The organism is Streptomyces rimosus, from assembly GCF_008704655.1.
GTDB classification, from domain to species: Bacteria; Actinomycetota; Actinomycetes; order Streptomycetales; family Streptomycetaceae; genus Streptomyces; species Streptomyces rimosus.
In genome coordinates this window covers 4,867,359-4,982,701 of record NZ_CP023688.1, presented here as the reverse complement: position 1 = coordinate 4,982,701, position 115,343 = coordinate 4,867,359, and the positions used below count along the sequence as shown (strand labels likewise).

The window sequence follows — 115,343 nt, the reverse complement described above, 5'->3', positions numbered from 1 at the left end:
CGCATCATCATGTCGCCGTTCGCCCACCCGCTGTTCACCATGCTCACGGGCCTGGCCTTCGGCATAGCCGCCACCAGCTACCCGCACCGCCGCCCGCTACGCCTGGCCCTGCCCTTCCTCGGCCTGGCCACCGCCGTCCTCCTGCACGCCATCTGGAACGCCGCCACCACCCTCGGCGACCTCGGCTTCCTCACCGTCTACGGCCTCTTCATGCTGCCCGTCTTCGCGGCCCTGACCTGGCTCGCCGTCTGGGCCCGCCACCGCGAACTCCTCGCCCTGCGCACCTACCTCCCCCCGTACGTCACCACCGGCTGGCTCTCCCCCACCGAACCCATCTCCCTGTCCTCCCTCAAAACCCGCTCGGTGGCCCGCGACATAGCCCGCCGCACCCAAGGCCCCACCGCCGCCCGCGCAGTAACGGAATACGCCGCCACAGCCACCACCCTCGCCTTCCTACGCCGCCAAGCCCACCGAACCGGCCCCACCCCCACCTTCCCCACCCAAGAACAAGCCCTCCTGAACCACCTGTGGCAACACAAACCAGTGGCCCACCCAGCGTTGCTGCAGGCACTGCACACCACCCACCGCCCCCTCTACACGCCCCAGAGCCCGCCACACCCCATGGCGTCCCCCTCGGCCATACGCATCCCACCAGCACCCCAAAATGCCCCAGGCCCCAGCAGCCCCCGCCCTCCCCACGACGGCTCCCCGCCCGCAGCCTGACTCCGCCACATGCGGGCGGTAGCCGCCGGGGCCTCACTCACCCCACGTATGACGAGGACGTCGGATCAGAGCGGAAGCTCCGCCTGTCCGTCAACGGAGTCGGCTTCAGCTTCCTCCGCGACCACCGACTCTTCCTCCCGATTGGCCCAACGGCCCCGGTGCTGGCGCACACAATCCACGCGCAGATGATGCTCCTTCTTTCGGTGCAACGCGCGGACGAACTTCTGAGTGAGGCCGTCGATGACGTCGAAGTCATCAGTAAGCTGCAGCGCTCCTCGATCGAAGAGCACGTGACAGTTTGGGCAGAGGCACAGCACGTTCCATGTCTTGTCAGGGCCGTCGTGCGGCTTTCCCAGGGCATGGATGTGTGCTGCCTCGCTGTACGCATCGCCGCCCGGCGACACTACGAGACGGGTCCCGCAGATCTGGCACGCGTTGTCGTACATCTCCTTGACTTCTGCGACGACCTTCGAGTCACGAATACGTTGCTCACGCGCGACCACCCGACGCACCTGTTCCTCAAGGCTGGTCGTCTCACCTTCAACAGGATCTACTGGTCGCGGCTGTGCTTCTTCGCCAGGCCCCAGTTTCAGTAGCTTGAACTGGCAGATCCGGAAGCCATCCTTCCCTATGGTCATCCAGTGATCTGCCACCCGGTAGAGACCACGATATTCGTATCCTTTGGTCGCCTTTCCCCTCTTGATTCCCAGCCCACGGATCACCCGGACCGGGTATCCGAGCGCCTGGTTCAGCAGCAGGCCCGCGTTGCCCGGTGAGCTCATGGTCTGGTCAGCTACGAGGCGTCTGGCGCTCCTATCGAGCCCGCCTTCGCCTGTATAGATGATCTCTTTGTCTCCGTAGACATCATCGATGTAGCCACCCGAGAGGATGATGGAGTCGACGCCGCCCTTTGCCGTTCCGGCGATTCCCATGCGGGGACGCCGGTGCACCCGTGCTGCGTGCAGCGCCGTATGCCCCTCGAACCACTGCCCCTCAACAACGTTCGGGGGGTGTCCAAAATATGCGGGGTTTGCCGATCTCGCCTTCGCCATCCACAGATGATGTCAACAGCAGGCTGACCATGGCACTCAGGCGGACGACAGTGTGTCAACTTACACACCTCAAGAACCGTTCTCCTGCGGCTCTTCGGTGCGTCCGCTCCATCGAGCATGATCCGCCACCACCTGGCCTGCGATCCCCTGCAGCCTCCCCAGTGCGTGCCGAAGAGCGCTTGGGACTTCGGTACGGCGATCTGGGATCACCTCCCGTACGTGTACGGGAAAGGACACGGCCGCTACCCCCGGGCCTACGAACACCGCAATAACGAAGCTGTCGTCCTGGGCGTCGACTGGCACCAGCTGATGCACCACGACGCCCTCCAGCAGCCCTGCTGCCTGCGCCGCCATGACGAGGAGCTCCACGTCGAGCGCGTCACAACAGCTCGCGACGTCAACCCCGTACTCCTCAGCGACCTTTGCCACCACCACATCCGTCAACTCCACTGCGCCACACCTCCCAGCCGGCCTTCGAAGTGCATCTGCGCCCGGTCGAGAACTTCCTCCGGGTCGCGGCCGTGAGCACGAAGCCAGTAGAGAAGGTCAACAATCAGTGCGATCGCGGCCTCTTCACTTGCAGCGACGCGAAGTCGACCATTCAGTGCGGTGCCCTGCGACGGTACGCAGTCGTAGAGAGTGAGCAGCGCTTCAGCCTTGGAAAGCTCCGGACAACACGCACCGTCACAGGGCGCATCGACGAGCGAAGCGATCTCACACCAGGTGGTCTTTCCGGTGGCTGTAGGAACGACTCCCCATCGATCCGCCATGGCGCCAACGAGCCCGAGCCCACGCCCCGTCTCCGAGAAGCCAACGGAGGAGAGGAGCACGGGAAGCCTCTCACGCAAAGGGTCTCGGACCTCGATACGCAGGTGAGCTGCGCTCAGCGTGACGGAAAGGGTGACGGGGGTTCCCGAACCGACGTGATGAATCACGTTAGTGATCAGCTCACTAACACAGAGCTCGGCAGTGTCTTCGATTTCTGCAAGCCCCCACGTTTCCAAGCGAGCACGGACGAGTCGCCTCAAGTCGGGGACCACTTCAGGCTTGGCGATGAAGTTGCTGGACCACTCAGGCCGTGAGGTGCGGTGGTTGAAGTACATGGGATCAGCTCCCTCGCATGGCGCACGCCGAGGTGGCCACCAAGGGTGATCACCGAGCGCGGTTGGTCGCTCTGCGTGAGAGAGTGACAGGAGCGCATCCCGATATGCAATGTGCACGAAGGGATTCGCTCCAACGAGTGATTGGCCCTGCTGGATGCGACGGGGAGACTGAACCTCCGTACGCCACAGGGAGGTTCGCCATGGCTGGTTCACCCACTGCACGCCGTCGCCGACTTGCGATCGAACTCAAACGACTTCGCGAAGACAACAAGCTGACCTGCAACGACGTGGGGAAAGCGCTGGACTGGAGCGGTTCCAAAGTCAACCGGCTGGAAACCGGTCAGGGCAGGGTGCAGCCATCGGATGTTGACGCGCTGTGTCGCTTCTACGAGACCAGTGATGATCTACGCGAGCTACTGAAGGAGCTCGCGAAGCAGTCCAAGACCCGAGGCTGGTGGCATGCGTACGGGTCGGCCGTTCCCTCATGGTTCTCGGTGTACGTCGGGCTCGAAGCAGCCGCTTCCAGTCTGCGCACCTATGAATGCGAGTTCATTCCCGGGTTGCTGCAAACAGAGAGCTACGCGCGAGAGCTACACCTGGCAACGTCACAGTCCCCTCCCGGCGACGTGGAGCGCATGATTGCCGTACGCATGAAACGACAGTCCTTGCTCACTGGGCCAAGCGCCCCCTCCCTCTGGGCCATCGTGCACGAGAGTGCACTGCGGCATGCAATTGGCGATAAGGAGGCGATGCGCGCTCAGTACGAACATCTGCTGTGCGTGAGCCAGTTGAGCAACATCACGGTGCAGGTTCTGCCATTCGACGCGGGAAGCTACCCCGCCACGGGGGCATACACGATCTTGGGCTTCCCCGAGCAGGAGGATCCTGACATCGTGTATCGCGATGGCTTGACCGACGCGGTTTACCTTGAGCAGGCGGATGATGTCGCACGCTACACGCGATCTTTCGACAACTTGCGTGCACTCTCCTTGAGCCCGCGGCGATCAAACAGCGTGATCAGACAGCTTATGGCGTAAGGACTCACCTGATGAATAAGGTTTCGCCCTCTATCTGGCACAAGAGCAGCTACAGCAACGGGTCGGGAGGCAACTGCATAGAGACATCCTCCATATTGGCTGGCGCGATACTGGTGCGTGACTCAAAGCACACGGAGGGCCCCGTACTCGCCTTCCCGCGGGGAACGTGGCGACTGTTCCTGGACAAGGTTCGAGAAGCGAGCTGGGGCTGACCTTCATCAGATGTAGCGTCCTAACGACCTGAGTATGCTGCGCCCCCTTCACGAAAGTGCGATCAGGGCCCAGGCGTAAGGTCAAAGAGCTAGTCGGTTTGTCTCTCACGTGGAGGTACTGCTCATGGCTCGGGTGCCGAGTTCCTTGGTTGCTGTTACTGGGCTCGTAGGTGGCTACGCCGTAGCCCGCTGGACCAAAAAGCGGCCGCTGGGTGGGGTGGCGCTGGCTGTTGCGGGGGCTGTGGCGGCTCGGGAGTGGGAGCGGAAAGCCGGGGCGAAGGCTGCTGTTGTGTTGAGTGGGGCTTATGTGGCGGCGTTTGCCGGGTCGCATCCGTTGGCCAAGAAGGTGGGGGCCTGGCCGTCGGTGTTTGCGGTGGCGGGGGTTGTGGGGGTTGCCTCCTGGGCGGTTGCTGATCGGGGTGGGAAGTAGGCCGGGTAGGCAGGTTTCACCGGCGCAAGACGCAAGCGGGTGGGCGCGTACTGGGTACGTGGCCACCCGCTTTCGCGTCTTCGGTGGTCAGGCCGATGCCTCGTTGAGGAGGGTCAGGTCGTCGTTGGTGAGGTGGAGGTCGGAGAGGGCCAGCAGGGCGGGGAGTTGGTCGACCGTGCGGGCGCTGGCGATGGGGGACGTGACCGTGGGCTGGGCGGCCAGCCAGGCGAGGGCGACCGTGGCGTGTTCGGCCTGGTGGGCGGCGGCCACGGTGTCCAGGGCGGCGAGGACCTTGCGGCCGCGGTCGGTGGACAGGTACTGGGCGGCCTTTTCGGAACGGACGCTGTTCACGTCGCTGTCCGGGCGGTACTTGCCGGTCAGGAAGCCCGACGCGAGGGCGTAGTACGGGACGGCGCCGAGGCCGTGGCGCGCGGCGGTGTCGGCCAGCTCCCCCTCGTATGTTTCACGGGAAACCAAGTTGTAGTGGGGCTGTACGGCGACGTAGCGGGCCAGGTTCTCGTCGGCGGAGAAGGTCAGGGCCGCTTCCAGGCGCTGCGCCGAGATGTTGGAGGCGGCGATCTCGCGGACCTTGCCGGCCTTGACGAGTTCGTCGAGGACCGGGAGGAAGTCGGAGACGTCGAGGGATTCGTCGTCGTAGTGGGTGTAGTAGAGGTCGATGTAGTCGGTGCGCAGACGGGTCAGGGACTCGTCGACGGCGGCTTTGATGGTGGCCGGGGCCAGGCCCTTGTGGTCCGGGTGAGCGCCGACCTTGGTGGCGATGACCACCTGGTCGCGGTTGCCGCGGGAGGCGAGCCAGTTGCCGATGACGGTCTCGGACTCGCCGCCCTTGTTGCCGGGCACCCAGGCCGAGTACACGTCGGCGGTGTCGATGAAGTTACCGCCGCCCTCGACGTACGCGTCCAGCACGGCGAAGGACTGGGGCTCGTCCGCGGACCAGCCGAAGACGTTGCCGCCGAGGGAGAGCGGGGAGACGGACAGGGAGCCGAGGGTCTTCTGTGTATGTGTATCGGTCATGATCTTCCCAACGTAGGCCGGAAGGTGCGGCACCGCAGCCGGGCAGGGGAAGAAGGCGCAAACAGGCCGGCTCGGGCACGGGCACGAAGGCCGGGTCAGGTGCCGGGGGCCGAGGACAGCGGGCTGGCGATGCTTTCCAGGGAGCGGCGTTCGGCGCGTACGGCCAGTAGGGCGGCGGTGAGGCCGGCCAGGCACATCAAGGTGGCGCCGATGCAGAAGGCGAGTGCGGTGTCGGCGACCACGCCGGATTCGGTCAGGCCGGCGAAGACCAAAGGCCCGCTGATGCCGCCCGCGGCCGTACCGACCGCGTAGAAGAAGGCGATGGCCATGGCCCGGGTCTCCATGGGGAAGATCTCCGAGACGGTCAGATACGCGCTGCTGGCGCCGGCCGAGGCGAAGAAGAGGACCACGCACCAGCACGCGGTGAGCGTCGTGGCGGTCAGGTGGCCCGCGGAGAAGAGCCAGGCGGTGGCGAAGAGGAGGGCGCCGGAGAGGAGGTAGGTGCCGGAGATCATGATGCGGCGGCCGGCCGTGTCGAAGAGCTTGCCGAGGAGCAGCGGGCCCAGGAAGTTCCCGGCCGCCATCACGGCGAAGTAGTAGCCGGTGCTCGCCGTCGGCACGTCGAAGAACGCGGTCAGGATGGCGCCGAAGCCGAAGGTGACGGCGTTGTAGAGGAACGCCTGGCCAACGAAGAGGGCGAGGCCGAGGATGGCGCGCCGGCGGTAGCGCGAGAAGACGGTGCGGGCGATCTCGGTGAAGCCGATGCTCTTGCGGGGATGGATGGTGATCTCGCCCTCGGGCTCGGGCAGCGGCGCGCCCTTCTCGTCGGTGATCTGTTTCTCGATGGAGGCGACGAGCCGGTCCGCCTCCTCGCCCCGCCCGTGGATGAACAGCCAGCGTGGGCTCTCCGGCACATGGCGGCGTACGAGGAGGATGACCAGGCCGAGGACGACGCCGAGCGCGAAGGTCAGCCGCCAGCCGACGTTCATGGGGAAGATCGCGGTGTTCAGCATCACGATGGACAGCAGGGATCCGCCGATCGCGCCGAGCCAGAAGCTGCCGTTGATGAGGAGGTCGACGCGCCCCCGGTAGGCCGACGGGATCAGCTCATCGACGGCCGAGTTGATCGCCGCGTACTCGCCGCCGATCCCGAAGCCGGTCAGGAAGCGGAAGACGAAGAACCACCAGGAGGAGAAGGAGACCGCGGTCAGGGCGGTGGCGGCCAGGTAGACGGCCAGCGTGATCAAGAACAGCTTCTTGCGGCCGAAGAGGTCGGTGAGCCGTCCGAAGAACAGCGCGCCCGAACAGGCCCCCGCCACGTACAGGGCCGCGGCGACGCCTGTGACCTGCGCGGACGAGATGGGCAGACCGCTGCCCTGCTCGGAAAGGCGGCCGGCGATATTGCCGACGACGGTCACTTCCAGGCCGTCCAGGATCCACACCGTGCCGAGGCCGATCACCACCATCCAGTGCCAACGGGACCAGGGCAGCCGGTCGAGGCGGGCGGGGACGTCGGTGGTGATGGTGGGGGTGTTGGCAGTGGGGGTGGTGTGCTTGTCCGCGCGGCCGGCGTTCCCCGTGTTCCGGTCCGCGGTCGTACCGGGTGCGGCCCCGCCGCCGTTCCCCGCCCCCGCCTTGTCGTTCGGTTTCATCGCACCCTCCTGGACCGGGCCGGGGCCGGTTCACCCCGGCGGCGCATCCATCCGAGTGCCCGGACACCGCCGCGCAAAGCAATCCGCCGCCCAAAGCACACGGAATGCCCAGGTCGGAGGGGGGAGGAAGGGAAGAGCGGAAGGGGCGGAAGGGGCGGGAAGAGAGGTGGGCCCCGCCCCCACACCCGCCTCAGACGTCGAGCCCGTGCTCCCGCAGCCACGGCTTCGGGTCGACCGGAGCGCCGCCGCCCGGACGTACTTCCAGGTGGAGGTGCGGGCCGGTGACGTTGCCGGTGGCGCCGACGCGGCCGATGACCTCGCCGGCGGCGACCTTGCCGGAGGCACGCACGATCGACGAGAGGTGGCAGAACCACAGCTCCGTACCGTCGTCCGTGGTGAGGACGATGCGGTAGCCGTACGCGCCGGTCCAGCCGGCCTGGGTGATCGTGCCGCCGTGAACCGCCTTGGCCGGGGTGCCGGTGGGGGCGGCGAAGTCCAGTCCGGTGTGGTTGGCCACCCAGCGGTCGCCCGCCTGGCCGAAGCCGGCGGTGAGGGTGTAGGAGGTGAGGGGCGATACGTAACTGCGGGCCAGTTGGGCGCGGCGCTCGGCCTCCGCCTTCGCGCGGGCCGCCGCCTCCGCCTCGCGCTCCGCTGCCCCCTTGGCGGCCCCGGCCTTGTCGGCCTCCTGCCGGTCCGCCGCCGCGTCCCGCGTGGCCTGTTCGCCGACGGCCTGCTCGGCGGCCACGCGCTCCTCGTCCTGCGCGGCGCTCTCTTGCCGGTCGGCCTGCTGGAGGATGCGGTCGCGCAGCGATTCGCCCGCGCCTCTGCCCTGCTCCGCCTCGCTGCGGCTGAGGCCGGCCCGGGTGAGGGGGCCGGCGGACGCCTCGGTGACGCCGTCGGGGCCCGGGGAGTCCGGCGCGCCGGATATCAGGTCGCCGATGCCCGGCAGGGACGTGACCTCCGGCAGCTGGGCCGCGAGGTCGTCCGCGAGTCCGCCGAGGTCGGGCATCGACACCGGTACCGGGGGCCGGTCCTCGGCCGACGCCATGCCGCCGGCGCCCACCGCCGCGATGACGCCGACGCCCAGGACCGTACCGCCGCGGGCGAGTCCGCCGCGCTGCTTGCCGATGACGCGGTGCTTGCCGCGTACGGGGCGCACGGAGTCCTCGGTCGGGTTCCACTCCTCGAAGGAGTCGAAGGGGGCGCCGGCCGTACCAACGGCGCTCACCGCGTCAACCTCGAACGCGCCGGGGTCGGCGGTCGCTTGGGGCACGATGCGTATGCCGGAGGTGTGCGAGGCGGCGGCGGATGGCGCGCCGGCAGCACCAAAAGGCACCTCGGGGACCGAGCCGGCAGGGCTGTTGGACGCCACGGGGGCGCACTCCTTTCCTTCCTCTCGCCTACCGGGTCAGCGGTGGGGCCGCCTACCGGGCCGGGCGGCGCCGGCGGTGGCCCTCCCAGAGCGTCGGGCGCTGGGACGTGCGGAGCAGGACGGGCTCCTGGGCCTGCGACGGACGGTTCCGATGGGCACGGAGGGGTACGGATCGGCGGCCGTCCGGCACACCCCGAGGTGGTGGTTGCCCGGTTCCCGGGACTCACGCCGGTCCGGCACCGGGGCGCAGGCCGGTCCAGCGGTGGTCCAACGGTGATTCAGTTGTGAACCTGCTGACGGGATTCGGCGTCGGCGCACGGTGCCGCCTCTTGCGACGGCTGGGACGACCGCGCTCCGTTATCGGACTGTAATAGACTCCGCGGCCGGATACCAAGCGTTCGGGCGAATCCGAGGTCATTTTGTGGTGGCTTTGGCCCAGACTTACGCCCCATCAAGTATGAAATCAGGGCAACTTGAAAAACGATCTTCAAACCTGAAATCCCCGATTGTGCGGGAGTCGTTATGCGTGAGGGGGCCAGACGATGACGCTCCGTATGGGCAGTAACGTCTGATCATGGTCGTCAACAGCGCGCGGGCACTGGCGGATCGATATGTGAACTTCGCCTGGTATCAGGCGCGCGGGCAGTCCGACGCCCACGAGGAGCTGGCCGCGCGGATCGGCCACGATCCCGAGTTCTGCGCCCACCTCGCGCGCTGCCTGCCGGACGGCGAGAAGCAGCAGCCCAACCTCCTGCTCGCCGCCGTCCGCTACCTCGACGGCCCCTACGCGGAGCACGGCCCGCGCGGCGACGCGGCGTACCGCGGCTGGCGCGAGTGGACCCTGCGCCACTGGGACGAGGTGAGCGCCGTCATCATGCGGCGCCGGACGCAGACCAACGAGCCGGCCCGCTGCGCCACCCTGCTCCCCCTCTTCGCCCGGCTGCCGCAGCCGCTCGCGCTCTTGGAGGTCGGCGCGTCGGCGGGCCTGTGCCTCTACCCGGACCGCTATCGCTACCGCTACGACGAGCGGCCGGAGTTCGGCGCGCCGGACAGCTCGGCGGTCCTGCGCTGCCGTACGGGGCCGGGCACCCCCGTACCCGACCGCGTCCCGGACATCGCCTGGCGCGCAGGCATCGACCTCAACCCCCTCGACCCGGCCGACCCCGACGACGTCCGCTGGCTGGAGGCCCTCATCTGGCCGGGCGCCACCGACGAGCGCCTACGGAGCCAGCGGGCCGCCAGAGAGGCGGTACGGTCCGCGCCGCGCCCCCGTATGGTGCGCGGCGACCTGATCGACACGCTGCCCGCGCTGGCGGCCGAGGCGCCGCCCGGGGCGACGCTCGTCGTCTTCCACACCTCCGTACTGGCGTACCTCCCCCTGGAGCGCCGCGAGGAGTTCGCCCGGCTCGTACGGTCCGTACTACAGGAGCGCGACCGCCTCGGGCACGGCCCCGGGCACTGGATCTCCAACGAGCACCATCCCGTTCTCCCGTGGATCGTCCCGCACCGGCTCGTGCACCCCCTGCCGACGACGGAACGGCTGCTGACCCTGGCCCTCGACGAGCGGCCGGTCGCCCTGACCGGTCAGCACGGCCAGAGCGTGCAGTGGCTGTGAGCCCCTAAGGCGCCCCTCCGGCCGCAAGAGGCCATACCGCTACGCTCACGCCGCTCACCCCCGCATCGGCCGCTGCACGGCCAGCAGCGCCATGTCGTCCGCCGTCTCCCCGCCCGTGTGCGCTGCCACGTCCTCCACCAACGCGTCCAGTAGCGCCTCCGGACCCAGACCGGACCAGACCCGGCCACCCAACCGCGCCACCGGGTCGTAGAAGACCCCGTCGCGGTTGCGGGCCTCGGTCACGCCGTCCGTGAAGAGCAGCAGGATCGAGCCCGCCGGGCAGGCCGTCTCGTCCGCCCGGTCCGGCCAGCCCGCCACCTCGCTCATGCCGAGCGGCAGCGCGGGAGATTTCGGTGTCAGCTCGCACAGCTCACCGTTGGGCGCGAACAGCAGCGGTGCCGGATGGCCTCGGTTGAGGACGCGCAAGGCGGCGTGTTCGTCCGAGGGCAGTTCCGCCAGTACGGCCGTGGTGAACCCCTCGAACTGGTCGAGGCCCTCCCGCCGGCTGCCTTCGCGTTGCAGCGCGCGCTCCAGCCGCCCCGCCACGGCCTCCAGACTGGCCTCCTGTTCGGCGGCCTCGCGGAAGGCCCCGATGACGATCACCGCGGCCTCCACGGCCTCCAGGCCCTTGCCCCGTACGTCGCCGACGATCAACCGTACGCCGTGCGGGGTGTCCTGGACCGCATACAGGTCGCCGCCGATCCGGGCGTCCGCCTGCGCCGCCACGTAGCGCGCCGCGACCGCCAGCCCGCCGATCCGCTCCGCGGGCGTCGGCAGCACGGCCCGCTGGGCAGCCTCCGCGACGTCCCGTACGGAGGCCAGCCGCGCGTCGCTCATCCGTACGACCCGGTTGATACCGAGCGCCAGGATGGCGACCACCAGAACCGTCAGCCCCTCGGTGAAGGACTGGTTCGTGTCCCGCCCTCCGTGGTACGTCACGACCCAGGTCTCGGCCGCGACGGCGGCCACCGCGGTCACGGCCGTACTGCGCAGCGAGTACAGCGGCGCCGCCACCAGGGGCGCGGCGGAGAAGAACGGCGCGGCCGTGTAGCGCTCGGGCGTACCGCTGTCGAAGATCAGCCCCGCCACCAGCAGGATCAGCGGCAGCCAGCAGACGACCCGCTGCCCGAACGGCGACATGCCGGAGCGGCGCCGCCGCCGCTCCCGATCGCCCGTACGGACCCTGCCGCCTCGACGCACCCGCACCGGCCTGCCTCCCACTCCCGCGCGCCCGTCCGACCCGTACGAACACCGTCGCCGTCCCCAGGTTTTCCGCTGCCGCGCCGGGCGGCGAATCAGATTGGGCCGTACGGGTCAACCGGGCCGGAGGCGGGCGGAGGGCCCGCGGCGCATCCCGAGGGCGCTTGTCCGTCGTCGCACGCCCCTGCGAAGGCGGGCGCCCGCCCCGGAAACACGACGACGCCCCCGCCAGGAAGTTCCCGGCGGGGGCGTCGTGGGGCGGACCGGAGGGCTCGCCTCCGGCGCGTACCTGGTGGGCCATCAGGGGCTCGAACCCTGAACCAATGGATTAAAAGACCCGACGAACACGGGACCGACGATCCCGCGTAGTCCGCCGGAGTCCAGTTCTCCCTGGTCACAGCGCCTATGGCTGACGCCAGGTCCACCACCGGACCGGCCTGTGTCACGCCGTCCGCTCACGCATCGCTCACGCATGGCGGACGGCTGACCAGGCATTCGGCGCCGGTCCTGTACACCTGGGCGACGGATGGCGACCGCTGGGCCAGCTCTGGCGGCGGGCACGGTGCGCTGAGGAGACTTCCGGGAAAGTCGGCTGGAGGCCGGGTGTCGGGAAGATTTCCGTAGGAAAATGGTCTCGCGTGCCGACGGCGCCTGGGTCGGGCCGGTTCACAGGGGCTCGCTGACGGGAACGGAAGCAGCGGAAAGGATTCGCAATGGAGCCGAGCTGCTCGAACACCGCTCGCAGTACGGAGGGGAGGGGAGGGGAGGGGAGGGCTGCCGAAGGACTTGCTCATCACGGTGCTGAGGCTGTCGGATGCCAGCTCGGCGCAGAGTGCGTCCCAGCGGCTGGGCGTGCTGGCGCGCCTGGTGCGGGACCGGCTGCTGGCTGTGGGGGTTTCGGCGGAGGCGGCGGCTTTGGTGCAGGCACCCCGGGCACGCGGCGGCGGGTGGGACTGCGGGGACAGTGGGCCGCTGGCGGCGCGGCTGGCGCGGGAGGAGGGCGGCAGGCGGCCCGGTCCGGGGAGGGACACCTTGCGCCGGGGCACGCCGTTGACCGGGGTGGGGCTGGAGAGTGCCGGACGGGTTCTTTGGCCCGGGTTCGGTGCCGCCGCGTCGGCCGTCGGCGTGCGCGCGGTCACCACGGTGGCACTGCCCCTGGCCGACAGGGGTCGGGGCGTTGTGGTGGTCTATCACCTCGATGAACGGCTCGTGCCCGAGGACTGCCTCACCGAGGTGCGGTTTCTGGCCATGGCGTGTGCCCAGGGGCTACGGCATCAGGAAGCCCTGCGGGTCTGCGGTCAGCTGGAGGGCGCGTTGCAGAGCCGGGTCCTGATCGAACAGGCCAAGGGGCAGGTCAGCGAGCGTAGAGAGTGCACCCCTGATGCGGCGTTCGCGCTGTTGCGCTCTTATGCCCGCGCGCATCAGGTGGCCCTGCACGAGGTGGCCCGGTGGGTGCTGGACGGCACGTTGACCGCTTCCCCCTTCGACAGGTCCCCGTTACGCCGGGCGACCGGCGCGTAATAACCAGCCTTCGCGGCCGGAGCCGGGGCGACACGGCCCGTATGCCCGGGGTCCATAAAGCCGCCCGGATGTCAGGAAGACCGATGACCGGGGAAGTTGGATTCGAACTCGGTGCGGATGCGCGGCTGGAATCGGGATTCCAGCGAGGTGTCGTCCTGTGCATGGCGGCACAGAAGGCGCAGGCAAGGGCCCGGCAGATGAAGGAGCAGGCATTACGGATGCGGCAGCAGGCCCAGGAGACGCGGCAGCAGGCCCAGGAGACGCGGCGGTGGGCCGAGCAGGTACGTAAGCAGACACGGCAAATGCGTCAGCGCGATCAGCAGATGCCGCCGGCGGACCGGGCCCCGGAGCTTTCCACTGTGCTGGGGGACTTCGACTTGTGCGCTCCTCCGCTGCAGGCGTGCGCCCACGGTTTGGGACTGGACGGACTGTCGATCCTGCTGGCCTGCGGGGCCAGCTCCCTGGACCCGGAGGCGGTGCACTGCTGGGGCCCTGCGGCCCGCCCCTTGGAGGATCTGCAACGGGTCCAGGGCCAAGGCCCCGGCCGGGATGCCGTACGCACCGCACGGATGGTGCTGGTGCCGGATGTGGCAGACCTGACCACGTCGCGCTGGCCCGGCCTTCCGGCGTGCATCGAGGCGTTGGGGGTGCGCGCCGTGTTCGCTTTCCCCCTCCTCGTCGAGGAGCTGGCCATCGGTGCGCTGATCGGCCATCGCAAAACCCCAGGACCTATGGAGCCTGGGCAGCTGCATCATGCGCTGGGCCTGGCCGATGTCATCGCGCTGGCCGCCGCTGACTCCGCTGACTGGCTCTTCTCCCTGGAAAATCTTCCCTTCGCCCACCTCCACCAGGCCACCGGCACGCTCACCGAACGGCTGGACATGACGTCGGAGCTGGCGATCCTGCGGCTGCGGGCTCATGCCTTCGGCCATAGCCGCACCCTGCTGGGCACGGCGCTCGCCGTCCTCCAAGGCAGGATCAGCCCCGAAGAGATCAACAGCCGCTGACACAGGCCGGCTGCAGTTCCCCTCGGCACGACAGGCGGCTCCCGTGGCTGCTGGGCCGAACCACAGGGAGCTGCTTGCCGGAACGGCGGTACGGCCAAGCGGGCCCCCGCTCAGCCGCCGTACAGCAGCAGGGCATCCTCGCGCGGAACGTCAGCACGCGACAAGAACGCGCACGCGCGTCCCTCCCGGCTGCCGCCCATGCTGCGACGTGGCTGACCTGCGCGCGGCTCACCCCGCCCGGAGCCGGGGCATACTGCCAAGATGGGCACCGAACCGCAGGACGGCACGCCGGACGCCGGCGCCACCGCGCCTGGCCAGGGCGGACGTGAAAGTGCCGTCGGCCAGCGCGAGCAGCTGTTCACCAAGCGGGAAGAAGCCGCCGACGCACGCGAGCGCACCGCCGATGAACGCGAAGCGGTGGCAGACGAGCGGGAGGAGGCCGCCGACGCGCGCGAGCGCGCCCTCGACGCACGAGAAGAACATGTCGATGGGCGGGCCCGCGACCTGGGCAAGCCGGCCCCCAGCTTGCGCCAGCGCGCCTACGAGCACATCAGCCGCTCCCGCGACCTGCTGGCCTCCAGCCAGGCATCCCTCGATCGCAGCGAGGCGGTGCTGCGCCGCGCGGACGCCCGCGACCAGCGCGAACAGGACGCCATCGACCAGGAGACGGCCGAGGCCGCAGCAGCCCAGGGCACGCCGCTACCGCGCGAAGTCCTGGAAGCCCGGCTGCACCGGCTGCGCCGGCGGGCCGCCGCCGCGCTCCTGACGCTGGCCGACGCCCACGACGCCCTGGCCCGCGACCACGAACAGCACGCCCGCCCCCAGCAGGCCACCGCCCACCGGCGCCAGGCCGAACAGACCCGCCAAGCCGCAGACCAGATCCCCGCCGCTCCCGAACCCGCCCCTCCCCAGGATCCCGCCTGACCAGGGCGCGCCACGTGAGGCGCGGGCCGTCACGCGGTGCCCAGGCGGGCTGATCGGCCCCGACGAAAGCAGCGCGGGTGCGGCCCCGAATGCGTACTCATCCCGTCACAGGACGGCATTTCACCCTCAGCCCGCGCCTGGACGTCCTCACCGACCGGCAGATGAACTGGGTCCACCCCGCCAACCACACCGAACCGTGGCGCGACCCGCGAGACCCGTACCACCGGCCGCTACAACGCGACGCCCTCAGCGAGCAGGACGCGGCCGTGCTGTTCCAGGCGTCCTACGAAGGCGGCGTCTCCACCGACACCGAGGAACCGACCGCGGCCACCGTCGCCGGCCTGCTCGACGCCGGCCTCCTGGTCCGTGCCGCCAACGGCACCGCCGTACTGGCCGACGACGTCCGGTACCGCCTCCGCCTCGCCGACACCGACGACGCCAGTACCTACTGACACACCTCATGGCAGAACCACTGACATCTAGTGGCAGACTCCACTGACGTTTCGATGGCAGACGACAGCAGTCACAGGACAAGGACTACGGTCCGTTCTTCCCCATCGCTGCACCGGTGCGTCTTCGCTGAGTGGGCAGTGAAGGAACGCGGTGCCGGGTGCCGTCCGGATCTGCTCAGCCCGGCCTTGCAACTTCGGCTTGCTGCTGGTGCCGTCAGCCTCCTGTCAGGTGGGGGTCAGGTCGGGTGGGTTGCGGTGGTCGATGATGTCGCGGGCGAGGTCGAGGATGGGGCGTCCGGTCATGTAGGCGTGGGAGCGCAGGACGAGCAGGGCCTGGTTGAGGGGCAGACGGAGGCGCACGGCGAGCATTCCGGTGGCCTGGTGGACTTCGGCGCGGTGGAGGGTGGCGAGGTCGGTGGTCGGGTCACGGCGGCCGTCGGCGCCGGGCAGCAGGGCCAGCAGCAGGAAGGTGGCGGTGTCGGTGAACCTGCGCGTATCGAGGTGCTGTTGCAGGGTGAGGGGGCCGGCGCGGGTGCGGTAGCCGGTGAAGGCGCCGAGCTGGACGGCCCCGATGCTCAGCGGGAAGGCGAAGACGGCGCGGGCTCCGGTGTGCAGGGCCTCGGGCAGGAAGACGGGCCAGCGGGTGCCGGGGGTGCGCTCCAGGTCGGGTTCGGTGACCGCCTGGCCGTGGCGTACGCAGTCCAGCGTGGGCCCTTCGCCGAGGGTGTACTGCAGGTCTTCCAGAACGGTGCCGAGGCGGTCGCCGGGGGCGTGCCAGATGAGTTCGGGGGCGTGGGCCCCGGCGCGGGCGGAGATGGTGACGCAGGTCAGGCCGAGGGCCTGGGCGCAGCGGTCGGCGGGCAGCAGGCCGAGTCCCGGGGGGCTGCCCAGGGTGCCCAGCAGGGCGGTCATCAGCGGGCTGGTCGGGGGGTCGCGGGGTGCGGGCATCGGCTCACGGCTTCGGTGGTTGCGGCTGTGGCGACCTGAGCGGTACGGGCCCCTGCCGGCGGCAGGGGCAGGGCCTTAGGACGGTGGTCCGGTGAACTGTTCGGGGTCGGCTTTGCCCGAGATGACCTGGCGGGAGAGCTCGGTCAGCAGGATCTGGTGGTGGCGGGCACGGGTGCGCAGGCGCTGGAAGGCTTCGTCGGGGCTCAGGCCGAGGCGTTCGGCGAGCATGCCTTTGGCCTGTTCGATGACCACGCGGGTGCCCAGGGCGCCTTCGAGTTGCTCGTTGATGACGGTCTGGTCGCGGATGGCGCGGTATTGCAGGATGCCGATGGTCGCGGCGTCGGCCAGGGCCTGGGCCAGGCGCAGGTCCGGATGGTCCATGGGGCGGAGCCGGGCGCGGAAGAGGTTGAGTGCGCCGATGGCGGTCGTGCGCAGGCGAAGGGGCACCGCGGCCGCCGCGACGAAGCCGCGCTCGGCGGCCCATTCGGTGAAGCGGGGCCAGCGCCCCTGGGCCGGCTCGGTGTCCAGGGGGGTGTCGGGGATGGGGGCGCCGGTTCGGATGCAGTCGCGGCAGGGGCCTTCCTGCCATTCGATCTGTGCCAGTTCCAGGCGCCGGGTGCGTTCGTCGGAGGCGGTCGCGTCGATCATGCGGCCCTGGGTGTTCAGCAGGATGACCCCGGCCGCGTCCACCGGCAGCAGGCTGGTGGTGCGTTCGGTCAGGGTGTGCAGGAAGTCCATCACGTCGAACTCGGCGACCAGGGTGTCGGCGAGTTCGACAAACGCGGAGGTGATCTCCTCTTCACGGGAGACCCGCTCGTGCTCAGCGGGCATGACACTCCCCCGATCCTTCCATCGGGACTACAGGTCGTCGCGCCGGGCGGGGTCGTGGTCCAGCGACGGCCCGGTACGGGCCGCACCCCCAGCCTGACACCCGCTCGGGGCGCCGCCTACCCCTGGGCATCGCTTTCGGCAGCGGTGCGCACGCACGGCGAATCCGTCGCAGACCACGACGGCCGCCGCCCCTGGCCGGCCTGGCCTTGGTGTGCGGGGTTCGCGTACGCGCGCCATCAAATGCCCCGCACGCGCAGGGACCGCGATATAGGCACCTGGGCGGGCCGACGTGGGTGGTGCCGACTCATGCGGGTCCGGCGCCGGGCGGCTCGCCGGACCCGCATGAGCCGGCAGTGCTCGTCCACGAGCCGCCGGTTCTCCTCGACCAAGGGACGAACCGTCCTTCGTAGCGCAGCCGCCCGTTCACGGTTTGCCGAACCGATCACCAGGGCGGGGCGTCCATGGGGAATGTCGCCCCGGCCCCGCATGACGGCTTCCGTGGAGAAGACCACCGACTGACCGACGAGAAAGTCCTCGGGGTCTTTCAACGGCGATCGGCCACGGAGATCACCGGACAGGGCAGTTTGTCGAGATCCGCGTACCGGCGGTGGCCGTTCTCGGTGTCCTCGACCACTCCGAGGATCTGGCCGGAGAAGCGGGCGTGCAGTTCGACGAGGGCGGGGGCGAAGTAGCCACCGACGTCCAGAAGAACGACGGCCTCGCCGGCCGCGCGGGCTTCGAAGTAGTCCAGCGCGGTGTCCGGGTCGGTGAACAGGGCCCGGGAGAGAGCGTCGACCGGGGTGGCTGCCTCGATCTCTCGCTGGGCGCAGGGAGTGATGACTTCGGCTTGGGCAGTACCGCCCGAAGCTGGGTCATCGCCGCGACCGCGCGTACGAAGGCGGGCCGCTCAGGCAGCAGATGGGTGACGAGGAAGGACGTGGCCCGGCCGGTGGGGGCGAACTGGGCAGTGTTCTTGCTGAAGTAGGCGTCCAAGCGGGCGCGCTCGAAGGGTTCCATGGCGATTGCCTCTCGTGGGGGGAGTCAGGGCAGTGCATGGGAGGAAGCGGAGGGTGTTCAGATGGGGTAGGTGAGGCCGAACAGAAGGCGGCCGGAGGCGAGCGTGTCGTCGAGGTAGATATCGACATCGGCGAGGTCGGCGCTTCGCTTCAGTGGTGGCAGGCCGACGGTGATCACGGCTTGGCCGTGGCGCTGGACTTGCTGGGTCCAGCCGGGGCGGACCGGTAGCCGTACGCCGAAGCGAGTGCCGTCAAAGCGCAGCAGGACGGTAGTGCGGCTCACCATGAGGAGTCGGGCGCCAAGGTTCGGGACGCGTTCTTGCGGCGTGGCCAGGCCGCCCAAGGCATCGGCGATACGTCGCATGCGCACCTCGATGGCTGCTGGCGTGTCGCAGGCGGTCCGTCCCGGCGGGTGGGCGAGGAGGAGGTGGCCGAGCGGGGCCTCGGCCGGATCGAGCCCCAGCCACGTCCAGGCGCCCAGGGTGGCCAGCAGCCCGGGGCTGGGCCCGGTGGTGGCGGGTGAGGTGCAGGTGATCAGCATGGTGCCTTCTTCGGTGCCGGGGTGATCTTGAAGCGGGACCAGACGGTCTTGCCGACCATGCCGTGCTCGGTCACGCCCCATTCGTCGCTGAGAGCCCCGAGCAGCTGCAGGCCACGGCCGACGGTGTCGCCGTTGGTGGGGTTGCGTAGCCTTAGGCGGCGGGGGCTGGGGTCGCCGACTTCGATGCACACGGCGTCGTCCTCGGCGGTCACTGTCACAGTGAAGCCATGGCCGGGGACCGTGCCGTGAGTGACAGCATTGGTGGCCAGCTCGGAGACGCACAGACGGACATCGTCGGCCCTTCCATCCACCCCCCAGAGAGTCAGGGTGCGGTCGACGAAGCCTCTGACCCGGCCGACGGATTCGGGGGCAGCGGGAAACGTTCTGCGTGCGGGGTCGGGCATGGGGAGCCTCATGTTTCGGCGTCCTGGACCGGGTCGGAGTGGGGATCACGTTCCCTGAACGGCTTCGCTCGACGCCGGGCTGTCTTGCCGCCACGCACCAGCAGCAACCTGGCCCCCGTCGAGTCAGAAATCTGCCGTTTGCGCTCGGCCGCTATCGGCCTGGGGCCCAGCTGAGAAGCGGCGGGGAGCACGACGGCGTAGGCATCTGGCAGGGCCAATACGTCCAGGAGACCGGTGAAGGCCGCTGTCCGCGGGCAGACGCCCGACTCGCGCTCGATGAACAACCCGCCCAGCACCAGTTCGTGGCTGCGGCAGTATTCCGCGAGCGCGTCCGCCAAAGCTGCTTGCCGGGCGGCGGCAGTGGGGGCAACCCTCAGGAAGCCGTAAACCATCGGGCCGTTCACCGGGCGGCGCTCCGTGAGGGGTTGCATGTGCGTGACCGTCCAAGAATTCGGATAACGGGGAGACAGCAGGGCGGACCGCAGGGTTCCGTCCGGCCCTTCGAGAGTGGCCCGCACCGGGCCGACGGGACATGACCGACTGTTGTACTTCCGTTGCACTTGCGTGCCCCCGCACCTGTGCCTCGTGCTTCCATGCTGTCCGGAAGGGAGCAACGCGTGGCGACCGTGCACCACTGGACCGGGCTGGAGGCCCACGCCCTGCGCCTTGCCCTGCGGATGAGCGTGCGGGCCCTGGCCGAACACCTCGGAGTCGCCGCACGGACCGTCGCCAAGTGGGACAAACTCCTGACCGCCACCGAGCCTCGCCCGGATACCCAGGCCATCTTGGACACGGCCCTGGCTCGTGCGGATGCCGCGGTGCATCTGCGCTTCGAGACTCTCCTGTCGGAGGCCGGCCGCCCAGGTCGGGTGCTGGGGCGTCGCGTCACCGCTTCAGGCCCGCGAGCCTGGGAGTACGAGTCCTGGACCGACGACCTGGACCGGGTGGTGGTCGCCCTCTCCCGCCAGAACTTCGCCTTCGCGGACAACCTCCTGAGCCGCTGGCTGGAGCGCTTCGAACCACCGGAGCTCGACGACAAGGGCCTGTACCTCTTCGCCCGCTCCACCGCCCTGCTCGGCGACCTGCACCGGGACCAAGGCGCCGTGCTGGGCCCGCTCTCGGCCCAGCACTCCTACACCGGTGCCCGCTCGCTGTTCACCCAGCTCGACATCCCCCGCCGCATCGCACAGCTCGACCTGTCCTTGGCCGTGGTCGCCGAAATGTCGGGCCGCCTGGAACTGGCCGCACGCCACTACGAATCCCTGGCCGTCGACGACCGCCTCTCCCGCCACGACAGGGCCCGCGCCCGGCTGTGGGTGGGGACCGCACTGAGCAAGGAGGGCAACCACGACTACGCCTCCCGCGTGATGACGGCCGCCACCCGTGACTTCGAAGACCTGGCCGAACCCGACGACTGGTCGGTGGCCCACCAGAAGCTCGCCCTCGCCCACCGCGGTGCCGGCGACCTCACCAAGGCCCTGCACTTCATCGACATCGCCCGCCGCACCGGCACCACCGACTCACCGATGCAACGCGTACGACTGGACACCGCCCACGGTCACATCCTGCTCTCCGACCCGGCCACCCGGAATGATGGACTGCAGGTCCTCGACCGCGCCGCCAAGGTCGCCGCCCAGTACGGCATGAGCCACCAACTGGGCAGCATCGAGGGCATCCGGACCACAAGCGAGGGGGCAGACCGCCCCCGGCGACGGTGACCAGGGAGAACGAGTGACGGACAAGCAGCGGACCATCACCGAAGACCAGTGGCACAACGCGAAACTCATCTGGGACTGCCACCAGATGCACCACCAGCTCAGGCCCTGCGACGTGGCCATCGGCCTGGGCAGTCACGATCTGCGCGTCGCCGCCTTCACCGCCGAGCTCTACCACGCCGGCCTCTTCCCGACCCTGATCTTCACCGGCGGCAACAGCCCCAACACCGCCACCCGCTTCCCACGCGGCGAGGCCGTCCACTTCCGCGAGCACGCCCTGGAACTCGGCGTCCCCGACACCTCGGTCCTGATCGAGCCGAACGCCGCCAACACCGGCCAGAACATCACCTTCTCCCGGGAGGTGCTGTCCGCCGCCGGCATCACGCCGAAGTCGGTGCTGCTGACCGCCATGCCGTACATGGAACGACGCGCCTATGCCACCTGCCGCCAGGTCTGGCCCGAGGTGGAGGTGGTGTGCGCGTCCGAACCGCTGGAGTTCGACGACTACCTCAAGGCCATCGGCGACGAGGCATTCGTCACCGACATGCTCGTCGGAGACATGCAGCGGGTAATCGAATACCCCAAGCTCGGATTCGCCATCGAGCAGGACGTCCCGGAGGACGTACATGCCGCCTACGAGTCCCTCATCAAGGACGGCTTCGACAGCCGCCTCCTCACCTCCTGACCTGCCGCCGCCAGGCGGGCGGTGCGCGATCCACCAGCCCAACTTCTTCCCCCGGCTGACCACCCTCGCCAAGCTGTTCGCCGCCGACTACTGGATCGTCCTCGACGACGTACAGTTCGCCCGCCGCGACTACCAGCACCGAGCCCGCCTGGCGGCCCTTGACGATCCGGCGCGGCGGCAGTGGCTCACCCTCCCTACTCATCTTCCCAACGGCCGGTCGACCGCCATTCGCGATGCGGAGATCGCCGATCCGGCCCGAGCCGGCCGCCGTATCCGGCACACCCTCCAACACCACTACGGGGCCAGCCCGCACTGGCCGGTCCTGCGGGCAGCTCTCGACCCGGTCCTCGACCTGATCATCACAAACGGCAGGACTGCCGCGGTCGCCTAAGCCTCCACCCGGGCTCTCCTGGAGGCCCTCGGTTGGCCCGGCCGCGTACTGCGCAGCAGCACCCTGCCTTCCCGCCCGGGCCGGACGCAGCGCCTTGTCGACCTTGCGGTTGCCACCGGTGCGACGACGTACCTGTGCGGCCCAGGGGGCTCGCGGTACCTGAAGGCCGAACCGTTCGATGCCTGCGGCATCGCCGTCGTCCCGTTCCGCCCTCCACAGCTAGGGGTGGGGGTGTGGGGGTGCGGCCACGAGGTCAGCGCACTCACACCCTTGATGCAGGTGGGCCCTCAGTCTCTGGGCGCCGAATGCCGCGCTCTGGCGGATAGCCAGCTTGGGCTGGTCACCAGGCCGGCGGCCGTGCCCTAGTCATCGGCGGCGTCGCCCCTGTGTCTCTGCCGTGGACTGCCCGTGCGGGGCATGGCGAGCTGGCCTGGTGCCGGGGGTCGCACGGGTTCGGTCGGGGGTGTCGCGGCTCTGGGTGATACGGCGGATGCGCCAGGTGAGGGTTCCTGCTGGTGAGCGGGTGTCGTCGAGTGAGCGCTGATCGGCGGCCCGCTGGAGGAGCTTGGCGGGCTGGTGCCCGGTTGCTTCGGCGTCGGCGAGAGCGCTGGCCAAAGCGTGCCAGGCTGGGTCTTCGAGAATCGGCTGGGCGTGCGCGGGGGCCGTCTCGTAGATCAGGGCGGCGAACCGTTCGACCGTGGGGGCGGCGGGTTTGTGGTGGGCGAGGGCGGCCAGTGGGGCTACGGCGGTTTGGTCGTAGGTGGTCTGGAGGTGGAGGTGGGACTGCTGGGCTGCGGCGGCTTGCTGGTCGTGGTGGCGCAGCTGGTGCCAGCGGGCGGCAGCAAGGGTGACGAGGATGGCTGCGTCAAGGAGCATCGCCAGGGCAGCTCCGTCCTTGGGGGAGGGTTCGCGCAGCATGGCCCGGACGGCGCCGCGCAGGGTGCGGGCGTGGTGGTGTTCGGCCTGGACGCGGGAGCGGGTGGCGCGTTCGAATGCGGTCGCGGCTTGGCGGAGCTCGGGGCGCATGTTCTGGGGTGCGAGGAGGGGGAGGGCGTCGAGGGCTTCGCCGAAGGCGGCCAGCTGGGCTTGGGCCGCTTCGTCGTCCACCTGGTCAAGATGGTGGGGAATGCGTTCGGTGGCAGTGATGGCCTGGTGCCACGGGCTGGTCCTGCTCCGACCAGTGCCGGGTTGGGAGGCGGTGGCTTCGAGGCGCTGTTGGATCTTGGGGAGGGACAGGTCGGGGGCGAGCTTGGAGCCGGAGTACCAGATCGGCTCGCCGGCGGCGTTGGTGTCTCCCTTGAGGGCGAGCTTGTAGCCGCGGAGGTCGCCGGAGGGGAAACGCTGGGCCTCGACCAGCACGCTGTCAGTGGTCGTGAGGAGGGCGAGGAACTCTTCGGGGCTGGCTGCGGCGGCAACGGCAGTGCGGGCTGTGGTGCGCAGGCGCTCGCGGGCGGTCGTCGCATGGCCGCTGCGGCGGGCTTTTTCCCGTTCGGCGCGGGTAGGGCGCTTGGCAGCGGTGCGATCTCCACGACGGACCTGCCGGAGCCCGTACTCCTTCTCGACGGCGGCAAGTTCCTTGTCGGCGGTCAGGTAGTCGTTCCAGTGGCGGGCGGGCCGGAGGTCGCCGCGGACGGTGGTGGCGGCGATGTGGATGTGGTCGGCGGCATGGCGTACGGCGATCCAGCGGCAGCCGTCCGGATCTTCGTCCGGTGCGATGCCGGCGACAGCCAAGACACGGCGAGCGATGGTGGCCCACTCGGCGTCGCTGAGGGTGCGGTCTTCGGGGGCGGCCCGGATCGAGCAGTGCCACACGTGCTGCTTGGGCGCGCGACCGAGGCGGCGGGCCTGCTTGACGTGCAGATCGAGATCCGCCACCAGCAGCTTCCTTGTGGCGGTGACGTTGTCATCCGTGCGGCCGGGGTCGGGGGCGAAGCCGTCCCAGGAAGCGACCAGGTGCGGGTCGGTGTGCTCGTTGGCCCGGCCGGGACCGTAGAGATAACGGATGAGACCGGCGGTGTCCTTACCGCTGCCGATCTTGGCGATCATCAGTCCGCCTTCCGGGCCACAGCCTCGTTCGCTGCTGCCGCGATGTGGCGAACTGCGGTGGCGGCTGCGGTCAGGGTGCGCTCGGCCTGGGCCAGGCCGGCGGTATCCCCAGGGTGTGGATCGCCGCCGGAGTTGAGCTTCTTGGCGACCTGGTTGACGTTGTGTCCGATCTTGGCGACCTGCTGGCGGAGGGCGGTGAGCTCGTCGATGTAGTCGTCGAGCAGGGTGCGTTGTCCCGGCAGCGCGAGGTGGCCATGGACGTGGGCCATGACGATGGCGCCGACGTAGTGGGCGGCGGCGATGTTCAGCGCCCTGGCCTCGGCGAGGATCTCGCCCTTCTCATCGACGCTGTAGCGCACATCGACGCGCTCTGTGCGCTGCACTTTCTCGCGCTTGCGACGGCGGGCGACACGGTGCACGGCGGCAGCGTCGGCGGCACGCGGGAGCGGCACAGCGCTGGTGTCGGCGGGCTGCTCCTCCTCGGGCGCCCCCTGGTGCCCGAGCCCCTCCGCCACCCCCGGGGCGGAGGCACCCCCGTTGGACCGGCCCTTGGACGGTCCAACGCCATACCTTGCTGTGCTGGTTGCGGTGGTACCCATCTCCTGCCGTTCATCGGCGGATACGTAGTGCGAGTCATGCATGGGCTTGTTCTCCAAGGCAGCGTTGCCGATCGAGGGGACTGTCTCGTCCCACCCGTTGCGTGCCTGGTCACAGCAGGTACGGGTGGGGTCGTGTTGTCGGGTCGACTCGTTGCGGGCCGGGCACTCGTCCCCGCGCTGTCCTGCGCGGGGACGAGTGGGACGGGATCAGCCGCAGACGGGACGGGTACGGCGTCCGGGCTTACGTCGCCCCGGCAGGGGCCTTATCGAGCTCGGTCTGAAGGGTGCGGGTGGCTTCGTCCACGCGGTCCTTGCCCACGGAGAAACCCTCAGCTCGGATGGCTGCTTCGACGTTGCGGCGTGAGATGCGCCCGCCGCGTCCTCGGGGAGCATCGCGGCCGATGGTGAGCAGCTGGTCCATGGTGGCGCTGGGCTGCCGGCCCCTGGGCTTGACGGATTGTGTCGGGGCGTCCGGCACGCTCTGGAGGCTTTCCGTCACCTCATCGGCACAAGGTTTCAGCACCGGGGCCTCACAGCCTGGGCCTCCTTCGGCGGCGAGGAGGGGCCGCGACTCGGCCATACCGTCGTTGTGGCGGACGGCGCCGACGTGGCGATATGCGGTGGCGTCCTCCTCAGGGCCACCGCCCTTGGCGGGGTGGCGGCGGACAACGAGGTAGAGGTGAACGGCACCGGCGAGGGCCAGCGGAGCGATGGCCGACAGAACTCCGACGGTCACGTCGTCCAGGTGCAGGCCGGTAGGGCGGATCTGCTGGTTGAGACGGATCGCATGCAGCGCGTTGGCCCAGATGCTCGTGCCGGTGGCGATACCGACGAGCGCCCAGACATACAGCCGGGAGGGCGGTGGCGCAGCGCGCAGGATGAGCAGGGCGCCGACGCCGATGGCGATGAAGCCATCGATCACGAGGGGGAAGGCGTACGTCAGCAGTCCACGGATGTGGATGGCGACGGCCATCTGACGCAGCGCGTCGTACGAAAGGGCGAAGCCGGTCGCGCCGAGCAGGATGATGCCGAGGCGGATCGCCGCGGTGCCCCGTAGGAACGCCAGGGCGGTGGTGTTGGGCGAAGGCAAGTGGGGCTCCAGCTTGGACGGCGGCCCCGGGCGTGGGGAGCGGTGGGTCGCCGTGCGGTGCGGTGACTCGTACCACTCGTTGCGTGCCTGGTCAGGGCAGGTACGAGTGGCACGGTGATGTCGGGTCGACTCGTTGCGGGTCGCTCACCCGTCCCCGGGCTGACCTGCGCGGGGACGAGTGCGACGAGTCGAGTCGGGTCAGGTGGCAGTGCCGGGCAACAGCTCAGCCACCGGATGGGCGGCCCCGGCCGCAGGCACGGGCTCGGGGCAGTAGCGGTACCACGCGTCGACGAACTGGTTCCGCGCGAAGCCCTTGGCCTGGGCGCCGTCGGGGAAGCGGCGGTTGGCCGAGCTGATGCCGTAGTCCTTCAGCAGCAACTGAAGGCCGCGCGGGGTGAGGCCGTTGGCGCCGTGCTCGGCCCACGGTGCTTCCTTGTCCGCGTTGAGGTGGTCGAGCAGGCGACTCGTCCGCAGGACCGCGGGATCGCCCTCGGCGGCGAAGGCCCGGCGGATGTCGACCAGGATGCGGGTCCGCAGGCCCCCCTCCTCGTCCTGCCCGGCCTCGTGACCGACCATGGTCCGGCAGGCATTGCGGGCAAGTCCTGGCCACTCACCTCCGGCGAGATCGGCGACGATCACCAGCGGTTCCCAGGTGTCCGCCGCGCGGTCCTCGACCGGCATGTCCGGCTCGCTGTCCATCGCCTGCCGGTACAGCGGCTTCAGCCATGCGGAGAGTCGGCCGCGGGTCCGGTGAAGGGCAGGCGTGTCGCGACCGGTACGGAAGGAGTCGTACTTCTCTCCCGGCCCCCGGCGGCGCATCCGGATGACCACGGACCGGTCCATGATCGTGTCCGGCAGGTCGCCGATACCGGCGAGCGCGGCCATGGCGAAGGTGGGGAACTTCTGCGGCTTGTGATCGTTGCCGCCGACCCGCAGGGTGGGCCGGTTGCGCTGGTGACCGGCGTTGAGCAGGCCCCGCAGCTCCTCGTTCTTCTCCGCCACCTTGGCCGTGCCGAAAAGGGTGTCGGCCTCGTCGACGAGAAGGGTCGGCGGGTCTTCGTCGGTGATCGAGCGGAAGATCGCCGATGCGCTGGCGTTGACCGTGATCAGGTGGTTGTGCACCGTCTCGGTCACCACGTCCAGCAGCCGCGACTTCCCGCACCGCTTGGCCGGCCCCACCACCGCCAGGCGGGGTGCGTGCTGCCACGCGCGCTGCAGGTGGGTGGCAGCCACCCACAACGTCACGGCCGTGAGGGTTTCCTCGCTCGGCAGGATCACGTACCGCCGTACCTGCGCCCGCAGGTCAGCCAGTGCCTGCTCGCCTTCCGTCAAGGGACCGACAAGCCCCTTTCCGCCCGTCCTCAGGGGCTCCCGGACCGGCAACTGGTCCGATGCGCTGCCCGCCGTGGGTTCGACCACATCTCCGGTCCGGTCGTCGGCTGGGCGAGCACCCGGCTCCCCCGGTATTGCCACGGTCGGCCAGGCTGCTCGGCCGCCCACGGGATTCGGGCCGGGTGTCGTAGGTTGCACAGGGCAGCTCCTCATCTGGCGGTTCCGGGCTTGCCCGCCCTTGCCGCCGGGTCGGTTCATACGAGGCCATGGAGGGGTTCTGCTCGGGCCTCCGGCGTTGCCCCGCCGGGGGCCCACCCGCGTCTCGCGGCCGTTCGACCGCGGCGAGGGACCACAGACCGTACGACCGCACCCCGCTACAGTCCAGCGTTTCTGTGTCAGCTCAGCGCAGACAGGGTTGCTACGTTGCTTCACCCTCACGCCGCCAGACCCAGCAGCTCCAGCAGGTCGGCGGTCACCACTCGGTAGGTGTTGCCCAGCCGCAGGACCTTGCACGGGTACTGGCCGCGCTTGGCCAGCTCGTATCCCTTGCTCCGCCCCAGCCCCAGTGCTCGATTGCCCGTTTCCAGGTCAACAGCGGCGGGCAGAGCGAGCATCTCCTCCCGGCTCATCCCCTTCGGTCGTCCAGCCATCGAGTCGTCGTACATGGGTGCGCACCCCTTCCGGTACAGCCGTCGGCGAACGTGAGGGTCACGTCCGGCTCCAGGCGCCCACCTACCACGATGACCAAGCTAATGTGTCTGCATGACACAACACGGTTTGGATGATGAAGAGGACGACGTTCCCGAGTGGGCGGACCGGGTCAAGGCCAATGTGGCCGGCGAAGTCCGGCGAAGAAGGAAGGCGAGAGGGTGGAGCGCACAGGATCTGGCGGAGCGGTGCGAGCAGCTCGGGCACCCCATCCCGCGCAACGTGATCGCCAACATGGAATCCGGGCGCCGGGCCAACCTCCCCTTGGTGGACGTCATGGTCCTGGCCGCCGCCCTGAGGACGTATCCGGTTTGCCTGATATTCCCGGTCGGTTACGTCGACCAGACCCAGGAACTGCCGTTCCAGAGCCTCGTGCCGACCTGGGACGCCCTGCGACGCTTCACCGGCGAGGAGGACGTGTCCGGGCGTGATGCGGGCCTGGTCCCCGACTTCGAGCGTCACTCCGCCCTCGTACGCACCGCCCTCGCCGCGCTCGAAGAGGCGGAGCAGGCGCAGTTCACCGCCAAGACGGCCACCAGCCGTGCCCAGCAGGAAGAAGCCGAGCGCAGGCGGACCAAGTACGCGGACCAGGCCATCTCCGCCAAGTACAACCTCCGCTACCTCCGCCGCGACCTGCGCGACGCGGGGGCCACCCCGCCCGACCTGCCTCCCGCGCTGGGCGACGTCGACCCGCCCGAACCCGATACCGACCCGACCCCGGAGGAACGCCTTTGAAGGGCTCCACTCACCGCCGCTGCTACTGCCGCGACCCCCACACCGGCAAACCGCTCGGCAAGAGCTGCCCCAAGCTCACCAACCGGAAGCACGGCTCCTACTCGATACGCCAGGAGCTGCCGCCCCGCGAAGACGGCGCCCGCCGCTCCTTCAGCCGCGCCGGCTACGAGAGCCTCAAGGCCGCCCAGGCCGACCTCGACCGCATACGCGCACTCCTCGCCCTCGTCGATCAGGACGACCCGGACAGCACTGAGCGGCTGACCGCCATGCTGGAGGAGATCGCCGACGAGAAGGCGCCGCTGCCCGAGCCTGAGGAGACCCGGCGCCGGCTGAGGGCGGGTCTGGCGCTGCGTGGCACCGTCACCGTCGGGGAGTGTCTCGACTCGTGGTTTGCCTCCAAGAAGCGGCGCAAGACGACGCTCAACGGCTACGCCTCGCACATTCGTGTGCACCTGAAGCCGCGCATCGGGCACCTCCGCCTCGACCGTCTCCACGTCGGCCACCTGGTGGAAATGTTCGATGCCATCGCGCTCCAGAACGAGGTGATCGAGGCCGAGAACCGGGCCCGCACCGAGCAGATCACGCGCTGCAAGCTGAGTAAGCCGGGACGTCCCACGGCCGCCGAGCGAGCGCGTCTGGCCGAGGAGCGGCGAAAGCTGGCCGGGATGAAGCCGTTCCGGAAGCCGAACGGCCCGGCCACCCGGCAGGCTGTCCGCCGGACTCTGCGCGCCGCGCTCAACGCCGCCATCGCCCAGCAGCTCATCACGTTCAACCCGGCGGCCCACGTCGAACTCGAATCCGGCAAGCGGCCGAAGCCTCTGCTGTGGACGGAGGAGCGCGTCCGCCGGTGGCGCGAGACGGGCACGCTGCCGAGTCCCGTCATGGTGTGGACTCCGGCACAGTTCGGTGTCTTCCTCGACGCCGCCGAGGGCGACCGCCTGTACCCGTTCTTCCACCTCGTGGGGACACGCGGTCTGCGGCGCGGTGAGGGCGTCGGGCAGGAGTGGACGGACATCGACCTGGAGGCGGGGCTGATCACGCCCGCCAAGGAGATCGTGGTGGACGGCTGGGCTCCGTACGAGTCCGAGCCCAAGACCGACGGCAGCGCCGGCACGATCGCGCTCGACAGCCTGAATCTGGGCGTCCTGCGGGCCCACAAGGCCCGTCAGGACGCGGAGCGCCTGGCGTGGGGCTCCGCGTGGCAGGACTCGGGCAAGGTCTTCACCCAGGAAGACGGCTCGCCCCTGCACCCGGAATCCGTCTCAGAGACGTTCCGCCGCATTCTGGCGTCCACGGACCTGCCGCCGATCACGCTCCGCGATCTGCGTCACGTCGCGGCCACCCTTACCCACGGAGGCGGCGGGGACATCCACACAGTGAAGGAGGTCCTGCGCCACTCCACCATCGCCCTGACCTCGGACACGTACACGAGTCTGCTGCCCGAGCTCGACCGTGAGATAGCCGAGAGGGCGGCGCAGCTCATTCCGAGGAGTCGCCGGAAGACACCCGTCGGCAAGGACTCCGGCGCTCCCGCTCACGCATCGCTCACGCACGGGCCGGAAAGGAAACAGCGCCCCGACCGGCCTGAGCCGATGGGGTCGCTGCCTCGCAGGTCAGAGGAGGTTTCCTCAACCGATGACGGTGGGCCATCAGGGGCTCGAACCCTGAACCAATGGATTAAAAGTCCACTGCTCTGCCAATTGAGCTAATGGCCCGCACCGAGCAGCATAGCCCGCGTACCCGCCGCAGCCCGAAGGCATTGGCCATCGGAGGGCCGGAGCGGATGCGTCCGCTTCGGGGCGAGGATGGCGGGCGGGCCCGGTGTGCGGCGCGGCGTACGGGTAACGGGCCGTGCGGGAGCCGCAGTTGTGACGCGGGGCCCGCACCGGCTTCCGTGACGATGTACGGAAGTACGGTGCGGGCCCCGCGATGTCACAGACCCGCGTCAGCCGTTGCGCTTCCAGCGCGGCTTGTCGTCACGGCGGCCGAAGGAGCCGGCGCCGTGGCCGCGGTGGTCGTCACGGCGGCCGTACGGACGGTCGCCGCCGCCCGAGCGGTAGCCGCCGCCCGAGGAGGGGCGGTCGTCGCGGCGGTCGCGGTTGTACGGACGGTCGCCGCCACCGGAGCGGTAGCCGCCGCCCGGGCGGCCGCCGGAGCGGTCGTCACGGTTGAAGGAACGGTTCGGGCGGTCGCCGCGGTCGCGGTTGAAGCCGCCGCCCGAGCGGTCGTCACGACGGTCGCGGCTGAAGCCACCGCCGGAGCGGTCGTCACGACGGTCACGGTTGAAGCCACCACCGGAGCGGTCGTCACGACGGAAGCCGCCACGGTCACCCCGGTCGCCACGGTCACCGCGGTCGTCGCGGCGGTCGCGGTTGAAGCCGCCACCGGAACGGTCGTCACGGCGGAAGCCGCCGCCCGAGCGGTCGTCGCGACGGTCACGGTTGAAGCCACCACCGGAGCGGTCGTCACGGCGGTCACGGTTGAAACCGCCACCGGAACGGTCGTCACGACGGAAGCCACCGCGGTCGCCACCACGGTCACCGCGGTCGTTGTCCCGGCGGTCACGGCGCTCGTAGTTGCCCCGCTCGTCGCGGTACGTGGAGCGGCGCGGCGCCTCGTCGGCCTCGGGAGCGGCCTGGGCCGGTACGACGGCCTCGGCGGCCTCCTCCACGGCGGCCTCGGCGGCGGCGATCGCCTCCTCCGGGTCCTCGCCCCGCTCGCGCGCGGCGCGGGCGGTCAGGCGGTTGGCCTCCTCGCGCAGCTCGGCCGCACGGCGCTGCGCGCGCTCCAGCTCGCGGGAGAGCTCCTGGGCCTCGCGCTCGGCCTGCTTGGCGGAGTTGGTCGCCGAGTCGGCCTGCACCTCGGTGAGCGAGCGGGCGCCGGTGATCCGGGCCACGTCCTCGTCGAAGGCGCCGGCGCCGCCGACGATGTGACGCGAGGCGTCCACGCCCGCGTCCTCCATGAGGCGGAAGATCTGGCGGCGCTGGTGCGGCAGGGCCAGCGAGACGACCGTGCCGGACTGGCCCGCACGGGCGGTACGGCCGGAACGGTGCAGGTAGTCCTTGTGGTCGCCGGCCGGGTCCACGTTCAGGACCAGGTCGATGCCGTCGACGTGGATACCGCGGGCGGCGACGTCGGTGGCGACGAGGACGTTGACGTAACCGTCCTTGAAGTCGGCCAGCGTGCGCGTACGGGCGCCCTGCGTCATGCCGCCGTGCAGCGCGTCGGCGCGCACGCCGGAGTCGCAGAGCTGCTCGGCGACGCGGTCGGCGCCGAGCTGGGTGCGCACGAAGATGATGGTGCGGCCCTTGCGGGCGGCGATGGCGGCGGTGACCGGCGCCTTGTCCTTCGGCTTCACGACCAGCACGTGGTGGGTCATGGTGGTGACCGCGCCCTGGGCCGCGTCGACCTCGTGGGTCGCCGGGTCGGTCAGGTAGCGCTTGACCAGGGTGCCGATCTCGTTCTCCATCGTGGCGGAGAACAGCATCCGCTGGCCGCCGGACGGAATCAGGTCGAGCAGCTCGGTGACCTCGGGCAGGAAGCCCAGGTCGGCCATCTGGTCGGCCTCGTCCAGGACGGCGGTCTCGACGTCGTCCAGCGAGCAGGCGCCACGGTTGATGATGTCGCGCAGTCGGCCGGGGGTGGCGACGAGCACGTCGACGCCGCGCTCCAGCGCGTAGATCTGGTTGCCCATGGACGTACCGCCGCAGACGACCTTGAGCTTGAGGCCCAGGACGTCGCCGTACGGCTGCAGCGCGTCACTGACCTGCATGGCCAGCTCACGGGTCGGGGTGAGGATGACGCCGCGCGGGCGCTTCTTCGCGGTGTGGCCGCCGGCCAGGCGGCTGAGCAGCGGCAGACCGAAGGAGAGGGTCTTGCCGGAGCCGGTACGGCCGCGGCCGAGGATGTCGCGGCCGGCGAGCGCGTCGGGGATGGTCGCGGCCTGGATGGGGAACGGGGTGGTGACACCGTTCGCGGCCAGCTTGCGGACGATCTTCTCGTCGAGGCCGAGGTCGGCGAAGGTGATCTGCGGGGCGGCGTCCTCGGGGGACTCGGCCGTCTCGGGGGACTCGGCCTGGGCGGCCGCCTCGGTCACCGTCTCGGCGACGGCCTGGTCCTGCTGGGGGGCCTGCTCGTCGGCCGCGGGCAGGACGGACTGATCAGTGGAAACAGACATGCGAAATGCGAAACCTTCCGGAGTCTCGGCACAGGCACGCGCCCAAACTCCGTGAGACTTCGAAAACGACCGCCTCAATGCGGTCAGCCACGGCAAGGGAGAGAACGCGCCACACGGCGCTCTTCACGCGCCGGGCAAATGGGATCAAACGATCTACCACCATACTCACCTTGGCCCCCGAAAGGCAAATGCCCTCCGAACCACCGTTCGCCACCCGCGCCCCCGCCCGCCTCGTGCGCCCCGCCACCCCGCTCCCCCGCCGCTGCCCTTCAGTCCCGGTTACGGCCTCGCGCCCGTATGCCGTCCGGTCCCGTCCGTACGCAGTCCAGCACCCTTAGTACACCGCCCCGCCCCGTCAGCCCGCGCTCTCCGTCAACCCGAAGTTTCCGGCTGTGACGGACCGGGCGGCCCGGACGTCGGGGACGACGCGGGAGCGCTCGGCTCCGGGTCCGGGGTCGCGCTCGGTGTCGGCTTCACGGTCGGAGTCGTACGGGGCGGCCGGGAGGGCGTCGAGGGCCGGCTGCTGCCGGGCCTCGACGGTGGGGGCGCCGCGGTACGGGAACGCGACGGGCCGGCCTGCGAAGGGCCGGGAACGTCACCCGACGCGGGCTCGGGCTGCGGCTCCGCCGAGCGCTCCGACGGCGCGCGTCCCTTCGCGGGCGCCCCCGCGTGCCCCTCCGCACCGTGTCCGCCGACCATGCGCCCTGCCGTGCGCCGGGGACTTTCCGTACGGCTGTCCACCGCACCGCCGTCCGGCGCGGGCCCGCCGTCGTGCCGTGCGGCCGAACCCGAGGGCCTGGGCGGTTCCGCGTCGCTCACGGCCATGCAGCCGCTCAGCGACGCGGTCAGGGCGGACGCGGCGGCCACGGCGGCGGCGAGCCGGGTCAGGGCCGGTCCGGTAAGGGGGGAAGCGATCGGGCGCACAGGCGGGACCTCCGGATCCGGGGGCGCGGAGACTGCGGAGATGAACGCCCTGCCCAACTCCCGCCGACGGCCGGAGGACACGCGCCGTACGCACCGGATCCGGCCCGTTTTCCCCTGATCACCGCCCCGGACGCCCCCGGCAGCACCCCGAACGCCACGAAAGCCGCGAACCGCCGGTCACCAGGCCCCGAACCCGGCGCGCCCCTCAGCCGTACCCCAGCGCGTGCAGCCGCTCGTCATCGATGCCGAAGTGGTGCGCGATCTCGTGGACGACGGTCACCTCCGTCTCCGCCACCACGTCCTCGCGCGTCTCGCACATGCGCAGGGTCGGGTTGCGGTAGACGGTGATCCGGTCGGGCAGCACGCCCGCGTACCACTCGCCGCGGTCGGTCAGCGGCGTGCCCTCGTACAGCCCCAGGAGATCGGGGTCCTCGGCCGGTGGTTCGTCCTCGACGAACACCGCCACGTTGTCCATCAGCCGTGTCAGCTCCGGCGGGATCCGGTCCAGCGCCTCGGCGACCAGTTCCTCGAACTCCTCGCGCGTCATCTCCAGCACACCCCCCATTGTCCGCCACGCCACGCACGGCAGCGGTACCGGGCGGCCCCGTCGGCGGGGCAGCGGCGCGGCGGTTCCCGGCGCCCTTAACGGGCCGTTTTCCGGGCATGACGGGCGCGGCGCCCGGGAATACGCGCCCAATGGCTCGCGTCGCGCCGCCCGGGGACGACTCCCCGGGCTCCTCCGGCTCCTCCGTGCTCCGGCTGCTCCGTGCCTCGCTCACCCGGGTACGGGGCCTTCCCGCCGCCGTCCTCCGCGACTACCGCTCCCATCACTCCGCCCCCACCAGTACCCTCACCCACACCCCGCACCCGTACGCCCGCGCCCTCGGGCTGCTCGCCGTCACCCTGCTCGGCGCCTGGCTGGGGCTGCTGATCGTCGGCAGCATCCACGCGCCGGTCGGGCCGGTGGACACGAACATGACACTGCGCCCGTCGCTCACCGGCGGTACGAAGATCAATGTCTCGCCGCTGGGCGCCCTGGAACTGCGCAGCCACTACGCGCCGATACGGCTCGATGTCGACGTCGACCGGCTGGATCCCGTACGGTCCCAGGCCCTGGTCGACCACCCGGAACGATTCGCCGGCCTCCAGGAGCAGGTCACCCGCGACGTCATCAGCGGCACCGGCACCCTCGCCTTCCGCTCCTGCGTCGCGGTCGTCTCCGGCGCCACCGCGCTGGGCCTGGCCGTCTACCGCAGGCCGCGCCGCGCGCTGGCGGCCGGCGGGCTGGCGCTCGCCCTGCTGGCCTCGTCCGGCGCCGCCGCGTACGCCACCTGGAACCCCAAGTCGGTCCTGGAGCCGAAGTTCTCCGGGCTGCTGTCCTCGGCACCCTCGGTGGTCGGCAACGCCCGCAACATCGTCAGCGAATTCGATGTGTACCAAAAGGAATTGGCACGCCTGGTCACGAACGTCACCAAGCTGTACGAGGCGACCTCGACGCTGCCCGCGTACACGCCCGACCCCACCACCATCCGCGTCCTGCACGTCTCCGACATCCACCTGAACCCGGCGGCCTGGCAGATCATCAAGTCGCTGGTGAAGCAGTACAAGATCGACGTGATCATCGACACCGGCGACACCATGGACCACGGCTCGGCCGCCGAGAACGCGTTCCTGGACCCGGTCGCCACGCTCGGCGCGCCGTACGTGTGGGTGCGCGGCAACCACGACTCCGCCACCACGCAGAAGTACCTGGCGACCCGCAAGAACGCGACGGTCCTCGACGACGGCCGGGCCGTCAGCGTCGGCGGGCTGCGCATCGCGGGCGTCGGCGACCCGCAGTTCACGCCGGACCGCTCGGTCGTCGAGGAGGGCGACTTCGACGAGCGGACGGCGGGCGGCAAGCTGGCCGACTCGCTCCGTACGCAGCGGCTGGCCGGCACCCCCGTGGACATCGCGCTGGCGCACAACCCGGTCGCGGCGGCCGAAGCCGACGGCCTGGCTCCGCTGGCCCTGGCCGGGCACATCCACCACCGGGAGAACAGCGTGCTCCCCGGGGGCACCCGGCTGATGATCGAGGGCTCCACGGGCGGCGGCGGGCTGCGCGCGGTGCAGGGCAAGAAGCCCGCGCCCGTACAGGCGTCCGTTCTCTACCTGGACCGCCGGACCCGGCACCTCCAGGCGTGGGACGAGATCACGCTCGGCGGGCTGGGCCTGTCGAAGGCCGAGGTCAGCCGTCACCTGCCGCAGGAGAACCGGCCGGGCGCCTCGCCGTCGCCGAGCCCCGGGCCGTCCGGCACCCGTTCCCCGGGCACCTCGGCCACCCCGTCCGGCACACCGTCCCCCAGCTCCCCATAGGCCTCACGACTCGCCCGGGACACCGCCCGCGGGTCGGACGGACCACCCGTCCGGCCGACCCGTCGCGGCCCCCGCCGCCGGGTTCGAACAAACCGTTTTGGCGAACGGTCCCTGCATCCCATATGCTTCTCACGTCCCCGACGGCGCCCCACAAGGCACCAAGGCGGGCCATCAGCCCTCATCGTCTAGTGGCCCAGGACGCCGCCCTTTCAAGGCGGTAGCACGGGTTCGAATCCCGTTGGGGGCACGCATTACCGTGTGCGAGACTTGTTCTCGCACAGTGCAAGGTCCTGTGGAGCAGTTTGGAGTGCTCGCCACCCTGTCAAGGTGGAGGCCGCGGGTTCAAATCCCGTCAGGACCGCTGTGGCTGGGTAGCTCAGTTGGTACGAGCGATCGCCTGAAAAGCGATAGGTCGCCGGTTCGACCCCGGCCCCAGCCACCAGCAGTGGGAAAAGGCCCCGATCTTCGGATCGGGGCCTTTTTCATGCTTCGGGGCCCGTGCTTCGGGTCTCGTTCCTCAGGTCTCCTGCCGGGCCAGGTGGCCGAAGCGGCCGCCCCGGAGGACGGCCGCTCCGTACCTGTACCGCGCGTCAGGCCCCCGGCGCACCCGCCCGGTGCACGCCCGAAGCGAGCGCCCCCACCTCGCGCCCGCCCGGATGCCGGTGCCGCCACGTCCAGAAGACCGCGCAGGAGACCAGCGCCCAGCCCGCCAGCACCAGGAACGGGAAGGCGTGCTGCGAGCCGCCGAAGTAGACGGCGGTGTGCTGCGCGTTGACCGAGGCGCCCGGCGGCAGCCAGCGGCCGATGTGCCCGAGGACGGACGGCAGCAGCGGCCAGGAGACCGCGCCGCCCGAGGACGGGTTGCCCAGCAGCACCATCAGGCCCCATGTCGGGATCATGGCCCAGCGCCCGATCAGGGTGTTGAACATCGTGAAGACCATGCCGGACGTGAACATCGTCAGCGCCAGGATCAGCCAGGACTCCACGAAGGGCAGGTCGAGCGCGCCCAGCAGCCAGTCCACGACCGCGGCGATCGCGAAGGCGCCCAGCAGCGCGTACAGCACGGTGAAGGCGATCCGCTCCAGCGGGTTGAGCCCGCGCGCGTGCACGCTCAGCTGGATCGCGCCGACGAAGCCGATGATCACCGCGGCGAGCGAGATGTAGAAGAGGGCGAGCCCGCGCGGGTCGCCCTCCTGCAGCGGCTTGAGGTCCTTGACCTCCACCGGCACGCCGACCGCCTTGCCCACCTCGGGCCCCGCCTGTTCGAGCACCTGCGCCACCTGGGCGCCCGCCGCCCCGGCCACGTCCAGCTCCACGCTCCGCTCCCGCACCCGCAGGATCGCGAAGACCTCCTGCTCCTCGATGCCCTCCTTGGCCTCGGCGTACGAGTCGTACGCGTGCAGCTGGAGGGAGGCGTTCAGGGCCTTCTCCATGCCGCCGACGAACGCCTTGCCGTGCGGGGATTCCGGCGGGCCGACCACGGCGGTCGGGATGTGCCGCGGGGTCGGGTTGGCCATGGTGTAGGTGTACGAGCCCGCGAAGAGGCCGGCGGCGATGGCGAGGATGAAGACCAGCACGGTGGCGGGCAGGAACGGCGACTTCTTGAACGCGGCCCATCTCTCGGCCTTGGTGGGAGGCCGTCCATGGGCGCCGTGCGGTTGGGGAAGCTCACCGTGCTGATCATCCATAAGGCCACGCTAAATCACCTATCCCGGACATTCCCCTGGTGGTCGGCCCACTGTGTGGGGAATGGGCGAGGGGGTGCGGGGGCTGCGGGTGTACGGGTCCGGGCCTGATGGCGCCTCCCGGATGCGTACCGCGCACCTCTCCTCCGTCCGCCCCGGCAGCAATTCGTTCGCCACCGTATTCGCGGAGGTGAGATCCTGGGTTGCGTATGTCCAGTCAGCCTGCCTCCGCCCGGCCCGACGGTGCCGCCCCCACTCTGCCCGCTCTCCTGGAGCGGCTGCCCGAGCTGATGCTGCGCGACCAGCAGCGGCTGGGGCGCCGGCTCGACGGCGCGCGCCGGATCCGCAAGCCCGAGGCCCGCGCGGCCGTGCTCGCGGAGATCGCCGACGGGATCGAGGAGGCGGAGCTGCGGGTCGCGCAGCGCCGCGCCGCGGTGCCCGCGATCACATATCCGGAGCAGCTGCCGGTCAGCCAGAAGAAGGACGAGATCCTCGAAGCGATCCGCGACCACCAGGTCGTGATCGTCGCGGGCGAGACCGGCTCCGGCAAGACCACCCAGATCCCCAAGATCTGCCTGGAGCTCGGCCGTGGCGTACGGGGCCTGATCGGGCACACCCAGCCGCGCCGGATCGCGGCCCGTACGGTCGCCGAGCGGGTCGCCGAGGAGCTCAGGACACCGCTGGGCGAGGCGGTCGGCTGGAAGGTCCGCTTCACCGACCAGGTCGGCTCCGACACCCTCGTGAAGCTGATGACCGACGGCATCCTGCTCGCGGAGATCCAGACCGACCGCGAGCTGCGCCAGTACGACACGATCATCATCGACGAGGCCCACGAGCGCAGCCTCAACATCGACTTCATCCTCGGCTATCTGGCGCAGCTGCTGCCCCGGCGGCCCGACCTGAAGGTCGTCATCACCTCCGCGACCATCGACCCGGAGCGCTTCGCCCGGCACTTCGGCTCCTTCGCCTCCGTACCGGCGGAAGGGGACGGGGGCGACGCCCCGAGCGCGCCGATCGTCGAGGTCTCCGGCCGTACGTACCCGGTGGAGGTCCGCTACCGCCCGCTCCTGGAGGAGGGCGGCACCGACAGCGACCGCGACCAGATCACCGCGATCTGCGACGCGGTGGACGAGCTGCGGGCCGAGGGCCCCGGCGACATCCTGGTGTTCCTCTCCGGCGAGCGCGAGATCCGTGACACCGCGGACGCGCTCAACAAGAAGAACCTGCCGCAGACCGAGGTGCTGCCGCTGTACGCGCGCCTGTCGCACGCCGAGCAGCACCGCGTCTTCCAGCGCCACACCGGCCGCAGGATCGTTCTCGCGACCAACGTCGCGGAGACCTCGCTGACCGTGCCGGGCATCCGGTACGTGATCGACCCCGGCATGGCCCGGATCTCCCGCTACAGCTACCGCACCAAGGTCCAGCGGCTGCCGATCGAGCCGATTTCGCAGGCCAGCGCCAATCAGCGCAAGGGCCGCTGCGGCCGGACCAGCGACGGCATCTGCATCCGGCTGTATTCGGAGGACGACTTCCTCACCCGCCCGGAATTCACCGACGCCGAGATCCTGCGGACGAACCTGGCCTCCGTCATCCTGCAGATGACCGCGGCCGGCCTCGGCGACATCGAGAAGTTCCCGTTCATCGACCCGCCGGACCGCCGCAACATCAAGGACGGCGTCGACCTGCTGCACGAGCTGGGCGCCATCGACCCGAAGCAGAAGGACCCCAAGAAGCGGCTCACCCAGATGGGGCGCAAGCTGTCCCAGCTGCCGGTGGACCCGCGGCTGGCCCGGATGGTGCTGGAGGCCGACCGCAACGGCTGCGTACGCGAAGTCATGGTGATCGCGGCGGCGCTGTCGATCCAGGACCCGCGCGAGCGGCCCGCCGACAAACAGCAGCAGGCCGACCAGCAGCACGCCCGCTTCAAGGACGAGACCAGCGACTTCCTGGCGTATCTGAACCTGTGGCGGTACGTCCGCGAACAGCAGAAGGCGCTGTCGTCCTCGGCATTCCGCCGGATGTGCCGCAACGAGTACCTGAATTACCTGCGTATACGCGAGTGGCAGGACATCTACTCGCAGCTGCGTACGGTCGCCAAGACGATGGGCGTCCACCTCAGCGAGCAGGACGCGGCGCCCGACCCCATTCACACCTCCCTCCTCTCCGGTTTGCTTTCGCACATCGGCTTGAAGGACACGGAAGCCAAGAACGAATACCTCGGCGCCCGCAGCGCGAAATTCGCGGTCTTCCCCGGTTCGGCGCTCTTCAAGAAGCCGCCGCGCTGGATCATGTCGGCGGAGCTGGTCGAAACGTCCCGCCTGTGGGCGCGGGTGAACGCCAGGATCGAGCCCGAGTGGATCGAGCCGCTGGCCCAGCACCTGGTGAAGCGGACGTACAGCGAGCCGCACTGGGAACAGAAGATGGCCGCGGTGATGGCGTACGAGCGGGTGACGCTGTACGGCGTACCGATCGTCGCCCAGCGGAAGGTGAACTACGGGCGGATCGACCCGGAGACCTCCCGGGACCTGTTCATCCGCAACGCCCTGGTCGAGGGCGACTGGCGTACCCACCACCAGTTCTTCCACGACAACCGCAAACTGCTCGGCGAGGTCGAGGAGCTGGAGCACCGGGCGCGCCGGCGCGACATCCTGGTGGACGACGAGACGCTCTTCGACTTCTACGATCAGCGGCTGCCCGAACATGTCGTATCCGGTGCGCACTTCGACTCGTGGTGGAAGAAGAAGCGTCACGATGAACCGGAGTTGCTCAACTTCGAGCACTCCATGCTCATCAACGAGTCCGCCGAAGCCGTCACCAAGGACGACTACCCGGACTCCTGGCGGCAGGGGAAGCTGAAGTTCCGCGTCACGTACCAGTTCGAGCCGGGTGCGGACGCGGACGGTGTGACCGTCCACATCCCCCTCCAGGTGCTCAACCAGGTCACTTCCGAAGGCTTCGACTGGCAGATCCCGGGTCTGCGTGAGCAATTGGTGACCGAACTGATCCGTTCGCTGCCCAAGCCGATCCGCCGCAACTACGTACCGGCACCGAACTTCGCCGCCCGCTTCCTGGACTCGACGGTGCCCCTCCAGGGCTCGCTGACCACCGCCCTGGCGGCCGGGCTCCAGCGGATGGTCGGCGTCCCGGTCGACCCGGCCGACTTCGACCTGGCCAAGGTCCCGGACCATCTGAAGATCACGTTCCGGGTGGTCGACGAGCGGCGCCGCAAGCTGGCCGAGGCCAAGGACCTCGAAGCGCTGCGGCTGAAGCTCAAGCCGAAGACGCAGGCGGCGCTCACCAAGGCGTTCGCGCAGGCCGCCGAGCGGCCCGCCAAGGAGGGCAAGGGCAGCGGGGCCGGGGCGCCCACCGCCCTGGAGCAGCGCACCGGCCTGACGTCCTGGACGCTCGGCACGCTGCCGCGCACCTTCGAGACCCGGCGCGGCGGACAGCCCCTGAAGGCGTACCCGGCGCTGGTGGACGAGGGCGCGAGCGTGGCCGTACGCCTCTTCGACACCGAGGCGGAGCAGCAGGCCGCGATGTGGGTCGGCACCCGTCGTCTGATTCTGCTGAATATTCCGAGCAACCCAGCCAAGTTCGCGCAGGGAAAGCTCACCAATCAACAGAAGCTCGCACTCTCGGCCAACCCCCATGGCTCCATCCAGGCCCTCTTCGAGGACTGTGTGACGGCCGCCACGGACCGGCTGATCGCCGCCCACGGCGGACCGGCCTGGGACGAGGAGTCCTTCCGCAAGCTCTTCGACGCGGTGCGCGCCGATCTGGTGGACGCGACGATGCGCACGGTCCAGCAGACCCGGGAGGTGCTGGCGGCCTGGCAGGCGTGTGAGCGCCGCCTCAAAGCCACCACCTTCCCCTCCCTGCTCCCCTCCCTCACCGACATCAAGGAGCAGCTGGCCGCCCTGATCAAGCCCGGCTTCGTGACCGCGCACGGCACGAAGCGGCTGCCGGACCTGATGCGCTACCTGGTCGCGGTCGACCGCCGGCTCCAGCAGCTGCCGAACAACGCCGAGCGGGACCGCTCCCGCATGGCGAAGGTCAAGGAGATGCAGGACGAGTACGCCTGGCTGCTGGAGCAGTTCCCGCCGGGCCGGCCGGTGCCCGCCGAGGCCCGGGAGATCCGCTGGATGATCGAGGAGCTGCGGGTCAGCTACTTCGCGCACGCGCTCGGCACGGCGTACCCGGTCTCCGACAAGCGGATCGTGAAGGCCGTGGACGCGGCGGTGCCCAAGGCGTGAGCGGTCCCGGCGGCCCCTCCCGTACGGGCCGCCGGGACCGGGTTCGACCGCACCCCCTGACCTGCTGTAGAGTCTTGCTTCGCAGCACCGCGCAAGCGGAAGCGGCACCAAGGTCCTGTGGAGCAGTTTGGAGTGCTCGCCACCCTGTCAAGGTGGAGGCCGCGGGTTCAAATCCCGTCAGGACCGCATCGATCGGCCCGCATCCTCTGGGATGCGGGCCGTTTGCGTTGCCCTCCGGCCGGGGAGTGTGGACGGGAGTGTTGCACCCCGTGGCCTGAAGGCCGGGGGCGTACGGACCGGGGGCCGTTCCGCGTATTGACCGAGGCGTGCACCGCCGGTAGTCACGAGGCAGAGCGCGGGGCCGGGAGGAGTTGCGATGCCGACAGCCGCCAGGCACGAGACCAGAGCGCTGCTGCGGGCCCATCTGTCGGCCGCCACGGGATATCGCCACCTGACCCGCCACTGCCCCGTGTGCGCCCGCCTGCTGCGGCTCGCCATGGAGCCCCGTGGCCGCGCCGACGGCGCTCCTGCCGCCGACTCCGCCGCTCGACCGCCCGAAAGGCCCGCCACGGGCCCTTCCACGGCCTCTGGCGCCCCACCGCACACGGACCCGGCGTCCTCCGAAGCCGCCCACGCGCCGCCGGCCGGAGCGGCGGAGGACGAAAGTCCCGCCGCCCGGTGACCAACGGCGCCTTCCCCACCGGCCTTGCGGTGGGAGGCTGTTGAGGAAGGAGCGGGGCGCGGGCCCTTTATCGCAGCGGCGTCGAGGCCACAAGCGTCCATGCCTGTGACGGGTGTCACCGGACGACTTTCGGGAACCGGGAAGCTTACGGCCGCCCTACACCCGGTCAATTTAATATGTGCAATTGCACCACCCACCCGGCAGTCCGCGGACTGGACCGGAGAACGGCGGGGGCCCGCTCCCGGCGGCCCCCGCGGGCGGTGTCCAGCCGGCCGGGCCGGCTCCGGGCCCGGTTCGGCGCGCACAAAAAAATCGCGCTGGACCCGGCGGAGTCCAGCGCGATCGATGACGTACCCAGATGGTGCGGGTGTGGCGCCTGTTGGGGCAGACACCGCGTCATATGGAGCTTTGTGGTGCTAGGTGGTGCTGAGCGGAGCCGGCTGGGGCTCCATGGGCCGGTATCGGGTTGGGGGGCCCGAAAACAGCCCGGTCATGCGGTTGTTCAGGATTCGCTGCGCTGCTGCGGAATGCCCGCGAGCAGTGCGCGAACCTCGGCCTCGCGGTAGCGCCGGTGTCCTCCGAGCGTGCGGATGGACGTGAGCTTGCCTGCCTTGGCCCAGCGGGTCACCGTCTTCGGGTCCACGCGGAACATCGTGGCGACCTCGGCGGGGGTAAGCAGCGGCTCGGCGTCAGGGGTGCGAGCGGTCATGAGCGGCCTCCTCGGGAGAACCGAACCATCACGGTTCTTTCCTCTAAATTCTGCACCTTGACCCGCGTTGCCCGAAATGGCGGACGCGGGCCGAGTCGGTTATAGGACGAACGGCTTGTCCTCGGCACTACAACTACACCATCTGTCCAGCCACGTCGGCCAAACCGATGGAATTGCCCTCTCAGGTGTTCAACCTCGGCGGAAGCCGATGGACCATGCCATAGCGGACAGTCACCCCACCGTGACGATCAGTCACACAGTGACCACCCGCCATCAGACCCACCAAGGAGCGCAATAGCGAACTATCCGCCCTTACTAGGACGGAAGGAACCCTTGTCGGGCTCCTTGTCCTATTTTGGCACGAGGGTATGGCTTGGCCGCAAGGCCCGAAGTCAGTGCTTTAGGTCACGCTTGAGGTAATCGTCCGGATCGGGACCTACGTCCTTCACCTTCGTCTCAGTAGTGTGCACGAACCTCGTCGGCCGCTGATCATTTTGTCGTTCCGCGGGAACGACAAGGGCCGGCCGGAGCCCGTACGGGCCGCGTCGGGTCACCCTACGAACCGCATCGCAAGACCGTACGCAGCGCAGCGGCCCCGCGCACCCCTCCCGCACCCGCCGTCTCAGCTGGCGAACTGCCGCTCGCGCACCTCACGCCACCGGTCCGACAGCTTCTCGTACGCCTCGCCGGCCCGGTCGCTGTCGCCCTCCCGCAGCGCCGCCAGCCCGTCCGCCACCTCGGCGGCCGACCGGTCCTCGGCGAGCTGCCCCTCGGGCACCGCGTGCACCAGCCCGCCGTAGTCCAGCTCCACCAGCGCCCGCGGATGGAACTCCTCCAGCCAGCGGCCCACGTCCACCAGGCCGTCGATCAGCGGGCCCTCCTCCAGGGAGTCGCGCAGCGTCCGCAGCCCCCGCGCCACCCGGCGCCGCGCCTGCACCATGGGCGTGCGGTAGCGCAGCACCGGGCCCTGCTCGCTCTTGGTGTACTCCCGCTCGTCGTCGCCGAACAGCGCGAACCAGCGCACCGGTACGTGCCAGGTGGCGGTACGGATCCACGGCCGGGCGTCCGGATTGCGCTCCAGCCACTCCTCGTAGTCCGCGGCCGCCTGGCGCCGTACCACCGGCGGCAGCGCCGCGTCCAGCACCGGCGCCGGCAGCAGTTCGGACAGCTCCTCCAGGGCCTGCCAGCCGCGCAGCCGCGTCCGCCAGGGACAGACGCACGTCACGCCGTCCACGACCGCGACGAAGGCGTCGCGGCTCTCGTGAACCGGCACCGGAACGGGCGGAGTGGGCAGCAAATCGGCCAGGGACCGCCGAAGTTCGTCCTGAACCGTAGGGGTCTCGGCGCGCCGGGCGTAGCGCGCCCAGTAGGAGCGCTCCGGCTCGGGGAACGCTGCCAGCGGCTCGTAGACCCGTAGATATGCCGCGTACGGGACCATCACCGACGACGCCAGGGCCACGCCCGCTCCTTCGATTCCTTCACGATGCCGCCCACGGAAACAACAGCAAAGAATGGCAAAGAGGTGCAAAGTGCCGGGAGTTGGCTCACGCCGCCCGGCCCGAGGTACGGCAAATCGTCCCACGCCCGTCCCCCAGGAGAGGGTGATCCTTCGCACTGCACCGATCAGTGCCCCCTTCAGGTCTTACTCTCTTCCCGACCGGCCCTCCCGCCCTCCCCCCTGCCACAAGTACGTGGGAGCCACCGGAGGGCGTCCTCCGCGACTTATGGGAGTCACCACCGTGACCGACGTACGTCTTCCCGTCAGCGCCGACGGCGGCGTCCTGCACACCCTGTTCCGTTCCGAGCAGGGTGGCCACGAGCAAGTCGTCCTGTGCCAGGACCGCGCCAGCGGTCTGCGGGCCGTCATCGCCATCCACGACACCGCCCTGGGCCCGGCCCTCGGCGGCACCCGCTTCCACGCGTACGCCTCCGAAGACGAGGCCGTGCTGGACGCCCTGAACCTCTCCCGTGGCATGTCGTACAAGAACGCCCTCGCCGGTCTCGACCACGGTGGCGGCAAGGCCGTGATCATCGGTGACCCCGAGCTGATCAAGACCGAGGAACTCCTGCTCGCTTACGGCCGGTTCGTGGCCTCTCTCGGAGGCCGTTACGTGACCGCGTGCGACGTCGGCACCTATGTCGCGGACATGGACATCGTCGCCCGTGCGAACCGGTGGACCACCGGCCGCTCCCCCGAGAACGGCGGCGCCGGCGACTCCTCGGTCCTGACCGCCTTCGGCGTCTTCCAGGGAATGCGCGCTTCCGCCCAGCACCTGTGGGGCGACCCGACGCTGCGCGGCCGCAAGGTCGGCGTCGCGGGCGTCGGCAAGGTGGGCCACCACCTCGTCGAGCACCTCCTCCAGGACGGCGCCGAGGTCGTGATCACCGATGTGCGCGCCGAGTCGATCGAGCGCGTCCGCTCCCGGCACCCGCAGGTCACCGTGGCCGCGGACACGGGCACGCTGATCCGTACGGAGGGCCTGGACCTCTACGCGCCGTGCGCCCTCGGCGGCGCCCTGAACGACGAGACGGTGCCGGCGCTGACCGCGAAGGTGGTCTGCGGCGCCGCCAACAACCAGCTGGCGCACCCGGGCGTCGAGAAGGACCTCGCCGACCGTGGCATCCTCTACGCGCCGGACTACGTCGTGAACGCCGGTGGCGTGATCCAGGTTGCCGATGAGCTGCACGGTTTTGACTTCGACCGCTGCAAGACCAAGGCGGCAAAGATCTTCGACACCACGCTGGCGATATTCGCTCGTGCGAAGGAGGACGGCATTCCGCCGGCCGCCGCGGCGGACCGGCTGGCCGAGCAGCGCATGGCGGACGCCCGGCGGTCCTGACCCGTACGCCCGGTCGGCGGACGGCAGCGTCCGTCGGCCCGGACGTCGAATTCAGGCCATTTTTCCGGCCGGTCGGGCGAGCGATGACGACCGGTTCCGACCGACAATGTCCCTCAATGCTCGGGTCCGACCGAAGCCGATCGCGATCCGATCATGCTGTCGGACGGCCCGGGGACAGCTCCTATGCCCCTGCGAACGCGGCACCGGTCACGGACCGTGCCGGGCCGCGGCACGCAGGGTGCGGGAAGCGGAGGCGGAACCGGTCGCGTAACGATCTCTGAGCGCTGCGTAAGGGATCACGGGTGGTGAAGGAGACATCCCTCACCACCCGTCGGCGGGTCGCCGGTCCGAACAGGTTAAAATCGCAGCTGACCAGCGGGGACGGGGCGTCTCGCCGGTCATGCCGAGCGGTCGGTGGTGCGGGCGACGTACCGTATGGCCGCGGAAGCAGGTACCGTTAAAGCCCTACGGGCCGGTCTCTCCGTCGAGAGTCCGCTCTGAATCATGAACGCGTGTCAAGACTCTGGGGCCGTCGAGCCCCGTCGTTGAGGGGGTCGAGCCATGGGGCGCGGCCGGGCCAAGGCCAAGCAGACGAAGGTCGCCCGCCAGCTGAAGTACAACAGCGGTGGGACTGATCTCTCACGCCTGGCCGAAGAGCTGGGTGCATCGCCGCAACAGCCGGCACAGCAGCAGCCGCCGAACGGCGAGCCGTTCGAGGATGAAGAGGACGACGACCCGTACGCGCGGTACGCCGACCTTTACAACCGAGACGACGATGACGAGGACGAGGGCAACTCGTCCCAGCAGCGTCGTCGCGCCTGACGTACGACGTCTTTTTTGTCGTGCGTGCACGGTGTGCACAGCAGTTCCACGGACCCGGTCCGGGGTGGTGACCTCGGACCGGGTTCTGTGCTGCCCTGAGGGCGGGCACCTCAGGCAGGGTGGTCACCGGTCAGGGTCACGGCCTCGGTGTGCGCGCCGCGCTCGACGATCTCACCGCTGACCCAGGCGTCCACACCGCGGTCCGCGAGGGTGGCCAGCGCCACGTCCACCGACTCCGGCGGCACGACGGCGATCATGCCGACGCCCATGTTCAGGGTCTTCTCCAGCTCCAGCCGCTCCACCTGGCCGGCCTTGCCCACCAGGTCGAAGACCGCGCCCGGCGTCCAGGTGGACCGGTCGACCGTGGCGTGCAGGTGGTCCGGGATGACGCGGGCCAGGTTGTTGGCCAGGCCGCCGCCGGTGATGTGCGAGAAGGCGTGCACATCGGTGGTGCGGGTCAGCGCCAGGCAGTCCAGCGAGTAGATCTTGGTGGGCTCCAGCAGCTCCTCGCCGACGGTGCGGCCGAGCTCCTCGACCCGCTGGTCCAGGGACATCCCGGCCCGGTCGAACAGCACATGGCGAACGAGTGAGTACCCGTTCGAGTGAAGCCCGGAGGACGCCATCGCGAGGACGACGTCACCCGTACGGATACGATCCGCGCCCAGCACCCGGTCCGCCTCGACGACACCCGTACCGGCGCCCGCCACATCGAAGTCGTCCGCCCCGAGCAGCCCCGGGTGCTCGGCGGTCTCCCCGCCGACCAGCGCGCAGCCGGCCAGCACACAGCCCTCGGCGATGCCCTTGACGATCGCCGCGACCCGCTCCGGGTAGACCTTGCCGACGCAGATGTAGTCGGTCATGAACAGCGGCTCGGCACCGCAGACGACCAGGTCGTCCACGACCATGCCGACCAGGTCGTGGCCGATGGTGTCGTAGACGCCCATCCGGCGGGCGATGTCGACCTTGGTGCCGACGCCGTCGGTGGCCGAGGCGAGCAGCGGCCGCTCGTACCTCTTGAGGGCCGAGGCGTCGAAGAGGCCGGCGAACCCGCCGAGGCCGCCGACGACCTCGGGGCGGGTGGCCTTCTTGACCCACTGCTTCATCAGGTCGACGGCGCGGTCGCCCGCTTCGATGTCCACGCCCGCTGCTGCGTAGCTGGCGCTGGTGCCCGCGTCCGGGGCACGCTCAAAAGACTCGGCAGACATGGCGTTGAGATCTTTCCTGTCGGTGGGTACGAGCTCTACGGGCGGCGCAGCGCGTCGGCGCCGCCGACCCCTGCCGTCAGCGTCTCGACGCCGTCCAGGTCCGGCTTGGACCGGCCCGCGGTCTCCGATTCCAGGAGGTGCTTGCCCAGCAGCTCCGGGTCGGGCAGCTCGATCGGGTACTGGCCGTCGAAGCACGCGCGGCACAGGTTCGGCTTGGCGATCGTCGTCGACTCGATCATGCCGTCGATCGAGATGTACGCCAGGGAGTCGGCGCCCAGCGAGGTGCCGATCTCGTCCACGGTCAGCCCGTTGGCGATCAGCTCGGCGCGGGTGGCGAAGTCGATGCCGTAGAAGCACGGCCACTTGATCGGCGGCGAGGAGATCCGGATGTGGACCTCGGCGGCACCGGCCTCGCGCAGCATCCGGACCAGGGCGCGCTGGGTGTTGCCGCGGACGATCGAGTCGTCGACGACCACCAGGCGCTTGCCGCGGATGACTTCCCTGAGCGGGTTGAGCTTGAGGCGGATGCCCAGCTGGCGGATGGTCTGCGAGGGCTGGATGAAGGTCCGGCCGACGTAGGAGTTCTTGACCAGGCCGACGCCGTACGGGATACCGCTGGCCTCGGCGTAGCCGACGGCGGCCGGGGTGCCGGACTCCGGCGTCGCTATGACCAGGTCGGCGTCGGCGGGGGCCTCGGCGGCCAGCTTGCGGCCCATCTCCACCCGGGAGAGGTACACGTTGCGGCCCGCGATGTCGGTGTCCGGGCGCGCCAGGTAGACGTACTCGAAGACACAGCCCTTGGGCTTGGCCTCGGCGAAGCGGGAGCTGCGCAGGCCGTTCTCGTCGACGGCGATCATCTCGCCGGGCTCGATCTCGCGGATGAAGCTGGCGCCGCAGATGTCCAGGGCGGCCGTCTCCGAGGCCACCACCCAGCCGCGCTCCAGGCGGCCGAGGACCAGCGGGCGGATGCCCTGCGGGTCACGGGCGGCGTACAGGGTGTGCTCGTCCATGAAGCACAGCGAGAAGGCGCCCATGACCTTGGGCAGGACGCGCGGCGCGGCCTCCTCGACGGTCAGCGGCTTGCCGTCCTCGTCGACCTGGCCGGCCAGCAGGGCCGTGACCAGATCGGTGTCGTTGGTGGCCGCCACCTGGGTCGCGCGGCCGTTCTCCCGGGGGAGCGCGGCGACCATCTCGGCCAGCTCGGCGGTGTTGACCAGGTTGCCGTTGTGGCCCAGTGCTATCGAGCCGTGCGCGGTGGCACGGAACGTCGGCTGGGCGTTCTCCCACACCGAGGCACCGGTGGTGGAGTAGCGGGCGTGGCCCACGGCGATGTGGCCCTGAAGAGAGCCGAGGGAAGTTTCGTCGAAGACCTGGGAAACCAGGCCCATGTCCTTGAAGACCAGGATCTGGGAGCCGTTGCTCACTGCGATGCCCGCGGACTCCTGTCCGCGGTGCTGCAGGGCATACAGCCCGAAATAGGTGAGTTTGGCGACCTCTTCACCCGGAGCCCAGACACCGAAGACGCCACATGCGTCCTGGGGGCCCTTCTCGCCGGGGAGCAGGTCGTGGCTGAGTCGTCCGTCACCACGTGGCACGACACCGAGTCTAGGGCAGGTCCGCGATTCATCCGAACCGGGGATCGAACCCGGGCGGGCGCCGGGGGCCCTGGTCCGGGTGGAGGAATGCCGGGCGTGAGCGCCCGCTCACGGACGGAACCGTGCACCGCGGAGGGCTCGCGGCCACGCTCTCCACACCCGGGACCCGCCCGATTCGGGCCCGGAGCCCGTCCGCGCCGCCCCCGCTGTGCCCGGTGCCGTACACCCCGCCGTACGGGGTCGGGGTGAGATGCGCCACTCGTATGTGGGTGCGCGACGTTCAGGTGAACGCTTGTGGTGATTCCCGGGCGTATCGGGCTGGTCTCGTCGCACTCAGAGGGCCGGTGTCCGGCCTGCCGATTGCCTGTCGGAATCACCCCATAAGGGGCAAGTACGCTGCGAGGTCGGCCCGTTCGCCGCTGGCGCTGACCGCCGCGCCCTCGACCGCCGTCGGCCACGTCGTACGGCCGGTGGCCAGGCGCAGCCAGGTGAGCGGGTCGGTTTCGACGACGTTCGGCGGCGTGCCCCTGGTGTGCCGGGGGCCCTCGACGCACTGGACGACCGCGAACGGCGGCACCCGGACCTCGACCGAGCCGCCCGGCGCCTTGGTCGCGAGGGCGTCGGCGAGCAGCCGGGTGGCGGTGGCCAGGGCCTGGCGGTCGTACGGGATCTCCAGACCGGTGGCGGCAGCCAGATCGTCGGTGTGCACGACCAGTTCGACGCAGCGGACCACCAGGAAGTCGGCCAGTCGCATCGCGCCGATACGGGCGGCCAGCAGGCGGTCGTCGGGGGCCATGGGGACGGCTTCGGCGTAGCGGGCCGCGGCGCGGTCCATGAGGTCCGACGGCGCGGCCTCGGCCGCCGTCGCGCGGGCGATCTCGTCGACCTTCCCGGCCAGCGCGCGGGTCGCGGACGGCCAGGTGGCGAGGGTGACCTCCTGGGCGGGCGGCGCGGGCCGCGCCAGGGCCGCCGGGACCTGCTCGACGGCCATGGCCAGATGGGCGACCAGTTCGCGGACCGTCCAGTCGCCGAGGCGGGTGGGCAGCGCGAGCTGCTCGGGAGTCAGACGCTCCACGGCGACGCGTACGTGACCGAACTGCGCGACGACCGCGGCACGGGTCTTGGCGGAGTCGTAGCTGCGGGCGCGGGACCTGCCGGACGGCTTGCGGGCACTGGGCATGGCGTCGAGGCTACTCGGCGGGGCGCGTGGCGTAGCCCCCCAGACCGCGCTCCACCAGCTCGAAGGCGCGGTGCGCGGCGGCGACCGCGTCCGGGTACACGGCGTCGGCGGTCTCGCCTTCCAGCAGCCTGCGGTGGTTCTCGTTGATGAGCGCGTTACGGGCGGCCATTATCTGGCCCGCGGCCACCTGGGCGTCCATCCGGTCGCCGCCGGCCTCCTCCTCCAGCACCTCGGCGAGCCGCTGGAGGCCGTGCATCCGGTTGGCGTACGCGCGAAGCAGCAGGGCCGGGGTCTCCACGATCAGCCGGCGGATGCTGAGCACTTCCGCCTGGTCACACAGGCCGACGGACGGGTCCCGCAGCTCCAGCATCTCGACGAACTGGCGGCAGACCGCCGCGACCGCCGACTCGCCCCGCAGGCGGTCGCGGACGGCCCGGGCCGCGTCCCCGGCGTGGTGCTCCATCGGCTTGAGGACCAGGTCCTCCTTGGAGCCGTAGTAGTTGAAGACGGTCATCTTGGAGACATCCGCGGCCGCGGCGATCTCCTGCACGGAGACCTTCTCGAAGCCCCGCTCCAGGAAGAGTTCGAGGGCGGTCCGCCAGACGCGCCGCTCGGTCTGCAGTTTCTTGCGCTCGCGCAGCCCCAGCTCCTCAACCATGGCACCACTGTACCAGGGCAAAAAATAATACCGGGCTAAACATTGACTCGGTCCACGCTTGGCGGGCATGGTGCAGCCATGACCCTTTCCACCACGTCTTCGCGGACTTCCCCGGGCGGCGCGGCCGCCGATGGCGGACCGCCCTCCCCCGCCGCGCCGGGCGGTATGACGCCGGCCCGGCTCCGCATCGGCTTCGCCGTCTGCCTCGTGACGATGCTGCTCGCCGTCCTCGACACGAACATCGTCTCGGCCGCGACGGTCCCGATCGTCCGCGAGCTGGACCCGCTGCACGGCGTCGACCGCATCCCCTGGCTCATCAGCGCGTTCTCGCTCGCCGCCACCGCGGCGCTGCCCCTGTACGGCAAGCTCTGCGACTCCCTGGGCGCCAAGAAGGTCTTCCTCGGGGCCGTCGCCACCTTCCTGCTGGGCTCGGCGCTGTGCGGGGCCGCGCAGTCGATGGAGCAGCTCATCGCCTTCCGCGCGGTGCAGGGGCTGGGCGGCGGCGGGCTGATGAGCGTCACCATGGTCGTCCTCGCCCAGCTCAAGGGGCCGGGCCAGAAGGGCACGCGGAAGGGCGCCGGAACAGGCGGGCTGGTCGCGGGGGCCGGCATGGCCCTGGGGCCGGTGGTCGGCGGACTGCTCGCCGACCACGCGGACTGGCGCTGGATCTTCTACGTCAACCTGCCGGTCGGCATCGCCGTGCTCATCGTCTCCGCACTCGCCCTCAAGCTCCCGCACCACGGCGAACGGCACCGCATCGACTTCCTCGGCGCGGCGCTGGCGGCGGCCTTCTCCACCGCGCTGCTGCTGGTGACGGAGTGGGGCGGCCGGGATCACGCCTGGGGCTCGCCGGTGATCCTCGGGCTGTTCGGCGGTGCCGTCGCGCTGCTCGCCCTGTTCCTGTGGCGGCAGGCCACCGCTGCCGAGCCGCTGCTCCCGCTGACCATGTTCCGCATCCCCGCGCTGCGTACCGGCTTCGCCGTGCAGGGCCTGGTCGGCGTGGCCATGATGGGCTCGCTGGTCTACGTGATGATCTACCTTCAGCTGGCCCGCGGCATCGCCCCCACCTCCGCGAGCCTGTTCATGATTCCCATAGCGCTCGGGATAGCCGCCTCGGGCCTGCTGACGGGCCGGCTCGCCGCCCGCGGGTGGTCGGAGAAGGCGGCCGTGATCAGCGGCACGGCCTGCGCCGCCGTGGCCACCCTGCTGCTCTCCGCCAACGGCGCCGACACCGACCTGTGGGTCGTACGGGCCGAACTCCTCCTGCTCGGCGCCGGGTTCGGCCAGACGCTGGGCCAACTGATCGTGCTGGTGCAGCAGTCCGCGCCGCACCACCAGCTCGGGGTGGCGACGACCGGCGTCCGCTTCTTCCAGACCCTGGGCAGCTCCCTGGGCACGGCCTTCTTCGGCACGGTGCTCGCCCGCGTCTACGCCGACCGTGGCCCCGGCGGCTCCACCAGCGCCATACCGGCCCTGAAGGGCGAGGCCCACACCCGCGCGGTGGACGCCTTCAGCTCATCCATAGGCGTGGTCTTCCTCTGCTCGGCGGGCGTGCTGGTGCTGGCACTGCTCCTGGCCTCGCGCCTACGGGCCGATGCGCCGGCGGGCGCCGGGCGGACATCCGTACGGCCGCCCGACGACGCGGTGGCCCGCCCCCGGGAAGGGACGGACCACCGATCGACCGGACCGGCTCGGCCGGACCCGGCCGGACTCAGCCGAACAGCGCCGGGATCGCCGCCTCATGAGCTTCCCTGAGGTCGCTCAGCGGGATGGTGAACTGGCCCTGGACGTCGAGGACATCGCCGTCGACGACGCCGATGCGGGTGGCCGGCAGGCCCCGCGCGCCGCACATGTCGGAGAACCGCAGCTCCTCGCTGCGCGGCACCGCGACGACGGCGCGGCCCGCCGACTCGGAGAAGAGCAGGACGAAGGGGTCCAGCCCGTCGGGGACGACGATGCGGGCACCCTTGCCGCCCTTGAGGCACGACTCCACCAGGGCCTGCACCAGGCCGCCGTCGGACAGGTCGTGGGCGGCGTCGATCATGCCGTCGCGGGAGGCCGAGATCAGGATCTCGGCCAGCAGCTTCTCCCGCCCCAGGTCCACCTTGGGCGGCAGGCCCCCCAGGTGGTCGTGGACGACCTGCGACCAGGCCGACCCGCCCAGCTCCTCCTTGGTGTCGCCGAGGAGGTAGATGAGGTGGCCCTCGTCGGCGAACGCGACCGGGGTGCGGCGCCGCACGTCATCGATCACACCGAGGACCGCGACGACGGGGGTGGGGTGGATGGCCGCCTCACCGGTCTGGTTGTACAGCGAGACGTTGCCGCCGGTGACCGGCGTGCCCAGCTCCAGACAACCGTCGGCCAGGCCGCGTACGGCCTCGGCGAACTGCCACATCACCGCCGGGTCCTCCGGCGAGCCGAAGTTCAGGCAGTCGGAGACCGCCAGGGGCTTCGCGCCGGTGGCCGCGACGTTGCGGTAGGACTCGGCCAGCGCCAGCTGGGCGCCGTGGTACGGGTCCAGCTTGGCGTAACGGCCGTTGCCGTCGGTGGCAATGGCCACGCCCAGGCCGGAGGCCGCGTCGATGCGGATCATGCCGGCGTCCTCCGGCTGCGCCAGCACCGTGTTGCCCTGCACGAAGTGGTCGTACTGGCTGGTGATCCAGGACTTGGACGCCTGGTTGGGCGAGGCGACCAGCTTCAGGACCTGCTCGCGCAGCTCCGCGCCGTTCGCCGGTCGCGCCAGCTTGTTCGCGTCGTCGGCCTGCAGCGCGTCCTGCCACGCGGGGCGGGCGTACGGGCGCTCGTAGACCGGGCCCTCGTGGGCGACCGTCTTCGGGTCGACGTCGACGATCTTCTCGCCGTGCCAGTAGATCTCCAGCCGGTCGCCGTCGGTGACCTCGCCGATGACGGTGGCGGTGACGTCCCACTTCTCGCAGATCGCCAGGAACCGTTCGACCTTGTCCGGCTCCACGACGGCGCACATGCGCTCCTGCGACTCGCTCATGAGGATCTCCTCAGGCGAGAGCGTCGAGTCGCGCAGCGGTACGTCGTCCAGCTCCACGCGCATACCGCCGGAGCCGTTGGACGCCAGCTCGCTGGTGGCGCAGGACAGGCCGGCCGCGCCCAGGTCCTGGATGCCCACGACCAGCTTCTCGGCGAACGCCTCCAGGGTGCACTCGATGAGCAGCTTCTCCTGGAAGGGGTCGCCGACCTGGACGGCGGGCCGCTTGCTCGGCTTCGCCTCGTCGAAGGTCTCCGAGGCCAGGATGGAGGCGCCGCCGATGCCGTCGCCGCCGGTCCGGGCCCCGTAGAGGATGACCTTGTTGCCGGCGCCGGAGGCCTTGGCCAGGTGGATGTCCTCGTGCCGCATCACGCCGATGGCACCGGCGTTGACCAGCGGATTGCCCTGGTAGCAGGCGTCGAAGACGACCTCGCCGCCGATGTTGGGCAGGCCCAGGCAGTTGCCGTAACCGCCGATGCCCGCGACCACGCCCGGCAGGACGCGCTTGGTGTCGGGGTGGTCGGCGGCGCCGAAGCGCAGCGGGTCCACCACCGCGACCGGGCGGGCACCCATGGCGATGATGTCGCGCACGATGCCGCCGACACCGGTGGCGGCGCCCTGGTACGGCTCGACGTAGGAGGGGTGGTTGTGCGATTCGACCTTGAAGGTGACCGCGAAGCCCTGGCCCACGTCCACGACACCGGCGTTCTCGCCGATGCCCACGAGCATCGCGTCGTTCTCGGGCACCTTCTGCCCGAACTGCCGCAAATGGACCTTGCTGCTCTTGTACGAGCAGTGCTCCGACCACATCACCGAATACATCGCGAGTTCCGCGCCGGTGGGACGGCGGCCCAGGATCTCGCGGACGCGCTCGTACTCGTCCTGCTTCAGGCCGAGTTCGGCCCAGGGCTGGTCGGTGTCCGGCGTCTCGGCTGCGTGCTTGACCGTGTCGAGCGTCATGCGTTGACCAATTTCTTCAGGATCGAGGTGAAGAATCCGAGTCCGTCCGTCCGGCCGGTGCCGATCAGCGGCTCGACGGCGTGCTCGGGATGCGGCATGAGGCCGACGACGTTGCCCGCCTCGTTGGTGATGCCGGCGATGTCGCGCAGCGAGCCGTTGGGGTTGCCGTAGCCGTCGGCGGTGTCGCCCTCGGTCAGGTAGCGGAAGGCGACCCGGCCCTCGGCCTCCAGCATGTCGAGGGTGCGCTCGTCGGCGACGTACCGGCCGTCGATGTTCTTCAGCGGTACGGAGATCTCCTGGCCGGCCGCGTAGTCGGTGGTCCAGGCGGTGCCGGCGTTCTCCACCCGCAGCTTCTGGTCACGGCAGACGAAGTGAAGGCTCTCGTTGCGCAGCATGGCGCCGGGCAGCAGATGCGTCTCGGTCAGGACCTGGAAGCCGTTGCAGATGCCCAGCACCGGCAGCCCGGCCCTGGCCTGCTCGATCACGGTCTCCATCACCGGCGAGAAGCGCGAGATGGCACCCGCCCGCAGATAGTCGCCGTAGGAGAAACCGCCGGGCAGCACCACGGCGTCGACCTGCTTCAGGTCCTTGTCACGGTGCCACAGCGGCACGGCCTCGGCCCCGGCGAGCCGGACGGCGCGCTGGGTGTCGCGGTCGTCGAGCGTGCCGGGGAAGGTGATGACTCCGATGCGTGCCGTCATGATGCGGCTCGGTCTTCTACGTGGACGGTGAAGTCTTCGATGACCGTGTTCGCGAGGAAGGTCTCGGCCATCTCGTGGATACGGGCGAGGGCGGCGTCGTCGACCGGGCCCTCCACCTCAAGTTCGAAACGCTTGCCCTGACGGACGTCGCGGATCCCCTCGAATCCCAGGCGTGGCAGTGCACGCTGCACCGCCTGGCCCTGCGGGTCGAGGATCTCCGGCTTGAGCATGACGTCGACTACGACGCGTGCCACTGGCACTCCCGATGGTGTGGTGCGTAAGGCGGTGCCCTCACAGTACCGTGTTCGAAAATCTACGCGCATAGATATCGTGACGGTGTGATCACGTTGCGGCATCGGCTTCGGTGAGCGGTGGGGAAAATCTCAGAAAAGACCTAGGGTCCGCATTGCGGAAGGACACGCTGAGGAAATTAACTGGGCTTCACCTTGCAATGCCTGTCGCTGTACAAATGAAAATGCATTGATCCCAATCAGCCGGATCTGCAGCATCCCCCCATGTCAGGACGGGATTGCTGCTCGAAAGGACCGATATCCGTGGCGCAGCGCGTAGTAGTCACGCTCTCCGATGACATCGAAGGCGGAGAAGCCGCAGAGACGGTCACCTTCGGTTTGGACGGTAAGTGGTACGAGATCGACCTCAATCCCGCCAATGCGAAGAAACTGCGCGGCGCCCTCGCCCCGTTCGTGGAGGCCGGCCGCAAGCGGTCGAAGTCCGGCAAGGCGTACCACCACACCTCCGTGACGCCGGATCCCGCGGCGGTGCGCGCCTGGGCCCGCTCCCACCACATGGACGTGCCTCCGCGCGGCCGGATCCCGAAGAAGGTCTACGAAGCCTTCGACGCGGCCAACAGCTGACCCTGCCCGCCCGGCGTCCGGCCGCGGGCCGGCGGACGGACGCCGGGCGGGCAGCGGCGGGCGGACAGCGGCGGGGCGGCGGCGTACGGGCCGGTTCGCACGGTCCATCAGCCGAGTTGCGCAGCACCCCTGTTGATCAGCTAGAGTCTGGAGCACGCCGAGGGGCGAGGCCGAAAGGCCGAACCCCAAGGAGTCACGCGGGTGTAGCTCAGTAGTAGAGCGCCCTCTTTCCAAGAGGGAGGCGCAGTGTGCAATCCCTGTCACCCGCTCTGACAGCATCGACCGGATCTTCGGGCCCGGTGGATGGTGGTCATGCGGGTGTAGCTCAGTAGTAGAGCGCCCCCTTTCCAAGGGGGAGGCGCAGTGTGCAATCCCTGTCACCCGCTCTGACAGTACCTACCGGTCTTGTGGATCAGGTAGAGTAGCTGTCGCGCCGCCCGGTGAAAGCCGGTCGGATGCCTGCGGACGTAGCTCAGTTGGTAGAGCGCAACCTTGCCAAGGTTGAGGTCGCGAGTTCGAGCCTCGTCGTCCGCTCAGGGAAAAGGCCCCGGTCATAGCGACCGGGGCCTTTCGTATGCGCCCGCGCCGCCCGTCCGCAGGGACGGCCACCGCCCCGCCGCACCTGACATTTGTCATCCGGGCTGATGACAAGCCGCACTGCCCCGGGCCGGATCCGGCCGGGAGCCTTGAAGCATGAACATCGGGGACTTCGGCGCGAACGTGATTGACGTCACGGGTCTGCGCAGGCGATACGGGCCGCCCGGGGGCGGCCGGAAGAACAAGAAGGGCAAGGCGGGCTACGAAGCGGTGCGGGGCATCGATTTCTCCGTGGCCCGCGGCGAGCTGTTCGCCCTGCTCGGGACCAACGGGGCGGGCAAGACCTCCACCGTCGAGCTGCTCGAAGGGCTGGCCGCGCCGACCGGCGGCAAGGTGCGGGTGCTGGGCCATGATCCGTACGCGGAGCGGGCCCAGGTCCGGCCGCGGGTCGGCGTGATGCTCCAGGAGGGCGGCTTCCCCTCGGACCTGACGGCGGCCGAGGCCGTACGGATGTGGGCGGGCACCACCAGCGGCGCCCGGCCGGTCGACGAGGCGCTGGAGATGGTCGGTCTGGCCCGGCGCCGGGACGTCCGGATCAAGATGCTCTCCGGTGGTGAGCGGCGGCGGCTGGACCTGGCCATGGCCACGCTGGGACGGCCCGAGGTGCTGTTCCTCGACGAGCCGACCACCGGCCTGGACACCGAAGCCCGCCACACGACCTGGGAGTTGATACGCGGGCTGCGGGCGGACGGCACGACCGTCGTGCTGACCACCCACTACCTGGAAGAGGCCGAGGGACTGGCCGACCGCCTCGCGATCATGCACCGGGGCCGGATAGCGACGACCGGCACGGTCGCGGAGGTGGTGGCCAGCCACCCCGCGCAGATCTCCTTCGAGCTGCCCGACGGCTTCCTGGCCGGCGATCTGCCGCCGTTCCCCGAACTGGGCGTCGACGGACACGAGACGACGGGGCGCACGATCCGGCTGTTCACCTCCGACCTGCAGCGGGCCGCCACCGGCGTGCTGCTGTGGGCGCGGGACAAGGGCATCGAGCTGCGGGGGCTGGACGCCCGCTCGGCGTCGCTGGAGGAGGCGTTCCTGCGGATCGCCAAGGGTTTGGAGGACAAGTGAGCGCCACCGGCATCGAGACGAGGCCCGGGGCTGCCGCCCGTACGGGCACCCGCGACCGGCTGACGGCCCTGGCCCGCGCGGAACTGACCCTGCTGGGCCGGAACAAGACCACCTTGTTCATGGCCCTGCTGATGCCCCTGATCATGGCCTTCGCCCTGCACCGGGCGGTCGCCGAGATGCCGCTGGAGAAGAACGGCCTGTCGGTCGGCACGGCCCTGCTCCCGGGGACCATCGGCTTCGTGCTGATCTTCGCGGTGTACGGCACCGTCACGGGTGCGCTGGTGACCCGGCGCGAGGAGCTGGTGCTCAAGCGGCTGCGCTGCGGTGAGCTGACGGACCGGGAGATATTGGCCGGAACGGCCCTGCCGACGGTGCTCATCGGCCTGGCGCAGTGCGTCCTGCTGGTGGTCTGCGGCGGGCTGGCCCTGAAGGTGGACCTGCCCCGGGCGCCGCATCTGTTGCTGCTCGGTGTGCTCCTCGGCATGGTGATCGTGGTCGCGATGGCCGCGGCCTCCACGGCCATCACCAAGAGCGCCGAGGCGGCCTCGCTGACCACGCTGCCATTCGTCTTCGTCTCCATGGCCGGCTCCGGGATGGTCGCGCCGCTGGACATCTTCCCCGACCGGGTCGCCGCGGTCCTGGAGCTGCTGCCCCTGTCGCCGGTGATGGGCCTGGTACGGGACGGCTGGCTCGGCGAGGGCGACCTCACCGACACGCTGAAGCGGCTGGTCATCGCGTTGGCCTGGGCCGGGCTCGCGGTGTTTGCTGTACGTCGGTGGTTCCGCTGGGAGCCACGGCACTGACGGTGTACGGCGCTGAGGACGACGGGGGTGCGGAGCCGGTGTTCCATGAGCAGCTGCGCAGGTTGCGGGAACGGGGCAGGGTCGCGCAGGTGTTCCTGTGGGCGCGGTGGACGCTGTACGTCATGCCGTGGCTGATGTTCATCGGCTGGCTGGTCGCACCACTCGTCGCCACGGCGGCCACGGCGCATGTCTCCCTGCTCCCGACCGTGCCGGTCATGGTGCTGGGGCTGGTGCAGTGCGGCGTCTACATCCCCGGCGTGCGGCGCGGGCTCTCGCACTACGTGTACGGCACTCCCGCGCCGTGGCGGCTGATCGCCGCGTCGGGGGTGCTGGCGGCCGCGTCGGTGGCCATGATCGCGATACTGATCGCGTACGCCGGACTGCCGGCGGATGTGCAGGCCTGGACCACGCTGATGCTGTTCCCCACCCTGCCGGTCAGCTGCCTGCTCTCCCTCGTGATCAACAAGCGCCGGCAGGCGCTGGTGTACGTCGTCAACACGGCAGTGATCATGACGGCGATGGGCCTCGCGGGCGTTTCGCTCGTGTTCGTGGCGGGACTGCCGATCGCCCTCGCCTTCTCCGCCCTCTTCGCGGCGCTGTCGTGCCGCAGCTGGGGCTGGATCCTCGCCGCGATGCGGGAGCTGGACGAGGCCAAGGGCGCGCAGGCACGGCTCGCCGTGGCCGAGGAGCGGCTGCGGTTCGCGCGGGACATGCACGACGTCGTCGGCCGGAACCTGGCCGTGATCGCGCTCAAGAGCGAGCTGGCGGTGCGGCTGGCGCGCAAGGGCCGGCCGGAGGCCGCCGACCAGATGGCGGAGGTGCAGCAGATGGCCCAGGACTCCCAGCGGGAGGTACGGGACGTGGTCCGCGCCTACCGGGAGGCGGATCTGGACGTGGAGATGGCGGGAGCGCGGGCGGTGCTCCAGGCGGCCGGGGTGCAGTGCCTGATGGACCAGGAGGACAGCACCGGGCTGCCGCAGCAGGTGCAGTCGGTGCTGGCCTGGGTCGTACGGGAAGGCACCACGAACGTACTGCGCCACGCCAACGCGTCCACGTGCTGGCTGACGCTGCGGGTGACGTCCGACGGCACGCCCGGCGGCGACCGGACGCGCGACGCCGGGACGGACACGGCGGCCCGGCCCGAACCGGCGGTGATCTTCACGATGGAGAACGACGGCGTCGTACCGGACGTGCCCCAGCGCAGCGCCGGCAGCGGCATCGCCGGCCTGCGGGAACGCCTCGCCGCCCTGGACGGCACGCTGGTCGCCGGCCCCCGCCCGGACGGCCGGTTCTGGCTGCGGGCACATGTCCCGCTGGAGGAGGGTCAGGTGGCGAAGGGGGACGCATCCGGGCTCGCCGCGAGCGGGTGGCCCGCTCGGACGTAGAGGGCCCGTGTTGGTACGGACGGGCGGAGTCGACGGCGGGCCGTGCTGGGACGGGCGACGATGGCTTGCGCAGGGCCGGACGGGCACCCGGCCGGAGGGACAGCGACGTGAGGGAAGCAGAGACCATGGCGGAGGAGTGGGGGCGGATGCCCGAGCCGGGGCGGGAGTCCCGAGAGGTGCCGGGGTCCGGGGCGGTGCCGGCATCCGGCCGGCAGCCCGGTACGGAGGGACCTGCGGTTCCGGTGGCGGCCCCCTCAAAAGCCCCACCGACACCCCCACAGCCTCCGACGACCGCCCCTTCGCAGCCCACGCCCGCGCCCTCACCGGACCTCCCAGCCCCGCTACGCGTCCTGCTCGCCGACGACGAGCACCTGATCCGGGGAGCGTTGGCCGCGCTGCTGGCGCTGGAGGACGATCTTCAGGTGGTGGCCGAGGCGGGGTCGGGGCCGGAGGCGTTGGCGATGGCGTTGGCTCATCGGCCCGATGTCGCGGTACTGGATCTTCAGATGCCGGGGGCGGACGGTGTGGCAGTGGCCACATCTCTGCGCAGCCGGCTGCCCAGCTGCCGGACCATGATCGTGACCAGTCACGGGCGCCCCGGCCACCTGAAGCGGGCCCTGGAGGCGGGGGTGCGGGGGTTCGTGCCGAAGACCGTCTCGGCACAGCGGCTGGCCGAGATCATCCGCTCGGTGCACGCGGGAAACCGGTATGTGGACCCGGAGTTGGCGGCCGACGCCATCAGCGCAGGGGACTCGCCGCTGACCGTACGGGAGGCGGAAGTGCTGGAGTACGCGGAGAACGGCGCGCCCGTCGCGGAGATCGCGGAGCGGGCCGCGCTGTCGCCGGGGACGGTGCGCAACTACCTCTCCTCGGCCACCGCGAAGCTCTCCGCCGAGAACCGTCATGCGGCAGCGCGCATCGCCCGCGCGCGAGGTTGGCTATAGTGGAGCCCGCACCGCGCCGCTGAGCGCGGGGCAGGCGGACGTAGCTCAGTTGGTAGAGCGCAACCTTGCCAAGGTTGAGGTCGCGAGTTCGAGCCTCGTCGTCCGCTCAGGGAAAAGGCCCCGGTCATCGCGACCGGGGCCTTCTTCGTTGGGGACCGGCACCCGTCCGCAGGACCGGCACTCGTGGGGCCGGGGTGCACCCGGCCCCACTCCGTCCTTACCCCCAGGTCAGCCCCGTGAGCCGCTCGTACGCCTCGATGTACTTGGCGCGCGTGCGGTCGACGGTTTCCTGGGGCAGGGGCGGGGGCGGCTGCTCGCTCCCGCGGTCCCAGCCGGAGGCCGGCGAGGTGAGCCAGTCGCGGACGAACTGCTTGTCGAAGGAAGGCTGGGCCCGGCCCGGCTCCCAGGTGTCCGCGGGCCAGAAGCGGGACGAGTCCGGGGTGAGGACCTCGTCCGCCAGCGTCAGCTGCTCTGCCCCGTCGAAGCCGAACTCGAACTTGGTGTCCGCCAGGACGATGCCGCGCTCGCGGGCGATGTCGCGGGCCCGCCCGTACACGGCGAGGGTGGCCTGCCGCAGCTGGGCGGCGGTCTCGGCGCCGATCTGGCGGGCGACCTCCTCGTACGGCACGTTCTCGTCGTGCTCGCCGACGGCGGCCTTGGTGGCGGGGGTGAAGATCGCGGCGGGCAGTTCCGAGCCGTCGGTCAGGCCCTCGGGCAGCGCCAGCCCGCAGACCGTACGGGTCTGCTGGTACTCGACGAGGCCGGAGCCCGTGAGGTAGCCGCGGGCGACGCACTCCACCGGGATCATCGCCAGCGACGTGCAGACCGTCGTACGGCCTTCCCAGTCCGCGGGGGCGCCGGGCGGCAGCTCCGTGGACAGCACATGGTTGGGGATGAGGTCGGCCAGCTGGTCGAACCACCACAGCGAGAGCTGGGTGAGCACCCGCCCCTTGTCCGGGATCTCGGTGGGCAGCACCCAGTCGAAAGCCGAGATGCGGTCGCTCGCCACCATGATCAGGTCACCGGCGGCGTTCTGGTAGAGGTCGCGCACCTTGCCGGTGTGGAGGTGGGTGAGCCCCGGAACCTCCACTGCCTCGGGCTTTTCTACAAAACCGGACACGCTGCCTCCGCGTAGGTTGATCCAGGCGTCGGTCCGATTCTCCCGTATGCGGGGACGATACGGCGTCCCAGGGTCGCGGAGGGCCGCATGCGCGGGACCGGCACCCGGTACGGGCCCCAGGCCCGCGCGAGACCGGTCAGAGCCGTTCGCGGCGCGCCGCGCGGGCGACCGCCCCGAGGGTGAGGACGGCCAGCAGTGCCGCGGCGGCGAGGATGGCCTGCGGGGACCACAGCGCGCTGAGCAGGGTGACGCCGTACGGGGCGAAGAAGCCCAGGTAGGCGAGGGTCCAGAAGCGGGCGGTGAGCCGGGCCAGCCGGTGCGGCGGCGCCAGCGCGGCGACCTCGGTCAGGCCGTACGCCACGCACAGCCCGTACCCGGCGCCGAGCACCACCGCGGCGCCCAGGGCCAGGGCGGGCTGTACGGCCATGACGGCGAGGGCGCCGACGAGGAGGCCGAGCGCGACGGCGGCCAGCCCGGTGACGGCGGTGGCCAGGCGGTGTCGGGCGGCGAGCCGGCGGGCGAGCGGCGCCACCAGCAGCCCGGCGCCGGGGGTCACGGCGGTGGCGACACCCGCGTACACCGTCTGCCAGCCGTCGAGGCGCGCGCCGACGAGCCCCGGAAGGGTCACGAAGGCGATGGTCGGCGCGGCGAAGACCCAGGGGGCCACCGGGGCGATCAGCCGCCGGAAGGAGGCACCGCCGCCTCCCCGCGACACATGATCGTGTGTGGTCGGGCGCGCCTCATGGGCGGCCGGACGGTGCCCGCTCCTGGTCCGGACCGTCTCGGGCGCCCGGCCCGCGGCCGCCGCTGCCACCGCCGACAGCACCAGGTGCGGCACATACGCCGTGATCATCGGGTACGGCGCCCACTGGGCGATCAGCGCGGCGGCCAACCCGCCGGAGGCGAAGCCGGCCGAGAGGAAGAGGCCGGAGCGGCGGGCGGCCGTGCCGGGGGCGGTGGACGGGTCGTGCGGGGCGGACGAGAGTTCCTTGATCCAGACGCTGCCCGCGGTGAGCAGGGCGCCCGCGCCGAGGCCGGTCAGGAAGCGGCCGGGCCACAGCAGCCAGGCGGCGGCCGGGCCCGCCATCAGGAGGCAGGTCGCCACGGCGGCGGTGGCGAGCGCGGTGTAGACGACGGGGCGCCGGCCGCGCCGGTCCGCCAGCGGGCCGCCCAGCAGCAGCCCCGGGATCAGGCCGAGCACATACACCGCGAAGAGGGCGGTGGTGGTGGCCGTGGTCAGGCCCAGGTCGCCGCGGTAGGCGCCGAGCAGGGCGGAGAACTGGTTGGCGCTCCAGCCGGAGGCCGTCATCATCCAGCCCGCGCGCAGCCAGTGGCGGGGCCGGGCGGAACCACCGGTGGCACGGCCTGGCGTACGGGGCGCGGGGCGTGGCAGTACGGGGGCTGCCCCGGCGCCGGGCGCGTCCGTACGGCAGGCGGAAGCGGCAGCAGCGGAGGTGGTGCGGCGTTCGGTGGGGGACGTGCTCATGGAAGCCGTTGTACGAGGCCGGAGGGGGTCGGCGCCGCCTCCGTTCAGGAATCGTGAACGGCCCCCGGAACCGGACCCGCGTCCGATTTATCGTGGCACCCATGGACCTGCGACGGCTGTCTTCCTTCCTGGCGGTGGTCGAGGAAGGACACTTCGGGCGGGCCGCGTCCCGGCTGTTCCTGTCGCCGGCCGCGGTCACCCAGCACGTCCAGCAGCTGGAGCGCGAGCTCGGCACCCGGCTGCTGGACCGCGGCAACGGCCCCGTACGGCCGACCGCCGCCGGGCAGCGGCTGGCCTCCCACGCCCGTACGCTGCTGGCCGCCGCGAACGCCGCCGTGGAGGACGTGACCGAGGCGGCGGAACGCGCCTCGGCGGCCTCGTCCCGGGCGGCGCGCGGGCTGCGGGTCGGTGTGATGGGGCACGGTTCGGCCGAGGTGACGCCGGCGGCCGTCAACGCCTTCCGCCGGGCCCGCCCGGAGATCCCGCTGAAGCTGGTCCAGCTCAACTTCACCGAGCACTGCAGCGCGCTGCGCGAGGACCGGGTGGACGTCGCGTTCGTACGGCCGGCGATCCGGAGCGAGGGCATCGAGGTGGACGTCCTGACCACCGAACAGCGGATCGTCGCGGTCCCGGCGGCCTCGCCGCTCGCGGACGCCGCGGCGACGGGCGTACGGCTCGCGGACGTCATCGACCTGCCGTACCTACGGCTGCCCCGGCACACACCGCGTCCGTTCACCGACTACCTGTACTTCGACGAGGGCGAGCGCCGCGCCCCGGACTGCGCGCTGACCCCGCAGGACGTGCTGACCAGCGTGGCCGCGGGCCGCGGCGCGGGCTCCGGGCTGAAGTCCTTCGCCCGCTACTACCCGTGGCCCGGGACGGTGTACGTGCCGGTGCTGGACGCGCCGTACGCGCACAGCGTGCTCGCGACGCGGGCGGGCGACCCGAATCCGGAGGTACGGATCTTCCGGGCGCTGACGGTGGCACTGGCGCGGGAGCTGGGGACGATCACCGGGCGATAGCCCCCGGCCTTCTAGTCCCGCTTGCAGATGCGGTCGAGCAGATTGGCCGTGGCGCGCTGGACGCGCTCGTCCACGTGTCCCGGGCGGTCCAGGGCCGGGGACCAGGCGAAGGTGCCGGAGGCGAAGACCAGGGCGCCGCTGAGGGCGCGGTAGAGCGAGGTCTCCTGGTGGCGGCGGGTGCCCTCGCTGTCCTCGTACGGGGAGTGGGCCAGCAGGATGCGGTGGGTGTGCTCCGGCAGGGGCGTACGGGGGAAGTAGCGGTCGGCCTCGCCGGCGACCAGGCCGGGCAGCTCGTCGCCCTCGTGGGCGCCGGTCGCCTCCCACATCCAGTGGTCGGCGTTGCGCACGACCAGGGGCGCGGGCTCCGGAACCCGGCCGGCGTACTGGATGCCCATCAGCAGCTGCTCCGCTTCGCCGGTCTCGCGCCACAGGGCGGGCTTGCCGGGGCCCTGGCGCTTGCGGCAGCTGAGCAGGGAGTCCGGGCCCGCGGGCGAGGGGGCCAGTTCGACCTGCCAGTACATGGTGTTGGCGGACAGGAAGACGAGCGAGGTGCCGCTGTCGCGGGCCAGTTCGGCGGTCCGGCGCATGGGCTGGGACCAGTACTCGTCGTGGCCGGGGAAGACCAGGCCGCGGTAGCGGGACGGGTCGACCAGGCCGGCGTGCAGATCGCGGGCGTCGGCGTACGCGAGGTCGTAGCCGTACCGCTCGGCCCAGCGGATGAAGTCGTAGGCGTGGCCCACATGGAGCGGGAGGCCGGCGCCCGCGTAGGGGCGGTCGAAGGAGACGGTGGTGGCGGCGTCGGGCTCGCCGAGCAGCGAACCGTCCGCGTCCCAGGCGTGGTACAGGCTGGCGCCGGTGCGCCCGTCCTCCGGGTAGAGGTTGTACGCCTGCCAGGTGATGTCGGGCAGGAGCAGCAGGAGGTCGGCGGGGTGGGTGTCGCGGACCGTGAAGGGCACGTGGCTGCGGTGGCCGTCGGCGGTGGTCAGGACGGCTACGTAGGCGCCCAGTTTCCAGTACGTGGGGACCTGGAGGCGCCAGGACAGCCACCAGTGGTGGCAGGAGACCGTGCGGTCGGCGGCGAGCGGCGCGGGCTGCACGATGCCGGCCAGCCGCGGACTCGTGGTGATCTTGGCGGCGCCGGTGCCCGCGTAGTGGCCGATGCGGTAGATGTCGATACTGAAGGGCTGGGGCGGATCGACCGAGACACGGAAGTCGATGGCCTCGCCGGGGGCCACCGCGCCGGTGCTCACGAAGCCCTTGATCTGCTGGCGTACGTCGTCGGCCGTGCGGGGTCCCGCGCTGGAGCGGGGCGAGGGCAGGCGCTTCTCGCCGGGGGCGACCGCCGGGTCCACGTACCAGGGGACCACCTGACCGGAGTCGAAGTAGTTCTCGCTGCCGCGCAGCCAGGGCAGCGGGCCCTGGCCGAACGGATCCGTGACCGCGTGCGCAAGCGCTCCCGACTCCCAGCGCCGGATCTGCTCCGTCCCCACTTCGTACTCCCCTCCCTGCGTCCCCCCGCCGACTGAGCAGGCCGCCGCGGCACCAGGATTTCGTGCTCGATTGAACGACCGGGGCCAGTCCCAGCACATCACATTACGCACTTGCTCCGTCACCCTTCGTCGTGAATTCGCGAGGGTTCCGGCCATGAACGACGAGCTGGAGGGGAACATTCAGCCCGGTCGTGCGGGTGGTGCGGAGCGAACGCCCACAACAGGCGCACTCGGCTTGTTCATGCCCCCGAATGCGCCCCCATACGCTCCCCGTGCGCCGTCGGCGCCCCTCACACGAGCCGGACCGGTTTCTCGGGCCGTACGCCGACCTCGCCGAGCCACTCGCCGAGCGGCCCCGCGTCGCCGTCGTCGACCAGCCGGAGCACCGGGTGGCCCAGATCCGAGCGGCGTGCGCCCTCCACGAGCAGGATCGGGCCGTCCAGCCAGTCCAGGCCGGGGGCCGCACCGGCGGTGTCCACGGCGGCGCAGCAGACCATCGCGGTCACATGGTCGGCGAGCAGTTCGCGGCCCGTGCGCGGGGGCTGCATCGGGAACAGCGGCAGCCCGTCCGCGAGCCCGTCGCCCCAGGTCACGCCCGCGTCCGGGCCGTCGGCCACCGGCTCGCGGGCCGCCTGGCGCGCCGCCTCCGCACGCTCCTCGCGCGCCAGCTCGGCACCGAGGCGCGCGGCGACGAGATCGCTCGCCCGCTCGCCGGCCGTCAGGCGCTCGATGACCCGGACCAGCGTGGGGCCGGAGCTCTCCGGACCGGCCGAGGGCTCACCGGCGACCAGGCCCTCGGCGACTGCCGGACCGTACGCGGCGGCCGGGCCCGACGGGTCCGCCGCACCGCCCGCACCGCCCGCGGCGACCAGCCCGTCCGGGTCGCCGGCGGCGCCCGGCTCTTCCGGGCCACCCGGCTCCGCACGACCGGGGCGGCCACCGTCCGTGACCGGCGGGAGAGCGTCCAGGACGCGGTGCAGTCGCGCCGCCTCCAGGCGCCACTTGCGGTCCACGACCTCCTCCGGATACTGCTGCCAGCCCACCGGGGACCAGTCCGGCCCCGGCTCGGCCGGGCCGCCGTGGAAGAGGCGGGCGGCGAGAAGGGAGGCGGCGCGGTCCACGGCGCCGGGCTCCTCCAGGAGGTCGCACGCGGGGCGCTCGCCCAGGCGCGAGGTGAAACCTTCGGCCAGACGGTCGCGACGGGAGAGCTCGGTGAGCGCGGACACCACACCGGCGTCCAGCCGGGAGGGCCAGCGGCCCAGGCGCCAGGCGGGCAGCGCGACCCTGGTCAGCAGCCGGTCCCAGCCCGCGTACGCCAGGCCGACCTGCTCCTGGGCGACGATCCGCAGGCCGTAGTCCACGTTCTGGGCGCGCTCGGAGGCGGCGGCGGCCACACAGCGCTCCATCTCCATGGCGTGCTCGCGGCAGGCCCGCAGCAGCAGGCGCGCGGCCCATCCGACGAACGCGGACGCCGGTGCGCCCAAGGGGTGCTTGGCGCGCGCGGAGACCGCCACCGCGGCGTCCAGACCGCGGACGAAGCGGCGGGCCGCGGCTATGTCCGGGTTGGCGGACGGGCCGGTGCCGGCCACGACGGGCGCCAGCAGCGCCCGCAGCTCGGCGACCCGCATCCACCACATGAACGGCGAGCCGATCACCAGGACCGGCGCCTGCACGGCGCGTGCGCCCTCCCGCGCTCCGGCGCCCGCGCCACCCGCCGCCTTGCCGCGCGGCGGGCCGTGCGCGCGGTGCGTACGGTCCTCCAGCCAGCTGTCGCAGTCGGGCGTCAGGGCTATCGCGGACGGGGCCGGGACCTCCAGGCGGTCGGCCAAGTCCCGTACGAGGCGGTACAGGTCGGGGGCGGACTCCTCCGCTATGGGGACCGACGGGCTCAGCGCGGGCCGGGCCCGTACGACGACGGTCGTCACCAGCGCCGCCAGCAGCAGCACGACCAGCGCGATGCCGGTGACCACCCAGCGCACGGTGTCCCAGCCGGTGGAACTCGTGACGGGGTCGGCGCGGCCGATACGGCCGGTCAGTCCGCCGACGAGCAGCACCACGGCCACCGCGGCGGGCACCAGGGCCACGCCCAGCGCCGCGCCGCGGATCCGCAGCACCGCGAGCGCGCGGGCGCGCGCCGCCTCTGCTCCTGCTTCCGGACCTGCCACCAGCCTGTACACCCCCTGCTGCCCTGATCAACCGGACAAAGAGAACACGGGACGACAAGAGCGGGGCAACGGTGCCGGGGACGCGAACGGCCTCCGACGGTGTTGCTCACTCTCCACCACTGTGGCACCGGCCACTGACACCGCAATGCCGGTGAGCCACTTGCCGGACGCCGCCGCGACGGCCGTGCCGGCGGGCGGCACGGGCACCACACGACGCATGCGGGGAACCCTAGTTGGGGCGTCCCGCCCCGTCAGCCGGATAGCGGCTCGGTCACTCGATGGAATGGCTTTGGGTAAAGCCGGGAGCCCCATCCCGGCCAAAATCCTCCGGGGTGTCCGGGAGCGGGGCGCAACGGGCAGGACCCACGCGGTTGCGGGCACGCCCGGAGCCTGCCGGAGACGCCGGGGCACCGGGCCGGGGCGCCCCGGCGCAGGCCGGATACGTGCCGCGAACGTCCCGGGGAGGTCAGCCCGCGGGCACCAGCGGGCCAGGTCGGCGGCACATCAGGCACATATCGGGGGCACGCCGGGCACCGCCCCGGGCACAGACCGGGCACCGGGGCGGAAGCAGGACGCGGTCCGCGCCCCGGAAGCCCCTCAGCTCTCCCCCGCCGCCCGCGCCGCGATGTCCGTACGGTGGTGCGAGCCCTCCAGCGTGAGCCGGCCGACCGCGCGGTAGGCGCGCTCCCGGGCCGCGGCCAGGTCGCTGCCGGTGGCCGTCACGGACAGCACCCGGCCGCCCGCGCTGACGACCTCGCCGGTGGCCTCGTCCCTCTTCGTCCCCGCGTGCAGGACGTACGCGCCGGGGGCGTCCTTCTCGGCGACCTCGGTCAGGCCGCGGATCGGGTCGCCGGTGCGCGGCGTACCCGGGTAGTTGTGGGCGGCGACGACGACCGTCACCGCCGCGTCGTCGCTCCAGCGCAGCGGCGGCAGGGACGCGAGCGTGCCGGTCGCGGCGGCGCGCAGCAGCGCGGACAGCGGCGTACGGAGCCGGGCCAGCACGACCTGGGTCTCCGGGTCGCCGAAGCGCGCGTTGAACTCGATGACGCGCACACCGCGCGAGGTGATCGCCAGGCCCGCGTACAGCAGTCCGGAGAACGGCGTGCCACGGCGGCGCAGCTCGTCGACGGTCGGCTGGAGCACGGTCCGCATGACCTCGTCGACCAGCTTGGGGTCGGCCCACGGCAGCGGGCTGTACGCGCCCATGCCGCCGGTGTTCGGACCCTGGTCGGCGTCGTGGGCGCGCTTGAAGTCCTGGGCGGGCTGGAGCGGTACGACGGTCTCGCCGTCGGTGACCGCGAACAGCGAGACCTCCGGGCCGTCGAGGAACTCCTCGATGACCACACGGTCACAGGCCAGCGCGTGCGCGCGGGCCGCCTCGACGTCCTCGGTGACGACGACGCCCTTGCCGGCCGCCAGGCCGTCGTCCTTGACCACGTACGGGGCGCCGAACGCGTCCAGCGCCTCGTCGATCTCCGCGGGCGTGGTGCACAGGTAGCTGCGGGCGGTGGGCACACCGGCGGCGGCCATCACATCCTTGGCGAACGCCTTGGAGCCCTCCAGCTCGGCCGCGCGCGCGGACGGCCCGAAGACCGGGATGCCCTGCTCGCGGACGGCGTCGGCGACACCGGCGACCAGGGGCGCTTCGGGACCGACCACCACCAGGTCCGCTTCCAGGCGCCGCGCCAGGCCGGCCACGGCCGCGCCGTCGAGGGCATCGACGGTGTGCAGCTCGGCCACCTCGGCGATGCCGGCGTTGCCGGGGGCGCAGTGCAGCGCGGTGACGTCGGGGTCGAGGGACAGTGAGCGGCACAGGGCGTGTTCGCGGGCGCCGCCGCCGATGACGAGGACCTTCACATGCGCAGCCTAGTCGCCGTGGGCGCGGGCCAGGGGCGGCGCCCCCGCGGCCCCGGTGCGGGGACGGGCCAAAGGCGCGGGCGGGACTGCGGGCGGGCCGGGGACGAGACGGACGTAAGGCGTGGAAACCGGTCGAGGCCGGGCAGTGGCAACTCTTTCGAGTGAGAGGGGGCATGACCTTATACCTGATGCAGCACCACTTCCGGGCGGAAATAAAGCGATCTTGGGGGCGAGGCCCACCGTTCGGCGGTAGGAAGGAGGTTGCGCACCGGCCGTCTCGTACGTACCGCGCGCACCGCACGTATCTGCTTGAGGGAGTGCACGGGTGAGTCAGCCGGAGATGCAGCCCGAGGGGCCCCCTCGGGAGGAGCGCGGGCCGGGCGGCGACGACGGTCGCCGCGATCTGGGAGGCCGCGCCTTCCCGCTCGGGGACTGGGGCGAACCGGCTGAGCGCCTCGACGAGCTGTATCACTGGGTCGAGGCGGGCGCCCTCCAGGCCGCCTCCTGGTACCTGCACGACCGGGTGGCCAAGCGGCGCGGCGCGCGGGCACTGCGGCTGGGCGCCGCCGCCGGTGTCGCGGTCGGCGGCCTGCTGCCGCTGCTGGACCTGACCGGAGTGGCCCCCGGCGGCGCGAAGTGGGGGTATCTGGCGCTGCTGCTGGCGGCGGTGTGCGTCAGCAGCGACCGGTTCTTCGGGGTGACGGCCGGCTGGATGCGGGACGTGGCCACCGCGCAGGCGGTGCAACGCCGCCTGGATACGCTCCAGTTCGACTGGGCCTCGGAGAACGTCCGCGAAGTCCTCGGCCCGACGGAGGGCACCGCCAGCGAGGCGGCCGAGCGCTGTCTGGGCGTGCTGCGCCGCTTCAACGAGGACATCGCGGAGCTGGTGCGGGCCGAGACCGCCGACTGGATGTCGCAGTTCCGGCCGGGCCCGCTGCCGCCCGGCGCCCGCGCGACGGCGCAGTGGGGGCAGCGGCCGGAGCCCGGCGGTCCGCAACCTGGCCGGATCACGCTCCCGCCGGGCACCCGCCCGAACATGCCGCGGCAGCGGCCCCCCGAGCCGCCGCGCTGAGGGCCGCGCCGCCCGCGCGCCCGCTCGCACGCCCGCTCGGCGCGGCCCCGTGCGCCGCGCCGGGCGCGTCCGGTGGCCGGGCGCGCCCGGGGCAGCCGTCAGCTGAAGACGATCATCGACCCCTGGCCCAGGCTCCGCGTGGCCGCCGCGTGCAGCCCCAGCCACACATGCCGCTCCCGCGCGAACGGACTGTCGTCCAGGGGCACCCCGCTCACCCGCTCCTCCAGGGTGGTGGGCCGGGACGGCGCTTCGGGCGCGGCCGGCGGATTGGCCGGATCGATACCGATGGACGGCGCGACGAGTTCGAGGTCGCGCAGCAGGCCGTGGGCGGAGCCCAGCGGTCCGCCGCCCTCCAGGAGCTCTTCGGTGGCCAGCGGGTGCGGGAAGTCGACCGGAACGTACGCCCCGGCGTGGTCGTAGTGCCACACCAGGTGCGACTCCTGGGCCGTGGTCTCGAACATCTCCAGCAACTGCTCGTAGTCCCCGCCCAGTCCGTCCACCGGCGTCACTTCGAGGCCGCAGATCCGCAGCAGGTAGGCGCGCCGCAGGAAGTGCAGCGCGTCGTAGTCGAAGCCCGCGACCGGGGCGACGTCCCCGGACAGGCCCGGCATGTAGCTGAAGACGGGGACGGGCGGCAGTCCCGCTTCCGTGAGGGCCTTGTCGTAGGCGGCGATCTCTTCGGAGAAGGGGTTGTCGGGGCTGTGGCACAGCACATCGACAAGGGGGACCAGCCACAGGTCACATGCCACGTATGAGCTCGCTTCCGGTCGGGTGGGGGGGGCGGACGGACAGGGTAGTGCTAGCAGGCGCCACCGACGAGGGCGAGGGAGTGCTCGTTGTATTCGCGCACCAGCCGCTGTGCCTCGGCCAGATCGTGCCGTACGACGGCGCTGACCAGGTCCCGGTGGCCGTGCCACAGCCGGCCGCGCAGATCCGTCGCGCGGCGCAGCAGCGGCACCGCGAAAACCCAGCTCTGCACCCGTACCCGGTCCAGGAAGTCACTGATGTACGGGTTACCCACCAGGCTGCCCAGTTCACGCCAGAAGCGCAGGTCGTAGCCGATCAGTACGTCCAAGTCGCCCGCGCGCGCGGCCCGTTCCGCCTCCTCGGCGCGGCGCCTGATGGACATCAGCACGGCGGGGGGCGCGGTGCTCAGCGCGCGCTCCGCACGGGTGCGGAAGATGCCCTCGACGATCAGGGTGCGGGCCTCGACCATGGCCCGGTAGTCGGTGGCCGTGAAGGCGTGCACCCTGAAGCCGCGGTGCTGCTCGACGTCCAGGAGGCCCTGGGCGCACAGGTCGAGCAGGGCTTCCCGTACGGGCGTGGCGGAGACCCCGTACTGTTCGGCGATCTCCTTGACCGTGAACTGGTGTCCGCAGGGCAGCCGCCCGGCCAGCACCTCGTCGCGCAGCGCGTCGGCGATCTGCTGGCGCAGGGTGTTGCGCCGTATGACTCCGCTGCCTGGGCCGGCGGGCATCGTGTCCGTCTCCTTCGGCGGCCTCGTGGGCCGGCTGGTGCGTACGACCGCGTGCGAGGAGAGCGGCCCTGGCCTTCACGATAGGCGAGGGGGACGGGCGGGGCGACGGTGGCGCCTGTGTACGGGGCCGGGTGCGGCCCCGTACACAGGCCGGGCCCGGGTGCGGGTGCCGGCTAGGCCGTGTGCGCGTCCGCCACCGCCAGCGCCGCGTCCAGGGCAGCCAGGCCCTCCTTGGCCTCGGCCTCGGTGACGGTGCAGGGCGGGACGACGTGGGTGCGGTTCATGTTCACGAAGGGCCACAGGCCGCCGCGCTTGCAGGCCGCCGCGAACTCCGCCATCGGCGCGTTGGCCGTGCCCGACGCGTTGTACGGGACCAGCGGCTCGCGCGTCTCCTTGTCCCTGACCAGCTCCAGCGCCCAGAAGACGCCCAGCCCGCGCACCTCGCCGACCGACGGGTGCCGCTCCGCGAGGGCGCGCAGTCCGGGCCCGATGACCTTCTCGCCGATCTCCGCGGCGTTCTCGACGATCTTCTCCTCGGCCATCGCGTTGATCGTGGCGACGGCGGAGGCGCAGGCCAGCGGGTGTCCGGAGTAGGTCAGGCCGCCGGGGTAGGGGCGCTGGTCGAAGGTGGCGGCGATCTCGGCGGAGATGGCGACGCCGCCCAGCGGCACATAGCCGGAGTTGACGCCCTTGGCGAAGGTCAGCAGGTCAGGGGTGACGCCGAAGTGGTCGGCGGCGAACCAGTGCCCCGTACGGCCGAAGCCCGCCATGACCTCGTCCAGGATGAAGACGATGCCGTGCCGGTCGCAGATCTCGTGGACGCCGGCCAGGTAGCCGGGCGGGGGAACCATGATCCCCGCGGTGCCGGGGACGGTCTCCAGGATGATCGCGGCGATGGACTGCGGGCCCTCGAAGGCGATCGTGTCCTCCAGGTGCGCGAGGGCGCGCTCGCACTCCTGGGCCTCGTTCTCCGCGTGGAACGGCGAGCGGTACAGGAACGGGCCCCAGAAGTGCACGACACCGGCCGAGGCGGTGTCGGAGGGCCAGCGGCGCGGGTCGCCGGTCAGGTTGATCGCGGCGGCGGTGGCGCCGTGGTACGAGCGGTAGGCCGACAGGACCTTGGCGCGGCCGGTGTGCAGCCGGGCCATGCGGACGGCGTTCTCCACGGCCTCGGCGCCGCCGTTGGTGAAGAAGATCTTGTCGAGGTCGCCCGGGGTGCGCTCGGCGACCAGCCGGGCGGCCTCGGCGCGTACGTCCACGGCGAAGCCCGGTGCGATCGTGCACAGCTTTCCGGCCTGCTCCTGGATCGCGGCGATGACCTTCGGGTGCTGGTGGCCGATGTTGGTGTTGACCAGCTGGGACGAGAAGTCCAGGTAGCGGTTGCCGTCGTAGTCCCAGAAGTACGAGCCCTCGGCGCCGGCGACCGGCAGCGGGTCGATCAGGCCCTGCGCGGACCAGGAGTGGAAGACGTGCGCGCGGTCGGCGGCGTGCACCGCCGCGCCGGCTGCCGGGTCGGGTTGCGTCGTGGTCACGGTCACTACCTCGGATCGCTCGGGCCCGCCCGGGGACACGGTACGGCGGACGCCCTCAGCCTAGGGATCGGCCCGCCGCCGCAGGTACCGACACTGTGTATGGCGCTCACCACGGGCACGGACAGTGTGTCGGTGGGACTGTAGGAACCTCCAGAACGGGCCGGGCCACCGGAGTCGCCTCCGTAAGCCTGAGGGCCCGTCCATACCCGCCTACGCCGCCTCCCGGGGAAACGCCGTCCGCACCGCCCGCCGCCACTGATGCCCCGTCAGGCCGGGCCGCAGCGCCGCCATCGCGCCGCAGTACTTGGTGAACTCGGCGGGACGCAGCCCGTAGGCGCGAAGCAGCCGGTCCTCCTCCGTCAGGTGGCCGGTCACCGCGGCCTTCGTCTCGACGAGGACCAGGCCGCCGTCGGCCCGTACGCTGCGCCCGGTGCCCGCGTCCCGGCAGACCAGCCCGGCGTCACAGGTGATGCGCCGGCCGTCGGCGACGAACGTGGCGCGCCGGTAGTCGGTCACCAGCGACGGCACCAGGTCCCGGGGCGCGGCGATGCCGTACGCACCGTGCAGCACGGAGGCCAGGAAGCCGCGCGGACCGCGCCCCAGCGTCGCCTCGCCGGGCAGCAGCGGCCGCCGCCGCTTGACCGTCTCACCGCGCCGCCCCTTGAGCTTGATCTCGAACTGCCGCTCACCGGAGTCCTCGTACAGCCGCTCGCGGATCTTGTAGCGGTGCCGGCACCCCTGCCGGTGGTCGTGGAAGGCCCGCAGGTCGGGCGTGTCGTAGTGGACGGAGTGGTAGCCGAACCAGCGGCGGCCGTTGATGCACAGCACCTGGAACGGACCTCCGGTCCGGTGCGGGTCGGTCAGCCGGGCCGCGAAGTCGGCGAAAACCTCGACCGGTACCAGGTAGCTGTGATCGACGCGGGTCATCAGCTCCGCGCGGGCCTGGAGTTCGGAGAGAGGTATCGGACGTGCCGCCATGGCGGCGCGGGCGATGGCCCGTAAGGCGGGAATCACACGGTCTCCTCGGACGGGGGACGGGGCCGCGGGTGCGCGGGGGATCGGTGATCGTGCGGAGACGGCTGCGGTGGCCGCGCTCTGAGGTCGTACGAGCGGGGGTGCGGAAAGGTTCCGGGGGGCGGGAGGGAGTGGGGCGACTCGGTCCGACTTTGCTAGGTGAGGCGTTTTACCTGGCCGGGCGGAGGGGCCCGCCCGTACGACGGAAGCCTCCCTACAGCGATGCCTCCCCATTGACAGCCTTCTGTCATTAAGACAGCATTCTGTCATCGGACACGGCGTCGCGGCACGCGACACGGCCCGCTCTCCAGGGGAGTCACCATGACCCGTACGACCGCACGGCCCCGCACCACCGTCCACCTCGCCGTCTACGACACCCTCGCCGACTGGGAGTACGGCCACGCCGTGACCCGCCTCCGTACGGGCGACGCCTTCCGCTCCGGCCGGACCGGCTTCGACGTCGTGACCGTCGGCCTCGGGGACGGGCGCCCGGTGACCACCATGGGCGGGCTGCGGATCACGCCCGACCTCGCGCTCGACGCCCTGGACCCCGAGGACAGCGCGCTGCTGATCCTCCCCGGGGCCGGCCTGTGGGACGCGGGCGAGAGTCTCGACCCGTTCGCCCGCAAGGCCCGCGCGTTCCTGGACGCGGGCGTTCCGGTCGCCGCCATCTGCGGTGCCACCGCCGGACTGGCCCGCGAGGGGCTGCTCGACGACCGTACGCACACCAGCGGCGTCGCCGACTACCTCGCCGCGCAGGACGGGTACCGGGGCGGCGCCCACTACCGCGACGCGGACGCGGTGCGCGACCGCGGCCTGATCACCGCCGGGCCGACCGAACCGGTCGCCTTCGCCCGGGAGATCCTCGCCGAACTGGACGTGATGGAACCGCAGGTGCTCGACGCGTGGTTCCGCCTCTTCCGCCACTCGGACGCGAGCGCCTTCCCCGTCCTGATGGCGGCCGGGCAGGCGGCGGAGGTCCGGACGACGGAGCCCACGACGTGACCGGGCCCGCACCGGAGCCGGGCGCCGCACCCGAGGACGCCCCGCCCAGCACGCCGGACCTCCTCAGCCGCACCGCCCTCGGCGTCTTCCGCCTCAACGGCCAGTTCCTCGCCGTGTCGGAGAAGCTGGCCCGCCCGGCCGGGCTGACCACCGCCCGGTGGCAGGTGCTCGGCGCGGTGACGGGCGGGCCGCTGCCGGTCGCCGGGATCGCGCGGGCGATGGGCATCACCCGGCAGAGCGTGCAGCGGGTCGCGGACCTGGTGGTGGCCGAGGGGCTGGCCGAGTACCGGCCCAACCCCGCCCACCGCCGCGCCAAGTTGCTCGCGCTCACGGCTGACGGTCTGTCCGCTTTGCAGCGGATCGCCCCGGGTCACGGCGAGTTCGCCGCCGAGCTGTCCGAACAGCTGGGCGGACCTGCGCAGTTCCGTACGGTCATGGAGGCGGTGGAGACGCTCTCCCGGGCGCTCGATAACCTCGGTCACTGAGGTCTCGTCCCGCGTCCTGCCTGCCGTCCCGAAGTCCCCTCCCGGCCCGCCCGGCCGACCGATCCCTTCCGCCACGCACCACGCGCCACTCTGCCCGACCACGGCCGGTACGGACACCGGGGAACCGAACCGAAACCGGCGGCGTCGTCCAGAACGTTCGCGTCTGCGGCACCGTCCCCGCAGGGAACGTCCGGGAGCACAGGGCGAACAAGGTGAAAGGGCAAGCGGAACGTGAATGAGCGCGCAGAGCGCGGCCGCCTCGGGCAGCTCGGCCCCCAGGACCCGCCGCGGATCGGGGCGTACCGGCTGCTGGGACGGCTGGGCGAGGGCGGGATGGGCCGGGTCTACCTCGCCCGCTCCGACCGGGGCCGCACGGTCGCCGTCAAGCTGGTCAAGACCGAGCTGTCGGGCCAGGACGACTTCCGGGCCCGCTTCCGGCACGAGGTGCAGGCCGCGCGGCGGGTCGGCGGCGAGTGGACGGCGCCGGTGCTGGACGCCGACACCGAGGCCGAGACGCCGTGGGTCGCCACCGGGTACATCGCGGGCCCCTCGCTCCGGCAGGTGATCACCGAGGGCCGTACGCCGCTGCCCGAGCGCTCTGTACGCATCCTCGCCGGCGGCCTGGCGGGCGCGCTGCGCAGCATCCACGCCGCCGGGATCGTGCACCGCGACCTCAAGCCGTCCAACATCCTGCTCACCATCGACGGCCCGAAGGTCATCGACTTCGGCATCGCGCGGGCGCTGGAGGCGGTGACCGTCGGCGGCGGGCTCACCCGCACCAACCAGGCCGTCGGCTCCCCCGGCTTCATGTCGCCCGAGCAGGTGCGCGGGCGGCCGGTCACCCCGGCCACCGACGTCTTCTGCCTCGGCTCGGTGCTGATGTTCGCGGCGACCGGACGGCTGCCGTTCGGCGGGTCGGACAGCGGGGTACACGCGCTGATGTACCGCATCGCCCAGGAGGACCCCGATCTGACCGGGCTGCCGTACGGGCTGCACAGCCTGGTCGCGGCCTGCCTGGCCAAGGACCCGGCGCAGCGCCCGACGCCGGACCAGCTCATCGCGTACACCAGATCCGACGACGACGCGCACGAGCCCTGGCTGCCGGGCGCGCTGATAGCCGAGCTGGGGCGGCACGCGGTCGAACTGCTCGACGCGGAGAACCCCAACGGGGCGTACGAGGACTCCGGCGCAAGCGAGGGGAGCCACCAGGACCCCAGCGGGTCGTACGGTGCCCCCGGCCGCTCCTGGGAGAACGGCGAGAGATCCTGGGGCCACCACGAGGCGGCCCAGGAACAGACCCCCACGCCCGCCCCCACACCCGCCGCGGCTTTCGCGTCGGCCCCCACCACCGTCCAGGCGGCCCAGCCCGCGTACACACCGGCCCACGCGCCCTCGCCGGCCGCCTCCGCCGCCACCCCGCCCCCGCGCTCCGGCGGCGCCTCCCACGCCCACGCACCCCGCCGCAAGAGCCCCGCCGGCCGCGGCAGTACGGGGCGCTCCGGCCGCACCGGCCGCACCCGCGCCGCCGGTCTGGCCGCCGCCATCGGCCTCGGCCTGGCCACCGCCGGCATCGGCATCGCCTACGTCCTGTTCAGCCCCGACGGCGAAGAGACGCCCGCGAAGGCCGACGGCGGTACGGTGGCCGCGGACGGCAAGGTCGGCAAGGCGGCCGGCAAGGAGCCCGGCAGCATCCCGCAGAAGTTCCTGGGCGAGTGGGAGTCCAAGAGCGTCAAGGGCGGCCCCGCCTACCGCTTCACCCTCACCCAGGGCGAGACCGGCGACACCGTCATGGCCATGGAAGCGAACGGCGCCACCTACCACTGCGAGTTCAAGGCCATCCTCATGAACGCCGGCCCGCCGCTGCGCCTCGGCCCGACCACGGTCGTGGCGGGCCCGGCGACCGCCTGCCAGCCGGGCTCCCCCAGCACCCTGCGCATCCACTCCGACGGCAAGCTCCGCCGCGTCTTCGACAACGGCAAGGCGACGCTGACGTATACGAAGAGGAACTGATGTCGGCCCATGCGGGCCATGGCGGAGCCGGATCAGCGGCGTGGACCGAGAGACCCGCAAACTTCACGAGCCGCATCCCCACTCCGTGATGGAGCGGGGCCGCGGCTCAGGGACCTGGCTTCATAAATTCAGCAGCCCAGGTCCCCCATCCACACCCTTCGCCCGAGTTCGTCGAGTTCTTCCTTCAGCTGACGGCACTCCGGCAGCGCCCTACCCAGCAAGCGCCAGTAAGCCGGGCCATGCCCGGAGACCCGCACATGCGCCAGTTCGTGCGCCACGACATAGTCGACTAGATGGATCGGCAATTGGAAGGTTGCCCAATGCAGTGAGATCACTCCATCAACGGCCGGACCAGATCGATAACTTCCCCACCGGCGCCCCAGGTCACGGACATGTACTGCCGGTTCCGATACGTCCATCCTGGCAGCCCACGGCTGGAGCCGTCCTCGTATCCAACGCTGCCCCGCCCGGCTGTACCAGTCGGCGATAGCCTTCCGTGCACGCTTCGGGTCGGCAGCAACCGTACCGTCCAAACGAAGCCGCCCCGCCACCAACCGGACGACGGCCCCTGGTCCCTCATCCACCGAGGCGGCCGCCGCGTCCAGCTGATCATCGACGATGAGAAGCCGATAGTCTCGCCCCAGGTAGCGATGGACCTCACCATTGCGCAGGGTACGCACAGGGTGCAGTTGGCGGCGCTCGCCACTGAGACGTATCTTGTCGTCGATCCAGGCTCTGCTGGCACGCACGAACTCTTCGACCCGCTGGGCTCCACACCCATCCGGTACGTGCAGGGTGAGGGTCCCGTCCCGTTCGACTGTCAGGCCCAAGCGCCGACGGCGGAGGCTGATCCGTACCCTCAGCTCCCGCCCGTCCACGACCATGGCCCCGTTCTCTGTGAGTACGGGCTCCCCGGGGCAGGCCGGTGGACGAGCGGGCTGGGAAGACATGTACCTATTCTCTCCGTGCCTCCGCCCGGAACGCACTCAAGTGCTGCGCGGCGTATCCGGCGAGCGTCGACGCGAGCCTCTTCACTTCCTCGCGCCCTTCGCCCCCACGCCGGTACCCGGCCGCGCGCAGTCGTTCGTAGAGGCGCGCCTCAAGGACCGTGATGTGCCTGTCCTCACCACCGAACGATGCCAGCCGGGCCTGGCTGGTGATCTCGTCATAGACCTCGGCGACAAGGCGAAGCAGCTCCTCCGGTTCCGGAGTGTGCAGGAGTTCACTCCCCGCCAGTTTCTCACCGAGCAGCGCGTACAGCCGTTGTTCCATCCGAGTCAGGTGGGCAACGGTCGGGTCACTTTGCTCAGCACGCCGGGCTCTCTCCACCAGAGGGCCGAGCTTCTGGCCGATGGTGTCCCAGCGCCCGGCGAACTCCTCCAGCACCCGTTCCAGCTCCTGTGAGAGCTGCCGGTACACGCTCCGCTCCTCCACCGCCAGGCGTTCCTCCAAGTGGTAGCGGAGAGCCTGTACCTGTTCGGCAGCAGCCTCACGCACCGGCAGGGTAGCGACCGCCTCGTCGAAGTCGGCAGCGAGAATCGACACAGGCGGAATCGCCTGTGATATTTCCACCGCATCAAGGTGGTCGGCAATCAGTGCCCGTACCTTGCGCCCATAGCCGCGCATCGTGAAGCCGCCTCCGGTGTCGTCCCGGTAGTGACGGCGCACGCGCATCTGGAGCGCACTCCATGTCCGTACGTCGGGCAGGTACCCCAGGGCACCCTCGTGCGGCAGGACGCGGTCCACGGCGCCCAGGAAAGCGCCGAGTGCCTCGTCCAACGCGGCCCGCTGTCCGGGGTCGGACAAGGCGAGAACAGCACTCGCCAGGCCGGCACGCGTCGTGAGGCTCTCGGCATCAATATCCGCTTCGGCAAGGAAGTCGCGGAATGCATCCGCTGTCCGGCTCAGCTCAGGGATCTCGTCTGCCATGCTGCGCAGCGAGTCCAGAGCGGGCGGGTTTCCCTGGTAGGCGGCCAAGGTCACCGCGAGGTTGGACAAAACCCCGTAGTAGTCGACGACCAGGCCCTCGGTCTTGCGGCGGGCGGGACGGTTGACCCTGGCGATCGCCTGGAGCAGTTCCGCGTCACGGATGGGGCGGTCCAGGTAGAGCGCCTGCTCGATGGGAGCGTCGAAGCCGGTGAGCAACATGGATTTCACGATGAGGAAGGCGATGGGTGGCGGGTCGCTCTCCTCTTTGGTGTCCCAGACCAGGTCACTCCACGGGTTCATCCCACCGACGGAACCAGCCGGCACCGGGTCCGGCTCCCTTGGGGGCATGATGACCCACGGGTTCTCCGGTGGCAGCTGCGGAAACGGCGCGAGGAAACGCGCGATGTGCTCGCGCTGCTTCTTCTCATCGGTCCACTCGCGCCACAGCCCGTCCTTCTGCTCCGAACCGGCGGAAATCACCGGCACGAATTCAATACGCCGCAACAGCTCCTGAAACTGCCAGGCACGCAACAAGAGCGCCTCTTCGACGGTATATGCCTCCGGGGCCCGGTCCCGCAGGGCCTCTCGTCGCCCGCTGCGGTCGAACTCCGCAACGCGCCGAAGCAGATCCGCCCGGGCATCCAGGAAGGCGTTGCGATACAGGACGGCGGCCCGTCTGCTGACCACGGCGACCTGGGCCTTGAACCCTCCCGTGAGCGGGCCGGTGACGTAGTGCTCCAGCATGTCGGCCGCCTTGCGCCGGATCAGCGGCACCGACTCGGCCACCGTCCGTGAACTCGGAGTGCCGTACTTCTTCCTCACCCGTTCCTGCTCGGCATCCTCCAGCGGCTCTATGAGGTCTTCGAAGCACTGGTCCATCCGCTCCTTGTCACGCACCTCGGCCTTGGTGGTACGGCCCTCGTACCGGACAGGCACGACGACCTTGTCCTCTTCGGCTTCCGCCATGCGGTACGTGTCGAGAAACTCCGGGTCACCGCTTGGTCCAGTGCTCGGTTCCAGACCGAAGATGCGCCCGGTGTCGGTGAGCCTGCCCTCCATCAGCGGGGTTCCGGTGAAACCGATCCGGGCGGCATTGGGCAGGGCCTTGCGCAGGCAGGCGTGAAGGACCGAGGTATGGGAACGGTGGGCCTCATCGACCAGAACCAGGACGCGATCCGAGTCGCTGCACTCGGGGAAGATCCGCTCGGCCTTGGCCAGAGTCTTGTCGTCCGGTGTGGGATCCGCGACCTCCTGGGCGTTCTCTCCCGCCGCGAGCCGCCGCCGCGCTTCGTCGAAGTCCTCGTCCAGTGCCCGGTCTTTTCCGTCAACGGTATCGCTCGCCCCATCCGTGCCTCCGGGTACCAGGTCCCCGAGGAACTTCTGGATCGTCGCGAAGATCACCGACCGCCCACCGTAGCGCCCTGCCCTACGCAACAGCTTTTCCAGGTCCGTCCTGGACGTGGCCTCACGGACGGTCGAGTCGCTGAGCTCCACGGCCTTGCGAAGCTGCCGCTGGAGGTCGTTGCGGTCCGTAACAGCGACCAGGGTGATGCCGTTCAGCTCGGGATCCGGATTCATGTGCAGGCGCCGGGCCAGGAACTGCATGGTGAAGCTCTTGCCCGCACCCTGCGTGTGCCAGATGACTCCGCCGCGCTCGTCCCGGTCCCCGCCGGTGACGGCGCGGCTAGGGCGGTAGCGCAACCGCTCGACGATCTTCTCCGTGGCTCGGTACTGCTGATGGCGGCAGACGACCTTGGCCGTCTTGGCCTCGGTGGCCTTTCCCTGCTTCTTCCCCGCGCCTTTGTCCTCGCCGAGCGGCTTTTCGAAGACGTAGTGCCGGACGATGTTGAGCAGATTGCCGGGCTTGAGGACGATCGCGGTCAGTTTCTGTTGCAGGGTGGGCTGCTCCGCTGCTCCCAGCAGGCCCCAGCCGCGCAGCTCCCGGCGCAGTGCCGGCGTGCCGTCACCACCCGGCATATCCGGATCGCTGTAGTCCGGGGTGACGCTGCGCCACAACGCGTAGTGTTCCTCCGCCGAGGAGTACGTGCCGAGCGCGGCTTGCCTTCCGTCGGCGGCGACCAGTAACTGCACCGGGGCGAACAGGTGCGGTATGCCACGGGGCGCGCCCTCTCCCTTCCTGGTGTCGTCGTCCAGGGGACGTCCGCTGTAGGCACGCAGGTCGCGAACGGCCTTGCCGAGGGGATCCTGTACGTCCGGCGACTTGCATTCGATGACGACGAGCGGGATGCCGTTCACGAACAGCACGAGGTCCAGTACGGCCGGCTTGCCATCGGCGTCACACACACGCAACTGATCCACGACGAGGTAGTCGTTACGTGCCAGGACCTCCTCCCGGCTCCCCTCCAGCGCCTCGCGCGCCCAGTCGAAAAACTGCGTCTTCACATCGTGCTCGTCGGGGCCCGGGTGCAGAACACCGTGCAGCAGGAGTTCGGTGGCGTCCCGGTTTGCCTGCACCAGCGACTGCGCCGACACGTGGCGCGCGGCGCCACGCAGCCGGAGAACGGCGGCATCGGTATGCGCATCGTCCGTCATCCAGGGCGAGGTCCGACGTACGGCGGCCCGCAGCCGCCGGTCCAGCAGCACATCCCTGAAGTCGTCGCGCTCTCCCCACTGTTTGAGCCGCGCCCCCTCGATGTGCTGCCACCCCATCGCCTTGAGATGGTCCAACAGCGGTCTCTCCGCCTCGACCTGCTCGGTCTTCCCCCCGACCGTTTCCGCAGCCATGCCCGCGCCTCCCCTGCGTACCGACGTACTGGTGAACCGTGCGAGGGTCCATTGTGCGTCAGGGGCGAACGAGAGACATGGCCTTGTGGCCCGCGACCGGGTCGCGGGCCACAAGGTGTGCGATCTGCGCTTCTTCGCGGTCAGCGGCGTCGCGCCGCGCGGGCTCCCTTCCGGCAATCGGGAAGCAAGTCCGCAGGAGTGATCAGAGCCGCGGTCTCGTCGTCCAGCGCGTAACAGAGCTGAACGTGCAGTGACTCCGCCTCGGCGGGTGAAAGATGCAGCGCGATATCGGAGATGAAAGCGCCGTCACGGCGCACCCACAGGTCGATGGCGAAGTTCCCGTCTTCTTCGCGTCGTAGGGGCTTGCTGGGGACGCGGCTGACACGCACGGCGCCCGGTCCGTTCTTCGCTGCACTCATCAGGCCGCCGCCTCCGCCCGGACCGCAACCGGCTTGCCGACGCGATGACCGTGGGTGGCCCGGGGTCCGACGTCAACGCCGTCGAGGGCGAGGACGAGCGCGGTGCGTCGGGAGCGTTGCTCATGGCTGAGGCCGTAGCCGTGGACGTGGGGAGGTCGGGCGATTGTTCCGCCCACTACCGGCCGGGGCACAACGCTGCGCGCAGCCCGGGCGGAGACCGCGCGTAGAACCCACGCGACGATACGGAAGACCAGGCGCACGAGTGTTCGCGCGCGCCCAGGCCGGATACGGTTACACATGCTGACGCTCCTTAGCGGCGTTGGCCATGCCCCGGGCTGGTCGCACACCGCCGGGGCGCTTGCCCACGTGACTCAATGGGGCTTCGATAACCGTGCGTTGAGCCAGCATCACGCGCAGTACGCCCGCGAGTGGCGCCAAACAACACGTTGTGCGAGTTGCCCACGGATCGGCATATGCCGACGTACTGCGCGCCAACTACGCGAAGCCGTCGAACCTTCCCGTCTTGGTATCCGCCAGGAACGATCGCAACTGTTGCCGACCGGTCCGGATGGCTATCTCCGGATCGTCGCCCTCGCGCAGGAACACGTCGTCCCCCCGCTCAGCGACTTCGACACAGCTACCGGTATCCGCCGAGTAGGACGATTTACGCCAGTGAAGTTGCACCGATTCCTAACCTCAGGTCTCCTTCGCCACCTGCCGAATGAATCCAGTGGATGCTTCCGGGGCGATGGCGCGTTCACTCATACGGTCGAGGACGCCACGGAAGTTCACGAGGTAGGTCTCTGCATGGAGGAAGGTGGCCCCAGTAGGGACATCGACCTGCACGGTGTCCAACTGGGGCACGGGGCCGTACGCGTACAGCGTCGAGCTCCCCGCGTTCGCGAACCCACTCGCTCGGAAAGGTACGACACGGACGGTGACCCCCGGCCGTTCGGACTGGCTCAGGAGGTGGTCGAGCTGCTTGCGGAAGACGCCACGGCCACCGAAGCGCATGCGCAACGCGGACTCGTGGATCAGAAATTCACACGCTGGCGGCTCGGGCCGGTCGAGCAGCCTGGCACGCGCCACCCGGAACTCGACATGACGCTCCAGCTCCATGGGGCTCATGGCCCGCACCGCTTCCCTAAAGATAGCTCGCACATAGTCGGGCTGCTGAAGCAATCCCGGCATGTGCATGATCTGAGCCGACCGCAGCGCCGAAGCGTGATGCTCCATCTCTGCAATATCCAGCAGGCTCACAGAAAGCAACCCCCGGTAACCTTTCCACCAGTTCGAGCCACGCTCTCTGGCCATTTCGATGAGCGCCTCGACGTACCGGGCATCCGGGCAACGGAAATTACCCGACCAGACCCGCACTCGGTCGGGGCTGACACCGGTACGCGCCGACTCCGTATTACTGATGGTGGTGCGGTCGGTACGGTGCAAGGTAGCGGCTTCGTTGATTGCCATCCCGATGCGCTCGCGCATCCGACGCAACTCCGCACAAAAACGGCGCTGCCGCTCCGTTGGCGGCTTTCTGACGGGCACGCGGAGCCCTCTCCCAGAACGAACACGCTGACACGGTAATTACCCGCTATGCCTATTCACACACCAGCCTCTTGCCGTTGAGCAGAGCGTCGGCGAGCCCCCTTTTTACCACCCGGAGCTTACCCAAGCTTTCCTTTTCCGTTGCGATTCGCCGATCACACACTTCCAGGCTGGCTACCAGCTTTTTTTGCTCCCCTAGGTCAGTAGGTAGATCGATATACAGCTCACGCAGCCGCGTCGGGTTCACGTTGACCTGCTGAACCGCAACTGTTGCAATCGCACGGACCCTCTGCCGAATCACGGGATGCAGCAGCCACTCTACGAGGAATTGAGGAATGACACGCTCGACATCAGGGTTCAGGCGCACCAGGTAAGACGCGAATGTCGCCTCTTCAAGCTCGCCTCGCCAGATCCCTGACCGCCCGACATGATCGATACTATTGGTCCTGTTAAAGAGCACATCGTCCATTCGCAGAAGATGCTTGGGATGCACCTTCTGCGGACAGTAACGAAGTTCATTGAGGTAAGGTCGGCCATCCCGCAGGTTATTCATCCGAAGCGTGGCTACACCGCGACTATCATCGTTCAGGGCTACGGAAATTCCGTAATCGACCGATGGAACGACCTCCTTCAGAGGCAAGCGCTCCCACCCGTCTGGTGTCTCGCTCGCGGTGATCGCCGCCATACCATCTAGCAGAATTCCACGCCGCAACGCTCGCAGCTTGTAAATTGCCGCCTCAACCGCCCGCTCCGATTCCGTAATCGCGTCCAGGATTTCAGCGATTCGCCGCTGCTCCGGCTCGGAAGGAAGGCGGAACACGTAAGAGGCGAGGTCATCCCGGTTAAGCTTTGGGATCCCTGTTCTACCGGATACGCTTTCGGCGAACAGGGAGAATCGTTCACCGAGCAGCACGGCGTGAAGCACTTCCGGAAGAAGCCCGACTTTGGGGCGCAGTGGGTACATATCAGCTGAACAAGTGCCTGCAAATTGCGCAATGGCGACTTTCCTAAGACTTGGACGAATCTTACTAAGCACCACATCGCCGGGACGCACAACATACTTGCCACTCGATGCGCGTTGTGAGTCCGCCGTCTTGAGCTCGATAATTCGACCCGTCGTCGATTCGATATGGTCTGGAGCAAGCAAGGGCTGCTCGCGGTAAGGGAGTACCTGTGGGTCGACTTGCCCGGTCGGCAGCGCAACTACATCGGTGAGTTTGCGCTCAGACCAGCCCAGTGGAAGATCAGCCGACATAACCCAGCTCCTCCAGAAACCCGTTCAACCGCTCCGCCGCAGCCTCGCGCCGGGCTTCGATGTCGCGCAGCGATACGAGGTACTTGCGCTCCCAGCCCAAGTAGGCGTCGACCAACTTGCGGCGTCTGCGGATGACATGACCCTCCAGCTTCGATGCCAAGTCGTCCCGGAGGATGCCGAGTACGACCTCGCGCGCGCCCGCATCGTCCAGCACGTCCCGGGCCTCGTGCAGCCCCGGTGTCACAGACATGGCTGTCTGCTCGGCGAAGCCGGCTGCCTTCTTCTGCTTCGCGGTCGGAGCGGCAGCAGTCGCCTCGGCTCCCATCCCGTCCAGCGGATAAAACGCCTCCTCTAGCGCCTTCACCGCCTTGCCCGCCGCCGTGCGGTCACGCTTCAGCTTTTTCAGGTCGGCCTCGCTGAGCAGCGCATCCGCCACAGCCGGGTCGAGGACAGTGTTATCGGAGGGCTCGGTGGACTCGCCGTCGTCCGTCACCCCCACCGCCGCTGCGGCCCGCGCTGCCTCTGCTTCCTCAGCCGCCTTTACCTTCGTGTCCAGTTCCGCCTTGCGCGCGTCCGCCTCGGCCAAGTCGTTCAGGAACTTGGGGGCGATACGGGCCACGACCTTGTGTGCGTATGCCTCACGGCGTTCCGCGCCCGAACGCTTGCGGGCGCCGCCCGTCCACGGGTTGGGCTCCGGGTTCAACATAGTCTCGACCGTGTCGACCCACCCCTCGACGACGCCCTTGAAGCCGTTGCCGGCCAACGCCTTCAGTTCGTTCCTGGCGTCCTGCCACCATCCCGCGACCGCACCAGCGAGCGCGTACCGGTCCAGCAGGCCCACGCCGAGAAGCAGCTCGCGGAAGGAATTGATCAGGTCGGCCCGTAGGCGGGCAAGCTGGGCTCGTTTCTCGAACTCCGTGCGGTCGTCCTCGTCGTAGGGCGCCAACGCGGCGATCTGATCCGTTTCCGTCGTCCACCACTTGTCGAACGCCGTCCACAGTTCCTGTTCCCGGCTCTTGGCCAGCTCGGTAAGCCGTTCGGCGTCCGGGCGGCGTTCCGCCGGCAGGAAGTCCACGTAGGCCGGCCCGCTTCCGTTGCCGTCCGACGGGCGCTCCTGGAACAGGTCCGTGACCTGGACGTCGTACGCCTTCAGCAGTTTCTTCTTCTCGTCCACCTCGATCTCCGCCCTCGGGACGCCGCCCGTCAGGTGCGCCTGTACGTCCTGCGGCTCCGGGGGCGGAGTGTTGTCCACATAGCGGCGGATGTTGAGGTTGTACTTGTTCTCCCTCAGTTCCTTGCGTTCCACCCATCGGGCGAATCGGGGCACGTCCCCGTTCGCAGTAGGCGCGTGGAAGGTGGATACGATCTTCTCCACGTGCTCCGGCAGCAGTACGTTCTGCGCACGCTCGGCATGGAACTCGCGGTCCGCATTGATGAAGAGCACCTTGTCGTGCCGGTCCGTGCGCTTGCGCCCCCGCGCCCTCAAAACCAGGACGCAGGCCGGAATCCCCGTGCCGTAGAAAAGGTTGGGCGGCAGGCCGATCACAGCCTCCAGCAAGTCCTTCTCAATTAGCTCAGCCCGGATGTCGCCCTCCGCGCCGCCACGGAACAGCACACCGTGCGGCATCACGGTGAAAACCGAGCCGCCACGGCCCTTGGCCATGTGCAGCATGTGCTGGAGGAACATCAGGTCTGCCTTGCCCTTCTCGGACGTCTGACCGTACGGCATCCGCTCTTCGAGGTCGGACACCTCCGCAGCCTTGTAGTCCATGGAGAAGGGCGGATTACTGAGTACCACGTCATACGAATTGTGGAGGTGCAGCGGGTTGGTGAGCGTGTCACCGGTGCGTAGGTCGAAGTCGCTGGCGCCGTGGAACAACATATTCATCGTGGCCATAACCCAGGAGCCATTGTTGGCATCCTGCCCGGCCAAGGCCAGGTCCTCGGTGTCACCACCGTGTTCCTCGATGTACTCCTTGGCATGGATGAGCATGCCGCCGGAGCCGACGCAGGGGTCGTACACGCTCTGGCCTGCCTGGGGACGCGCCAGCTCGACCATCATCCGTACCACTGCGCGCGGGGTATAGAACTCCCCACCCTTAGCGCCCGCCGAGTCGGCGAAGTCCTTCAGCAGGTACTCGTAAGCTGCCCCGATCACGTCGGGGAACTCGAAGTCCTCACCGCGTAGGCGAAGGCTGCCGAAGTGACCGATGAGCGCGGAAAGCCGCTTGTCGGCGAGCCGGGCCGCCGATGCGCCGGTACCACCGCCCCCGCCGATCCGGTTGAAGTTCACATGACCGAACAGGCCGCGCAGGCGCTCGTTGCCCTTCTGGCCCTCAAGCGCTTCCAGTGCCGGCTGGAGGTACTTCGTCGCCACGTCGTCGACCGCGCCAGCCAGCCGCTCCCAGCGGGCCTCTTTGGGGACGTACATGATCCGACGGGCCGTGTAGCGGGCGGGCTCGTCCGCCTCTTCCTCGGCTTCCTCGCGCGTAGCACCCGACGCCATTTCATCGATGATGATCCGGTCTCGGACGGCCTCGAACTCGTCGTTCGCCCGCTTGAGGAAGAGCAGCACCAGCAGGAAGTCGCGGTACTCGGCAGCATCCATGGTGCCGCGCAGGATGTCCGCCGCCGCGAAGAGGTGGCGCTCCAGTTGATCGAGCGTGAGCTTGGCCACGTACAGGCTCCTTGATGATCTTGTGCTTGCGTGGCGAAGGGCAGTGGACCGCCCAGCCGTTGCCGAGTACGTCGGTTCAGCCTAATAGCCGCTGAGGAGGAGACCGTCCTCCACGAACCGCCAGACGTCCGTGTACGGGTCACAGTCGTTGGGGTTGGTCGAGGAGTGACGGTTGTTGATCTGTTGTGCGTACTTCTTGGCGTCCAGGTAACGACGCTTGTTCTTACTCAGTACCTGGTCGTTCCGTACGTGCTTCGCCTGCTGTCCGGATACGGGCCGTGCCCCGCTCCCGTACGTCGCGTCGAAACCGTCCCGCGACCGCAGACGGGTGGTGGCGTCACCACAGACCCCGCCGAACGTGCTGGTGTAGTTCGTGTAGTGCAGCAGCCGCCACAGCTCGAAGCAGGGGTGCGAGTAGGCGATCCAGATATCCTCTTTCTCCGCCAGCCGCATGGCTTCCGGGATGCTCTGGTGGTCATCGCGGTCGAAGAGCACCCACACCTGGGGCCAGTTCCAGTCCTTGTCCCGCTTCAGACCGGCAGCCTTGGCCTCTCGCTCGACCTGTCGCAAAGTGCGAACGGCGTCTTTGACCATGCGATACGGCTTGCGTCCATCCCCTTTGGCGCTTGAGTTCACGATGTGGTGATCCACCGTGCGGCCGACCTCGGCCGGGGTGCCGTTCTTGAGGATGATGTCGATGTACTCGGGCTCCGTCACTTCGCCCTCGGTGAAGATGTACACCTGACGGGCTCTGCTCGCGCGGCCCTTCGCGCCCCTTGTACGGGCGACGTTGTCCCCTCCCTTTGGCCTCGCCATCAGACCCCTTCCGCCTCCATCCGCGCCATGTCGTTCGTCCGCAGCAACCGCCGCCCGATCTGCCCCTCCGACACCCTCGGCACCGCCCCGAAGGTGCCCGCGAGATACGAGGCCATCAGGTCCTCCTCGTCCGTGGGCTCCCAGTCCGCGACCGAGAAGAGCTCTGTCACGCCCCGCTCGTCCTTCTCCGTGAGCCAGAGCTGCCCCGGTTCCAGCAGCCGACCGCCGCCTGGTGTGCGCAGCAGAGAGGGGTCGTGACCGGTGAAGATCAGTTGGGCACCCTTCGGGTTCACCCAGGGGGCCTGAAAAAGGCGTACGACCTCGGCCGCGAAGCGTGAGTGCAGGCTGGCGTCGAGTTCGTCGATGAGCAGTACCGCGCCGGTGTCCAGAGCGAGGAGCAGCGGACCGATCAGGGCGAACCAGGAGCGGGTCCCCCATGACTCGGAGCCCCATTCCATGGCCGTCTGTTCGCCACCGCCCGAGTGAATCAGCCGTACCAGCGGGCGGCCGGACGACGTCTGCTCGACCTCGACTCCACAAATGCCGAGGTCGGCCACCCGAAGCAGTTCCTCCGCCCGCCGCCGGAAGTCCTCGCTCTTCAGCAACTGCATGGCGGTATAGGCCTCGCGCTGGGTGCGCTCGGTCTCGGGTGTGACGTCCCAGAGATTGTTCTTGAACCAGTCGAAGACCGGTGTGAGCTGCTCGTGACCATCGTTGGCGGCTCGCGTCAGGAGCAGAGCGTCCGACCGGGTCGTGCGGGCCAGTCGGGTGCGGTCGCGAAGGCGGTCGCCGGGAAAGTCGTATTCCTTGTCGCGGGTGGCGTCCCGGTCGAACCACACCTGGCGCCGGCCCTTGGGGTAGGCGAAGAGCCATTCCGCCTCGATCCGCCGTTCCCCGAGTTCGAACCCGTACGTCCAGCGAACGCCGTCGCCGAGAACGAAGTCCGCTTCGTACAGCGAAGTCTCCGAGGCGGCCTTGGGGTCCAGCGCGAACTCCTCACGCGGGATGCCGTCGTACGACGTCCAGTCAGCGTAGGAACGCAGGACTGCGTGGCGCATGTTCTTCAGCGCGGCGATGACATTGGACTTGCCGGACGCGTTGGCCCCGAAGACACCGAGGACTGTGTGGACGGGGAGCCGACGGCCGTCGGAGAGCAATGTCTCGCGGGCCGCGGCCTGCTCGTCTTTGCTCTCCTCGGGGACGACGAACGACAGTTCCTGCACTTCACGCAAGGACCGGACGTTCGCCACCCGGAATCTCAGCAGCATCCTGTCTCCTTCATGACGGACAGATTAGTCACACCGTCTTGCCCGCGTCGTCGGATGCGCGAAGGCGGCCAACCCGCTGTTCAGCAAGTTGGCCGCCGCGCACTTCGGTCAGTCCAGGAACGAGTTGATCTGGATCGTCTCGTCCCGGCCGGGGCCGACGCCGATCGCGGAGATCGGGGCGCCCGACATCTCCTCCAGCGCCTTGACGTACGCCTGCGCGTTCTTCGGCAGCTCGGCGAACGTCTTGGCCTTGGTGATGTCCTCGGACCAGCCCGGCAGCGTCTCGTAGATCGGCTTCGCGTGGTGGAAGTCGGTCTGCGAGTAGGGCAGTTCCTCGACGCGCTTGCCGTCGATCTCGTAGGCGACGCAGACCGGGATCTGCTCCCAGCCGGTGAGCACGTCCAGCTTGGTGAGGAAGAAGTCGGTCAGGCCGTTGACGCGGGTCGCGTAGCGGGCGATGACCGCGTCGAACCAGCCGCAGCGCCGGTCGCGGCCGGTGGTGACACCGCGCTCGCCGCCGATGGTGCGCAGCGCCTCGCCGTCCGCGTCGAACAGCTCGGTCGGGAACGGACCGGCGCCGACCCGGGTCGTGTACGCCTTGAGGATGCCGATGACCCGGCTGATCTTCGTGGGGCCGACCCCCGCACCGGTGCAGGCGCCGCCCGCGGTCGGGTTGGAGGAGGTCACGAACGGGTAGGTGCCGTGGTCCACGTCGAGCAGCGTGCCCTGGCCGCCCTCGAAGAGGACGACCTTGCCGTCGTCGATCGCGTTGTTCAGCAGGAGGGTGGTGTCGGCCACGTAGCCACGGATCTGGTCCGCGTAGCCGAGCATCTCCTCGACGACCTGCTCGGCGACCACCGCGCGGTGGTTGTAGAGCTTGGCCAGCACCTGGTTCTTGAAGTCGAGGGCCGCCTCGACCTTCTGGTGCAGGATCGACTCGTCGAAGAGGTCCTGCACCCGGATGCCGGTGCGGTTGATCTTGTCGGCGTAGGTCGGGCCGATGCCCCGGCCGGTCGTACCGATCTTCCGCTTACCGAGGAAACGTTCCGTGACCTTGTCGACGGTGATGTTGTACGGGGTGATCAGATGCGCGTTACCGCTGATCACCAGCTTGGACGTGTCGACGCCGCGCTCGTTGAGTCCGCTCAGCTCGGAGAGCAGGACCGCCGGGTCGACGACGACACCGTTGCCGATCACCGGGGTGCACCCCGGCGAGAGGATTCCGGAAGGGAGAAGGTGCAGCGCGTATTTCTGGTCGCCTACGACAACCGTGTGACCGGCGTTGTTGCCGCCCTGGTAACGCACCACATAGTCGACGGACCCACCGAGCAGATCGGTGGCCTTTCCCTTGCCCTCATCACCCCACTGAGCACCGAGCAGCACAAGTGCGGGCACAGGCGTACACCCCTTCCGGGCGGGGCATGTCCAACGTGCGCGAAGCCGTATGCGTGCGGATGCATGCGTACGACACCGCTGAAGCCGTCGAACCGGTGCCCCGGAATAGACGAAGCCCCTGGCGCAATCGCGCAAGGGGCTCTTGCACCGAGATGCTACCTGAGGAAGGACCGAGGTGTCGGCGCAGCCATCTGGGCACTGCTTTCCGGACGGGGTCCGGGGGCACCCCCTGCTCGTGGTCATCGACCCGGTCGCCCGCAGAACGGACGGGGAATCCGTACGCATCGCCAAGGACGTCCTGTGCGCGGGCGCGGCCGCGAAAATCTGTCTTCCGGACGGGCCGGAGGAGTACGCGCGGGCGCTGGCCCGCCGCGGCCATCGCCGCCCGGTGGTGATCGGGGACGACCGCGCCCTGCTGCGGGCGGTGGCGTTGCTGCACAAGGAGCGCGACCTGGCGGGGGTGGCCCTCGCGGTCGTGCCGGTCGGGGCGCCGGGCGCGGTGGCGCTGTCGCGCGCGCTGGGCGTGCCGACCGACACCGTCGCGGCGGCGCGGACGGTCCTGGACGGTACGGAACAGAGCCTGCACCTGCTCACGGACGACAGTGACGGCATCGTTGTGGGCGGCCTGGACATTCCGTCCGGGACGGAGGAGGACGGACGGCCCCGCCGCCGCAAGCGCTCCGGTGGGGCGCGGCTGCCGGGGCCCCGGGGAGGGTCGGGTGGGGCGGGCGAGGAAGCGCAGGACGCGGCCGGGGCCCTGGCGCCGGAAGAGGGACCGGGGGCCGATGCCCGCCCGGACGCGCCCGCCGCATGGTGGCGGGCACCGCTCCGTAAGGCCCGCGCGGCCCTCGCGCTGCTGACCGCCCGTACCCGCCCGGCGGCCGGTGACCCGGTGGCCACGCCCGGCCACCGGCTGCGGGTCGAGGCGGACGGCGTGGTGCTGGCCGACCTGGACCGGCCGGTGCGGTGGGTGTCGGTGACGCCGGGCGACGGCGCGGACGGCAGCGGGCTGGCCGAGATCGTCGTCCACTGGCAGGCGGCCGAGCCTCCGGTACGGGCCCGCGCGCGGGCGGTGACCGTGTCCGGCGCGGACTTCCGCTACCGGGCGGACGTGGTGGTCGGCGGCCCGGTCAGGACCCGTACGTGGACGGTGCAGCCGGACGCCTGGCGGCTGACGCTGCCGCACGACTGACGCCGGGGCGGCGCCGTGCGGCTGAGGCGGGGCGGCGCCGTGCGGCGACCGTGCCTCAGCCTTCCTCCGCCAGCCGCTGCGCCCGGTGTTCGCGCCAGCGTTCCAGCAGTACGTCCAGCTCGCCCTGCATGAACTCGAAGAACTCGACGGTCTCGGCGACCCGGGCGCCGGCCGGCGTGTCCGGACCGAGGGTCTTCGCGCCCTCCCGCAGCACTTCCTCCCAGCGGGTCAGCACCTTCTCGCGGTTGCCCAGGGTCTCGTACCAGAGCTCGTTGTAGAGCCGGTAGCGGTCCCGCCGGGTGCCCGGTTCGCGCTCGCGGCGGACCATGTTGACCTGCACCAGGTAGCGGACCGCGCCGGAGACGGCGGCGGGGCTGATCTGCAGCTGTTCGGCCAGTTCGGCCGAGGTGAGGCTGCCGGAGTCGGACGCGAGCAGCGCCGCGAAGACCCGGGAGGCCATCCGCTGCATGCCCGCCTCGGTCAGCTCTGCCGCGAAGCGTTCCACGAAGCGGGAGACCGCCTCCTCGTCCCGCCCGGCGCTCTGGCCCTGGTGCCGCTCTGCCTGCTCGCTCACCGTCTCATCCTCTCCCCTGCTCCCCCGGCCCGGAACGTTCCCTCAACTTTATACGGTTTCTTAACTTCACAAATTTGTGAAGGGAGCGTACGTTCAGAACCATGACGAAGGCAATCACGGTGTCCGGCCTCCGCAAGGCGTTCGGCCGGACCCAGGCGCTGGACGGTCTCGACCTCGACGTCGAGGCCGGCGAGGTGCACGGATTCCTCGGGCCCAACGGCGCGGGCAAGTCCACGACCATCCGCGTCCTGCTCGGCCTGCTGCGTGCCGACGGGGGTGGCGCGCGGCTGCTCGGCAAGGACCCGTGGCGCGACGCCGTCGCGCTGCACCGCCGCGTCGCGTACGTCCCCGGGGACGTCACCCTGTGGCGCAACCTCTCCGGCGGCGAGGTCATCGATCTGTACGGGCGGCTGCGCGGCGGCCTGGACCGGGCCCGCCGGGCCGAGCTCCTGGAGCGCTTCGAGCTGGACCCCACCAAGAAGGGCCGGACGTACTCCAAGGGCAACCGCCAGAAGGTCGCCCTGGTCGCCGCGTTCGCCTCCGACGTGGACCTGCTCATCCTCGACGAGCCCACCTCCGGGCTGGACCCGCTGATGGAGGAGGTCTTCCAGGACTGCGTCGAGGAGGAGCGCGACCGCGGCCGTACGGTGCTCCTCTCCAGCCATGTGCTGTCCGAGGTCGAGGCGCTGTGCGACCGCGTCAGCATCATCCGCAAGGGCCGCACCGTCGAGTCCGGCTCCCTCGCCGACCTGCGGCACCTCACCCGTACGAGCGTGACCGCCGAACTGGCCGGCGCGCCCGACGGCCTCTCCCGCCTGCCCGGCGTCCACGACCTCGACATACAGGGCCACCGGGTCCGGCTCCAGGTGGACACCGACAAGCTGGACGCGGTGCTGCGCTCGCTCAGCCGGTCCGGCGTCCGCAGCCTGACCAGCACACCGCCGACGCTGGAGGAGCTGTTCCTGCGGCACTACCAGGACGACATCCGCGGCGACCGGGCCCCGGCCACCGCCGCCTCCGTTCCCGAGAAGGCGGCCCTGCGATGACCGCCGTGACGCTCCCCGCGGCCGCCCGCACCGGCGGCTCCCGCGACCTGGCCAGCACCGGCACCCTGCTGCGCCTGGCGCTGCGCCGCGACCGGCTGATGATCCCGGCCTGGGTGGTGCTGCTCGGACTGACCGTCGTCAGCATGAGCGGCGCCCTCAAGAAGCTCTACGACACGCCCGCAAAGCGCGCCGACGTGGCAAGTTCGATGACCGGCAACGGCTCCCTGCGCGCCCTCTACGGCCCGGTGTTCAGTGACTCCCTCGGCGGCCTGACCGCCTGGCGCATCGGCGGCATCGCCGCGCTGCTGGCCGGCGTGATGAGCCTGCTGATCGTCGTACGCCACACCCGCGAGGAGGAGGAGACCGGCCGCCAGGAACTACTCTCGGCGGCCATGGTCGGCCGGCGCGCCCCGCTCACCGCCGCCCTGCTCGCCGCGTTCGTCGCCGACGCCGCGCTGGCCCTGCTCATCGCGGCCGGGCTGGCCGGGGCCGGGCAGCCGGCGGGCGGCGCGCTGGCCCTCGGCCTCGCCGTCGGCGGCACCGGCCTGGTCTTCGCGGGCTTGGCGGCGATCACCGCCCAGCTCACCGAGAGCGCCCGGGCCGCCAAGGGGCTGGCCGGGGCCGTCCTGGGCGCGGCCTTCGTCCTGCGGGCCGCGGGCGACGCCGCCACCGAGGACGCCTCCTCCCCGCTGATCTGGGCCTCGCCGGTCGGCTGGGCGGAGCAACTGCGCGCTTTCGCCGACGAGCGCTGGTGGGTTCTGCTGCTCTTCCTCGCCGGTACGGCCGTCACGGTCGGCGCGGCGTACGCGCTCACCGCCCGCCGCGACCTCGGCATGAGCTTCCTGCCCGCCCGGCCGGGCCCGGCCCGCGCGCCCGCTTCCCTGAACGGCGCCACCGGCCTGGCCTGGCGGCTCCAGCGGACCACCCTGTTCGGCTGGGCGGCCGGCTTCCTGGCCGCAGGTGCCGTCTTCGGCGGCATCATCGACGGCGCGTCCGACCTGGTCGGCGACAACGAGCAGGCCCGGCAGATATTCGAGCGGATGGGCGGCCGGCAGGGCCTCTCCGAGGCTTTCATATCCGCCCTGACCGGCATGCTCGGCATGGTCGCGGCGATCTACGCGGCGGGCGCGGTGCTCCGGCTGCGCGGCGAGGAGACCGGCGACCGCGCCGAACCGGTGCTGGCGGGCGCCGTCGGACGGCTGCGCTGGGCCGCCGGGCACCTGGCCGTCGCCTTCCTCGGCACGGCCCTCATCCTGCTCCTGGGCGGCCTGGGCCTCGGCCTCACGTACGGCCTGACGACCGGCGACGTGAGCGGACAGCTCGGCCCCGCGGTGGGCGGGGTACTGGCCCAGGCCCCGGCGGTCTGGACGCTCACCGGCCTGGCGGTGCTGCTGGTCGGCGCGCTGCCCAAGGCCGCGGTCGGCACCTGGGCCGTGGTCGGCGGCTGCCTCGGCATCGGCTGGGTGGGCCCGGCCGTACAGCTCCCCCAGTGGGTGATGAACCTGTCCCCGTTCAGCCACCTGCCGAAGCTGCCGGGCGGCGAGGCCACCGCGGCACCGTTCCTGTGGCTGCTCGCCCTGACGGCGGTGTTCGTGACGGCGGGCCTGACCGCGTTGCGCCGCCGCGACATCGGCTGACCCCAGGGGCCCACCTCCCGGACGTACGGCGCCGGACCAGGACCTCAGAGCTTTACGGCCGTAAAACCCGCCCCTCTCCTACGTGCGGCGCCGGAGCTGTAGCGGACTCCGGCGCCGCACTTCCCCGTACGGCGCCGATGCGTCGTACGGCGGGAGCGATCCCCGCCCGGGGGCGTACGCCCGCCCGGCGCCCGCGCTCCCGCCCCGCTCCAACTGGTAGAGACCTCCTGCCGCCACCGCTGCTCCCCAAGCGCCCGGAAGAGACCAGTGGAGCGGGAGTGGAACATTCCGCGCCCATGTGCTCCCGACCACGCCACCGGACGCGGTTGTCCGCGTTTCCGCTTGGGCACAACCCCCGCGAGCGGCGATGGCGGCGCTTATCCGGCCGGCACGCCGCGGTTTGACGCCTAGGGGCGGGCGGAGGTATCCGTGAGCGAAATCGGACCACGCAAGGCGATTTGGGTACTGCAAAATCTGGGGGTTGTCCTGGCGGCCGGAGCGGCTTGTGTGCTGCTGAGCCTGATCATGACGATGGTCCCCGGGCTGCGTACCCCGGGCAGTGGGAATGCGGGCCAGGCTTATGGTGCCGCGGCGTCCTCCACTGCCGTTCTGGTGCTGTTCTACATGGCGAGGACGCTGCGCCTGCAGCGTGACGAGACCTCGCTGCAACGCCAGGAACTGGAACTGCAACGCGCGGAAATGCGGCTGCAACGCACCGAACTGGAGCTCCAGCGGGACGAGATGCGCCGGTCGGCGGGCGAACTGCACCGCAGCGCCGAGGCCGGACTGCGGCGCCTGCACATGGACCTGCTCAAGATGAGCATCGCCGACCCGGAGCTGGCCGAGGTCTGGCCCAAGTTCGCCCCGGACCTGACGGTGAAGGAGAACCGCCAGTATCTGTACGCGAATTTGATCTACTGCCACACCATGCTCGCGCACAAGCTGGAGATGGCGAACGACCGGGAGGCCCTCGGCCATCTGCGGTACATCGTCACCTCGCCGGCCTTCCGCGGCTACTGGGAATCGGCCCGCTTCATGCGTGCCGAAATGGACCCCGACTCGCACGAGAGCCACTTCGCCACCCTCGTCGACGAGGCACTGACCCAGACGAACGGGCAAGCACCGCACGCACCGAACCTGCGTTTGATCGAGGGTCAACACACCGAGCAGTGAGACGCTCACAGGGGTAACCGTCCGCACCGAAAGGGAAAACTTCCGCAATTCGGCTGGCGCTACCGCGCACCGCCGCGGTATTCCGGCCCGGTGACAGCACCAGAGATTTCCCGACGGTTGGGCGCCACCCCTCAGGAGCGCGGCAGCATGGGCAACGGAAGCTGCCCCGACCTCTTCGAGCTGAGCGACGGACGCTTCGCCGTCATCGGCACCGACATGACGACCGACCTGGACCCGAAGCTGCCGGGCGACGCCAGCCGCGCCGACTACGAGAGAATCGTGGTGATCACCCGCGACACCCTGCTGCGGGCCCGGGCCGACATCGCCGCCCTGTGACCCGGCGGCCCGGCCCGCGGCTCCTCAGCCGCCCGGCGTGACCAGCCGGGCCTCGTACGCGAAGACCGCCGCCTGGGTGCGGTCGCGCAGTCCCAGCTTCACCAGAATCCGGCTGACGTGCGTCTTCACCGTCGACTCGGCCACGACCAGATGCTCGGCGATCTCACCGTTGGACAGGCCCTGGGCCACCAGCACCAGGACCTCGGTCTCCCGCTCGGTGAGGTCGCCGACGCGCTCCTGCGTCGGTGCCCGTGGCGTGCCGAGCTTGGAGAACTCCGAGATCAGCCGCTTGGTGACGGCCGGCGCGAGCAGTGCCTCGCCGTTCGCCACGATCCGCACCCCCTCCGCGAGCTGCCCCGCCGAGGCGTCCTTGAGCAGGAAGCCACTGGCCCCGGCCCGCAGCGCCTGGTACACGTACTCGTCCAGGTCGAAGGTGGTCAGCACCAGAACCTTGGCGTCCGCGTCCGCCGCGACGATCTCGCGGGTCGCCTCCAGGCCGTTCATCTGCGGCATCCGGATGTCCATCAGCACCACGTCCGGGCGCAGCTCGGCGACCTTGGCGACCGCCTGCCGACCGTCCACCGCCTCGCCGACGACCTCGATGTCCGGCATCGCGCCGAGCAGCACCGAGAAGCCCTCGCGGACCATGACCTGGTCGTCCACGATCAGTACGCGGATCATCCCGCCGTCTCCCCCTTCGCGCCCGGCGTCGCCGGAACCGGTATGAACGCCGCGACCTCGAACCCGCCGTCCTCGGTGTGGTCCGCGGTGATCTCGCCACCCAGCATCTGCACCCGCTCCCGCATGCCCAGAACGCCGTGCCCGGCCCCCGGCGAGGGCTTGGCCAGCCGGCTCGGCACCCCGTTGACGATACGCAGTCCGAGCCCGCCGAGCACGTACGAGATCTCCACGCGCGCCTCGGCGCCGGGCGCGTGCCGCAGCGTGTTGCTCAGCGCCTCCTGGACGATGCGGTACGCGGACAGCTCGACGCCCTGCGGCAGCGGCCGCACCGAGCCGGTGATCACGGCCTCGACGACCAGTCCCGCGCTGCGCACGCTCTCCAGCAGCGCATCAAGGCTGGCCAGCGTCGGCTGCGGCGCCTCGGGGTCGGCGTCGGCGAAGGCGTCCGGGTCCTCGGACCGTACGACGCCGAGGATGCGGCGCAGCTCGGTCAGCGCGGCCACCGCGTTCTCCCGGATGGTCGAGAAGGAGGTGGCCAGCTCGGGTGGGGTGTCCTTGACGCGGTACGGGGCGGCCTCCGCCTGGATGGCGATGACCGACATATGGTGCGCGACCACGTCGTGCAGCTCGCGGGCGATCAGGGCGCGCTCCTCCAGCAGCGTGCGCCGCGAGCGCTCCTCGGCGGTGGCGGTCCGTGTTTCGACGACGTTCTGCCGCTCCTCGCGCCAGGCGCGGATGGCGGCGGCGGGCACCAGCGCGAACACCGACACCACCGCGAACGGCGCGATGGTCGAGACCGCCCGGGGCATCAGCAGCGTCAGCACCCCGGCCCCGGCCATGGTGAGCAGCCACATCTCCAGGGCGAGCCGCGGCCGGGTGCGCAGCACGACCAGCGCCATCACCGCGAGGTGCGCGACCAGGCTGATCTCGAACCACTGGTGCCCGGCCCCGGCCATGGCACCGGCCAGCATCGCGAACAGGAGCGCCCCGACCGAGATCCAGAACGCGCCGACCGGCCGGAAGAGCGTCAGGGCGATCGGCGCGGCGGTCAGGAAGCAGTAGGCCACCGCGATGAAGGACGCGATCGGCCCGCCGCCCGCCGTCTGCGCGACGATCACGAGGAACACGAAGGCGGCGATCCCACCGAGCGCCAGGTGCGGCGCCCAGCGCACATAGCGCCGCAGCCGCTGCGGAACCGCCGCGGACATCCGGGCACCGTCCAGGGGCAGCATCGGGCGGAAGGCGAAGGCGTCCACGATCAGGTCCTGGCGCAGCCGGTGCAGCGCGCCGCGGACGAGCCGGGCTTCCGAGCGCATGTCGTCGCGCCGCGGGTGAGTCGTCTGGTTCACGCACACCACCGTAAGCAGCGCGGGGCCCGCGGGCGTCCCCTCCTGAGCGGATCTCCCGGCCTCCTCCTCAAGTACTACGGAGGGTGGCCAGGAGGACGCGGAAGGCGGCGGTGCCGGGGGTGACGGGCGCGTAATGCCCCGTTCCGGCCTGTTCGCGCAGCTCCGGTACGACGCCGCCGGCGGCCTCGGCGGCCCGTACGTAGCGCCGCGACAGCTCCACGGGCACCTCGGCGTCCTCGGTGCCGTGCAGCACCGTCACCGGCACCGCGCCCGGCAGCCGCCGTACCGGGTCGGCGGCGGCGAGCCGGTCCGCCCATCCGGGCCCGTCGCCCAGGAACTCCGCCACCGCGCCGTCGCTCAGCCCCAGCTCATGGGCGTGCGCGAGGTCGGCGACGGGGGCCAGGGCGACGATCCGCCGCGGCGCGTACGGGGCGCGGCGGTCCGCCAGGAGCAGTGCGAGGTGCCCGCCCGCGGAGTGCCCGACGGCGAGCACGGGCCGCTCCAGGGCGGCCACCGCCGCCGTCACGTCCTCGTACGTACGCGGCCAGCCCCCGCCCGCCCCCGCCCGCCGGTACTCGGCGAGGGCGACCGGCAGCCCGTGCCGCGCCAGCTCGGCCGCGAGCGGCGACAGGTGCGTACGGTCGTACGCCGCGCGCCAGAAGCCGCCGTGCAGCAACAGCACCACCGGGCCGTCGGCCGCCGGTCCGTACAGGTCGATCACCTGGTCCGGATGCGGCCCGTACGCCAGCGTCGCGTCGGGCGCCACGGGCGCGAGGCCGAACAGCGCCGCCTCCTCGCCCCCGGCGCCCGCACCGCTCACTCCAGGACCTCGGCCAGCACCCGCGCCGCGCGCGCCACGTCCGCGAACGACGTGTAGAGCGGGGTGAAGCCGAAGCGCAGCACGTCGGGGTGGCGGAAGTCGCCGATCACCCCGCGATGGATCAGCTCCGTCATCACCTTGCCCGCGTCCGCGCAGGACAGCGCCACCTGGCTGCCGCGCAGCCGGTGCTCGCGCGGCGTGACGCAGCGCACCCGGCCCTCCGGTACGGACGCCTCCACGCACTCCAGGAAGAAGTCGCCGAGCGCCAGGCTCTTGTCCCGTACGGCCTCGATGCGCACGCCGTCCCAGACCTCCAGGGCCGTTTCCAGGGCGAGCATCGACAGGATGTCCGGGGTGCCGACGCGGCCGCGGGTGATGCCGTCGGCCGGGGCGTACGCGGCGTCCATGCCGAAGGGCACCGCGTGCGAGTTCCAGCCGGGCAGCGGCGAGTCGAAGCATGCCTGGAGCTCTTCACGCACATACAGGTACGCGGGGGCGCCCGGGCCGCCGTTGAGGTACTTGTACGTACAGCCCACCGCGAGGTCCACGCCGTGCGCGTCCAGCCGGACCGGCAGGGCGCCCGCGCTGTGGCACAGGTCCCACACCGCCAGGGCCCCGGCCTCGTGCAGCGCGGCGGTGAGGCCGGGCAGGTCGTTGAGCCGGCCGGTGCGGTAGTCGACGTGGTTGATCAGCGCGAGTGCCGTACGCGGGCCGGCCTCGTCGGGGATCCGCTCGGCCGGCAGGGCGCGCAGCGTGCAGCCCGTCATGCGTGCCGCGGACTCCGCGATATAGCCGTCGGTCGGGAACGACGCCTCGTCCGCCAGGATCTCGTCCCGGCCCGCACCGGCCATCCGTACCGCGCCGACCACCGCCTTGAAGATGTTGACGCTGGTCGAGTCGCCGACGACGACCTGCCCCGGCGCGGCGCCCAGCAGCGGGGCGATCCGGTCGCCGACCCGCTCGGGCGCGGCCCACCAGCCCGCCTCCTCCCAGGAGCGGATCCGCAGTTCGCCCCACTCATGGGCGATCACGTCCGCGACCCGGCCGGGGACCTGGCGGGGCAGGGCTCCGAGGGAATTGCCGTCCAGGTACACACACCCGTCGAGGACGAACTTCTCCCGTACGGGCGCGAGTTCGTCCCGCGCGTCCAGCGCCGCGGCCCGCTCCGCTGCCGTCTCAGACATGGCTGCGCGCCGTCCACAGCTCGGGAAAAACGTTCTTGCTGGCGCGTTTCTCCAGCCAGGCCACGCCCGCCGAACCGCCGGTACCCATCTTGGCCCCCATCGCCCGCCGCGTCGCCACCAGGTGATCGTTGCGCCACCGCCACACCAGCTCCGCGACATCCGTCAACGCCTCGCCCAGCCGCACCAGTTCACCGTCGCGCGGGCCCGCGTACACCTCGGCCCACACGGCCTCCACCCGGGCGTCCGGCTCGTACCGTGCCGTCATCTCGCGCTCCAGAACCTCGGTGGGTATCGCGTAGCCGCGGCGCGACAGCAGCCGCAGGACCTCGTCCCACAGACTGGGCTCCTGCAACGCCTTCTCCAGCTCCGCGTACTCCCGCGGCGCCCCGCGGTGCGGCACCAGCATCGACGCGGACTTCTCCCCGAGCAGGAACTCCAGCCGCCGGTACATCGCCGACTGGAACCCCGATCCCTCGCCCAGCGCGCCCCGGAACGCGTTGAACTGCGTCGGCGTCAGCCGGGCCAACGGCTTCCAGGCCGCGTTCAGCGCCTCCAGCTCATGCGTCGAACGCTCCAGCGCCTCCATCGCCACCGGCAGATCGTCCCGGCGCAGCGCCTGGGCGGCGGTGTGCCACTCGTGCACGATGACGGTGAACCACAACTCCATCACCTGCGTCGTGACCAGGAACACCATTTCGCCCGGATCGTCCGACAGCGGATGCTGGAGGTGGGTGAGCACGTCCGCGTGGACATAGTCCTCGTACGGAGTCGTGCCCGTGCTGCCGATACTCAGGTCAGGCCGCCGCGGGCCGGCGGCCTCCGGCTCGGCCGGTTCTTCCTGCGGGGCGGCTTGCTGCGACATGAGGAACTCCTCGATGTGCTGGCTTCCGGGTAGCGGTCCGCTCCTTCCCGTCGGCAAACGGAGCCCCGGTCCCCTCGGGCGCGGACTCTCCCGGCCCATGGGCATCATCCGTGCTCCACGGAAGGCGCGCAAGAGGCCGGCCGCGCGTGCGACGAGCCGGCCGCGCGTGCGCGACCGGCCCGTCGATTCCCCCGGCTCTCAGCCGGAAGCGCAGCTCAGCGCCCTACGAAAGCGTGTCCGCCGCGGTCGGCGACGAGTCACGCAAGAACGTCGTGCAGCGCTCGTACTCCTCCTGCTCACCGATCGCCTGCGCGGCGCGGGCGAGCGCGTGCAGAGCCCGCAGAAAGCCGCGGTTGGGCTCGTGCTCGAACGGCACCGGACCGTGGCCCTTCCAGCCGGCCCGGCGGAGCGCGTCCAGCCCCCGGTGGTAGCCGGTACGGGCATACGCGTACGACTCGACCGTACGCCCCGCCTGGAACGCGTCGTCCGCAAGCTGCGCCCAGGCCAGCGAGGACGTCGGATACTTCGCCGCGACGTCGGTCGGCGCGGCCCCCGAAGCGAGGAGCTCGCGGGGCTCGGGGTCGTCGGGCAGTTCGGTCGGGGGCGGGCCCCCGAGAAGGTTTTCGTGAATGGCCATGCGACCAGTATTCCCGGGGGGTAGCCGAAATTGGGCCTCCGGGGTCCGTGGCCGGTCGCGGCGGAGCCGCGGGTTGGGAGGTCCTGGACCGCGCTTCGCGCGGATACGCATTGGATTTGTCGTGGGGCGGGGGTGCGCAGGGGGCCATCTCCTCGGCGCCTTGGAGCGGCTGAGCTGTATGGACGCAACCATGTAACGGTCGCCTGCGGGGAGTGTCCCCCTGCACACCCCCTCCCGTCGGTTCGGCGTGTGCGGGCCGGTGGGGAGAGGGGGAAAGAAGCCTGGTGCGCGCCCCCCATGAGCGGAAGCTCGCCCTTGCGTAGGCGCAGGGCCTCGGGCGGCTCCGCGTCGTGCGGAGGGGGCCGCATGGGTCCGGCCGCCAGGGGTCTGTAAAGACCCCCGCCACGGCGGCGGGACAGCCGCCCACGGCGCGGGCTCGGGGACACGTAGGGGTCTCCCCGCAGGCGACCGAAGCCCCGGTTGCGTCCATACATGACGGCCGCTCCAGGCGCCGTGGGGGCACCCCCGGCCGGAGGCTGGGGGAGAGTGACCCCTGCGGGGCCCCGAGCCCCCACCCACCGAACCCCCGGCGCCAAGGCGCACCCCCACCGGGGCAAACCGCGCCGAAGGCGTCACCCGCACGCCGAAGGCGCCAAACACACGAGGGCCCCGCGTTCACCTGAACGCGGGGCCACGACACACACGAGGAACTACTTGATCTTGGTGCCCGTCGAGCGCAGGTTCGCGCACGCTTCGGTGACGCGCTTCGCCATGCCCGCCTCGGCCAGCTTGCCCCAGCTGCGCGGGTCGTAGGTCTTCTTGTTGCCGACGTCGCCGTCGACCTTCAGCACGCCGTCGTAGTTGCGGAACATGTGGTCCGCGATCGGCCGCGTGAACGCGTACTGCGTGTCCGTGTCCAGGTTCATCTTCACGACGCCGTTCTCCAGCGCCGTCGCGATCTCCTCGGCCGTGGAGCCGGAGCCGCCGTGGAAGACGAAGTCGAAGGGGGACTGCTTGCCGTACTTGGCGCCCACGCCCTCCTGGAGGTCCTTGAGGAGCTCGGGGCGCAGCACGACGTTGCCCGGCTTGTAGACGCCGTGCACGTTGCCGAACGAGGCGGCGAGCAGGTAGCGGCCCTTCTCGCCCAGGCCCAGCGCCTCAGCGGTCCGCATCGCGTCGTCGACGGTGGTGTACAGCTCGTCGTTGATCTCGTGGGTGACGCCGTCCTCCTCGCCACCGGTCGGGGTGATCTCGACCTCAAGGATGATCTTCGCCGCGGCGGCCTGGGCCAGCAGCTCCTGGGCGATGGACAGGTTGTCGGCCAGGGTCTCGGCGGAGCCGTCCCACATGTGGGACTGGAACAGCGGGTTCTGGCCCTTGGCCACCCGCTGCTCGGAGACGGCCAGCAGCGGACGGACGTAGCCGTCCAGCTTGTCCTTGGGGCAGTGGTCGGTGTGCAGCGCGACGTTGATGTCGTACTTCTCGGCGACGATGTGCGCGAACTCCGCCAGCGCGACCGCGCCGGTCACCATGTCCTTGTTGTACTGGCCGCCCAGGAACTCCGCGCCACCGGTGGAAATCTGGACGATGCCGTCGCTCTCGGCCTCGGCGAAACCACGCAGCGCTGCGTGCAGAGTCTGCGTCGAGGTCACATTGATGGCCGGGTAGGCGAACTTGCCTGCCTTCGCCCGGTCCAGCATCTCGTTGTAGACCTCGGGAGTTGCGATGGGCATCTGTCCGCTCCTTGTGATGTGCGGGTGTGCGTTCTTGGCCCTGACCAGGGGGCGACGACATCGCCGTAGCTCATCTTCCCAGACTCGGCGGTTTGCTCCACATCCCGTACACGCCAGCCGCACGCAAAGGGGTGGCCGGTTTCACGTGAAACCAACCACCCGTTTGCGATAAGCGCTGGTCAGAGCCGGGCAAGCCGTACGGGACTCAGGCGAGGCCGAGGTCCCCGAGCCGGTAGCCGGTGATGTACGGCAGACCCGCACCGGCGATGGCCGACTCCGCCCCACGGTCCACGATCGTGGCGACCGCGACCACCTCGGCGCCCGCCTCGCGCGCCGCCTCGACGGCGGTCAGCGGCGAGCCGCCGGTGGTGGAGGTGTCCTCGACCACCAGGACCCGGCGGCCCTTGATGTCCGGGCCCTCGATCCGCCGCTGCATACCGTGCGTCTTCTGCGCCTTGCGCACGACGAACGCGTCCAGCCGACGGCCGCGCGCCGCGGCGGCGTGCAGCATCGAGGCCGCGACCGGGTCGGCGCCCAGCGTGAGGCCGCCGACCGCGTCGTAGTCCAGGTCGGCGGTGATGTCCAGCATCAGCTGCCCGACGAGGGGCGCGGCCGCACCGTCGAGGGTGATCCGGCGCAGGTCGATGTAGTAATCGGCCTCCTTGCCGGAGGAGAGCGTCACCTTGCCGTGCACCACGGCCTTGTCCTTGATCTGCTGCAGCAGATCGCCGCGTACGTCGTCAGTCATGTGCATGAGCTTAGAAGGTGGCCAGGGCCCCGGCCCGACGCCGGGGCCGGGCCCCCGTCGGTCACGCCAGTGTGCGCCAGATCCAGGTCGTGGAGATCTCCAGCGGATCGATGGGGGTGACCAGGCGCGGCATCGTGTTGAGGCCGTTCGGCGGGCCGGACTGCGGCTCCACGCAGACCGCCGCCTCCTGCTCGTCGTAGACCACCACCCATTCGGCGCGGCTGGTGACCTTCAGCTCCAGCCGGTCCGGCCAGGTGAGGGTCACGTCCACGCCGTCCGGCATGCCGAAGCAGTCGTCCCAGGGGCCGGGCCGCGGGTCGATCCGGCGCCCGGTGGGCAGGTGGTCCTCGCCGCGCTCCTCCTGCCAGGCGGCCGAGAAGTCGATCCGTACGTCCTCGCTCCGCTCCCCCTCCTCGCCGAGCCGGCGCAGGAACCAGGGGTGCCAGCCTGCCTGGGCCGGGAAGGAGTCGCCGCTCGCCTCGACGCCCATGGTCAGGGTGAGCGATCCGCCGTCCTCCGCCAGCTCGACCAGTTGGGTGACGCGCCCCGGGTACGGCCAGGGGGCGGCGTCCGGGTCGAGGAGCTCGTAGGTGAACGCGGCGCTGGTGGCATCCGCGCGCGCCGTCTTCCAGGCGACGTCGCGGCCGGTGCCGTGGATCGCGTGCGGCGGCGAGTTCACCGGCATCTGGTGGACCTCGCCGCCGTTGCGGAACTGCCCCTCCTTGATGCGGCCGCACCACGGCACCATCGGGAAGGAGCCGTACTTGGCGCCCTGCCGCAGCACTTCCGTACCGCCGATGCGCAGGCTCGCGAGCCGGCAGCCGTTGGCCGGGTCGACGGTCACCTCGGTGTCGCCGGCGGCCAGCCGCACCTGTCCCGGCGCGGCGTTTCGCGTGTCGTTGTCACTCACGGTCCGACCCTAACGGGGAGGCCGTACGGGACGACGGCGCACCGGGCGCGGGTCGCGGCCGAAGGCATGGGCCCACTCAGCGCCGACGCCGCAGCACCCTGCCCACCACGACCGCCGACGCCAGCGCCAGCGCCGCGGCCGGTGCCGCCCAGCGCAGGGTGGCGGAGGTGGTCGCCGACTGCGGCGCGGGGACCGGTGCGTACCGGCCGCGCGGCGGCGCGTGGTCGACCTCCTCGGCGCTGCGCCCGATCATCGTGCGGCGGGCGTGCGCGGCCTCGGCGGGCGCGGCGTCGTCCTGGTCGTCGTCGGTGAGCGGGTCGAGCGACGGGGGCGGGACCTCGGCGTCGAAGACGCCCTGCGCGGCGGGCGGCGCTTCGGCGTCGGGCTCGTCGGCCGGGTTGTCCGTGAGGTCCGCCGCGAGGTTGGCGGCGAAGCGGTCCAGGACGCGGCGGCCGGCGGACTCGGCCGCCTGGCCGGTGGCCTCCGCGAGCCGGCCGGTGCTGGTGACCGTACCGGTGCAGCTCAGGACCGTGGCGCCGGTGTCGTCGGGCGCGGTGGCGAGCCGTACGGTCAGGGACAGCTCGGCGGAGCCGTCGCCGCGGGACTCGATGCCGCTCGCCTCGACGGTGACCGTGTCGGTGCCGCGGGCGGCGACGGTCAGGGTGCCGCGGTAGGTGATGGTGGAACTGCCGATGCGCAGGCGCAGCCGCCCGCCGGGGGTGCCGGGATCCGCGTCGGCGTCGAGTTGGCATCCGGGGATGCAGCGCGCCACGCGCTCCGGCTCGGTCAGTGCCTGCCGTACGGCCTCGACGGGAAACGGAACGTACACCTCATGCTCCATGGCTAAGGAGCCTACCCAGCCCTCCCGGCACACGTGCCCGGACCGGCACCATTTTTCTCCCGGCCCTGTGGTGTCCTGCCTGCTCCGCCACCCTCACCGCAGCCCCCCCCGTCAGTCCAGGTGCCGCGGATGCATCAACGTGGACGGCGGCAGGCCGGCGATCCGGTCGCGGCTGGCCGCACGACCGGCGGCCCGCAGCCCGTCGCGGGTGAGCGAGCGCAGCGCGGGCGTGTCCGGGGCCAGGTCCAGGCGCGGTGTGCGGTGTGCGGCGAGGACGAAGCCCCAGCCGCAGGCGGCCCGGCCGGTGCCGGGCGGAGCCGGTGCGCAGGAGCGTTCCGCCGCATCGTTCCGCCCGGCGGGGCGCCCCGGGATCCGGTACGGGGCGGTCTGCAGGCCCGCTGCCCGTACGGTCGCGTCCACCGTCCAGTACGAGCGGGGCCGGATCAGGGGCTCTCCGGCGTGCACCACCAGCCGGCCGTCCTCGGTCAGCGCGCGGGCCGCGAGGCCGTAGAACTCCTCGGAGTAGAGCTTGGTGCTGGCCTGGCTGCCCGGGTCGGGCAGGTCGGCGATGATGACGTCGTAAGGGCCGCCGTCGCGCGCCGCGCCGCCCCGCCGCAGCCACTCGAACACGTCGCCCGGGACGACGCGTACGCGCGGATCGTCCAGCGCGTGCCGGTTGAGCGCGGACAGCCCCGGGTCCGTACGGGCCAGCCGGATCATGCCGGAATCCGGTTCGACGACCGTCACGGACACCACGCCGTGACAGCGCAGCACTTCGCGTGCGGCGAGCCCGTCGCCGCCACCCAGCACCAGCACCCGGCGGTGCGGGCCGCCGGACATGGCCGGGTGCACCAGCCCTTCGTGGTACGGGAATCCGTCGCCCGCGCTGGCCCGCAGCCGCCCGTCCAGGTAGAGCCCGAGCGGTCCGCCTCCGCCCACCGCGCCGCCGGCCCCCGCCGCCGGCCGCTCCGGCTTGGCCGCGCCACGGCCCGAACTGCCCCGGTAGTCGGCCGCGTCGGTGCGCCCGGTGGCGGCCGGTCCCGTACCGCCCGTGATCACGACCTCCTGCACGCCGGTACGGACCGCGACCCGCGCCGCGGAGCCGTACACCGCGTCCCGCGCGGCCCGTTCGAACGGGGCGACCAGCAGCGTCCCGGCGGCGAGCAGCGCCAGCACCAGCACGTTGGCGAGGATCAGCCCCCAGCGGGCCCGTACGGACAGGTCGCTGCGGAACAGCCACAGCACCAGCCCGCCCCCGGCCACCGCGTTGACCGAACCGGTGAGCAGGGCGCCGGAGACCTGGCCCAGGAGGGGCAGCAGCAGGAAGGGGAAGGCCAGGCCGCCGACGAGCGCGCCGACGTAGTCCGCGGCGAAGAGGTCGGCGACCGCGCCGCCCGCGTCCTGGCGGCGGACCCGCTGGATGAGCGTCATCAGCAGCGGCACCTCGGCGCCGATGAGCGCGCCGATGGCCAGGGAGAAGGCGACCAGGGCGCAGCGGGACTGGCCGAACCAGGCGTAGCAGGCGTAGAGCGCCATCGCGGAGAAGCCGCCGACCAGCGCGAGGCCCGCCTCCAGCGCGCCGAAGCCGAGGGCGGCCCGGCAGCGCAGCCGCTTGGCGAGCAGTGATCCGATGCCCATCGCGAAGACCATGACGGACAGCACGACGGATGCCTGGGTGACCGAGTCCCCGGTCAGGTAGGAGGAGAGGGCGACCAGTTCGAGTTCGTAGACGATGCCGCAGGCGGCGCAGACGAAGACGGTGGCCAGGACGAGCAGCCGGCCGATCCCGGCGGGTACGGGCAGTCGCGCCGGACCTGTGGCCTCCGGCGGGTCGGACGCACCGCGGCGGACGGGATCAGGCGGGTCGATCATGCCGTGAACGCTACGTGACACCTGGATGCCCCTACGTCACCCACACGGGCGTAGTGGGCCTTCTACACGGGCGACTTGGCGCACTCAGGACACCGGAACCGGCTCGCGCACCCGCCGACGGGCCCGGCCGCGAGCGCGGCCCGGCCCGTCACAGCGCCGCCGTCATCCGTACCCCCACCCGCGTACGCGTCGCGACCAGGCGGCCCTCCTGCGGATAGGCGTGCCACGTACGCCAGCGCACCTGCCCGTCCTCGCGCTGCGCCAGCATCGCGGTGAAGGCGTGCGGCGAGCCCGGGAACGTTCCGGCAAGGCCGTGGGGGTGTTCGGCGACGAGGGCGAGCAACTCCTGTGCGCGCCCGGCGAAGGAGCCGTGCGACAACGTCTCGACGTGCGCCGCGAATTCGTACTCCCAGTCGCCGATGCGTTTCGCCACGCCCAGCGGAAGCGGGGTGCTGCTGCCGGGTATACAGGCCACCGTTTCGGAGCAGGTGCCGTGCTCTTCCTCCAGCAGCACTTGGTGGGAGGCCCCGAGCAGCCTCAACTGTACGTTTGCCGCGGCGAGTTCCAGGTCGAGCACGGCAAGGGCCGGCAGCGGCTCCCTGCCCAGCGCCCAGGCCAGGTCACAGGCGCGGGTATCGGTGTAGGGCGTTTTGAGGGTCGTGAGCATGGGTCGGCTCCGCAAGCACGCAGTGGATGGTGGGCCGGCCTGCCCCGGAGACGGGATCAGGTGGTGACTGTCTGCCGGCTCGTGCCCACGTGGGGGTCCGAGAACTGGGATTCTCTAGGGAGAGGGAATCATGAAAAGAGCGGGGCCCACAGCGTTTTTACCCATCTTCGTAGGGTTTCCATCCCTCAGAGGGCCACTCAGTTCAGTTGTTCAACAGCCCACCGCCCAGAGGGCGTTGACCTCACCCGGCGCATATGCGGACCTGCATGGGCCCCGTGCATGTGGACGGCGCAACAACACGTCAGGAACTGCCGCAGCCCCCGCCGCCACCACAGGACGAGGAGGAGTGCCCGCCGCCCCCGCCGGAGGAGTGTCCGCCGCTTCCGCAGGAGGAGAGCCCGCCGCAGGAGTGGCCGTGATGGTGGTGCCCGCCGCTCAGTCCCGGATCACCGGCCACCCACCAGCCGGTGCCGTCCCGCCGCCCCTTGCCGAGGCTGCGGCGCCCGCCGTCGCGGCTCTGCGCCGCCGTGGCCACCAGCGCCGCGACCACCCCACAGATCACCAGGAAGACCACGAATCCCATCATCGCCCCACACTCCTTTCCGTCCCCCGAAGCGAGGCACCCGCCCCGCGCCGCCGGCTGCCCGGCCGGGCGCGGAGCCCTGTCGTACGTGTCCTGATCCCTCTCCGATCCGCGCTGATCCACTCCGGTGCGCCCGGTCCGGCTTCCGGACGGCCCGCACCACCCCGTGTCCTTCAGCGGGGCTCATGCCCCGGCGCCGCCGCGCCCAAAGCGCAGTTGAGGAAGTCCAGAGGTTCGGCGGAGGATGGCGGACATGTCACGACCGCTGCTCAACCGCCGCCTCGCGGAGTTCGGTACGACGATCTTCGCCGAGATGTCCGCGCTCGCCGTACGCACCGGATCGATCAACCTGGGACAGGGCTTCCCCGACACCGACGGGCCGGAGGAGGTCAGGGAGGCGGCGGTCCGCGCACTGCGCGACGGCCGCGGCAACCAGTACCCGCCCGGCCCCGGCGTCCCCGAACTGCGCGCCGCCGTCGCCGCCCACCAGCACCGCTTCTACGGCCACCTCGGCGTCGCGTACGACCCCGACACCGAGGTGCTGGTCACCGCGGGCGCCACCGAGGCCATCGCCGCCTCGCTGCTCGCTCTCCTGGAGCCCGGCGACGAAGTGATCGCGCTGGAGCCGTACTACGACTCCTACGCCGCGTGCATCGCGATGGCGGGCGGCACCCGTGTCCCGGTGACACTGCGCCCGTCCGCCGAGGACGGTACGTACGCCCTCGATCTCGACGAGCTGCGCGACGCCGTCACCGACCGCACCCGCCTCATCCTCCTCAACACGCCCCACAACCCCACCGGCACCGTCCTCGACCGCGCCGAACTGACCGAGATCGCCCGCCTGGCCTGCGAGCGCGACCTCCTCGTGATTACCGACGAGGTCTACGAACACCTCGTCTACGAGGGCGAGCACATTCCGCTGGCGTCCCTGCCCGGCATGCGCGAGCGCACCGTCACCATCGGCTCGGCCGGCAAGACCTTCTCCTTCACCGGCTGGAAGGTCGGCTGGGTCACCGCGAGCCCGGAGCTGGTCGGCGCCGTCCGCTCGGCCAAGCAGTTCCTCACGTACGTCTCCGCGGGCCCGTTCCAGTACGCGGTCGCCGAGGCCCTGGCGCTGCCCGACAGTTACTACACCGGGCTGCGGGACGATCTGCGCGCCAAGCGGGACCTGCTGGCCGACGGCCTCGCCGCCGCCGGGTTCCGCGTCTTCCGCCCGTCCGGCACGTACTTCGTCACCACCGACATCCGCCCCCTCGGCGAGGAGGACGGCTTCGCCTTCTGCCGCGCCCTCCCGGAGCGCGCCGGCGTCGTGGCCATCCCCAACGCCGTCTTCTACGACCACCAGGACCAGGGCGCCCCGTACGTCCGGTTCGCGTTCTGCAAGCAGGAGAAGGTCCTCCAGGAAGCGGTCGATCGCCTCCGCGCCCTCTGAGCGGAGTTCCGTACCGCGCGCCCCTGTATGCCACCCGGTCGGCCTACAGGGGTCGCGTGGCGGGCGGACGGCGCCGAGAGTCGTGGTGTCGGGTGCGCCGGGCGCGTGCGGCCCGGCGGGTGGCCGCCGCGCGTACCGGAGGTGTTTCGTGTCCGCCGAGACCGTCGACACCGCGGCCGCGGCAGCGCCACGGCCCGGCTCCGTACGCGTCCATGTGCGTGCCGCGCTGCGCCGTGCGGCCCCCGCACTCGCCCTGTTCGCGGCCATCCGCCTCGCGGGGGCCATGTGCACGGCGCTGTGGGCCTGGCACACCGGCCGCCACCCGCGCAATCTGCTCGGCGCCACGTGGGACTCCAACTGGTATCTGAGCGTGGCCCGGTACGGCTACGGCTCCCCGACGCCGCACCGCATGTGGCCCCCGGACCCCCTCGCCGACCTGGCGTTCTTCCCCCTGTACCCGGGTCTGATACGCGGCGTCTCCACCGCCCTGCCGATCGGCGCGCTCAGCGCCGGGCTGCTGCTCGCATGGACGGCCGCCGCCGTGGCCGCCTGGGGGATCTTCGCGGTCGGCGCGCATCTCCATGGGCGGCGCGCCGGCACGTTCCTTGTGGCGCTGTGGGCGCTGCTGCCGCACGCCGTCATCGAATCGCTGAGCTATACGGAACCGCTGCTCACCGCGCTGGCCGCCTGGGCCCTGTACGCGCTGCTCACCGACCGCCCGCTGTGGGCCGGGGCCCTGGCGGCCCTGGCCGGTCTGGCACGGCCGAACGGCCTCGCGGTCGCCGCCGCGGTCCTGGTGGTGGTGGGCGTACGGACCTGGCGGCGCGGCAGGGACGGTCCCGTACCGCGGCAAGAGCGTCCCCTCTGGCACTACTGGACGGCAGCCCTGACCGCCCCCGCAGGCTGGCTCGGATACGTCCTGTGGGTGGGGGCGCGCACCGGCTGGGGGCCGCGCGGCTACTTCCAGGTGCAGGAGCTCTGGGGGTCCCGCTTCGACTTCGGCCGGGACACCCTGCGGTCCGTGAAGCGGCTGTTCCTGCATGACGCGCCGCTGGTGCAGTACATGGCGGCGGCCGTGCTCGCCGTGGCGCTGCTGCTGCTCGTACTCCTGGTGCTGGACCGGCCACCGCTGCCACTGCTCGTCTACACCGCCGTACTGATGGCCATGGCCCTCGGCGGCACCGGCTACTTCCCGTCCAAGCCGCGCTTTCTCCTGCCGGCCTTCCCGCTGCTCATCCCGGCGGCCGTCGCGCTGGCCCGCGCCCGCCCGCGCGCCGTCGTCCTGACGACGGGCGCGCTGGCCGTACTCTCCCTCGGCTACGGGCTGTACCTGCTGACCATGGCACCCGAGCCGCTGTGAGCCTCAGCTGCGGGCAGTCCCCGGTCACCGGAATGGCCGCTGTCAGGAGGGCAAGCGGCCTCCGCGGTGCGTTCATGAGTGGGGGAACCGCAACCCATCTGCTCGGGGAGCCGTCCGAAAG

Annotated in this window: 97 protein-coding genes, 9 tRNA genes and 3 pseudogenes (1 of these 109 only partly in view); 45 read left to right on the top strand and 64 right to left on the bottom strand. The window is 70.7% G+C overall.

The genetic code is table 11. From position 1 onward, the window contains the following. Window positions 1-723, top strand: the 3' portion of a protein-coding gene (locus CP984_RS21195) for a PrsW family intramembrane metalloprotease (RefSeq protein WP_003980619.1). The gene continues 693 nt to the left of window position 1, outside the view; only the last 723 of its 1,416 coding nucleotides appear in the window; its start codon lies beyond the left edge, outside the window; it ends in the stop codon at window positions 721-723. 65 nt (window positions 724-788) lie between these two features. On the opposite strand, the gene CP984_RS21190 is transcribed toward CP984_RS21195, so the two are convergent. From CP984_RS21190 to CP984_RS21180, 3 genes are all read right to left on the bottom strand, one after another. Beyond that, complete coding sequence (locus CP984_RS21190) at window positions 789-1,775, bottom strand: YDG/SRA domain-containing protein (RefSeq protein WP_003980617.1); 987 nt, start codon at window positions 1,773-1,775, stop codon at window positions 789-791. 69 nt (window positions 1,776-1,844) lie between these two features. Beyond that, window positions 1,845-2,225: a hypothetical protein gene (locus CP984_RS21185; protein ID WP_003980616.1), complete on the bottom strand. Its 381-nt coding sequence runs from the start codon at window positions 2,223-2,225 to the stop codon at window positions 1,845-1,847. Further along, window positions 2,216-2,878, bottom strand: a complete 663-nt coding sequence (locus CP984_RS21180; RefSeq protein ID WP_003980614.1) for an ATP-binding protein — start codon at window positions 2,876-2,878, stop codon at window positions 2,216-2,218. The genes CP984_RS21185 and CP984_RS21180 overlap by 10 nt, the downstream gene beginning before the upstream one ends. Before the next feature lie 200 nt (window positions 2,879-3,078). Here CP984_RS21180 and CP984_RS21175 point away from each other — a divergent pair, with 200 nt between their 5' ends. The 3 genes from CP984_RS21175 to CP984_RS42130 all read left to right on the top strand — a co-directional run bounded on the left by CP984_RS21175 (window position 3,079) and on the right by CP984_RS42130 (window position 4,557). Continuing rightward, the gene (locus CP984_RS21175; RefSeq protein WP_030180736.1) at window positions 3,079-3,915 is read left to right on the top strand and encodes a helix-turn-helix domain-containing protein; all 837 of its coding nucleotides are present in this window, start codon (window positions 3,079-3,081) and stop codon (window positions 3,913-3,915) included. Window positions 3,916-3,926: 11 nt separating this feature from the next. Next, the gene (locus CP984_RS21170; RefSeq protein WP_003980611.1) at window positions 3,927-4,127 is read left to right on the top strand and encodes a DUF397 domain-containing protein; all 201 of its coding nucleotides are present in this window, start codon (window positions 3,927-3,929) and stop codon (window positions 4,125-4,127) included. Between the two features lie 124 nt (window positions 4,128-4,251). Next, complete coding sequence (locus CP984_RS42130) at window positions 4,252-4,557, top strand: hypothetical protein (protein WP_003980610.1); 306 nt, start codon at window positions 4,252-4,254, stop codon at window positions 4,555-4,557. An 87-nt stretch (window positions 4,558-4,644) separates the two neighbouring features. Here the strand turns inward: CP984_RS42130 and CP984_RS21160 are convergent, their stop codons facing one another. The 3 genes from CP984_RS21160 to CP984_RS21150 form a co-directional block, all read right to left on the bottom strand. Beyond that, the gene (locus CP984_RS21160; protein WP_003980609.1) at window positions 4,645-5,592 is read right to left on the bottom strand and encodes an aldo/keto reductase; all 948 of its coding nucleotides are present in this window, start codon (window positions 5,590-5,592) and stop codon (window positions 4,645-4,647) included. Between the two features lie 95 nt (window positions 5,593-5,687). Beyond that, window positions 5,688-7,244 (bottom strand): MFS transporter, encoded by a 1,557-nt coding sequence (locus CP984_RS21155; RefSeq protein WP_003980608.1) that lies wholly within the window; start codon window positions 7,242-7,244, stop codon window positions 5,688-5,690. Between the two features lie 190 nt (window positions 7,245-7,434). Further along, a complete protein-coding gene (locus tag CP984_RS21150) occupies window positions 7,435-8,616 on the bottom strand; it encodes a M23 family metallopeptidase (RefSeq protein WP_003980607.1) in 1,182 nt (393 codons plus the stop codon). Window positions 8,617-9,190: 574 nt separating this feature from the next. Between CP984_RS21150 and CP984_RS21145 the strand changes: the two genes are divergently transcribed. Then, window positions 9,191-10,231: a DUF2332 domain-containing protein gene (locus tag CP984_RS21145; RefSeq protein WP_003980606.1), complete on the top strand. Its 1,041-nt coding sequence runs from the start codon at window positions 9,191-9,193 to the stop codon at window positions 10,229-10,231. A 54-nt stretch (window positions 10,232-10,285) separates the two neighbouring features. Here the strand turns inward: CP984_RS21145 and CP984_RS21140 are convergent, their stop codons facing one another. After that, window positions 10,286-11,371 carry a PP2C family protein-serine/threonine phosphatase gene (locus tag CP984_RS21140; RefSeq protein WP_003980605.1) on the bottom strand — a complete coding sequence of 362 codons (1,086 nt, stop codon included), beginning with the start codon at window positions 11,369-11,371 and terminating at the stop codon, window positions 10,286-10,288. Window positions 11,372-12,217: 846 nt separating this feature from the next. On the opposite strand from CP984_RS21140, the gene CP984_RS21135 reads away from it, so the two are divergent. From CP984_RS21135 to CP984_RS21120, 4 genes are all read left to right on the top strand, one after another. Next, on the top strand, window positions 12,218-12,952 hold the full coding sequence (locus CP984_RS21135) for an ANTAR domain-containing protein (protein ID WP_003980604.1): 735 nt from the start codon (window positions 12,218-12,220) through the stop codon (window positions 12,950-12,952). An 83-nt stretch (window positions 12,953-13,035) separates the two neighbouring features. Continuing rightward, window positions 13,036-13,959 carry a GAF domain-containing protein gene (locus CP984_RS21130; RefSeq protein WP_003980603.1) on the top strand — a complete coding sequence of 308 codons (924 nt, stop codon included), beginning with the start codon at window positions 13,036-13,038 and terminating at the stop codon, window positions 13,957-13,959. A gap of 261 nt (window positions 13,960-14,220) precedes the next feature. After that, window positions 14,221-14,883, top strand: a complete 663-nt coding sequence (locus CP984_RS21125) for a hypothetical protein (RefSeq protein WP_003980602.1) — start codon at window positions 14,221-14,223, stop codon at window positions 14,881-14,883. Window positions 14,884-14,972: 89 nt separating this feature from the next. Next, entirely contained in the window at window positions 14,973-15,335 is a 363-nt protein-coding gene (locus CP984_RS21120; RefSeq protein WP_003980601.1) for a hypothetical protein, read from the top strand. Between the two features lie 225 nt (window positions 15,336-15,560). Here the strand turns inward: CP984_RS21120 and CP984_RS21115 are convergent, their stop codons facing one another. The 6 genes and pseudogenes from CP984_RS21115 to CP984_RS21090 all read right to left on the bottom strand — a co-directional run bounded on the left by CP984_RS21115 (window position 15,561) and on the right by CP984_RS21090 (window position 19,506). Then, a complete protein-coding gene (locus CP984_RS21115) occupies window positions 15,561-16,283 on the bottom strand; it encodes a GAF and ANTAR domain-containing protein (protein WP_003980600.1) in 723 nt (240 codons plus the stop codon). A gap of 75 nt (window positions 16,284-16,358) precedes the next feature. Continuing rightward, window positions 16,359-17,114: a GAF and ANTAR domain-containing protein gene (locus CP984_RS21110; RefSeq protein ID WP_003980599.1), complete on the bottom strand. Its 756-nt coding sequence runs from the start codon at window positions 17,112-17,114 to the stop codon at window positions 16,359-16,361. A gap of 437 nt (window positions 17,115-17,551) precedes the next feature. Further along, a pseudogene (locus tag CP984_RS42125) lies at window positions 17,552-18,131 on the bottom strand (adenosylhomocysteinase); the annotation flags it as partial. A gap of 57 nt (window positions 18,132-18,188) precedes the next feature. After that, window positions 18,189-18,671, bottom strand: a complete 483-nt coding sequence (locus CP984_RS21100; protein ID WP_003980596.1) for a hypothetical protein — start codon at window positions 18,669-18,671, stop codon at window positions 18,189-18,191. Then, on the bottom strand, window positions 18,665-19,075 hold the full coding sequence (locus tag CP984_RS21095; RefSeq protein ID WP_003980595.1) for an ATP-binding protein: 411 nt from the start codon (window positions 19,073-19,075) through the stop codon (window positions 18,665-18,667). Before CP984_RS21095 ends, CP984_RS21100 begins: the two co-directional genes overlap by 7 nt. Before the next feature lie 8 nt (window positions 19,076-19,083). Next, a complete protein-coding gene (locus CP984_RS21090) occupies window positions 19,084-19,506 on the bottom strand; it encodes a hypothetical protein (protein WP_003980594.1) in 423 nt (140 codons plus the stop codon). 186 nt (window positions 19,507-19,692) lie between these two features. Here CP984_RS21090 and CP984_RS21085 point away from each other — a divergent pair, with 186 nt between their 5' ends. From CP984_RS21085 to CP984_RS21075, 3 genes and pseudogenes are all read left to right on the top strand, one after another. Beyond that, the gene (locus CP984_RS21085) at window positions 19,693-20,793 is read left to right on the top strand and encodes a helix-turn-helix domain-containing protein (RefSeq protein WP_003980593.1); all 1,101 of its coding nucleotides are present in this window, start codon (window positions 19,693-19,695) and stop codon (window positions 20,791-20,793) included. Window positions 20,794-20,806: 13 nt separating this feature from the next. Further along, window positions 20,807-21,475, top strand: a complete 669-nt coding sequence (locus CP984_RS21080; protein WP_003980592.1) for a YdcF family protein — start codon at window positions 20,807-20,809, stop codon at window positions 21,473-21,475. Beyond that, window positions 21,417-22,232 (top strand): annotated as a pseudogene (locus CP984_RS21075) (WbqC family protein). The gene CP984_RS21080 and the pseudogene CP984_RS21075 overlap by 59 nt, the downstream one beginning before the upstream one ends. Here the strand turns inward: CP984_RS21075 and CP984_RS21070 are convergent. The 5 genes from CP984_RS21070 to CP984_RS21050 form a co-directional block, all read right to left on the bottom strand. Further along, window positions 22,233-23,912: a relaxase/mobilization nuclease domain-containing protein gene (locus CP984_RS21070; protein ID WP_003980590.1), complete on the bottom strand. Its 1,680-nt coding sequence runs from the start codon at window positions 23,910-23,912 to the stop codon at window positions 22,233-22,235. Next, entirely contained in the window at window positions 23,912-24,553 is a 642-nt protein-coding gene (mobC, locus tag CP984_RS21065; RefSeq protein WP_078575653.1) for a plasmid mobilization relaxosome protein MobC, read from the bottom strand. The genes CP984_RS21070 and mobC overlap by 1 nt, the downstream gene beginning before the upstream one ends. A 199-nt stretch (window positions 24,554-24,752) precedes the next feature. Then, window positions 24,753-25,601 (bottom strand): DUF2637 domain-containing protein, encoded by an 849-nt coding sequence (locus tag CP984_RS21060; protein ID WP_003980588.1) that lies wholly within the window; start codon window positions 25,599-25,601, stop codon window positions 24,753-24,755. Window positions 25,602-25,799: 198 nt separating this feature from the next. Beyond that, window positions 25,800-27,146: a DUF3631 domain-containing protein gene (locus CP984_RS21055; RefSeq protein WP_078605221.1), complete on the bottom strand. Its 1,347-nt coding sequence runs from the start codon at window positions 27,144-27,146 to the stop codon at window positions 25,800-25,802. 221 nt (window positions 27,147-27,367) lie between these two features. Further along, a complete protein-coding gene (locus CP984_RS21050; protein WP_391870057.1) occupies window positions 27,368-27,583 on the bottom strand; it encodes a hypothetical protein in 216 nt (71 codons plus the stop codon). A 112-nt stretch (window positions 27,584-27,695) separates the two neighbouring features. Between CP984_RS21050 and CP984_RS21045 the strand changes: the two genes are divergently transcribed. Beyond that, window positions 27,696-28,376 (top strand): helix-turn-helix domain-containing protein, encoded by a 681-nt coding sequence (locus tag CP984_RS21045; protein WP_176564547.1) that lies wholly within the window; start codon window positions 27,696-27,698, stop codon window positions 28,374-28,376. Beyond that, window positions 28,373-29,881 (top strand): annotated as a pseudogene (locus CP984_RS21040) (site-specific integrase); the annotation flags it as partial. The gene CP984_RS21045 and the pseudogene CP984_RS21040, both read left to right, overlap by 4 nt. Window positions 29,882-30,018: 137 nt before the next feature. Here CP984_RS21040 and CP984_RS21035 read toward each other — a convergent pair. The 3 genes from CP984_RS21035 to CP984_RS21025 all read right to left on the bottom strand — a co-directional run bounded on the left by CP984_RS21035 (window position 30,019) and on the right by CP984_RS21025 (window position 34,033). Beyond that, window positions 30,019-30,091, bottom strand: a tRNA-Lys gene (locus tag CP984_RS21035). Window positions 30,092-30,321: 230 nt separating this feature from the next. Continuing rightward, window positions 30,322-32,553: a DEAD/DEAH box helicase gene (locus CP984_RS21030; protein ID WP_003980583.1), complete on the bottom strand. Its 2,232-nt coding sequence runs from the start codon at window positions 32,551-32,553 to the stop codon at window positions 30,322-30,324. Between the two features lie 1,129 nt (window positions 32,554-33,682). Next, window positions 33,683-34,033, bottom strand: a complete 351-nt coding sequence (locus tag CP984_RS21025; RefSeq protein WP_003980582.1) for a metallopeptidase family protein — start codon at window positions 34,031-34,033, stop codon at window positions 33,683-33,685. A gap of 140 nt (window positions 34,034-34,173) precedes the next feature. Between CP984_RS21025 and CP984_RS21020 the strand changes: the two genes are divergently transcribed. From CP984_RS21020 to CP984_RS21005, 4 genes are all read left to right on the top strand, one after another. Then, on the top strand, window positions 34,174-35,832 hold the full coding sequence (locus CP984_RS21020; RefSeq protein WP_003980581.1) for a metallophosphoesterase family protein: 1,659 nt from the start codon (window positions 34,174-34,176) through the stop codon (window positions 35,830-35,832). Window positions 35,833-36,006: 174 nt separating this feature from the next. After that, window positions 36,007-36,079 (top strand) — tRNA-Glu (locus tag CP984_RS21015). 39 nt (window positions 36,080-36,118) lie between these two features. Beyond that, window positions 36,119-36,193, top strand: a tRNA-Asp gene (locus CP984_RS21010). Between the two features lie 4 nt (window positions 36,194-36,197). Then, window positions 36,198-36,274: transfer RNA gene (locus CP984_RS21005), tRNA-Phe, on the top strand. Window positions 36,275-36,422: 148 nt separating this feature from the next. On the opposite strand, the gene CP984_RS21000 is transcribed toward CP984_RS21005, so the two are convergent. After that, a complete protein-coding gene (locus CP984_RS21000; protein WP_003980580.1) occupies window positions 36,423-37,520 on the bottom strand; it encodes an ABC-2 transporter permease in 1,098 nt (365 codons plus the stop codon). A 206-nt stretch (window positions 37,521-37,726) separates the two neighbouring features. On the opposite strand from CP984_RS21000, the gene hrpA reads away from it, so the two are divergent. The 3 genes from hrpA (at window position 37,727) to CP984_RS20985 (ending at window position 42,452) form a co-directional block, all read left to right on the top strand. Further along, window positions 37,727-41,770, top strand: a complete 4,044-nt coding sequence (gene hrpA / locus CP984_RS20995) for an ATP-dependent RNA helicase HrpA (protein WP_003980579.1) — start codon at window positions 37,727-37,729, stop codon at window positions 41,768-41,770. A gap of 111 nt (window positions 41,771-41,881) precedes the next feature. Next, window positions 41,882-41,956, top strand: a tRNA-Asp gene (locus CP984_RS20990). 190 nt (window positions 41,957-42,146) lie between these two features. After that, the gene (locus CP984_RS20985; protein WP_003980578.1) at window positions 42,147-42,452 is read left to right on the top strand and encodes a DUF6274 family protein; all 306 of its coding nucleotides are present in this window, start codon (window positions 42,147-42,149) and stop codon (window positions 42,450-42,452) included. 502 nt (window positions 42,453-42,954) lie between these two features. On the opposite strand, the gene bldC is transcribed toward CP984_RS20985, so the two are convergent. After that, window positions 42,955-43,161: a developmental transcriptional regulator BldC gene (gene bldC / locus CP984_RS20980; protein WP_003980577.1), complete on the bottom strand. Its 207-nt coding sequence runs from the start codon at window positions 43,159-43,161 to the stop codon at window positions 42,955-42,957. Between the two features lie 622 nt (window positions 43,162-43,783). Next, window positions 43,784-44,620 carry a hypothetical protein gene (locus CP984_RS20975; RefSeq protein ID WP_003980576.1) on the bottom strand — a complete coding sequence of 279 codons (837 nt, stop codon included), beginning with the start codon at window positions 44,618-44,620 and terminating at the stop codon, window positions 43,784-43,786. Window positions 44,621-44,885: 265 nt separating this feature from the next. Here CP984_RS20975 and CP984_RS20970 point away from each other — a divergent pair, with 265 nt between their 5' ends. Beyond that, window positions 44,886-46,001 (top strand): Leu/Phe/Val dehydrogenase, encoded by a 1,116-nt coding sequence (locus CP984_RS20970; protein ID WP_003980575.1) that lies wholly within the window; start codon window positions 44,886-44,888, stop codon window positions 45,999-46,001. 561 nt (window positions 46,002-46,562) lie between these two features. Further along, window positions 46,563-46,823 (top strand): DUF3073 domain-containing protein, encoded by a 261-nt coding sequence (locus tag CP984_RS20965; protein ID WP_003980574.1) that lies wholly within the window; start codon window positions 46,563-46,565, stop codon window positions 46,821-46,823. Window positions 46,824-46,933: 110 nt separating this feature from the next. On the opposite strand, the gene purM is transcribed toward CP984_RS20965, so the two are convergent. From purM to CP984_RS20945, 4 genes are all read right to left on the bottom strand, one after another. Beyond that, window positions 46,934-48,028 (bottom strand): phosphoribosylformylglycinamidine cyclo-ligase, encoded by a 1,095-nt coding sequence (gene purM, locus CP984_RS20960; protein ID WP_030180704.1) that lies wholly within the window; start codon window positions 48,026-48,028, stop codon window positions 46,934-46,936. 35 nt (window positions 48,029-48,063) lie between these two features. Next, window positions 48,064-49,623: an amidophosphoribosyltransferase gene (gene purF / locus CP984_RS20955; RefSeq protein ID WP_003980572.1), complete on the bottom strand. Its 1,560-nt coding sequence runs from the start codon at window positions 49,621-49,623 to the stop codon at window positions 48,064-48,066. Window positions 49,624-49,996: 373 nt separating this feature from the next. Then, entirely contained in the window at window positions 49,997-50,803 is an 807-nt protein-coding gene (locus tag CP984_RS20950; RefSeq protein ID WP_003980571.1) for a maleylpyruvate isomerase family mycothiol-dependent enzyme, read from the bottom strand. 10 nt (window positions 50,804-50,813) lie between these two features. After that, window positions 50,814-51,461, bottom strand: a complete 648-nt coding sequence (locus tag CP984_RS20945; RefSeq protein ID WP_003980570.1) for a TetR/AcrR family transcriptional regulator — start codon at window positions 51,459-51,461, stop codon at window positions 50,814-50,816. Between the two features lie 165 nt (window positions 51,462-51,626). Here CP984_RS20945 and CP984_RS20940 point away from each other — a divergent pair, with 165 nt between their 5' ends. Then, window positions 51,627-53,216: an MFS transporter gene (locus CP984_RS20940; protein ID WP_003980569.1), complete on the top strand. Its 1,590-nt coding sequence runs from the start codon at window positions 51,627-51,629 to the stop codon at window positions 53,214-53,216. On the opposite strand, the gene purL is transcribed toward CP984_RS20940, so the two are convergent. The 3 genes from purL to purS are packed head-to-tail and all read right to left on the bottom strand — an operon-like array spanning window position 53,173 to window position 56,377. Further along, a complete protein-coding gene (purL, locus tag CP984_RS20935) occupies window positions 53,173-55,422 on the bottom strand; it encodes a phosphoribosylformylglycinamidine synthase subunit PurL (RefSeq protein ID WP_003980568.1) in 2,250 nt (749 codons plus the stop codon). The two genes, CP984_RS20940 and purL, sit on opposite strands and share 44 nt — an antisense overlap. Then, on the bottom strand, window positions 55,419-56,123 hold the full coding sequence (gene purQ / locus CP984_RS20930) for a phosphoribosylformylglycinamidine synthase subunit PurQ (RefSeq protein WP_003980567.1): 705 nt from the start codon (window positions 56,121-56,123) through the stop codon (window positions 55,419-55,421). The genes purL and purQ overlap by 4 nt, the downstream gene beginning before the upstream one ends. Then, window positions 56,120-56,377 carry a phosphoribosylformylglycinamidine synthase subunit PurS gene (gene purS / locus CP984_RS20925; protein ID WP_003980566.1) on the bottom strand — a complete coding sequence of 86 codons (258 nt, stop codon included), beginning with the start codon at window positions 56,375-56,377 and terminating at the stop codon, window positions 56,120-56,122. The genes purQ and purS overlap by 4 nt, the downstream gene beginning before the upstream one ends. Before the next feature lie 300 nt (window positions 56,378-56,677). Between purS and CP984_RS20920 the strand changes: the two genes are divergently transcribed. The 9 genes from CP984_RS20920 to CP984_RS20880 all read left to right on the top strand — a co-directional run bounded on the left by CP984_RS20920 (window position 56,678) and on the right by CP984_RS20880 (window position 61,905). Beyond that, a complete protein-coding gene (locus CP984_RS20920; RefSeq protein ID WP_003980565.1) occupies window positions 56,678-56,998 on the top strand; it encodes a histone-like nucleoid-structuring protein Lsr2 in 321 nt (106 codons plus the stop codon). Between the two features lie 197 nt (window positions 56,999-57,195). Then, window positions 57,196-57,267: transfer RNA gene (locus CP984_RS20915), tRNA-Gly, on the top strand. Between the two features lie 45 nt (window positions 57,268-57,312). Then, window positions 57,313-57,384, top strand: a tRNA-Gly gene (locus CP984_RS20910). Between the two features lie 75 nt (window positions 57,385-57,459). Continuing rightward, window positions 57,460-57,532, top strand: a tRNA-Gly gene (locus tag CP984_RS20905). 159 nt (window positions 57,533-57,691) lie between these two features. Continuing rightward, complete coding sequence (locus CP984_RS20900; RefSeq protein WP_003980564.1) at window positions 57,692-58,666, top strand: ABC transporter ATP-binding protein; 975 nt, start codon at window positions 57,692-57,694, stop codon at window positions 58,664-58,666. Continuing rightward, window positions 58,663-59,469: an ABC transporter permease gene (locus tag CP984_RS20895; protein WP_003980563.1), complete on the top strand. Its 807-nt coding sequence runs from the start codon at window positions 58,663-58,665 to the stop codon at window positions 59,467-59,469. Before CP984_RS20900 ends, CP984_RS20895 begins: the two co-directional genes overlap by 4 nt. Beyond that, window positions 59,442-60,854, top strand: a complete 1,413-nt coding sequence (locus tag CP984_RS20890) for a sensor histidine kinase (RefSeq protein ID WP_003980562.1) — start codon at window positions 59,442-59,444, stop codon at window positions 60,852-60,854. The genes CP984_RS20895 and CP984_RS20890 overlap by 28 nt, the downstream gene beginning before the upstream one ends. Window positions 60,855-61,204: 350 nt before the next feature. Beyond that, window positions 61,205-61,798 (top strand): response regulator transcription factor, encoded by a 594-nt coding sequence (locus tag CP984_RS20885; RefSeq protein ID WP_030180698.1) that lies wholly within the window; start codon window positions 61,205-61,207, stop codon window positions 61,796-61,798. A gap of 34 nt (window positions 61,799-61,832) precedes the next feature. Continuing rightward, a tRNA-Gly gene (locus CP984_RS20880) sits at window positions 61,833-61,905 on the top strand. Between the two features lie 110 nt (window positions 61,906-62,015). Here the strand turns inward: CP984_RS20880 and CP984_RS20875 are convergent. Together CP984_RS20875 and CP984_RS20870 are read right to left on the bottom strand one after the other, a co-directional pair. Beyond that, complete coding sequence (locus CP984_RS20875) at window positions 62,016-62,918, bottom strand: phosphoribosylaminoimidazolesuccinocarboxamide synthase (RefSeq protein WP_003980560.1); 903 nt, start codon at window positions 62,916-62,918, stop codon at window positions 62,016-62,018. 136 nt (window positions 62,919-63,054) lie between these two features. Next, a complete protein-coding gene (locus CP984_RS20870) occupies window positions 63,055-64,404 on the bottom strand; it encodes an MFS transporter (RefSeq protein WP_226048684.1) in 1,350 nt (449 codons plus the stop codon). Between the two features lie 101 nt (window positions 64,405-64,505). Here CP984_RS20870 and CP984_RS20865 point away from each other — a divergent pair, with 101 nt between their 5' ends. Further along, on the top strand, window positions 64,506-65,426 hold the full coding sequence (locus tag CP984_RS20865; RefSeq protein WP_003980558.1) for a LysR family transcriptional regulator: 921 nt from the start codon (window positions 64,506-64,508) through the stop codon (window positions 65,424-65,426). Between the two features lie 11 nt (window positions 65,427-65,437). Here CP984_RS20865 and CP984_RS20860 read toward each other — a convergent pair whose 3' ends face one another. The 3 genes from CP984_RS20860 to purD all read right to left on the bottom strand — a co-directional run bounded on the left by CP984_RS20860 (window position 65,438) and on the right by purD (window position 70,938). Further along, window positions 65,438-66,916, bottom strand: coding sequence for a N,N-dimethylformamidase beta subunit family domain-containing protein (locus CP984_RS20860; protein ID WP_003980557.1), 1,479 nt, complete (start codon window positions 66,914-66,916; stop codon window positions 65,438-65,440). A 290-nt stretch (window positions 66,917-67,206) separates the two neighbouring features. Beyond that, window positions 67,207-69,084, bottom strand: a complete 1,878-nt coding sequence (locus CP984_RS20855; protein ID WP_161276753.1) for a hypothetical protein — start codon at window positions 69,082-69,084, stop codon at window positions 67,207-67,209. 594 nt (window positions 69,085-69,678) lie between these two features. Beyond that, a complete protein-coding gene (purD, locus tag CP984_RS20850) occupies window positions 69,679-70,938 on the bottom strand; it encodes a phosphoribosylamine--glycine ligase (RefSeq protein WP_003980555.1) in 1,260 nt (419 codons plus the stop codon). A 325-nt stretch (window positions 70,939-71,263) separates the two neighbouring features. On the opposite strand from purD, the gene CP984_RS20845 reads away from it, so the two are divergent. Further along, on the top strand, window positions 71,264-72,010 hold the full coding sequence (locus tag CP984_RS20845) for an SLATT domain-containing protein (protein ID WP_030180692.1): 747 nt from the start codon (window positions 71,264-71,266) through the stop codon (window positions 72,008-72,010). Between the two features lie 98 nt (window positions 72,011-72,108). On the opposite strand, the gene CP984_RS20840 is transcribed toward CP984_RS20845, so the two are convergent. The 4 genes from CP984_RS20840 to CP984_RS20825 all read right to left on the bottom strand — a co-directional run bounded on the left by CP984_RS20840 (window position 72,109) and on the right by CP984_RS20825 (window position 76,033). Then, window positions 72,109-72,759, bottom strand: coding sequence for a hypothetical protein (locus CP984_RS20840; protein WP_003986964.1), 651 nt, complete (start codon window positions 72,757-72,759; stop codon window positions 72,109-72,111). Window positions 72,760-72,809: 50 nt separating this feature from the next. Next, window positions 72,810-73,487, bottom strand: a complete 678-nt coding sequence (locus CP984_RS20835; RefSeq protein WP_030180689.1) for a GntR family transcriptional regulator — start codon at window positions 73,485-73,487, stop codon at window positions 72,810-72,812. Between the two features lie 173 nt (window positions 73,488-73,660). Next, the gene (locus CP984_RS20830; protein ID WP_003986965.1) at window positions 73,661-75,019 is read right to left on the bottom strand and encodes an aspartate aminotransferase family protein; all 1,359 of its coding nucleotides are present in this window, start codon (window positions 75,017-75,019) and stop codon (window positions 73,661-73,663) included. Window positions 75,020-75,229: 210 nt separating this feature from the next. Further along, window positions 75,230-76,033 carry a polyphosphate polymerase domain-containing protein gene (locus CP984_RS20825; protein WP_003986966.1) on the bottom strand — a complete coding sequence of 268 codons (804 nt, stop codon included), beginning with the start codon at window positions 76,031-76,033 and terminating at the stop codon, window positions 75,230-75,232. Between the two features lie 321 nt (window positions 76,034-76,354). On the opposite strand from CP984_RS20825, the gene CP984_RS20820 reads away from it, so the two are divergent. The 3 genes from CP984_RS20820 to CP984_RS20810 all read left to right on the top strand — a co-directional run bounded on the left by CP984_RS20820 (window position 76,355) and on the right by CP984_RS20810 (window position 79,533). Then, window positions 76,355-77,038, top strand: coding sequence for a DJ-1/PfpI family protein (locus CP984_RS20820; RefSeq protein ID WP_003986967.1), 684 nt, complete (start codon window positions 76,355-76,357; stop codon window positions 77,036-77,038). Further along, window positions 77,035-77,523, top strand: coding sequence for a MarR family winged helix-turn-helix transcriptional regulator (locus tag CP984_RS20815; RefSeq protein WP_003986968.1), 489 nt, complete (start codon window positions 77,035-77,037; stop codon window positions 77,521-77,523). The genes CP984_RS20820 and CP984_RS20815 overlap by 4 nt, the downstream gene beginning before the upstream one ends. A 231-nt stretch (window positions 77,524-77,754) precedes the next feature. Beyond that, window positions 77,755-79,533 (top strand): serine/threonine-protein kinase, encoded by a 1,779-nt coding sequence (locus CP984_RS20810; RefSeq protein WP_030180686.1) that lies wholly within the window; start codon window positions 77,755-77,757, stop codon window positions 79,531-79,533. A 128-nt stretch (window positions 79,534-79,661) separates the two neighbouring features. Here the strand turns inward: CP984_RS20810 and CP984_RS20805 are convergent, their stop codons facing one another. The 10 genes from CP984_RS20805 to CP984_RS20760 all read right to left on the bottom strand — a co-directional run bounded on the left by CP984_RS20805 (window position 79,662) and on the right by CP984_RS20760 (window position 93,585). Continuing rightward, a complete protein-coding gene (locus CP984_RS20805) occupies window positions 79,662-80,363 on the bottom strand; it encodes a M48 family metallopeptidase (protein ID WP_231512630.1) in 702 nt (233 codons plus the stop codon). Window positions 80,364-80,487: 124 nt separating this feature from the next. Then, on the bottom strand, window positions 80,488-84,207 hold the full coding sequence (locus CP984_RS20800; RefSeq protein ID WP_003985631.1) for a type I restriction endonuclease subunit R: 3,720 nt from the start codon (window positions 84,205-84,207) through the stop codon (window positions 80,488-80,490). Between the two features lie 140 nt (window positions 84,208-84,347). Next, the gene (locus CP984_RS20795) at window positions 84,348-84,626 is read right to left on the bottom strand and encodes a hypothetical protein (protein ID WP_030180684.1); all 279 of its coding nucleotides are present in this window, start codon (window positions 84,624-84,626) and stop codon (window positions 84,348-84,350) included. 495 nt (window positions 84,627-85,121) lie between these two features. Further along, window positions 85,122-85,310, bottom strand: a complete 189-nt coding sequence (locus CP984_RS20790; protein WP_003985632.1) for a DUF397 domain-containing protein — start codon at window positions 85,308-85,310, stop codon at window positions 85,122-85,124. 12 nt (window positions 85,311-85,322) lie between these two features. After that, window positions 85,323-86,114 (bottom strand): DUF5753 domain-containing protein, encoded by a 792-nt coding sequence (locus CP984_RS20785; protein ID WP_003985633.1) that lies wholly within the window; start codon window positions 86,112-86,114, stop codon window positions 85,323-85,325. Between the two features lie 112 nt (window positions 86,115-86,226). Beyond that, on the bottom strand, window positions 86,227-87,429 hold the full coding sequence (locus CP984_RS20780) for a restriction endonuclease subunit S (RefSeq protein ID WP_003985634.1): 1,203 nt from the start codon (window positions 87,427-87,429) through the stop codon (window positions 86,227-86,229). Beyond that, a complete protein-coding gene (locus CP984_RS20775; RefSeq protein WP_003985635.1) occupies window positions 87,419-90,106 on the bottom strand; it encodes a type I restriction-modification system subunit M in 2,688 nt (895 codons plus the stop codon). Before CP984_RS20775 ends, CP984_RS20780 begins: the two co-directional genes overlap by 11 nt. 81 nt (window positions 90,107-90,187) lie before the next feature. After that, entirely contained in the window at window positions 90,188-90,847 is a 660-nt protein-coding gene (locus CP984_RS20770) for an RloB family protein (protein ID WP_003985636.1), read from the bottom strand. Between the two features lie 74 nt (window positions 90,848-90,921). Beyond that, complete coding sequence (locus CP984_RS20765; RefSeq protein ID WP_003985637.1) at window positions 90,922-92,190, bottom strand: AAA family ATPase; 1,269 nt, start codon at window positions 92,188-92,190, stop codon at window positions 90,922-90,924. Between the two features lie 108 nt (window positions 92,191-92,298). Continuing rightward, window positions 92,299-93,585 (bottom strand): adenylosuccinate synthase, encoded by a 1,287-nt coding sequence (locus tag CP984_RS20760; protein ID WP_003985638.1) that lies wholly within the window; start codon window positions 93,583-93,585, stop codon window positions 92,299-92,301. 235 nt (window positions 93,586-93,820) lie between these two features. On the opposite strand from CP984_RS20760, the gene CP984_RS20755 reads away from it, so the two are divergent. Beyond that, window positions 93,821-94,777: a diacylglycerol kinase catalytic domain-containing protein gene (locus tag CP984_RS20755; protein ID WP_003985639.1), complete on the top strand. Its 957-nt coding sequence runs from the start codon at window positions 93,821-93,823 to the stop codon at window positions 94,775-94,777. Between the two features lie 55 nt (window positions 94,778-94,832). Here CP984_RS20755 and CP984_RS20750 read toward each other — a convergent pair whose 3' ends face one another. Next, entirely contained in the window at window positions 94,833-95,351 is a 519-nt protein-coding gene (locus CP984_RS20750; protein WP_003985640.1) for a GbsR/MarR family transcriptional regulator, read from the bottom strand. Between the two features lie 101 nt (window positions 95,352-95,452). On the opposite strand from CP984_RS20750, the gene CP984_RS20745 reads away from it, so the two are divergent. The 4 genes from CP984_RS20745 (at window position 95,453) to CP984_RS20730 (ending at window position 99,543) form a co-directional block, all read left to right on the top strand. Next, entirely contained in the window at window positions 95,453-96,397 is a 945-nt protein-coding gene (locus CP984_RS20745; RefSeq protein WP_003985641.1) for an ABC transporter ATP-binding protein, read from the top strand. Next, window positions 96,394-98,034 (top strand): ABC transporter permease, encoded by a 1,641-nt coding sequence (locus CP984_RS20740; RefSeq protein ID WP_030180666.1) that lies wholly within the window; start codon window positions 96,394-96,396, stop codon window positions 98,032-98,034. Before CP984_RS20745 ends, CP984_RS20740 begins: the two co-directional genes overlap by 4 nt. Before the next feature lie 429 nt (window positions 98,035-98,463). After that, entirely contained in the window at window positions 98,464-99,207 is a 744-nt protein-coding gene (locus CP984_RS20735) for a DUF6082 family protein (RefSeq protein WP_125522940.1), read from the top strand. 147 nt (window positions 99,208-99,354) lie between these two features. Further along, the gene (locus CP984_RS20730; RefSeq protein ID WP_003979911.1) at window positions 99,355-99,543 is read left to right on the top strand and encodes a hypothetical protein; all 189 of its coding nucleotides are present in this window, start codon (window positions 99,355-99,357) and stop codon (window positions 99,541-99,543) included. A gap of 24 nt (window positions 99,544-99,567) precedes the next feature. Here the strand turns inward: CP984_RS20730 and CP984_RS20725 are convergent, their stop codons facing one another. From CP984_RS20725 to CP984_RS20670, 13 genes are all read right to left on the bottom strand, one after another. Beyond that, window positions 99,568-100,224, bottom strand: coding sequence for a response regulator (locus tag CP984_RS20725; RefSeq protein ID WP_003979912.1), 657 nt, complete (start codon window positions 100,222-100,224; stop codon window positions 99,568-99,570). Then, entirely contained in the window at window positions 100,221-101,573 is a 1,353-nt protein-coding gene (locus CP984_RS20720; RefSeq protein ID WP_003979913.1) for a sensor histidine kinase, read from the bottom strand. Before CP984_RS20720 ends, CP984_RS20725 begins: the two co-directional genes overlap by 4 nt. Window positions 101,574-101,640: 67 nt before the next feature. After that, window positions 101,641-102,393: an alpha/beta hydrolase family protein gene (locus tag CP984_RS42120; RefSeq protein WP_003979914.1), complete on the bottom strand. Its 753-nt coding sequence runs from the start codon at window positions 102,391-102,393 to the stop codon at window positions 101,641-101,643. Continuing rightward, window positions 102,390-103,577, bottom strand: a complete 1,188-nt coding sequence (gene kynU / locus CP984_RS42115) for a kynureninase (protein ID WP_003979915.1) — start codon at window positions 103,575-103,577, stop codon at window positions 102,390-102,392. The genes CP984_RS42120 and kynU overlap by 4 nt, the downstream gene beginning before the upstream one ends. Beyond that, a complete protein-coding gene (locus CP984_RS20710) occupies window positions 103,570-104,439 on the bottom strand; it encodes a tryptophan 2,3-dioxygenase family protein (protein WP_003979916.1) in 870 nt (289 codons plus the stop codon). The genes kynU and CP984_RS20710 overlap by 8 nt, the downstream gene beginning before the upstream one ends. A 223-nt stretch (window positions 104,440-104,662) precedes the next feature. Further along, on the bottom strand, window positions 104,663-105,076 hold the full coding sequence (locus CP984_RS20705; RefSeq protein ID WP_003979917.1) for a DUF3151 domain-containing protein: 414 nt from the start codon (window positions 105,074-105,076) through the stop codon (window positions 104,663-104,665). A gap of 710 nt (window positions 105,077-105,786) precedes the next feature. Continuing rightward, complete coding sequence (gene fbaA / locus CP984_RS20700; RefSeq protein WP_003979918.1) at window positions 105,787-106,809, bottom strand: class II fructose-bisphosphate aldolase; 1,023 nt, start codon at window positions 106,807-106,809, stop codon at window positions 105,787-105,789. A 205-nt stretch (window positions 106,810-107,014) separates the two neighbouring features. After that, complete coding sequence (gene pyrE, locus CP984_RS20695; protein ID WP_003979919.1) at window positions 107,015-107,557, bottom strand: orotate phosphoribosyltransferase; 543 nt, start codon at window positions 107,555-107,557, stop codon at window positions 107,015-107,017. Window positions 107,558-107,618: 61 nt separating this feature from the next. Further along, a complete protein-coding gene (locus CP984_RS20690) occupies window positions 107,619-108,467 on the bottom strand; it encodes an aldose epimerase family protein (protein ID WP_030180658.1) in 849 nt (282 codons plus the stop codon). Between the two features lie 76 nt (window positions 108,468-108,543). Further along, a complete protein-coding gene (locus CP984_RS20685; protein ID WP_003979921.1) occupies window positions 108,544-109,308 on the bottom strand; it encodes an SRPBCC domain-containing protein in 765 nt (254 codons plus the stop codon). A gap of 111 nt (window positions 109,309-109,419) precedes the next feature. Further along, window positions 109,420-111,180 carry a spermidine synthase gene (locus tag CP984_RS20680; RefSeq protein ID WP_003979922.1) on the bottom strand — a complete coding sequence of 587 codons (1,761 nt, stop codon included), beginning with the start codon at window positions 111,178-111,180 and terminating at the stop codon, window positions 109,420-109,422. 148 nt (window positions 111,181-111,328) lie between these two features. Beyond that, window positions 111,329-111,847, bottom strand: coding sequence for a DUF2617 family protein (locus tag CP984_RS20675; protein ID WP_003979923.1), 519 nt, complete (start codon window positions 111,845-111,847; stop codon window positions 111,329-111,331). Window positions 111,848-112,148: 301 nt separating this feature from the next. Further along, entirely contained in the window at window positions 112,149-112,433 is a 285-nt protein-coding gene (locus CP984_RS20670) for a hypothetical protein (protein WP_003979924.1), read from the bottom strand. A gap of 250 nt (window positions 112,434-112,683) precedes the next feature. Here CP984_RS20670 and CP984_RS20665 point away from each other — a divergent pair, with 250 nt between their 5' ends. Both CP984_RS20665 and CP984_RS20660 read left to right on the top strand, forming a co-directional pair. After that, window positions 112,684-113,862, top strand: coding sequence for a pyridoxal phosphate-dependent aminotransferase (locus CP984_RS20665; RefSeq protein ID WP_003979925.1), 1,179 nt, complete (start codon window positions 112,684-112,686; stop codon window positions 113,860-113,862). Window positions 113,863-114,010: 148 nt separating this feature from the next. Next, window positions 114,011-115,222: a hypothetical protein gene (locus tag CP984_RS20660; protein WP_003979926.1), complete on the top strand. Its 1,212-nt coding sequence runs from the start codon at window positions 114,011-114,013 to the stop codon at window positions 115,220-115,222. Window positions 115,223-115,343 lie beyond the last annotated feature (121 nt).

Bases quoted from the DNA above. Each gene is read 5' to 3' on its own strand.
- CP984_RS20835 (WP_030180689.1), bottom strand. From the start codon at position 73,487: ATGCCCGCCGGCCCAGGCAGCGGAGTCATACGGCGCAACACCCTGCGC.
- CP984_RS20800 (WP_003985631.1), bottom strand. From the start codon at position 84,207: ATGGCTGCGGAAACGGTCGGGGGGAAGACCGAGCAGGTCGAGGCGGAG.
- CP984_RS20705 (WP_003979917.1), bottom strand. From the start codon at position 105,076: ATGGCCATTCACGAAAACCTTCTCGGGGGCCCGCCCCCGACCGAACTG.
- CP984_RS21170 (WP_003980611.1), top strand. From the start codon at position 3,927: ATGAATAAGGTTTCGCCCTCTATCTGGCACAAGAGCAGCTACAGCAAC.
- CP984_RS21180 (WP_003980614.1), bottom strand. From the start codon at position 2,878: ATGTACTTCAACCACCGCACCTCACGGCCTGAGTGGTCCAGCAACTTC.
- CP984_RS20745 (WP_003985641.1), top strand. From the start codon at position 95,453: ATGACGAAGGCAATCACGGTGTCCGGCCTCCGCAAGGCGTTCGGCCGG.
- CP984_RS20780 (WP_003985634.1), bottom strand. From the start codon at position 87,429: ATGTCGGCTGATCTTCCACTGGGCTGGTCTGAGCGCAAACTCACCGAT.
- CP984_RS20820 (WP_003986967.1), top strand. From the start codon at position 76,355: ATGACCCGTACGACCGCACGGCCCCGCACCACCGTCCACCTCGCCGTC.
- CP984_RS21190 (WP_003980617.1), bottom strand. From the start codon at position 1,775: ATGGCGAAGGCGAGATCGGCAAACCCCGCATATTTTGGACACCCCCCG.
- CP984_RS21115 (WP_003980600.1), bottom strand. From the start codon at position 16,283: ATGCCCGCACCCCGCGACCCCCCGACCAGCCCGCTGATGACCGCCCTG.
- CP984_RS20665 (WP_003979925.1), top strand. From the start codon at position 112,684: ATGTCACGACCGCTGCTCAACCGCCGCCTCGCGGAGTTCGGTACGACG.
- CP984_RS21090 (WP_003980594.1), bottom strand. From the start codon at position 19,506: ATGCAACCCCTCACGGAGCGCCGCCCGGTGAACGGCCCGATGGTTTAC.
- CP984_RS21160 (WP_003980609.1), bottom strand. From the start codon at position 5,592: ATGACCGATACACATACACAGAAGACCCTCGGCTCCCTGTCCGTCTCC.
- CP984_RS20795 (WP_030180684.1), bottom strand. From the start codon at position 84,626: ATGAGTGCAGCGAAGAACGGACCGGGCGCCGTGCGTGTCAGCCGCGTC.
- CP984_RS20965 (WP_003980574.1), top strand. From the start codon at position 46,563: ATGGGGCGCGGCCGGGCCAAGGCCAAGCAGACGAAGGTCGCCCGCCAG.
- CP984_RS20740 (WP_030180666.1), top strand. From the start codon at position 96,394: ATGACCGCCGTGACGCTCCCCGCGGCCGCCCGCACCGGCGGCTCCCGC.
- CP984_RS21020 (WP_003980581.1), top strand. From the start codon at position 34,174: ATGGCTCGCGTCGCGCCGCCCGGGGACGACTCCCCGGGCTCCTCCGGC.
- CP984_RS21175 (WP_030180736.1), top strand. From the start codon at position 3,079: ATGGCTGGTTCACCCACTGCACGCCGTCGCCGACTTGCGATCGAACTC.
- purL (WP_003980568.1), bottom strand. From the start codon at position 55,422: ATGACGCTCGACACGGTCAAGCACGCAGCCGAGACGCCGGACACCGAC.
- CP984_RS20765 (WP_003985637.1), bottom strand. From the start codon at position 92,190: ATGCTGCTGAGATTCCGGGTGGCGAACGTCCGGTCCTTGCGTGAAGTG.
- CP984_RS21110 (WP_003980599.1), bottom strand. From the start codon at position 17,114: ATGCCCGCTGAGCACGAGCGGGTCTCCCGTGAAGAGGAGATCACCTCC.
- CP984_RS20945 (WP_003980570.1), bottom strand. From the start codon at position 51,461: ATGGTTGAGGAGCTGGGGCTGCGCGAGCGCAAGAAACTGCAGACCGAG.
- CP984_RS21130 (WP_003980603.1), top strand. From the start codon at position 13,036: ATGACCGGGGAAGTTGGATTCGAACTCGGTGCGGATGCGCGGCTGGAA.
- CP984_RS21145 (WP_003980606.1), top strand. From the start codon at position 9,191: ATGGTCGTCAACAGCGCGCGGGCACTGGCGGATCGATATGTGAACTTC.
- CP984_RS20950 (WP_003980571.1), bottom strand. From the start codon at position 50,803: ATGCCCAGTGCCCGCAAGCCGTCCGGCAGGTCCCGCGCCCGCAGCTAC.
- CP984_RS20680 (WP_003979922.1), bottom strand. From the start codon at position 111,180: ATGATCGACCCGCCTGATCCCGTCCGCCGCGGTGCGTCCGACCCGCCG.
- CP984_RS20940 (WP_003980569.1), top strand. From the start codon at position 51,627: ATGACGCCGGCCCGGCTCCGCATCGGCTTCGCCGTCTGCCTCGTGACG.
- CP984_RS20710 (WP_003979916.1), bottom strand. From the start codon at position 104,439: ATGTCGCAGCAAGCCGCCCCGCAGGAAGAACCGGCCGAGCCGGAGGCC.
- CP984_RS21125 (WP_003980602.1), top strand. From the start codon at position 14,221: ATGGGCACCGAACCGCAGGACGGCACGCCGGACGCCGGCGCCACCGCG.
- CP984_RS21120 (WP_003980601.1), top strand. From the start codon at position 14,973: ATGCGTACTCATCCCGTCACAGGACGGCATTTCACCCTCAGCCCGCGC.
- CP984_RS20785 (WP_003985633.1), bottom strand. From the start codon at position 86,114: ATGCGCGAGCGCATCGGGATGGCAATCAACGAAGCCGCTACCTTGCAC.
- CP984_RS21030 (WP_003980583.1), bottom strand. From the start codon at position 32,553: ATGTCTGTTTCCACTGATCAGTCCGTCCTGCCCGCGGCCGACGAGCAG.
- CP984_RS20685 (WP_003979921.1), bottom strand. From the start codon at position 109,308: ATGGAGCATGAGGTGTACGTTCCGTTTCCCGTCGAGGCCGTACGGCAG.
- bldC (WP_003980577.1), bottom strand. From the start codon at position 43,161: ATGACCGCTCGCACCCCTGACGCCGAGCCGCTGCTTACCCCCGCCGAG.
- hrpA (WP_003980579.1), top strand. From the start codon at position 37,727: ATGTCCAGTCAGCCTGCCTCCGCCCGGCCCGACGGTGCCGCCCCCACT.
- CP984_RS20900 (WP_003980564.1), top strand. From the start codon at position 57,692: ATGAACATCGGGGACTTCGGCGCGAACGTGATTGACGTCACGGGTCTG.
- CP984_RS21000 (WP_003980580.1), bottom strand. From the start codon at position 37,520: ATGGATGATCAGCACGGTGAGCTTCCCCAACCGCACGGCGCCCATGGA.
- pyrE (WP_003979919.1), bottom strand. From the start codon at position 107,557: ATGACTGACGACGTACGCGGCGATCTGCTGCAGCAGATCAAGGACAAG.
- CP984_RS21070 (WP_003980590.1), bottom strand. From the start codon at position 23,912: ATGATCGCCAAGATCGGCAGCGGTAAGGACACCGCCGGTCTCATCCGT.
- CP984_RS20730 (WP_003979911.1), top strand. From the start codon at position 99,355: ATGGGCAACGGAAGCTGCCCCGACCTCTTCGAGCTGAGCGACGGACGC.
- CP984_RS20870 (WP_226048684.1), bottom strand. From the start codon at position 64,404: ATGAGCACGTCCCCCACCGAACGCCGCACCACCTCCGCTGCTGCCGCT.
- purM (WP_030180704.1), bottom strand. From the start codon at position 48,028: ATGTCTGCCGAGTCTTTTGAGCGTGCCCCGGACGCGGGCACCAGCGCC.
- CP984_RS20985 (WP_003980578.1), top strand. From the start codon at position 42,147: ATGCCGACAGCCGCCAGGCACGAGACCAGAGCGCTGCTGCGGGCCCAT.
- CP984_RS20670 (WP_003979924.1), bottom strand. From the start codon at position 112,433: ATGATGGGATTCGTGGTCTTCCTGGTGATCTGTGGGGTGGTCGCGGCG.
- CP984_RS21100 (WP_003980596.1), bottom strand. From the start codon at position 18,671: ATGCTGATCACCTGCACCTCACCCGCCACCACCGGGCCCAGCCCCGGG.
- CP984_RS21095 (WP_003980595.1), bottom strand. From the start codon at position 19,075: ATGCCCGACCCCGCACGCAGAACGTTTCCCGCTGCCCCCGAATCCGTC.
- CP984_RS20865 (WP_003980558.1), top strand. From the start codon at position 64,506: ATGGACCTGCGACGGCTGTCTTCCTTCCTGGCGGTGGTCGAGGAAGGA.
- CP984_RS20675 (WP_003979923.1), bottom strand. From the start codon at position 111,847: ATGCTCACGACCCTCAAAACGCCCTACACCGATACCCGCGCCTGTGAC.
- kynU (WP_003979915.1), bottom strand. From the start codon at position 103,577: ATGTCTGAGACGGCAGCGGAGCGGGCCGCGGCGCTGGACGCGCGGGAC.
- CP984_RS21140 (WP_003980605.1), bottom strand. From the start codon at position 11,371: ATGTCGCCGTTCGGGCAGCGGGTCGTCTGCTGGCTGCCGCTGATCCTG.
- CP984_RS20970 (WP_003980575.1), top strand. From the start codon at position 44,886: ATGGGAGTCACCACCGTGACCGACGTACGTCTTCCCGTCAGCGCCGAC.
- CP984_RS21050 (WP_391870057.1), bottom strand. From the start codon at position 27,583: ATGGCTGGACGACCGAAGGGGATGAGCCGGGAGGAGATGCTCGCTCTG.
- CP984_RS20725 (WP_003979912.1), bottom strand. From the start codon at position 100,224: ATGATCCGCGTACTGATCGTGGACGACCAGGTCATGGTCCGCGAGGGC.
- fbaA (WP_003979918.1), bottom strand. From the start codon at position 106,809: ATGCCCATCGCAACTCCCGAGGTCTACAACGAGATGCTGGACCGGGCG.
- mobC (WP_078575653.1), bottom strand. From the start codon at position 24,553: ATGCATGACTCGCACTACGTATCCGCCGATGAACGGCAGGAGATGGGT.
- CP984_RS21155 (WP_003980608.1), bottom strand. From the start codon at position 7,244: ATGAAACCGAACGACAAGGCGGGGGCGGGGAACGGCGGCGGGGCCGCA.
- CP984_RS42130 (WP_003980610.1), top strand. From the start codon at position 4,252: ATGGCTCGGGTGCCGAGTTCCTTGGTTGCTGTTACTGGGCTCGTAGGT.
- CP984_RS21045 (WP_176564547.1), top strand. From the start codon at position 27,696: ATGACACAACACGGTTTGGATGATGAAGAGGACGACGTTCCCGAGTGG.
- purQ (WP_003980567.1), bottom strand. From the start codon at position 56,123: ATGACGGCACGCATCGGAGTCATCACCTTCCCCGGCACGCTCGACGAC.
- CP984_RS21055 (WP_078605221.1), bottom strand. From the start codon at position 27,146: ATGAGGAGCTGCCCTGTGCAACCTACGACACCCGGCCCGAATCCCGTG.